The following is a 115,343-nucleotide window of genomic DNA, read 5'->3' on the forward strand; positions in this document are numbered from 1 at the left end:
GAAAGTTTTTTTTCTTCAACCCCCGATCTCGTTTCCAAAACACCGCCTGAAAACTCAACCGCGTAATCCGCTATTATGAATCAGTTTGAAACTAAAAGCAAGCATTTATTTTAAAAAGTTGCTTCTCGTATTCAGCTGATCGACCCTTCTTTTTTCGCTTCAGTGATCGTTGCAAAACCACCACCAAAACCCGAAGTGCCGCTCATAAATGCCAACACGCTTACCGCCTCATCCCTACCCAAAACAACATACAACGCCTTGATTTACCTGAAGAATTTGCCACTCATGCGGTACCCTTCTGCAGGTGCCCTGCGTTGTTTGTTAAGCAGGAAAGATCGAAACTATAGCAGAGCTTTTAACGCCTTGGCAAGCCTCTTGCCTAAAAAGTTTTAAGGAAAAAGGGGGGTTCTGATCCGTACATACCCTAAGCTCATGATTTGATTCGATTTCGGGTTTTTACAACAAAGAAAAGTAATTTTGCCGACTCCAGATTTCCTGTGTCTTTTTACAACAAATGAACGTCAAACACGGATTATGCGGTTCTGATTCCAGGTCTTTTATGCCAGCAGTTTTGCCATTTAGACTCGCTGCGCATCGTTTTTTCCGGATTTTGGCACACCAGTTTGTCTTCTGCCCCAATCGGCGGACGAAATCGCTTCCTATATAAGACGTTTCCTATATAAGGCACTTTCTATATAGAGTTCACCCAGTATATAAACGGCACTTCCGGTATACCGCTCTTGTATAGAAACATAATCCCTATATAAAGATACTGCTCTATAGAAATACCGCTCCATAAAGATGCCTTCCTATATACCTCCCTATATAGAGAGACACCTCACCCGAATCACCATTACCTATATAGCAGCCGGCCTGCGACCTCTTCTCTTCTCTTCTATATATAGATAGAAACAACGTCTTCACCAGATGGAATACCTCCCTCGCCACGACAACAATTCACACTGGCGCCTGCCACCCATTGCATCACGTTCCCTGAACGCCCCGGGCTATAATCAATTCATGAACATTCGTTTCCTGGAAACCTTCGTATTGCTAGCCGAACTGCGCAATTTTCGCATGACGGCGGAGCGTCTGCACACGACGCAGGCAGCGATTTCCAGCCGCATTGCATCTCTTGAGCAGGAATTCGGAGTTCGCCTGTTCGATCGCACTGCCCGCGAAGTATCGCTCACACCTGATGGCAGCAAAGCCCTGGCCCACGCCGAACGCATGGTTAAACTCATGCGGGAAATGAAAGACGACATGCTGGACAAGCACACCTACGCGGGTGTGATTCGTATCGGCGTGATTGAATCCATCGTCCACAGCTGGTTTCCGGAGTTTTTGGCGCGCCTGCATGAAAGCTACCCTCGCCTGCGAATCGAGATTGCCAGCGACACCACGGTTCATTTGACCTCGCAATTAGCCAAAGGCGGTCTGGATCTGGTTTTGCAGGGTAACGCCCCTGCGGCTGCACAAATAGACACCATCCCGCTAGGACAACTGCCCATGCGATGGGCGGGCAGTCCGAAACTGGAAATCGGCAACGATTTACTGACATTATCGGACCTGGCTGCCTTTCCGATTGTCAGTTTCGCACGAGAATCAGAGCCCTATGCTGCCATTGAAAGAATGTTTGCAACGGCCGGCGATATTCCGCTGCACCTTAACGGGATCTCCTCTGTCGCCACAATGATCCGGCTGGTGCGTGACGGCTTCGGGGTCGCCGCCCTTCCGCCGGCCATTATCGAACGCGAGCTCAAAGAGCATACCCTGCAGTTATTGCGGGCAGACACGGCCCTGCCTCCACTGGAGATGCAGGCCGCCTTCCGGCACAATCAGGACAACCCGCTGGCAGAAACCATCGGCGTGATCGCGCAGGAAGTGGCCATTGCCTTTGCCAACGAACATGGCCAGAGCGTGGCCATCCCGCCTGTCATTAATTGACGGCACCCAGGCTGTTCATACATCTCACCTTATCCACCGAACAGTCCGAGACGAGCCGTTCGCCCGGCGTATTTTTACTAAGTGTTTTCCCTAGGACATCTGATATTCCCCAAGCAGCACCCCCTGCTCGACGATGGCTCAACGCACAACAGAAAACAAGATAACCAGTTGATTTACATAGACTAACCACAGCGGTGACCGGCATGCAAAGCGAGCAATAAGATTTTGCAATCACCCGTCCCCACTTTTTCTTGTTGGACAGCCAAATTGTCGATACCTAAACTGCCGGCAGGTGATAACGGGCGTACCTTATGCCTGCCGACGTGTTTTCTCATGTGCAACGCGCGCATCGGCCATCTGTTCACCCACCGCTGTGGATCGCTCTGTGTGTCACTGTAAGCACAGCCTCTTCCATTCCGCTGACCGCTCTCATTGACGGTCAGTTCTGTTCAACACGCAACTGTAGTTGGAAATACGATGAATAACGCAAATATTGCTGCCAGCCCCGGGCTGGACACCAGTCCTAGTGAGCTGAAGGCCACTTATGTCAAAATTGCCTGGCGCCTGATTCCTTTCCTGGTTTTTCTGTTCATTCTGGCGTGGCTCGATCGCGTGAACGTTGGTTTTGCCAAACTGCATATGCTGCAGGACCTGCAGTTCAGCGAAGCCGTATACGGCCTGGGTGCCGGCATCTTTTTTATCGGCTACTTTCTGTTTGAAGTGCCCAGCAATCTGCTGCTGGAAAAAATCGGTGCGCGCAAAACACTGGCCCGAATCACCATCTTGTGGGGCGCAGCCTCCATCGGCATGGCGTATGTGACAACGCCTACGCAGTTCTATGTGATGCGTTTTCTGCTGGGTGTATTTGAAGCCGGGTTCTTTCCGGGTGTCGTGCTTTATCTGACTTACTGGTTTCCGGCCGAATACCGGGCACGTGTCAATGGACTGTTCATGACCTCATTCGCGCTTGCGGGCGTGATCGGCGGCCCCCTGGCCGGCCTGATCCTCAACGGCATGCAAGACGTCGGTCACCTTGCCAACTGGCAATGGCTTTTCATTATCGAAGGTATTCCGTCGATCATCGCCGGTATGTTCGTCCTGATGTACCTGCCAGAAAAACCGGCCAAGGCAAAGTGGCTCACCCCCAAAGAGCAGCAGGCAGTCACAAAAGCGCTTGAAATCGAAAACGCCCAGACCAGCGGCAAGCATGTTTCCTTCAAGGATGCTTTCAGCAACTATCGCGTCTGGTTCTGCGCGGCCGTTTATTTTTGTATTGTGAGCGGTAACGCAACGATCGCTTTCTGGACCCCGTCCATTATTAAAGACATCGGCATCAACAGTGATCTGATGATCGGCGTGCTCTCTGCCATTCCCTTTATTGCCGGCACCATCGCCATGATCTGGAACGGCGCGCATTCTGACAAAACCGGCGAACGACGGATTCACTGCGCCATTGCCACACTTGTCGCATGCGTTGGCCTGGTTGCCACTGGTTTGCTGTTGCACAATGCCCTGTTCGCCTTGGTTGCCCTGACCGTTGCCTCTATTGGTATTCTGGCGGCCTTCCCTGTCTTCTGGTCTATTCCAGCCGCCTTCCTGGCTGGCACCGCCGCCGCGGGGGGCATTGCGCTGATCAACTCCATCGGCAATCTGGCCGGCTTCGTTGCGCCCTATATGATCGGCACACTGAAAACCAGCACCGGCTCGCTGTCATCCGGCCTGTACTTCGTCGCCGCGCTGGAAATACTGGCCTCTATTCTGGTCGTGGTCTTTATCAAAAAACGCTGACTTTATTTGCACATGCATGCGTCGCCCTCGTGACGCGTGCCCTTGTCTCACTTGTTTATCGAAGAAATTTATTATGAAACTGCAATTTTCCCTGGCCCAAGACGCCTCTCCAACCCTGCATGCCGACATTCAAACCCTGATTGTGGCTGGCTGGGCCGGCCGCGATCTGACTGCTATCGAACACCATATTGAAGAACTGGCCGCGCTGGGCGTACCGCGCCCGAGTGCGGTGCCGCTTTATTATCGGGTGGCAAACAACCAACTGACCCAGGCAGACACCATCCAGGCGCTGGGTACTGAGTCCTCAGGCGAAGTGGAAGTGTTTGTGTTCACCGTTGATGGCGTCATGTATGTGAGTCTCGCGTCCGATCATACGGATCGCAAGCTTGAAGCCTACGGCGTTGCCGAATCCAAACAGATCTGTGTCAAACCGGTAGCCACCACGGCGTGGCGCTTTGACGATGTCGTGGAATACTGGGACGAATTGGTGATTCGTTCATGGATTGAGGAAGACGGCCAGAAAGTACTGTATCAGGAAGGCACGCTCGACAGTCTGCGTCTGCCTCAGGATCTGATCGAAGGCTATACCGGCAACAAGAACATCCTGCCCGAAGGACATGGCATGATTTGCGGCACAGTCGGCGCCATCGGCGGCATCCGTCCGTCAAACACATTCGTCATGGAGCTGCACGATCCGCGCAAAAACCGCAGCCTGCAACATACATATCGCGTTGAAACGCTGCCGGTCATCGCTTAAACGCTGTTCCCACCCCTTTTTTTGAAATTTCATTCGTCATTATCGGTTGCACAATGAGTCATTCCACCTTACCCAGCCTATCTGCCCTTGCCACTCAACTCGATAACGCAGGCACCTCTTCTGTCGAATTGACCCAGGCGGCGCTCTCGCGCGCCGGTACTGGCGAAGGCCCGAAAGTGTATACCCGCGTCTTTCAGGAACAGGCGCTGGCAGCCGCCGCCGCGTCGGACGCGCTGCGCAAAGCCGGCCTGAAGCGTTCGGAGATTGACGGCTTGCCCTTGTCAGTCAAGGATCTGTTCGATATCAAGGGGGAATCGACACGGTCAGGCTCGGTCGTGCTGCGGGACGCGCCCGTCGCGCAGCGCAACGCCACGGTTGTGCAGCGATTAATGAATGCCGGTGCCGTCGTCATCGGCACAACAAATATGACGGAGTTTGCCTACTCCGGACTTGGACTGAACCCTCATTACGGTACACCGCGCAATCCATGGGAACGGGAGATGGGGGAAGGACGCATTCCAGGCGGTTCATCGTCGGGCGCGGCAATCTCGGTGACCGATGGCATGGCAACGGCGGCTATTGGTTCGGATACGGGTGGCTCGGTTCGGATTCCGTCGGCGCTTTGCGGCCTGACCGGCTTCAAACCCACTGCCCGCCGCGTATCCCAGGAAGGCGTTCTGCCCCTGTCAACCACGCTGGATTCCATCGGCCCCCTCGCGCCCACGGTCGCATGCTGCGAAGTACTGGATGCGATCATGTCGGGCGGCAACGACGCGCCGGTCGCAGCCAAGCCCTTGAAGGGTCTGCGCCTGCTGTCGCCGTCCAACGCGGTAACGGACGGGCTCGATGCGCATGTGGCAGCCTGCTATGCGCAAACGCTGTCAAAACTATCAGCCGCTGGGGCAATCATCGTTGAGCAATCTGTGGAACCCTTTGACCAGTTGCCGAGCATAAATTCCCAGGGTGGCTTTATCGCAGCCGAAGCCTGGGCATGGCATCGTCAACTCATTGCCGATAAGGCTGACGGCTACGATCCAAGAGTGGTATCCCGGATCCGGCGCGGCAAAGACATCTCTGCTGCTGATTATATTGATCTGCTGCAGCGCCGCGCGGCCTGGATACAGGCTGTTGAACAGCAACTGGCCGATTTTGACGCCATGATCATGCCCACGGTGCCTGTGATTGCGCCCACGATCGCCGAGCTGCAGGATGACGACGTTTATCACAAAACGAATCTGTTGATTTTGCGTAATCCGACGTTTATCAATTTCCTGGATGGCTGCGCGGTCTCGTTGCCATGCCATGCGCCGGGCACGGCGCCGGTTGGGTTCAGTATCGCGGCGGCTGGCGGTCAGGATAAGACGGTCCTGGCGATTGCGAAGGCGGTGGAGGCGTTGTTGCGGGATTAGTGGAAAAAGCCCGTTTTTCCTGAACCGATCACAAACATTTTTTTTAAAATCAGGAAAAACGGCTTACCAATCCTTTTGAGCCATACGCAATGCAACTCATATCGTCGCGTTATGCACTACCCTTAGCACTCGTGGATTCGTCAGGACAATCCGAGATTTTCGAAATGCTAGCGACCGGAATTAAATGTACGTCGCGTTCATTGTCTACAGGGATAGCGCCGACATTATATGGCCTCGCGTAATACTTCCCGTTAGCTTCTATGTATATCCGCAGAGGAACACTCCGACCTGCTGCGTTTCCTTGCAAAGCTGACGGCAAGAGCGACTTTGAGTCACTGGTCATACCCAACACCATGCAAGCCCCGCCAGACGGCCCCCGTACCTGAAATGCAGAACGAGCCAATTGAGCACTAACCGGAGAAATCGCGGTGGACAACGCAGTAATGATAAAAGCCACCACAACAAAAGAGGGGAATGGCTGCCGGTAGAGTCTTGTATCATAGAAAAACATGACAAGAATTAATTGTACGAATAACGCTATCGTGACGACAATAGCCAATACGACCAAGCTGCCCCATTGGCCAGCTCCGAACGACTCAGCACGCGAAATTGCCAATGCATACAAGACGAGCATCAGTGAGGCATGTGCAACTCCAACTGCAAGAGCTTGAAAATAAAAATTGTGCGTCATGTTCCTAATTGAAATGCCTACACAGCGGCAAATTTTTATTAACATGAAAGCCGTAATAGTAATTTGTATTAAAATAGGGACTCCCGCCAGCCAAGGGCTCTGCAATTGTGAATTAACAGCCCACGTGACACCTCCCCATAAAACCAGCGCGTTTAGCAATCCATTGGCAACCCATATAAGCATGAGCAATAGACGTTGTCGCTGACCTTTACCTCCATTAGATCTCAAATATTGAAACCTGCCGATCAACGGGACTTTCTTTTCGTCTGGTGACGCAAACAGAATAAAAGTGGGCATCAGCAGGAGGATCGCGACAGCCATTACAACGAGTGCGCTATAGACGATGAGGGCAGGGAACGCAGAAATAATGCCCGAAGATAATGGATTGAGTGGAAGTTTATACTCATCTACATAGTTCATCATCATCAGAATAGAACATGCCAAACCCAGTCCTGCTAATGGCCAAGCGCAAGCATTTATCGATTTCAGTTGTCCCGTCAACTCACGAAAGGCAATATTGATTTGCTGTCCGAATTGCTCATTATTTCGCTCCAAATCAGTGAATTCTTGTACTCGGTTCCTGTTTACTTTATCCATATTTCTTATCCATCAAACCAACCCGACACGTGTATCCCGTTTAATCCAACTACGGTACTGCGTACGGATTACTTGTTTATATTACTTACTTATGCGGTAACACTTTAACAACCTCACGTGAACGTCCCACCCCATGTCGGATCAATCGTGTAAGGCTTCATGAAGTCGAATTCATCTTCATAGTGCTCAAGTGGCTGCACTGGCAGCCATTCTTTCGGAATATAAGGACTGTCGATATTTACTTCGTATCCACTGCGCCAAGCTAATTTAGCAAACAATATTCCACGGGTACTGATGAGCCCATCGGTAAACCCAGTTTCGCTGGAACTATTGGTTCTCAATCCTTTCGGCGTGACGAGCTCGGAAATGGCCGCTTCCATTTTCAGAACATCGCCTGTCGCCAAACCCAAAAAATAATCAAACTCGAAAATATCCAATCTACTGAATGGCCGCGGCCGCGGATTGGCTATATATAGACGGCTACGCTCTTCCAACTCGTCCCACTGCTGGCGCATCGCCAGAAATATGTTTTTCACGACGAATTCGTAAGAATGCGGCTTGTCTCGATTCTTGCCTTCAGAGAAGCCGTAATTAGTATTCATGCACCATTGAATAAGAGCGGAATGATCACACACTAGAATAGGCATGCAATCCAAAACGTTTGTAACTGTATAGCGTTGGTAAGAACCCGACGTCCAATTCTCCAGCCTTCCAATGTACGAAAGCTTACCAATGTTGTAGAACAGATTCCTAATCCGGTTCATATCACCACTGGAAAACCACTCGATTAGCGCTTTCGACATGAAATAACCAATGAGCGAAGTTATGATCGCTCCTCGATTTCGGTCTAAATCAGTGTTCAGCAGCCAATCGATACTTTCGCGAAGCGTATTTTCATCGCCTTGATATCGAAGGTATGTACGTACATGATCTAAACGTGCACTCGCTTGCTTGGTTTTTGGCAATACAGACATCTCTATTCCTAATTGAATTTTACTGGAAGCAACACCACCTTTCCGGTGGTCGGTTCCACACCAAAAATAGCTCGATTGATTGAGTTACCTCTATGCACCTTTTGTGCGTTCTTCACATAGGGCAAATCTTGAGGCAACTTATTCAATGTCCTACTAATCCAGGTATTGTCAAGTTGGATCACATCCCCCTCTTTCCCCGATCTCCCCAACTGAATCGTATGATTCTTCCGAATCGGTTTCACCTCAAGGGCAAGTATCGAACCGTCCTTGCCGACTGCAAGCACATCAAACCCATTGTTTGACCCATATTTTCCAGGATAAATTGTATAACCTTCGCGCTTGAGCAGGTTTTCTGCCAATTGCTCTTTCAAGCGGCCATTCTTATCTTCTCCATTTTGGATGCGCTGGATCAATGACTTATCCTCAGCTCTAAGATTGTCATAGTACTGCTTGTTGTTTTCATAATGCGTCTTGCTGATATGGCCCGTCGCTGTCGGCGCTGCGCCGTTTTTGTTGGTCGCTGTCAGCAATGCATTGATCGTTACTGGCTTTTGGCCGGCAAGCTTTTCCGCCTGCTGGATGCGATTCTCCTGAATCTTCTGGCGTGCCGCCTCCAGCCCACGCAGCTCATCGGCGCTGATCCCTCGGCCTTTGAGGATGTGTTTTCCAGGATTAACCTGAATCAGCGAAAGCGCTGCGTCAATCCGTTCAATCGGATCATCGCTTAGCAACCCCTGTCTGATATTTTCAGGCGCAGCCAGGATGCCTTTGACGACGTTGTCGGCCAGTTTGTCGAGTTCGCCATTTTTGATCGCACTCGCCACTTCGGTCAATTGAGTGACCACACCCGTAAGCCGACCGGCTCCGGTGTAGCTGGATAAAATCTCAATATGCTTCAGTAACTTCTGGGCAGATTCGACCCCTTGTGGGCTGTTATCTACCCGGCCATATCCTTTATGCCGAACAATTTGCGTGCCGGTGGTCTGTGCATGCAGCAGCCGCTCCATCAACCGCGGGTCGTTGCTGTCGTCGGCCAGCGCCTTGTTCAGCTCTTTTGTGCCGGCAAGATAGTCAGCCTTCAGCTGATTGCATGACTCGCCTTTGCAGTTGATCAGCTCTTTGTCATGGACCTGGCTGACCAGCATGGCCAGCTCCAGAACATTGTTTTCGCATGCCTGATTGCCATGGCACTCGCGCAACTGATTGGCAAACCGCTTGACCTCGTCATGCTTCAGGTAGTTGTTCAGCGTGGCGTTATGGGCTGTTGCAACGCCGGCGACTGCTCCGCCGTGGCCTGTGGCGCCACCGGCCGCTGCACCCGCGATGTTGCTGCCAAGTCCCACCAACGCATCGCGCAAGCCTTTCGGGATATCGGTGCGCCTGAGCGCCTTGTCGATGGCGGGTGCGCTCAGTTGGCTCACCGCTGCGCCCGCCGCGCCCGCAACATTGCCTGTCAGTCCGCCGACGACGGTGTGAGCAATAATCCTGCCCGCGCCACCTTCTCCCCAGGTCTCGTTGATGCTGGCCGCTTGCGCCAATAGTCGGTCGCGCTGTACCGCATCAGTGGTATTGAGCGCCTGGCGCTGCAGCGCAGCCGCTTCCATCAGCCGGCTGTCGGCATAGTCGCCAATGAGCTTGCTGGCCCGCATGCCGAATTCTTTGGTAATGGCAACCTGGGCGGCTATTTCCTTCTGTACTTCTTCTGCATCGAAGATTTTTTGCAGTCCCGTCTGTTTGTCACCGGCGCGAACATCCGTGTGACCCGCAATGCCGCTGATGCCGGCGCGGCTGACGCTCGATGCCGAGCCACTCTTGTTGCCGATACCCGCACCACCACCAAATGGAGAACTTGCCCCAGGTGAATAGCCACCGCCTAAACTTACAGAGGTGGCATGAAACTCTGCGTGGTTATCCATATCCTGAATTGACAGACTGCCGGTGCTGAAGTGGTTGGCACCTGTCTGGACGGCGGGGTCGGTACTGCTGATCACGGCACCTATGAGTGCGGTATGTCCGCCAACCTTGACGTCAAAACCCTGGTCGCCTGCGATCAGGCCGGTCTGCTCGCCCACGCTAACAAAATCACTCTTGATTTTCTGCATGCCGACCTGCGCCGACCCACTGGCGCCATAACCAATGGTAACGCTACCTGCCGCGCTCTTTTGATCGCTTTTGTAGGTTTCGGTATCTTGCGGGCTTTCCATGACCAGGTCGCCGCCCACGTTGGCGCGGATATGCGGTGCGGTCACTGTCGCGCCTTGCAAGGTTGTGTCCTTGCCCGACTCCAGGGTAATTTCCCGCTGGGCATTCAGGCGGGTATTGTTGTGTATCTGGGCATCGCCATTTTCCTTGCCGCGTCCGATTGAGCCTGACAGGCGTATACCAAATGCAGCACTGCCGTTTTCATACCCAATGGCAACACCCACCGCGCCGCTGCTGCTTTGATTGCGGCCCCGGACGCTTTCGGTATCAACGGTGGAGCCCAATACGATATCCCGTCCGGCGGCAATTTGTAGGTCGCCACCGGCAGACACATTGCTGCCCTTGATATGAACATCACTGTCGTCGGCACCGCTGGCCTGGATGCGGATGTCTTTTCCGGCCTGCAACAGGCTGCCGTGATGGGTTTGCTGTTCGACGACGCGCTCGCTTTTACTGCTGCTGCCACCCACCAAGATGCTGAGAACGGCGCCGGCGGTACCGCTACCGCCTTTGCCAGCGGCGGCGGACTGCAATGAAGCAGCAGTACTCTGCAGGCCGGAAACCGCATCGCCCACAGACATAATGTCATTGAGCGTCGCCAACGCTTTCATGCGCGAGCTTTTTGTCTGGCTGGCTTTTTTGCCAATTTCAAGCTGCGAGACAGCCTGCACGGCATCGATCACGGCAGATTCCACGGACACCGTGACCCCGCTTTGCGAGAAGCTATGAGTTTCTTTGCTGTACCGATGATCGGTGTCGGCGTCGATGTTGACCTTGCTGCCATTGAGCGCGATGTTGCCTGCTGCGACCAGATCGGTTCCGTTCAGGGCCAATTGCTCTTCCGCCTTCAGGGAGACATCCCCCTCCAGACTGCCAATCGTGCTGCGCGACTGGCTCTGCAGGGTATGACGTTCATCATAGGCGTCGCTGCGGCGCTGGCTGCCGAAGGTCACACCAAACTTACCGCCCGAGAGGATGCCGCTCTTGCGCGTTGTGTATTCCTCTTTTTTTGAATGCCTTGTGGTTTCCGGCGCCACAGTCAGGTTGTTGCCGGCGGACATCTGCACGTCCCGATCGCCTACGACATTGCTGGCGGTCATTTTTATGTTGTTGCCCGCCTGCAACCGCACATTCTGGCCGCTGAGTTCACTGGCAAGGGTGTATTCGTCATGACGCTCAACGTGTGACGATTTGGTTACGCTCTTGAAAAAGCCACGGTGCTTATAATAGGTGTCGCGCACGCTGTGCTCTTGCGCCCGTCCGGCCTCAATAGTCAGATCGTGCTCTGCGGCAGCACTGAACTCTCCCTTGTCGCTCTGCACGTTGGCATTGCGCAAGGTGGTATCCCTGGCCTGCAGCGCAATATCACCGGCGGTTTTGACCAGGGTACCGACTTCGGTTGAGACGGATCGGTTGTCCCGATTGCGGGAATCGAACTCTGTATCCGAAACGTAGCCGGTCGTCACCGTTCCCATGGTGAGCGCATTGCCGGCCTGGATACGGGTGCGGCTCTCCGGTGCATCGGCGCTGTTGGTGATTTTTGCTGCGTTCAGGCTGATATTATTTCCCGCCACCACGGACAACGTGCCGGCCGTGGATTTGCCGTCGAAATTTTGACCGCGCACGGAAACCTCGGCAACCCGGTCCATAACAGTGTTTTCGTAGTTCGTATTCCCGCGCCTATGGGTACTGCGGTCTGCCTGCGTGTGCTTGACAGTGCTTCCTATCCGAATGTCGTTTCCTGCGGAAAGGTTCAATTGCCGTTCTGCTTTGATGCTTGAGCCGATATTATCAATGTCGCTGCGCGCTTTCAGAGCAATGTCGGTGCCAGACACTCGTGCACCGTTCAGGTTACGGATACTATCGGCATCCACTTTCAGCATTTTGTGCGCTGCCAAAGTGCCGGTATTATCAAGGCTTTTAGACAGCGTCAGATCGACTTTGTCGGCCGAGACCAGTGTGCCTGTACCGCTCAGATCGCCCTTACCTACTCGGACATAGACCTGTGGAGCGAGAACCTTGGTGGTCGTCCCGTCAGGCAAGGTAACGGATTTTTCCACCAGCCAGACAATATCACTGGTCAATGCCTGCATTTGCTCTGCGGTCAGGGCAACGCCAGGACGCAGTTTGTGGGCTCGCGCAAAATCGACACCGCTTTGCATCAAAGTGCGGAACTGCCCAAGATCGGAATCCTGTCCGTTCAGAAAGCGCCTTCCGGTGAGCTGCCCGACTTGGTCGGCGACCATTCGCGCTTCATAGTAACCGTCACCCAAACGCTTGAGCGTATGAGTCGCCGAAACCTCGGCCGGGTTGCTCGGTACAAAGGTCAGGCCGGGACGTAGATTCTGATTCGGCTGGCTGCCGGACACCGTGTCACCGGGCCGCTGGCCTTCGTCTCCGGGTATGGTGGGTTTGTCAAGCAGACCCAGTTGTGCCAGCATGTAGTCTGATCCAATCCACTTTTCATAGTTGGCAAAGGCAGGATCGGTTTCAATCAATGGCCGATCGGGCGAACCTGGATTCAACTGGAACAGACTGGCCTTAGGCACTTCCAGGTGCAGGTCCAGGGTACGGATAACCAGTTCTCCTTGTCCCACTTCCGGTTTCGGGCCGGACACGACTTGAATCGGAGCACGCGGACCCGCTGCGCCAACACCGACCTGCTGCCCATTGTGATCCAAAACCGGGTCCACCGAAGTAGCACTAACCGGATTACCTGTGCCGATTTCGTAAGTCGTTGCGGGCAACGTGATATGACGTTCAATAACCGGGTTGTATGTCTCGTAGTCACTATAATGGTCCGAACTTCGATGCAGCTCGTGACGCCGTTTCGAGCCATCACGCACGAGCCGTTCGACCGCCGTGGTGTCATCGATATTGGTAAATTGCTTGACGCTACCTGTGAGCTGTCCGCCTACCAAAACGGTGCTCTTGTCATTCACAAACTTTGAACCTTCCAGCGCCAGGTTTCCACCCACATTCAGACGCCCGGGCGTGCTGCTGAGCACTTCGGAGCGGTAAAGCGTCTCATTGAACGTGTAGATGTTGTAGTTGCCATGGAAAAGCTTGCGTACATGCCAGTTGTAACCCCGCAGAATGACATTGAGTTTTTCGTAGCTCGGATTGTCTGCCAGGTATTTTTTGAACGCTTCCGAAATGACCTTTTCACATCCACCATACCCGCATTTCTCAATATGTTGCTCTGGAATATTGGCAGACGGTGCAGGCAAACCCAATATCGCCCAGATCGGATGATCAGGTGCGTAACCTAATATGTAATGCTCTGGGATGACCTCACCTGCATGAAACGGACTGCTATCTGGATAAACAAATCTCTTTTTATGCTCAATCGCCAACATCAGTTGATGCTGCCTTCCAATCCGCCCGTCGAGTCTGGCGAACTTCGGCTGCAGTGGGTTACCCCAAAATGACCAAGGATACTTGTCGTCATCCTCCGAAACCACCTTATTAAAGTCCCGTCCTCTCACCAATATCGCCTTATCCTCATTCGGCGGTTCACTGAACGTATCAGGCTGATACAGCGTCCGGTCCCGACGTGAGATGGTAACCAGACCCGTCCGATACCCCGGATTCAGGTTCTGGAACAACTGGGTATGAATAGCCCCATCGCTGGCAATATCAACACGCGAGGCGCTGTTGGTAAAGCGCTGCATGTTGCCGTCTACTTTGTTTTGCGCAGCCAGCCATCTGCCGAATACGGCCCAGCCGCCGCTATAGATCAGCGAGCCGTCGTTGTTGTCCAGCGTGTCCGCACCAACGGCCAGGGTTCGACGTGCGGCAATAGTACCGGTCACGCGCGCACCGTCACGATCAATCCCATTGTTCAGCAACTCGCCTGTTTGCAATGCAAGCTCTGTCCCGTAGATACGGCCGCCCGCGTTATGAATGCGCCCGGCATCAATTCGGGTGGCCTCGCCGTTTATTAACCCTTCGTTATAGAGCATGCCCGTTGCACTCACGCGGGTCTTGGGCGCGACAATGCGTGCCGCGGACGTATTGGTTATATTGGAAGCCGCTACAGAGAGGGATTCTGCTGCCTGCAGTGACCCGCTATTGGTGAGCGTACCCGTAACGTCAAGCCGAAGCGCTTTCGCTGCGGACAGCGTTGATGTATTCGCATAATCGCCCGAGAGCAATAGATCGAAGCGCTGTCCGCCATAAAGCGTACCCGCACCGGATAGGCCGGAGAGGTTAAGCCAAAGCGTGTTGCCAGCGGTGATGGCGCCCTGTTCGTTATTCAGACGCAGGCCGGTCGCACGGTCATTGGCAGTCCTGTTGCGATCAACCAGCACAACGGAATTGACGGCGGAAACCGTGCCGGCACGGTTGTCGATCAAATCCGTGGCATTGATTTTCAGCGAATCGCTGGCCAATATGCTGCCGCCCTGGTTATTCACGACAGAAGCGTTCACCAGCACATTGCGCCCTTCGATCCCTTTGGGCGCACTGTTCTCCTGACCGGACTGGGCCGCAGGCGTTTTGGTATTCTGGTTGTTCAGTTCGTTGGCCGTCATCGTGACATCTTTGGCCGAGCGCAAGGCGCCGCCTTCGTTGTCCAACTTGCCGGCAACACTGGCGGTAAGATGACCGAGGGACTCAATGCGCCCGCCACGATTTGAGACGGTAGCGGCATGCAAGGCAATGTCATTGCTGCTGGTGACGACACCACTGTTGTTGTCCAGGGTGTGTGCGTCAATCATGATCGGCTTTTCCGCCGAGATCAGGCCGTTAAGGTTGCTGAGTACGCCATTGGCGTCGCCGCGGTTGCTGTCATTTTGTGTAGTGGTCAGTGTGGCATTGATTGCTCCACCGGCACGGATGATGCCATCGGTATTGTTCACCCCGCCTGCGGCGAGCGTGATGGACTGTCCGCTCAGAATCTTGCCACCGGTGTTGTTTACCTGACCTGCCGTCCCGAGCGTCAGCCCGGCAGCAGTCTTGATTTGTCCTGCAGCATTGGACAATGTCCCGGTCTTCAACGTGAATGCATTCTGACTTGCAAGCAGGCCATGATCGTTGTCCAGATGTCCGGCGCGCACGGTCAGTCCTGCTGCGTCCTTGCCCGCAATGATGACGCCTTTTCCGTTCATCAATTGGTCTGCGGCTACGGCCGCAGCGCCCTGGCCACTGTATTCGATCCGTCCCGCCCGGTTATCCAGCGTGCCCATTTTCATGGAGAACGCATGACTTTGAGTGGCGATCAGGCCCTCTTGGTTTTCCACGCGGTTTGCGACCGAGATGCTGGCAGCGACTGGACCGACCTGAATGACGCTGCCCTTGCGATTGGATAGTTGGTCCGCACTTAATGTCAGACTACCCGCTTCAATACGTCCTTCATCATTGAGCAGACCCGTCGACGAGACGAGACTCACGCTCTTGCCTTTGACGCGAGCGCCCTGCAGCGCCAGCGGGCCAGTGTGGGTCTGCATCTGGATGGTATTGGATTGCACGTCGGCGCGTTCGGCCCGAATTTCACCGGCAGACACGATCAGACCGTTGCCCGACAATGCGCGCCCATGCACTGTCGCCGCCCCCTGCGCTTTAATGTGGATGTTTCCGGACTGGATTTCTCCAGTCGAATCCACACCGGCGGCAGTGAGAGACCCCGACTCCAGGGTGACGCCACCGCGTTTACCCGTCGACTGAAGATGCAGGTCCTGTCCGGCGATCAGCGTACCGGCACTGCGCAATTGCGCTGCGCTGCTTATCGAGAGCGAGTCTTTTGCGTAGATTTGACCGCCGTTATCAATCGCGTTTGCATCCACGCGCAGGCTCTGATCAGCCCGTATCTGGCCCGTATTGGCAAGTTTGCCTGAAGCCGATAGCGTCAGCGCGCCACTTGTGCCAATTTCACCGGCTTGATGGACCCCTACCCCTTTTTCCGTGGCAAGCAGATTGATCTGACCTGCATACAGGCCTCCCAGCCGGGCAACATCGATTGCGGCGCGTGGTGCTTTCGTGCTGGCGGCATCGACGGCCAGCGGCGTGACCGCGCCTGTTTGCTGATGAACCGCATTGATCCCAGTCGTGACATCCAGTTTATTGGCCCACACCTTGCCTTTGACCTGCACGGCCCGTGCCAGAACCTGGGTGTATGACGTATTGGACGTATCCATTCCGTCCAGCGTCACCGTCCCGTCACGCACTACAAAATTTTCCAGTACGCCCGACGCAGGATTGAGTTCGGCACGGCCTGTGCCCAGCGTGACCCGATCGGCATTGATGAACCCGCAGCCTTCGCACGTAATACCGGCTGGGTTGGCCACCACCACTTGCGCCCGTTGTCCTGCCACCTCCAGGTGCCCTCGCAGCAGGCTGGGGTTGACGGACTGAACCTGATTCACAATTACATTGGCAGATTGCCCTTTGAGCAAGGGGTTGCCAGCTATCCAGCCTGCCAGTTGGGTTTGCGTGTTGTCGGTCGCGTTGTTCAGAATGGCGCCGTTTCTTTGCACGTCAAACTGGCTGTAGTTATTCAGCGATACACCTGCCTGATTAGGCTGCTGGATATTGACCTGCGGCAAACCATTGGCGGTTTGTACGACCTGTGGCCGGGTTGTCTCGGGCATCGCCGCGTTCGGAACGATCTGCGCCAGTGCTGGCATCCCGCTGATCAATGAGCCTGCCACCAAAATCCGGCTGATGCCGGACACCCGTTTTGTGATCGAATTCATGACATTAAATCCTTGTACTGCATTCTTTACTGCGTTCAATAAGCAATGCTCATTGAAAAACCACTGGCGATGCGCGCGGTTTTGAACGTCTCCGGTTTATGCAACGGTTTTCCGGCAAACAATTCATAGTTAACGTATTTGCCTAACTGGCCACGGATGCCCAGCACGGCGCCCGCCAGGCTGTTTCCGGCCAGATACCGGCTGGCCGGTCCGCCCACCCTGCCGACGTCCAGCCCCAGATACAGCTCCTGTCCAACCAGGACCCCGACCTGCAGCGGCATTGCCAGCTCATTGCGCCAGGCCCATCCGCGCTCGCCCATCAGCACCTGCTCACCGTCAAAGCCGCGCACGGTGTAACGACCGCCGATGGCAAACTGATCCAATGCCACCAGGCGCGTGCTGTTCCATTGCGCACGCAGCGTGCCGTAATAGCGAAACGCCTGTTGTCCTATGCGAAACGGCACGGCTAGTGAGAGGGAACCGGTAACCAGCCGAAAGCGAGAGGTGCCCTCGCCGGTTTGCTCTTCAGGCGCAGCCATGGCCCCGCGGGCACCCGTGCCACGCCGATAGGCCACTGCCACATCAAGCGTGGCACGGCTCAGGTACTCACGATGATTCAGTCCCAGTTCCCACCCGGCGGTACGACGTCGCTGCAACTCAAGCTCTGTGCCATCAATATAGTTATAGGAGCGCCGCTCCCATCCTTTTAAGTACATCTGGGTTTTGCGACGGTTGTCGCGCCAGACCACGCGCGAGAGCGTCAGGTCGGTGCTGCGGCTTTCGCCACTGTAGACGTAGGGTCTGATGCTGGCGGCAATCAGTTGGTGATAGCGAAACCGGTTTGTGTTGAAGGCCAGCTGCCAGTAGCCCCAGGGAATGGAATAATGAAATCCGCTACTGCCGGCGCGACGACGTTGGTTTTTGGTGTTGCCCAGGGTACGGCTGTCGCTCACATAAAAAATATCGTTCAGTGTGAAAATATGATCGGCTGCGACTGTCAATGCAGCCTGATATTTGCCGGTCGCTTTGTTGCCGGCATCATCAACCGACGCAAACACCCGTAAGGGTTTGCTTTGATTCCAGTTGATCAACAACTCGCTTTGGCCCGGCAATTGGCCGGGTCCGATGTCGATGTCTGCTTGCACAGAGGGCAGGCGTCGCAGATTCTCCAGCCCCTGCTCCAGATCCCGCAAATTCAGGAAATCTCCATCAGAAATAGGGATGGCGTTCCAGAAATGCGCCCGAATATCCGAGGTATCGGTGCGCCGGAGTGCGCTGATCGTGCCTGGCACAACGGTCAGGGTCAGATTGCCGTTTGAGATATCCTGGGGTGCCACCAATACACGGGTGGTAACGTAGCCTTGTTCGATGAGCAGATCCTGCAGGCGAACGGCCAGGGTTTGTATGCTTTGGGCGCCCAGGCACAGGCCGATAGGTGAGGCCAAACCACGTCCCCGATCTCGTCCCCCTGTGATGCTGGCCAATGTCGAGGCAAACCGATAGGCATGCTGACCGTCCAGCTGCACGTTGCGAATCTCAAAGCACGGCTTCTCGCCATGGACATAACTGCGCCGCCCTCCCAGCTGATCTGTGGCAGCGAGTTCGTTGAAAAGCCCGCTTTGCTGGTCAGGCGTCTGTTGCTCGCGATCGATGCGCGCCTGGTGCGCGCTCGCCTGCTGTTGCCGCTGGGCGTCCAGTTGTTCCAGACGCTGAGCAAATGAAAGAGAAGCAAAAAGAATTGAAAAAATGCCTGCCAAAACGACGGCAGGCAGAGGCTCGACAAAGAAACGAAATCGTTTGACTACAAAATACATGTTTCGAAATCAACGTGAGTATGCGCAGATTTCGAGAATTTATGCGAAAACACAAATTTTGTAATTTACCTGGATCAAGTTATGACGATTTAGTTGCCCTTTTCATTACGCTGTCGTCGTTTTTCTGCATACATTGAACATGATGGACCACGAGCGTGGAGCCCAAAGCGCATCGCCAATATGCATTCACAAATTCGACCCACACCAGTCACATCCGGCAATCCGGCCTATTGTTCAAACCATCAGCCCCGTACCATCCTTGATTTTCCCCAGCGCAAAGCTTGAGCGCATATCGACCACAGACGGATGCTGCATCAGAACATTCATGGCAAAAGCCGAAAAAGCCGCCAGATCCTGGACCTGCACCCGGAGCAGATAATCCATATCGCCCGACATGGAGTGACATTCCACCACCTCCGGCCACAACTGGACATCACGATTGAAATCCTGCATGGGCGCGTGGCTGGAGCCGCTATGTTTATTCAGACGAATGGACACAAAAGCAATAAGGCCACGCCCGATCTTGTCGGCATCGACCCTGGCCGTATATCCTTTGATATACCCTTCTTCTTCCAGTCGCTTTACACGGCGCAGACAGGGACTGGGCGAGAGGGCAATTTTATCGGCCAGATCCTGGTTGCTGAGCCGGCCGTTTTTCTGCAAAAGGTTCAGAATTTGTCTGTCTGTTTTATCAAGTGCATTTGTTGACATAATATTTCCAAATTAGAACAAAAATTGAACAATAATGCCATTTACAGCTTATTTTAAGCATTTTTTTGCAATCACCTGCCTTGGCTTTTTACATAGAATAGAAGTTTTCGAGAAGAAAAACCATCAGGAGCAACGCTATATGTCTACGACTACTTTTACCCCATGGGACAACCCGATGGGCACCAACGGCTTTGAATTTGTTGAATATACTGCACCCGATCCGGTTGCGCTCGGAAAAGTATTCGAGAAACTGGGGTTCAAGGCCATCGCAAAGCACCGTCATAAAGACGTCACCCTGTATCGCCAGGGTGAAATCAACTTTTTGATCAATGCCGAAAAAAACTCTTTCGCCCAGCGTTTCGCCCGTCTGCATGGCCCTTCTATCTGTGCCATCGCGTTTCGGGTCGACGACGCCACGGCAGCCTATCAGCGCGCCCTGGAACTGGGTGCCTGGGGGTTTGACTCCTGCAGCGGCCCGATGGAACTCAATATCCCGGCCATCAAAGGGATCGGCGATTCACTGATCTATCTGGTTGACCGCTGGAAAGGCAAGAACGGCACGGGCGGTATTGGCGACATTAGTATCTATGACGTCGATTTCGTCGCCATCAACCCGGAGAGCGCAGAAGAAGACATGAATTACCAGGGCGCCGGGCTGAATATTATCGATCACCTGACCCACAATGTACACAAGGGCCGTATGGCCGAATGGGCTGAATTTTACGAACGCCTGTTCAATTTCCGGGAAGTGCGCTATTTCGATATCGAAGGCAAGGTCACCGGTGTCAAGTCCAAGGCCATGACGTCGCCTTGCGGCAAAATCCGTATTCCCATCAACGAGGAAGGAACCGAAGAAAAAGGCCAGATCCAGGAATATCTCGATATGTACAAGGGTGAAGGAATTCAGCATATTGCCCTGGGTACCAACGCCATCTACGACACTATCGAAAACCTGCGCCAGCGCGACCTGCGCTTCCTGGATACGCCCGATACCTACTACGAATTGCTGGACACACGCCTGCCTGGTCATGGGGAAGACCTGGAACGCCTCAAGAAAAACCGTATTCTGCTCGATGGCGGACCCAACAATGATTTGCTGCTGCAAATTTTTACCGAAAACCAGATCGGTCCGATTTTCTTTGAAATCATCCAGCGCAAAGGCAATGAAGGGTTCGGCGAAGGCAACTTCAAGGCCCTGTTCGAATCCATCGAACTAGATCAAATGCGCCGCGGCGTATTACGCGAGGTCGAGTAAGGCAGCGAATAGCGGCTTGCCGCCGCGCTTCGTTAACGCAATTCGGCTGCCCCGGCAGCAGCCGGATCTGCATTCTGCCGCCTGAGCATGTCCAGATACGCGTCTTCAATCAACTGATCGGGGCCCACGCCCAGGCTTGCCATCAGTGCGTGGGCCTCGGCAATCCCGTCGGCCAGCGACTCCCCGTCTGCCATCACCACTTCCAATTCCAGGAATTCGCCCAACTGCTCGACCCGGTCCAGATGCATTCTGGTACGACCCGCCATGATCAGGGTCCGGTGTTTAACGACCCGTCCAAGCGTACCTTGGGCGGCAGCCAGCACATCACGCAACTGTCGCGGTTGCGACGTGGTGGTGATCTGGTAAAAAGACGCCTTCGGGCCGGCCTGATCGACACGCTGATAAAAGATCAATTCACCGTGCGTCTCATCAAACATCCGCAGCTTCAGACGCCCGTTCTCACAACGAAAAAAAGTATCGTCCTGGCTGATCTCTACGGGAGCCGCCGATGCGATCGCCAATGCCTTGGGCAGCAAGGCTGCGAGGCTGTCGATGCGCGCCTTGATTTCAATGTTACGTGCCATTCCTGGTCAATCTCACACGCCAGGTTTGAGCTTATCGGAATGGCGCTTTCTGAATTTTTCCACTTTGGGAGAAATCACGAAAGCGCAATACGACTGGTTCGGATGCTGAATGAAATAATCGTCATGGATACGCTCAGCCGGCCAAAACGTGGCCGCCGGCAGCAGTTTGGTCACGATCGGATCGGCAAAATCGGCCTGCCGCTGCGCGATAACTGAAGCCGCAATCTCTTTTTGCGCCTCGCTTTGCCAGAAGATAGCCGACGCATACTGCGGGCCCACATCGTTACCCTGCCGGTCCGGCGTGGTGGGATCGTGGGTGTCGAAAAAAATCTCCAGCAAATCCCGATAGCCAATGACAGCGGGGTCGAACTGAACCTGCACCACTTCGATGTGTCCCGTATCTTTCCCGCACACTTGTTCATAGCTGGGATTCTGCACATGCCCGCCGCTGTAGCCCGACTTGACGGACTGCACCCCATGCAACTGCTGAAAGACCGCCTCGGAACACCAGAAGCAACCACTTCCCAATACCGCTGTTTCAATTTGAGCAGCCAAAATATCTACCTCCAAAAATACCTGTCGACATCATCCTATTCGTACTGTGTACAGGCCGGACGAAGGAGGCACTGGGAGCCGATCACCAGATGAAGCATGGCTCCTATTTCGCCGCTTCAGGCACAGCCAGCGACAATATCCAGCCGGCCAGCGCCAGCGCTTCTTCTTCCGTTACCTGCGGTTGTGCCGGCATGGGCACCGCCCCCCAGCGACCGCGCCCGCCCTTGCGGATACTGTTGGCCAGATAGGTAACCATCTGCTTATCGCCCGCCTTGTAGCGATCGGCAACCGCGGCAAAGGGCGGTCCGACCCGCGCTCTGTCCACCTGGTGGCATCCCATGCAAATGTTGTCCTTTGCCAGTTGCGGCCCGTCTGCCAGTGACTGCGCTTGCGCCGGCACGATACTGACAACAAATAATGCCAAACCGGCAGCAATCCTTTTTCCTGACACGACGATAACCTTTCAAATATATTAACAATTTACTTGCGTTCATTTTACCCGACGCCAAGCAAAGCGACGTCCACACCTTTATACTTTGGACTTCAACATCGCATTTTGGTTCTTATGATTGCATATCCCGAATTTAATCCGATTGCACTTGAAATCGGCCCGCTCAAGATTCACTGGTATGGCCTGATGTATGTGGCCGCATTCGCCCTGCTGTGGTTGCTGGGCAAGTACCGTATCAAGAAAGGCATGATACGGCTCACCGTTTCCGAATTCGAAGATTTGATTTTCTACGGCGTCATGGGCGTCGTGCTCGGCGGTCGGCTGGGTTATGTGCTGTTTTACCAACCAGGCTATTATTTTTCCAATCCCCTGCATATTTTTTCCGTGTGGGACGGTGGCATGTCATTCCACGGCGGGCTGATTGGCGTATTGGTGGTGTTATATCTGTTCGCACACAAAAAAGGCATGACATTTTTTGAAGTAGCCGATTTCATTGCGCCGCTGGTGCCGCCTGGCCTGGCCATGGGACGAATCGGCAATTTCATTAACGGGGAATTGTGGGGCCGCCCATCCGATCTGCCCTGGGCCATGGTGTTTCCGCAAGGCGGGCCCATCGCGCGCCATCCTTCTCAGTTATACGAAATGCTGGCCGAGGGGGTAATCCTGTTTGCGGTGGTCTGGATATTTTCGTCGAAGAAACGCTGGGTGGGCCAGACCAGCGGCGTCTTTATGGCGGGCTATGGTCTTGCCCGGTTCCTGGTGGAATACACGCGTGAACCGGACAGTTTCCTGGGGACCCTGAGCCTGGGGCTCTCGATGGGGCAATGGCTGTCATTGCCCATGATCGTGCTGGGTGTCCTGATCTTTATTTGGGCAACAAAAAGATCACTCCCTCCATCGACAGTGTGACCGTTTCCTTACCAGCCTCAATCGCGGGGCCGGCTTTGGCGGCACTCATGGCCATCATCCGTGGCTGGTAACTCTCAGGCTGCCCGGCATTGCCCAGGCGCAACGACTTGATTCGATAGCCGCCGAACTCCAGGGCAGTCACCGCATCCTGGGCACGCGTCTTGAACGCTTTGGTGGTCGCTGTCAGCAACCGTTTCTCTATGGTTTCGCGGGCTTCACGAGACAGGGAAAAGCGAATCCCGTCCAGCGCCATATCTTCATCGACATCTGCGGCAAACTGGCTCGCCTTCTCCATATTTTTGGACGTAATCAGCAATTCACCGCGAGCCACCCAGGTTCCGCCCGCCTCTTCATCTTTGCCTTGCTGGGCATCCCCCGCTTTGCCGGCGTTTGCCACAGGCTTGACCGGAGGATTGTTATCGCGTTCGAACCAGACTTGGTAAGACCCTGTTTTGACCTCCAGCTCCGTATCGGCCTTGGCCTTGTCGCGTACTTTGTTCATTGTTTCATTCACACTGCGCGACAGTTCCACCTGGTTATCGCCCCGTACTTCCTTATTCAAGGTCAGAGTAACGGTATCTTGCGCCACCGTTTCGGATGCCGAAGCGTTCAATGCAAGCGTGGGTTCTTTCGCGGCCTGCTCACGATGATGCCCCTTGCCATCCTGGGCCAGAGCGGTCGTGGCCGGCAGGACCGCAGCGCCCAGGGCAAGCATGGCAATGAACGTGGCACGGGATAGAACCGTTTTTGGAGATGGAACCGCTTTGGGAAAGACGCGCTGGGAATGTGGCTGCATGAATAACTCCGAAAAAAAAACGAGCCATCACAGCTCGTTTTGTAGAAAAAATGGCCCCGCTTGTACCGTCTAGGCCGGCACCTCGAACCCTTCAGTTCAAAGTTGGCTACCTTCAACAGAGCGTCGGGTTCATCTGACTAGAGACGATCACACCAACTCTGTAATCCAGCGGCCGTTGCCATAAGCATAGGTAAGAGATGTAAAGCCAAGTCACGAATACAGCAGGGACAAACTGTTAGGTTCAACTGTACAGAAAAACATGTACAAGTTAAACCCGATATTGATTAAAGTTTTTTCAGATCGTTAAGGCCGGAGTCCAGTAACGTATTGAGTTCCTCTATTTTACTCTTGAATTCACCGTATTGCATCCCGCCAAAGGCATCATCGCCTGTTTTGACGGAGAGCAGATCGGACGCCATTTGAATGCAGGCCATAATGGCAATGCGTTCATTGCTGGCAGACGTCATGCCGCCGGAGCCCTTGATTTTCAGCATGAGCTGGTCGGCCAGTTTAACAGCCGAGAGCAGTTTCTGCTTTTCATCGGGATTGCATGCCAAAGAAAAATCACGCCCCAGAATAGAGACATCTACGCGTTCCATTACCTTACTCCTTCTGACGCATTACCCGGCAGGTTGGCCAGGACGCGCTCAACTTTGTCACGCGCGGTTCTGGCGCTCTCTTTCAGGGCATTCGCTTCGTTTTTGGCAGCAGCCAGCTGCTGCTTGACGCTTTGGAGCTCGGACGTCGTGCTCTCCAGCGTCTGGCGCAATTGCACGTTCTCTGCCTGGGCCTGCTCCCGTATGCCATTCACTTCATTGTTGTGATTGGCAAGGCGTTCGCTGATGACCTTGAACTCGTCTTCCCGCTGGTCCAGACGACTTTGCAGACCCGCCCGTTCCTCGTCAGTCTGCTTGAGTCTGTCCGTCAGTGATTGCCGTTCTGAAGCAAGCTGTTTCGTGAGCTGAACCAGCTGCCCGATACGGACAGCAACTTGATCTAAATCCTGAAGCATAGTGGTATCACGTTCTCAAAATAAGCGGCCACGCGCGAAGACGTTGCGGTGCACACGGATTTAATTAAATGAGTTTGAATTTTACCTGTTCTGAGGCATATTTCCAAAAATTAGACGCAAACAGGTACTATTTACCTTCTATTACCAATCGCTTCCAATTCGTTCAGGTGCATAATGGCTTCAGTTACAGATAAACAGTACGACCCGGTCCCCCCCACGAAAGTCGCATTTATTGGTTTGGGCGTCATGGGTTTCCCCATGGCCGGCCATCTGGCCCGAGCCGGCCACGACGTGACCGTCTACAACCGGACCGCTGCCAAAAGCGAGAGCTGGGTCGCCGAGTTCGGCGGTCGCAGCGCGCCCACGCCAGCCCAGGCTGCGGAAGGGGCAGACATCGTGTTCTGCTGCGTCGGCAATGACAATGATCTGCGCAGCGTCACAACCGGCGACGACGGTGCATTTCACGCCATGAAAAAGGGCGCGGTTTTTGTCGACCATACTACCGCCTCTGCAGACGTGGCCCGTGAACTGGCCGCCGCGGCACGCGAAGGTCAATTCAGCTTTATCGATGCGCCTGTTTCGGGCGGACAGGCAGGTGCCGTGGGCGGTGTACTCACCGTGATGTGCGGCGGCGAACAAGCCGTATTTGACCGAATCAAACCGGTGGCGAGCCACTATGCCCGTGCGGTCACCCTGCTGGGCGAGCATGGCGCAGGTCAACTGGCCAAAATGGTCAATCAGATTTGCATTGCCGGCCTGGTTCAGGGCCTGTCCGAAGCCATCGCCTTTGGCCAGCGCGCCAATCTCGACATGAATGCGGTCCTGGATGTCATCAGCAAGGGCGCTGCCCAAAGCTGGCAAATGGAGAACCGGGGTAAGACCATGGTCGAAGGCAAGTTCGACTTCGGGTTTGCCGTCGACTGGATGCGCAAAGATCTGGGACTGGTTCTGGACGAAGCCAAACGCAACGGCGCATTGCTGCCAGTCACGGCAGTCGTCGATCAATTCTATGCGGAAGTACAGCAAAATGGCGGCCAGCGTTGGGATACATCCAGCCTGATCACCCGCCTGACCCCGCGCAAATAATACGCGGCAGGCTCCGGTACAAAAAAACGCGGTTGTTGAACTGTCCCCAGTCAGCTGGACAATTCATATACCGCGCTTTTTGCTACTGGGCCGTTGATTTCTACCGACCCGCCGGAACGAAATATTTGACCCGGCATGCATCCCGATCAGGACGACGGCGGGCCGCATTCTATCGGGATACCAGCACCGCCTTGACCTGAACTGCCTGCGCCTTGCTGTCTGAATGCTTGCGTCCGCCACGCCCGTGACGCGACGTGGGCTTCTGATTGCCTCCTGGCGCCGTGCGTGCGGCCTGACCTGACTCAAAGCCCCGTTTGGCAACAGGTTTGACGTTCTGGCGGCCGGCAACAACCGCTTTACCGGCCCTGGGCGTCGGTACCTCTTTGGCACCCTGCAATGCAGCCGCACCCGGACCGGTCACCACTTGCCCTGCCGGTTTGCCCTTCGCCTCCCCCGCCTCGCGTGGTCGCGCATTTTTCCGCGACCCGTTGCCCGCAGCGTTTCGGTGGCGCAGAAAGCGCGCCTCGGCATGCCGGCGAAACAGAATATCCGACAGTTCCTTGAGCGCCCGGTGGTATACATCCCGTTTGAATTCGATCACCACATCCAGCGGTACCCAATAGGTATGCCAGCGCCAGGCATCGAATTCAGGGTGGTGCGACGCACGCAGACTGACATCGGTGTCCTTGCCTACCAGCCGCAAAAGAAACCAGATTTGCTTCTGCCCCTTATAATGACCGCGTGAATCCCGCCTGACGAAATTGTCCGGGACGTTATAACGCAGCCAGTCTCGTGTTCGACCTAATATTCGTACATGCTCGGGCTTAAGACCCACTTCCTCCTGAAGTTCCCGATACATGGCCTGAACAGGCGTTTCGCCATATTTGATGCCGCCTTGTGGAAACTGCCAGGAATGTTCTCGAATTCTTTTGCCCCAAAAGACCTCATTCTTCTGGTTTACGAGGATAATACCAACATTAGGACGGTAGCCTTCGCGATCAAGCATGCGGCCACTCCCATTTTTAAATACAATTGTCTTTGATTATACGTATCAATTGAACCGGTAGCCATGTTAGCCTCAAAATTTCACCTAAATACTTTGAAAGAAGCCCCTGCGGAAGCAGAAATCATCAGTCATCAGCTCATGACGCGTGCCGGAATGATCCGCAAGCACGCCGGTGGTATCTACACTTATATGCCGCTGGCCCTCAGAACCCTGCGCAAGGTGGAAGCCATCGTGCGTGACGAAATGAACAATGCGGGCGCCATCGAACTGTTGATGCCGGTCGTCCAGCCTGCTGAATTGTGGATGGAGTCCGGACGCTGGGTGCAATATGGCCCTGAATTGCTGCGCATCAAGGATCGTCACCAGCGCGATTTTGTCTTACAACCCACCTCCGAAGAAGTGGTAACCGACATTGCGCGCAACGAAATTCACAGCTGGCGCCAATTGCCGGTCAATTTCTATCATATCCAGACCAAATTCCGCGATGAACGCCGCCCCCGCTTCGGCCTGATGCGTGGGCGCGAATTTACCATGAAGGATGCCTATTCCTTCGACCGTGATGCCGAATCGGCACAGGCCAGCTACGACGCCATGTACAACGCCTACATGAGAATCTTTTCCCGGCTGGGTCTGAATTTTCGCGCGGTGGCGGCCGACACCGGTTCCATCGGCGGCGATCGCAGCCACGAGTTCCAGGTCATTGCCGATACCGGTGAAGATCTGATCGTCTACAACCCCGATTCCCAATACGCCGCCAACATCGAACTGGCCGACGCGCCCTGCCTGCTTGAGTCTCGCGCAGCGCCTGCACAAGAACTTCAGGAAGTGGCCACGCCAAACGCCAGCAAATGCGAAATCGTGGCCGAACAACTGGGCGTCAGCCTGGAAAAAACCGTCAAGGCCGTGGTATTTATGACCACGCCCAAAGACGCCCCCGGCCAGCTATGGCTGCTGATGGTTCGCGGCGATCATGAAGTCAATGAAGTGAAAATCGGCAAACTGCCCGCCTTCAAAGAGGGCTACCGCATGGCGACCGAAGAAGAAATCATGGAATACTTCGGCTCCAAACCGGGCTTCCTGGGACCGGTCAAGACAGTCAAGCCAGTCAATCTGCTGGCAGACCGCACTGTGGCCAATATGGCTGATTTCATTTGTGGTGCGAACCGCGAGGAATATCACTACACGGGTGTCAACTGGGGACGCGACCTGCCTGAGCCCGAAGTCGCCGACTTGCGCAACGTGGTCGCGGGCGACCCAGCCACCGATGGCCCGGGCGCGCTGGCGATCCAGCGTGGCATCGAGGTCGGCCATGTGTTCTTCCTGGGTGATAAGTATTCTGAAAAACTCAAGGCGACGTTCCTGAACGAACAGGGCAAGCCCGAACCGCTGCAAATGGGCTGCTACGGGATCGGCATCAGCCGCATCATGGCCGCTGCCATCGAACAGAACCATGACGACAAGGGCATTATCTGGCCTCTGGCCATGGCGCCTTTCGAAGTCGTCATCTGCCCGATCGGCCTGGCCAAGAGCGAAGCGGTACAGGAGCAGGCCCGGCAACTTTATGATGCGCTGCGCCAGGATGGCGTGGACGTCATCCTGGATGATCGCGATGTGCGTCCGGGCGTGATGTTTTCTGAATGGGAACTGATAGGTGTTCCAATTCGTATCACAATTGGCGATCGCGGGCTGAAAGATGGTATCGTCGAAGTGCAATCCCGTCATTTGCCAGAGGGGCAGAAGGTTCCTGTTGCAGAAATGTTAACAAGAATCAAATCCCTTTATGACGAACTGAAAAACACGTTATGATTTCGTGATTTTCTTGGATATTTATACATTGCTGTCGTGTTGTAAGGTCTGATCTGTTGGAAAATTCGTTTCATTTTCCCGTTCGCGTTTATTACGAAGATACCGATGCGGGTGGCGTAGTGTTCTACGCCAATTACCTGAAGTTCTTCGAACGCGCACGCACCGAGTGGCTGCGTCATCTTGGGGTCAGCCAGACAGCGCTGGCGGGCAGCGACAGGCTGATCTTTATAGTGGTCAATACCCAGTTGCGGTACCGGTCGCCGGCTCGTCTCGATGACCTGCTCGACATCCGCAGCCGCATCACCAAAATGGGCGCTGCCTCGGTCCATTTTGAGCAGGTAGCGCAGCGCGATGGCACCCGGCTGGTCGAGAGCCAGATCCAGGTATGCAGTGTAAATGCGGACACATTTCGTCCGACCCCGATACCAACACCTATCCGACAACTATTTCCTTTCGTGCAGGACTAGATTTTATGCAACCTACCACCCCCGAAGAGATGTCGATTATCTCGCTGATTGTCAACGCGAGCTTACCCGTTCAGATCATTATGCTGATTCTGGTGATTATTTCGGTTCTATCCTGGACCTATATCATCAGCAAGCGCATCGCTTTGAAGCGCGCGCGCAATCAGACACGGGATTTCGAGGATTCATTCTGGAAAGGCGGCGACCTGACCACCCTGCACCAGTCGGTCGCGCAAAACAGCGAAGAGGAAGGCCCGCTGGCCCGCATCTTTGAATCGGGCATGGACGAGTTCCTGAAGGCACGCCGCAACGGTGTCAAGGAAGTCAACGCCCTGCTGGACGGCCCTCACCGGGCAATGCGCGCCACCTACCAGCGCGAACTGGACTCGCTCGACTCCAATCTGAATTTCCTGGCTTCTGCCGGCTCGGTCAGTCCGTATATCGGCCTGCTGGGTACCGTCTGGGGCATCATGCATTCATTCATCGGCCTGTCGGGCACCGCGCAAGCGACCCTGGCTGCCGTGGCTCCCGGCATTGCCGAAGCGCTGATTGCCACCGCTATCGGTCTGTTCGCAGCCATTCCCGCTGTCCTGGCTTACAACCATTTCTCGAACGATATCGACAAACTGGCCAGCCGCTTCGACAGTTTCATTGACGAATTTCTGAATATTTTGCAACGCCAGGTTCGCTAATGGCCAGAATACAAACCCGCCGCGGCCGCAGTCGCCGCATGAAAAACGAGATGAACGTCGTGCCGTATATCGACGTGATGCTTGTACTGCTGGTGATTTTCATGGTGACCGCTCCCATGATTACGCCCGGACTGATCAATCTTCCCTCGGTGGGCCAGGCCTCTGCCGTTCCGGCCACACCGGTCGAGATTGAAATGTCCGAGAACGGCGAAATGAAAGTGCGCCAGCGCACGGCAGGCAAGAACTTCCAGACAATCGACAAAACCAATCTGGTTGAAGAAGTCAAAGCCCTGGTGGAACCTGACAGCCCGGTTGTGATTGCTGCCGACGGCAAGGTGCCTTACGAGGAAGTCATGAAAGTCATGGACACGCTGCGCAGCAGCGGCCTCACACGCCTGGGCCTGCTGGTCAATCAGAAATCCGCAGACGGCAAACAGTAAGCCGCCTCGCCTATTCTCACTGTCAACAATTCAACGACTTAATGAAGCACTTCGATAATCCTAACGAATTCTATGATGAAGGAGATAATCGCAAAGGCCTGATCGGCGCGATTATCCTTCACGCTTTGTTAGTGATCGGGCTGATTGCAGGACTGTTCCAGTCCACAGAAGCGCCGACTGGCCCCGTGCAGCTTGAATTGTGGACCGAAGGCGAAAACCAGGTCCTGCAACCGCCGGCCCAGACCCGCACGCCGGATCCGGCGCAAGAAGATACCCAGAACGACGAACAAGAATCGGCAGCACCGCCACCGCCACCATCAAAAGCGGCGGCCGCGGCGGCGGCAGCAGCGGCTGCGCAACAGGCCCGGGCAGAACAATCCAAACCAGCGGCCAACGAGCAGGAAGACCCCGATATCGCGCTGGAAAAGAAGCGCAAGGAAGAAGCGCGGAATAAAGCAAAGGAATTAGCCGACGCCAAGGCAAAAGCACAGGAAGAAGCCAAACAGGCCGCTCAGGCACGCGCAGAAGCCAAACGCCGCGCCGACCTGGAAGCCAAGGCCGAGGCTGAGGCCGAAGCCAAAGCCCAGGCGCAAGCCAAAGAAAAAGCCCAGGCCCAGGCTCGTGCCGAGGCCAAAGCGCGTGCAGACGCCAAAGCAAAGGCCGATGCCAAGGCGCGCGCCGAAGCCGAAGCCCGTGAGGAAGCCGAAGCGCAGGAAAAAGCAAAAGCAGAAGCCGCTGCCAAAGCGAAAGAAGCAGCAGACGCAAAAGCCAAAGCGGCAGCGCAAGCCAAGGCCAAGGCTGCTGCCGAAGCCAAGGAAAAAGCAGCAGCCAAGGCCAAGGCGGATGCCCGCAAGGCTGCACAGGCCAAAGCCAAAGCAGAGTCCAAAGGTGATGCCCTGCGCGCGGCCATGCGTGGCGACGTCAGCAGCACGGCAGGCATTCGCGGCGGCCAAAGCGATCGCAACCAGGTCGGCGGCGGTGGTGGCAATTCCGGGTATGCGCGCCGGGTCCAGCAATGTGTGGAACCACGCCTGCGATTCAGCGGCAATCAACGTCTGCAGGTCACCTACCGTGTTGACTTTGACAGCAACTTCACACCAACCGGCGCAAAAATTCTGGTTCGCTCCGGCAACCCTGCATTCGATCGGGCCGTACAGTCGGCGCTCATGGCATGCCGACCGTTTCCCAAACCACCTGGCGGCGACTCATACGTGACGGGCCCGTACCGCTACACACCTAACTGATACAGACCCAGCCTGAGTCCCGAAAAAGCGTGAAACAACATTTCCCTGTTCCGTTACGGCGGGACAGGCTTTATTGATACACTGTCGTTATTACATTCAGTAAGGAGAACGCAGTCATGACTGCCTCATATAAGAAGGGAACTGCTGCCAGCCCCGCCCCTCGTGTGCAGCGCTATATCGCCGTCCTGATGACCTGGACGCTGTTTCTCGCCGTCGTTTTTTACTCCTTCGCGCACGCGCAGGTAAACGTCGAGCTGCGTGGCTCCGGTTCGGCCAACAAATTTCCCATTGTGGTAGCCAATTTTGAAGGTCCCAACGGCGCGGAAATTGCCAATATCATTCGCGCCGACCTGACCCGTTCGGGACAATTTGAAGTAAAAAGCACCGGCGCACTGACGCTGGGTGCCAGCAACACGCCAGACTGGGCCGCAATCTCGCAGACTGGTGCCACAACCGTTGCTTACGGCACGGTCAACGGCAACAGCGTCGACTATCGTCTGGCTGATGCAGCGCAACAGGCGCAATTGGATGCCAAGAATATTTCAGAGGCACAGATGCGGCGTCTTGCACACCGTGTCGCCGACGCAATTTACGAAAAAACAACGGGTGTACGTGGTATTTTTGCAACGCGCATCGCCTACACAACCGGCCGCCAACTGGTGGTCGCCGACGCCGATGGTGAAGGCCGTAAAGTCGTCGCCAGCTCTTCTTCTTCGCTCATTTCACCCGCCTGGTCTCCCGATGGCACACGCCTGGCCTATGTAAGTTTTGAGGGCGGCAAACCGATTGTTTATGTGCAGAACCTGAGTACCGGCGGACGCACAGTCGCAGCCAACTTCAAAGGCAACAACAGCGCGCCTGCGTGGTCTCCGAACGGTAGTCAGCTGGCAGTCGCGCTCAGCCAGGGCGGTATTTCGCAAATATATCTGGTTAGCGCAGGCGGTGGCAGTGGCCAGCAACGGCTGACCAATTCAGCAGAAATCGACACCGAACCCTTTTTCTTTCCGAATGGCAGCGGCATCGTCTTTACCAGCGATCGCGGAGGCAGCGCACAGGTCTATCGCACCGGATTGGGCGGGGGTGCAGCCAGCCGTCTGACCTTCAGTGGATCACAAAATGTTTCGCCAAAAATTTCACCAGATGGGGCAAAACTGGTATATTCTAGCTTACGAGGTGGGTCATATGTTATTGCCATAAGTAGTCTTGGCTCTGGATCTGATCAGGTACTGACTTCTGGCGGCAATGATCTTTCTCCAAGTTTCGCACCTAATGGAATGCAAGTGCTCTACGCAGCAGGTGGCGGTCTCGGAATCGTCAATGCTGACGGTTCGTTCCAGGCCTCTATACCCTCGTCTGGCAATGTGACTGGTGCGGCTTGGGGGCCGTTTACAAAATAAGTTTATTTTTGACTTTAATAAAGGAAATTACCATGGGTTCTCGCATTGCAAAAACACTTGCTATTGCTGGTCTGGCTGCCACACTGGCAGCGTGTAGCTCTACTCCTGTAGACGGCACAGCTGGTGCTGGCGCTGGTACAGGCACATCCAACGCAGTTATGGATCCATTCAACCCCAATAGCCCACTGGCACAGCAACGCTCTGTCTACTTCGCATACGACAGCTACACTGTTGAACAACAGTATCAGCCCGTTGTACAAATGCACGCTCAATACCTGTCTGCCAACGCTAACCAGCGCGTTCGCATCGAAGGTAATACCGATGCACGCGGTAGCGCCGAGTACAACCTGGCACTGGGTCAACGCCGCTCTGTGGCCGTTGCCAACCAGCTGACACAACAGGGTGTAAGCCCCAACCAGATCGAAGCCGTCAGCTTTGGTAAAGAGCGTCCTAAAGCAGAAGGCACTTCTGAAGAAGCCTATGCTGAAAACCGTCGCGCAGACATTAACTATCAGCGTTAATCCTGCTTTGTAGGTTTAGCTCACTGCGCCGCAAACGGTTCTGCCGTTGCGGCGTTGCTGTTTTAACGGAGTCAACATGAAAATGAAGAAAACACATTCCCTGCTCATTGCCTCATCTGCCCTCGTGCTCAGTCTGGCCGCCAATCACGCCTATGCGTTTGAAGACGAAGATGCTCGGCGTGCCATTCTTGACCTGCGCTCCCAGTTAAGACAAAGCCAGCAGAACACAGCAGACCTGTCCAACAAGATCAACAATCTGCAGCAACAGATCACGCAATTGCGCGGCAGCATTGAGACCGCCAACCATCAGTTGCGCATGTCGCAGCAGTCCGGTCAGCAGGCAGCCAATCCGGATGTACCTCCCTCGCCACAGGTGGGTGATCCCAACGAACAACAGTCCTACGATAGTGCACTGGATCTTTTTCGCCAGGGCAACTATGCCGAAGCCAGCACAGCGCTCAACCGTTTTGCCCAGCAATATCCAAACAGTCCACTGACACCAAGCGCGCGTTTTTATGAAGGCAGCAGCCGCTACGCGAACAAAGACTTCAATGGCTCAATCCAGGGACTGGAGTCCATGGTCGCCGCCTATCCACGTGATCCCAAAGCGGGCGACGCGCTGCTCGTGATTGCAGGAAGCCAGGTAGAACTGAACAACATCGCGGGTGCCAAAGCCACCCTGCAGCGCGTTGTTCGCGACTATCCCAACACGCCTGCATCTGACACAGCGAAAAACCGCCTGGAGCTGTTCCGCTAGTTTTTCGCCACTGCTGATTCCGTTTTTACCCAAAGGCATCCGGAAGTCGCAGGATGCTTTTTTTATTTGATGACGATGCACAACGATTACCCGCAACACACGCTCAATCTTGACCGTACTGCCCTCACCTTCCAGGACGCAGGGCAATCGCCTGCCTGTCTGTTGCTGGTTCACGGTTCGCTGTGCGATTTCCGTTTCTGGCGCTGGCAACTGCCCGATCTGTCGGCCTCGCTGCGGGTGATCGCACCCGGTCTGCCTGCCTATGACGCCACGGCACCCCAATCCTCTGGCGAAGCTGCGCATTTTTCCATAGCCCAACATGCGACCGATATGTTCACCCTGATGGATCACCTGGGCATCGATCACTTTGCCGTGCTGGGCCACTCGCGCGGCGGCCGTATCGCGGCAGAAATGGCTACGCGTCGCCCTGACCGCGTTACGCATGTGTTGCTGGCCGATCCCGGGCTGGGCTCGGTTTTGCCGGAAGACAGCATGCCCGCTCTGCCCTATCGCGACCTGGCGCTCGCCGCTTACGAAAGCGGAGATACTGACGCCGCTCTGGAAATATTTATTGATGGCGTCAGCGGTGCCGGAACCTGGAAACGCATGGTCTCCTGGTTCAAGGCCATGACGCGGGATCAGGCAGCAACACTGCCGTTGATCATCCGCGAACCCCTTTATGAACTGAATCCGGCACGAATCAACGAATACGGGATTCCTGTCACACTGATGGGCGGCTCGGACAGCCCCGCGCCCTTTCCTGCCATTCTGGATGCGCTGGAGCAGCAGTTCAAACATGCATCGCGTCACACACTGAAACCGGCCTCACATGGCCTCAACCTGGCCCTGCCGCATGCCTTCAACCAGATCATTCTGCAAGCGCTGGGCCACACAACACAGCAATCTTAATTTATGCCATCTGCCGCACCGCGCCTGCGCCGCTCAATCCGACAAAAATCACGACACGCCCTGCGTCTATCGAAAAAGTCGCTGCAACTGGCGCTCATGCTTTGCGGTGCTGCGCTGGTGGCATTGATATCCATCGCGTTTGCCATCATGGCTGACTACGCGCTGGAAAAAAACCGCGAATGGACACGCGCCTATCCTTATCTGATCTGGGTCGTGCTGCCACTGGCCTTTGTTTTCCTGCGCTGGTGCGTCATGCGTTTTGCGCCTTATTCTGCCGGCAGCGGTATTCCACAAGTCATTGCCAGCCTGTCGCTGCGCCAGGATACGCCCGGTAAGCTGCGTCTGGTTTCGATTGTGCAGGCGCTCTGGAAAATACCCTTGACGTTTCTTGGGCTACTCGCCGGCGCCTCGATTGGCCGGGAAGGCCCGTCTGTCCAGGTGGGCGCCGCTGCCATGCTCGGCTGGGGTCAATTCTGCCAGAAAATCGGCCTGCCGCTCAAGGGATTCAATACCCGCGAATGGATTGCAGCGGGCGCAGCGGGCGGCCTCGCAGCTGCGTTCAATGCGCCCCTGTCGGGCGTCATTTTTGCAATCGAAGAAATCGGCAAAGGACTGGACTTGCGCTGGCAGCGGGTCATTCTGCTGGGCGTGCTGGCCTGCGGTTTTATTGTCGTGGCGCTGATGGGTGACAACCCGTATTTCGGTACGTTCCATTCGGCACCATTGCAGGAAAACATGCTCGGATGGGTTCTGTTATGCGCAGCCATTTGTGGCATCGCTGGCGGCATTTTTGCCCGCCTGCTGAGCAAGGGGCTGGCCGGGTGCCTGCCTGCAGGCCTGCGTCATCACGTGCGCAATCATCCGTTATGGGTCGCCGCGGCAATGGGGCTGCTCGTTGCCGGTCTGGGATATTTGACCGCCGGCAGCGTCTTTGGTACCAGCTACGATGTCGCAAAAAACGCCCTGATGCTACAACCACAAGACACGGAGCATTTCAGCATCGCCAAATTGTTGGCGACGGTTGCATCGTATTGGGCGGGAATCCCCGGCGGCATCTTTACGCCCGCCCTGACCACCGGCGCCGGTATCGGCGTTGAGATTGCCCGGACAGTTCATATGCAGGAAGCGCAAAGCGTATTCGTGCTGGTTTCAATGGCGGCCTTTCTGGCGGCAGCCACCCAGTCACCGGTGACCGCCTCTGTCATTGTCATGGAAATGTCGGGCAGCCAGGCCATGCTTTTCTGGATGTTGCTGGCCAGCCTGGTTGCCACCGTCGTCTCAAAACAGATCTGCCCGCAGGCTTTCTATCATTTTTCAGCCGGCCGTTTCCGCCAGCTGGCTGTGACCGAAGATACACGGCGCGCGGCCGCTGCGGCCCCGGTCGCTACTGGTCGCTGAATTTACGGGCGGACGGCGATTTGAGCGTACACTGGACAGGCAGCTTCTTGCCTGTCCCCAGGACAAAATTGACCGTGATCTGTTGCCCGGCTTTGAGGCCGGCCACCGGCTTTTCCAGCATGGCATGAAATGAACCGGGCTTGAACGCCAGTGTTTGTCCAGGCGGCACGATCACGTCAGGCACCATCCCCATGGCAGACATGCCATTTTTCTCGGTCGTTTCATGCAACATGGTCATCGCGAACACCTCGGTCTCAAGCGCCTTGAGCACTACAGGCTCTGACTTGTCCTGATTGCGCAGAACAAAAAAACCACCGGAAGGCGCCACGTTGGGCAGCAGGCGTATCCAGCAATCTTCCACACGAACCTGATCACTGCCTTTGACAGTGCTGGCCACTCGCGCCGGAGCAGCGTGCATGTCATGGTGCCCATGCTCGGTGCCATTGTGATGGGCCACTGCCACGGAACTGAATACACAAGCGCTGATAACGGCGCTACACAGAGCGAATTTCATCTTCCTATTTCCTGAAAAACAAATAAAAATTTATTGTAAACATCTGGCTGCCGCCACAGTTGCGCCCGCCGTTCCAGATCATGCGATCTGTTTGATATAAATCAGGACACCTGCAATCGTCTCATCTATTGCGACGTAAATGCGTGGACCGTTCAGCGCACGCCCGCAGACCGTTCATCATGAATCAAGTCGTTATAACGCAGAACATCCTCTTCATGTGACTGGTCGATGTCGGTTTCCGCAAGTGCCTGCGCATACCACTGCTGCATGGCTGGCAAAGCCAGAACATGCGCGACGTACCCGGCGGCAAGCGGCTGCATCGGCAGGTCATAAGTCTGGATACGGAAGACGACAGGTGCAAACATGGCATCTGCCGCAGTAAAGGCCTCGCCTGCCAGAAACGGTCCGCCGAAGCGGGATAAGCCGTCAATAAAAAGCGTATTGAGCCGGTCTATATCGGCTTTCAGCTCGACGGTCATGGACCTGGGTTTTGCGCGCACCACGCAATTCATGCCGCAACGCTCGCGCAGCTCGGTAAATCCGGCATGCATCTCGCAGGCGGCCGAGCGTGCCCAGGCGCGCGCGAGCGGATCCTGCGGCCATGCTTGCGGATGCCGTTCAGCCAGATATTCGGCGATCGCCAGACTATCCCACACCGTGATCTGTTCATCCTGCAGAACCGGCACTTTCGCGGTCGGTGAAAAGGCCGAAAACAGCTTGCGCTGGGCCTGCAGATCGGCCTGAAAAGGATGGCGCTCTTCGTGAAACGCAATCCCCAGCTGCTGCAGCAGGATCCAGGGACGCAGTGACCATGAAGAGTAGTTTTTATTGGCAATATGCAGGGTATACATCTTGTATCGTACCTCGGAAGTCAATGCGCTCAGATCGTGACGGTCGCGCCCAGCGCCTTGATAAATTGCGCCATCCACGCCGGATGGGCAGGCCAGGCCGGAGCGGTAACCAAATGACCGTCAGTTACGGCGCTGTCGACGGCGATGTCCTGGTAGTGGCCGCCGGCAAGGGTCACTTCGGCCGCGCAGGCCGGATAGGCGGAACATTTTTTCCCTTTAATGACATCGGCAGCGGCCAGAATCTGCGCGCCGTGGCAGACCGCCGCGATGGGCTTTTTGGCCGCATCGAACTCCCGCACGATCTCCAGTACGCGTGGCGTGTTGCGCAAATATTCAGGCGCGCGCCCGCCCGGAATGACCAGTCCGGCATAGTCGGCTGTGTTCACCTTGGCAAAATCGTGATTGATCGCAAAATTGTGTCCCCGTTTTTCCGAATAGGTCTGGTCACCTTCGAAATCGTGTATCGCCGTCGCGATGGTATCGCCGGTTTTTTTATCGGGGCAGACGGCGTGCACCTCGTACCCGACCCCCAGCAGAAACTGGAACGGCACCATAGTTTCGTAGTCTTCAGCATAATCGCCAACAAGCATCAGAATTTTCTTGGACATCACTGCACTCCCTGGTTGTGAGAACGAGCATTTATCATAGCCTGTTCGTTGTAAAAATTTATGATAATTTGACGCGCCAACGGTATAAATACCTATTCCATATTACTATTAGTCCAATCTCTTCAATGGCTTGCCTGCTTTCGCATGCGCGCGCCCATCCCAACCACAATAAGGTCTATGAATTTCTCTTCGCTTTTTGGCTGGCTACATGACAATCAGGCCCTGATGGCCATGCTTCATGATCACTGGAGCTGGGGCATCTGTCTGGTTGCACTGATTCTTTTTCTGGAAACCGGGCTGGTGGTCATGCCCTTTTTACCCGGCGATTCCCTGCTTTTTGCGGTGGGTGCCTTTATGGGGATTAGTGGCATTGCCCCATTCTGGTATATGGTGATGCTGTTTGCTGCAGCCGTTATCGGCGACTACGTCAACTACACCATCGGCCGTTCCGCGCTGGGGCAGACGCTGGTGCGCAAGGGTTGGGTCAAACAAAGCCATATCGACAAGACCCATGCGTACTTTGAAAAATACGGCGGTTCCACCATTACGCTGGCGCGCTTCATTCCGATCGTGCGCACCATTGCACCGTTTCTGGCGGGCCTGTCCGGCATGGATCGCCGCCATTTCGCGTTCTACAACGTTCTGGGCGGCTTTCTGTGGATTTTCCTGCTGGTCACCGCGGGATACTTCCTGGGTCGTATCCAATGGGTGCAGGACAATCTGTCGCTGTTCACACTGGGAATCGTCATTGTTTCAGTCCTGCCCATGGCCTGGCATATTTATAAAATATGGCGGGAAAGCAAACAGGAAAAGCAGAACAGACAGTAAGCGACTGTCACCTCCGAAGGCCCGCTGCACCTTTGCGCATGCGCGCAGTCTGAGCAGGAATACGCTGTCCGTCGCCCCTGATCTTTTCTTTTATTACATAAGGTAATAAGATTGGACAAATTGGTTGTTTTCCCAGGTTGAAAAACCGGTATACCTTCTTGATTTACGCTGTAATCTGAATTGGAGTCCGTTATGCCTGCCCTTATCAAAGCTTCACTGACCACCCTTGCCGTCACGCTGGCCATGGCGGGATCCGCCCAGGCAGCTACCCTGGATAATGTCAAACAGCGGGGCGCCGTCGTGTGTGGCGCCACAACCGGCTTTGCCGGCTTTTCTGCGCCCGATGCCAAGGGCGAATGGCAGGGGCTGGATGTCGATCTGTGCAAAAGCATCGCCGCTGCCGTGTTTGGCGACGCCAGTAAATTCAAGATTGTGCCGCTGAACTCGCAGCAACGCTTTACCGCACTGCAATCGGGCGAAGTCGACGTTCTGACCCGCAACACCACTGTGACCCAGCAACGCGATACGGCACTGGGACTGATTGCCGCCGGCGTCAATTTTTACGATGGCCAGGGCTTTCTTGTCTCCAAGAAACTGGGGGTAAAGAGCGCCAAAGAACTCAATGGGGCAACCATCTGCCTGCAAACCGGGACGTCCAACGAGAACACGCTTGCCGACTGGGCACGTGCCAACAAGGTCGAATATAAACCTGTGGTCTTTGACCAGTTCAACGAAGTGGTCAACGCTTTTGCCACCAACCGCTGCGATGTGTTCTCCACCGATGCCTCAGGCCTGGCCTCGATCCGCATCTCCAAATTGTCCGCTCCGGACGATTACGAAGTGCTACCTGAAATCATTTCCAAAGAGCCGCTGGGCCCGTTCGTGCGGCAAGGCGATGATGCCTGGCTCAATATCGTCAAATGGGTCTTTCAGGCAACCGTCAATGCCGAAGAGCTGGGCGTGACGACGGCAAACGTAGATGAACAACTCAAAAGCACCAACCCGAACATCCAGCGCCTGCTGGGTACTACGCCAGGCGCGGGCAAGAACCTGGGGCTGGACGAAAAATGGGCTTATAACATCATCAAGCAAGTGGGGAACTACGGGGAAAGTTTTGAACGCAACGTCGGCCAGGGGAGCCCGCTGAAAATCAAGCGGGGCCTGAACGCCCTGTGGACCGAGGGTGGCCTGCAATACGGCTTGCCGATCCGCTGATTTCAGACTGTACCGATCGCGCTCAGGGCCCGTTTGCAAGACGGGCCTTGTTTTTTTACCCGCCTGACGGGAAAAACCGCTACATCAAGCCAAAATGGTCAGATAGGTATTGAGAACCATTTACAATACCGATACTGATTTTATTCTCCCGGATACGCAATGATCCAGATTGAAAACGCCGGTTTTCAAACCTCGTCAAAAACCCTGCTCCACCCCCTGACCGCCCGCTTCGAACGAGGCCGATTCTATGGCCTGATCGGACACAATGGCTCGGGCAAATCGACCCTGCTCAAGCTGCTGGCGCGTGAGCACACACCGTCGCAGGGCATCATTTCGCTCGATAAGGCCAGGATAGACACGCTGTCGAACCGCCAATACGCACGTAAACTGGCTTATTTGCCGCAATATACACCTGTCATCCCGGACATGACCGCGCTGGAATTGGTCGAACTGGGTCGATATTCCTGGAACAGCATCTGGCGTAACGGTAACCCCGACAATGACGCCGCCATCAAACGGGCCATCGCCCTGACCGACACCGAAGCATTCATGTCTTCGCCGCTGGATGTCCTGTCCGGCGGAGAGCGTCAACGGGTATGGATTGCCATGCTGCTGGCCCAAAACACGCCCTATATTCTGCTGGACGAGCCACTGGCAGCGCTGGACCTGAAGCACCAGCTTGAGGTCATGCAGCTCTTGCATCGGCTGGCCAACGAAGAAAACCAATGCGTGATCGCGGTCATTCACGATATTAATCTGGCGACCCGCTATTGCGACCAGTTGCTCGCGCTACGTGCCGGCCGGCTGATTTATGCAGAACCGCCCGGGGCTTTGCTGGATACCGAAAAACTGCGTCATATTTATGACGTAGATCTGCAACTGGTCGCCCATCCTGCCCATCCCGGCGTTCAACTGGCCTTCAATTGAGCCGGCACAATCCCATGCAAACTGTATTGCGCCTGCTCCTGACCCTAAGCACATGCCTGCTGACAAGCCTGGCATTTTCCGCCCCTGCAAGCGACTCTGCCGTAGTATCGCCACCCATTGCGGACCGGCCCGGTGCACAGGCAGGGCCCGACACAAAGCCAAAGCGTATCGCAGTACTGGACTGGACCGTCGCCGAAACCATGGCTGCCATGGGCATTTTTCCGGCCGCACTGGCCGAGAAGGCCAGTTATCAAGTCTGGAGCCAGTCGCCTGCAATGCCTGCGTCTACGCTGGATCTGGGCATGCGAGCGCAGCCCAATCCTGACAGAATGATCCGCCTTGCGCCGGACCTGATTCTGGCTTCGCAGGATTATGCGTTCGTCAAGGCATTACTGGAGAAAATCGGTCCGACCACCCTGCTGGATGTCTACACCCCTGGCCAGGATATTTATCAAAACCTGACCGAACTCGCGTTGCAGATCGGCGAAATTACCGGGCATCAGGACAAGGCCGAAAAACTGATTACCGACGTTGGTGACGGGCTCGATACCATTCGTCATCAACTGGCCAAGCACAGGGGCCGGCCTGTTGCCATCATTCAGTTCATTGATGCACGCAACGTACGGATCTATGGCAAGCCCAGTCTTTTTTCCACGGCACTGGAAAAAATCGGCGTCAAAAATGCCTGGACCGCGCCTGTCAACCAATGGGGATTTCAAAGCGCCGATCTGCCCCGCCTTGCCTCCTTGCCCGAAAACACCACACTCTTTGTCATCAAACCCTTTCCTGCCGACCTTCCCAAAAAACTGCATGAAAACATCATCTGGCAGGCATTGCCGGCCGTGCGCAACGACCGGGTCATTCTCACCGAACCCGTGTGGACGCTGGGCGGATTGAATACGGTGCTTCGCTTTGCGCAAACGGTCCGCGACGGGCTGCTTGCCCAGGACACGAACACTGACCAGGGTGCTTCCTTCCGTTTTCCCGGATATCACGAATGAGATATACACTGTCAGCCAAAGGACTCGCGATTGCCGGTTCGGCAATCGCGCTGATAATGATGAGTGCGATCATCTTTCTGGATCTGCAAGATGCGGGTGAAGTCTCCCATGCAGCCATGCAGCACCTGGTTTTCTGGCATGGCACCCTGCCGCGGATTGCAATGGCGCTGCTTTGCGGCCTCTGCCTCGGCCTGGCCGGTTTCATCCTGCAGAATATTACGCAGAATACACTGGCGGCACCGGATACACTGGCCACCAGCAGCGGTGCGCAATTTGCGTTACTGCTGGGCATGATGTATTTCCCGGAATCACAATTGTTTGACTCCACGCTGCTGGCCATGGCGGGCAGTCTGATCGCCAGCCTGGTGATTCTGCTCTTTATCCGGCGCGCCGGCAATGCAGGCAACACTCTGATTCTGATCGGGCTTATGCTCTCGCTGCTGCTGACCACGCTGAGCAATATGTATCTGATCCTCAATCCGGACCGGCTCTACGGATTGATCGTATGGGGCGCGGGGTCGCTGAGCCAGGACTCGTGGCAGCCGGCTCTGCGGGCCGGCTGGCAAACCCTGTTATGCCTGCCCCTGTCGTGGTTTCTGCTGCCATCGCTGCGAGCGTTTGCCCTGCAGGGCACACTTGCGAAAAGTGTCGGGGTAAATGTCCGCCTGGTGCGCGTGAGCGGATTCATTCTGGTGTCCTTTCTGATTGCAATCGTAGTCAGCAGCGTCGGCGTGATCGGGTTCGTGGGCCTGGCTGCACCAGTCATCGCGCGTACGCTGGGGGTGACCGATATCCGCCGGCAATGGGGCTATGCCCTGCTCTTTGGTGCGCTGCTGCTGTCCATTACCGACTCGGCCCTGCAATTGGTCACCCACGTCTGGCCCAACAGCATCCTGACCGGAACAGTGACGGCCATGTTGGGTGTCCCGATCCTGCTCCTGCTTTTGATGAAGCAGCGCAGCCACACACGCCAGAAAGTCGCGCCGCTGCACGCCGGTACACGCTACGCCGCCGGGCCGCTCAGAATCCGGCTGCTTCTGTTAATCGCGCTTGCGCTGGCCTGCTTTTTTCTGTTACCGCATCTCACACATGACGTCGCAGGCAACTGGATGGTGCTCGGAAAAATTGACCCAACCATTGCCCTCTTCACCGAAAGCCGCACCCAGACCGCCATTCTGTTTGGCATCGCGATTGCGTGCGCCGGCACGCTGATTCAGAATATGACCAACAACACCATGGCCTCGCCCGAATTTCTGGGCGTGACCTCGGGTACCGGCATGGGACTGATCGCACTCATGATGCTGATGCCTGCGCCGTCACCCGTCCTGTACCTGGTGTGCGGCATTGTCGGCGCCTTTATCAGCCTGCTCTTCGTGATGCTGATCAACGCACGCAATCAATTTCAACCGGAAAAAATCCTGCTGACCGGAATGGCGCTCACGCAATTGTTCAATTCATTGCTGACCCTGACGCTGGCCAGCGGCATGCAACAAATTCAACAATTGCTGGTCTGGATTTCCGGCGACACGTATATGAGCCTGCTGCAAAGCGATCTGCCCATACGATACGGCTTATGTGCGTTGCTGGTCGTGCTGGCCCTGGCATCCCGACGCCCGCTGAGCCTGCTGCGACTGGGCGACCCGATCGCGCGTGCCACCGGCCAGCGCCCCATGCTGACACGCACCCTGCTGTTTCTTCTGATCGCTGCACTGACAACGCTGGCCTCTGTAACAATCGGCCCTACCAGCTTCGTCGGCCTGATCGCACCGCATCTGGCACGCAGCATGGGGTTCCATGGCCTGCGCCGGCAATTGCTGGCCGCCTCGATTATCGCAGTCATCATCATGCTGTGCGCCGATCACGTTGGCCGACAACTTCTGTTCCCGTACGAAATTCCCACAGGCCTGATTGCCACATTCATCGGCGCCCTGTATTTTCTTTGGCAATTTACGCGCAAACAGAACACGTAAATCGGGTATCCTCGCACTCTATGAACACCCTGAAGACTTTCGTATTGTTTGACGACGCTGTCGCTCAACAGGCTACACTGCTGTATGAATTCGTGCGCCATGAGAGCCTGCATGGCACACAGCTATCCGATCTGGACAGCGTGCTTAACCACGGCTGGGACGCAGGGTTGCATGCGGCCATTTTTATTCCCTACGAATTTGGACAAGCCGGGGACGCGGCGGCCGCCGCTCACGCACCCTTGCACATTCACTGGTTTTCGCGCGCCACCCCCCTGGCAGGCGAACAGATTGACGCATGGCTGGCCCAACAGGCACATGCGCACGATCCGCAGGACCAGCCTGCCGGCTTGTGCAATCTGCAATTGAAACCGGGGTTTGACAGCTATCGCCAGCAGTTTGAACGGCTGCGCGAAGCCATTGCTTGCGGCGATTTTTATCAGATCAACTACACGGCAAGGCAGTCCTTCGACACTTACGGCTCGCCGATGTCGATATATCGTACTTTGCGCGCTAAACAGCCGGTGCCCTATGGCGTCCTGGCCTGGCTGCCTCATCTGCCTGCCGACCCATGGACACTCTGCCTGTCTCCGGAATTGTTTATCCGTATTGAAGAAGATGGTGTTGTGCGCGCAGAACCAATGAAGGGAACGCTGCCCTACAGCGACGGCGAGCCGCTGGACATACGCAGCGAACAGTTGCGGGCAGATAGCAAGAACAGGGCAGAAAACCTGATGATTGTTGATTTGTTGCGCAACGACCTGTCCATGCTCGCCCGACCCGGCGGCGTACGGGTAGAAGAACTGTTCAAAGTTACACGCTTCGGCCAGGTGCTGCAGATGACCACCCCCATCCGATGTGACGTGCGTCCACAAGTCACTATGGCAAATATCATTGAAGCGCTTTTTCCCTGCGGCTCCATCACCGGTGCGCCCAAGAAAATGAGCATGCGCTACATCGCCGACAGCGAAGGCGGTGCGCGCGGTCTGTACACCGGCAGCATCGGTTACCTTCAGCCGGCCGCCAACACCTTGCGTGCCCGCGGCAGTTTTAATGTTGCCATTCGGACACTCTGCCTGCAGCCGAACAACGATCATTCCCTGGCGTGTAAAGGGGTTATGGGAGTCGGCGGCGGACTGGTCTACGATAGCACTGCTCAATCGGAATACGAAGAAATCCACTGGAAGTCGCGCTTTCTGCGCGGTCTGCCTGCCGGGTTCCAGCTTTTCGAGACCATGCTGGTGCAACAGGGACGTTGCGCCCTGCTGGAGCAGCATATTGAACGGCTGTGCACATCGGCTGCTGCGCTGGGCTTTACCGCAGACAAGAGCGCATTGACGCAGCAAATGGAGCATGCGGTCAATGCACAAGCGACTCATGCCAGCCTGCGCATGCGGGCCGTTTTGTTCCATAATGGCAAGTGCGATATCCAGTTCTTTGCGCTGGACAGCGCTGGGGCGTCGGCATCCGTGTCGGTGTCGGCCATGTCATCAGCGCCAGCATCCGCTGCGGCTGCGACTGCGGCGTCTGCTTCGGACTCGGCGACATCTGCAGACCGAGTCGCGATGGCCACAACACGTATTGCACCCCGCATTCTCCCCAACCACGACCTCCTGCGTCGTTTTAAAACAACATGGCGCCAACATTATGACGATGATTTGAAACACGCTGTCAAATCCGGAGATTTTGACGTACTGTATTTCAATCACGATGGCTACCTGCTGGAAGGCGCACGCAGCTCGGTCTTCATTCACTATCAGGGGGCGTGGATCACACCCGCACTGTCCCTGGACGTTCTGCCGGGTGTCATGCGTGCCCAGGTACTCAAGCATCCGGAACCGTATCTGGGAACGGATCACGTCAGCCAGGAGCGGATTACCGAATCCATGCTGCACCAGGCTGACGCCATTGTGCTGACCAACGCGCTGCGCGGGTGCATACCGGTGCGGCTCATCTCTCACTGAACGATCTGCCCGCTCTCCCGTGCCCGGCAGACAGCAGACCAGTGTGGTGGCTGACACGCATTGCAACGCCGACCCTGACAGGAAATAGTAACGATTGCGAACTTACGTGATATCTTCACACTGGTCGCTTAGTATTTCTTGCAGGGACAGACGCTCCTGGCGGCCCCGCCGACACGAATGACCAATTTTGACCACCCTAAACCGGGATAACGCATATGGCTCGCAGCATGAGCTCCATCTTTCTGAAGACGGCCCGCAAAATCGCGCGTCAGCAGAGCGACGCGCTGATCAGGGCAACACAATCGAATATGAAGCTGGCCGCTTCGGCCTTCAATCACAACCCGCTGCTGGGCGTGACGCCTGCCGCGTTGCGTCGAAAGGCGAAAAAGCCCGTGCCGCCTCCGTTTCGCCATGGATCATGGACGGAACGAATCTACAAGGTCCCTGCAAGAATCACCCTGTTTTTCCAGCGACTGACCTATTTCATGTATGTGCCACCCGAACACGAAGTCAAGGGCAGTGCCGTCCTGGTCATGCTGCATGGTTGCAAGCAAACTGCCACCGAGTTTGCACAGGGAACACGGATGAACCAGTTGGCGGCCAAAGCAGGCATGGTGGTCATTTATCCGCAACAATCCAGGCAGCGTCAGAGCCTGCGCTGCTGGCGCTGGTATTTGCCCGACGCTCATCATGGCTACGCCGAAGCCGACGCCATTGCCTCGCTAGTACAGAACTTGGTCGCCCGGCACAAACTGGACCAGACACGGGTCTATCTGGCAGGCATGTCAGCCGGCGCGGGCATGAGTGGCTTGCTGGCCTTGCGGCATCCTGCGTTATTTGCTGCCGTCGCCTTGCATTCAGGGCCCGTTATGGGCAACGCTACCAGTCTGACCAGCGGCATGCAGACCATGCGTCGCGGCACACTGAATGACCCGCTGACAGCGCTCAGGACAATACCGGATCATCCAGGCCCAACTCAGGTGTATCTGCCCGCACTTATCCTGCAGGGTCAGCTGGACCGGGTGGTCGCTGCGAATAATGGCGAACAGCTTGCCCGCCAGTTTGCGTGGTTGAATGGCTTTGATGAACATGCCCAGCCTGAAGAGAAACAGGTGGGGGAACACACCAGACGCGAATACACCCGGTTTGATTTCAGGCGCTCCCGCAAAAGCATTGTGCGCTATTGTCAAATACGCAAGATTGGCCATGCCTGGAGCGGTGGCGACAGTCGCCTGGATTTCAATAGCAGTGAAGGCCCGAATGCATCCAGCCTGATGATGCAGTTTTTTCGAATGCACAAGCGCGAAAAAATGTGACCGCCAAGGGTGCTGTTTTTCTGAATACACAAGCGCAAAAAATGTGACACCAAGGGGCATTGAGCAAATGAAATCGCCCGAGCCTGTAAATCAAGATTGTGATACAAACACTGGAAAGCGAGCGTCCATGCTATTGCGCGCGAGTTTGACCAGATCTTCATCATCCAGATCCAGCGCCTGTGCCACGGCGACGTAATTGTCCAGAAGATAGCCGCCAAAATAGGCAGGATCATCGGAATTAATCGTCACACACAGACCCTGGTCAAGCAGTCGCTTCAAATTATGCTCTCGCATATCGTTGACCACTTTGAGTTTCAGATTCGACAGGGGACAGACGGTCAGGGGAATGCGGCGGGCAGCCAGCCTGGCCACCAGCGCCGGGTCCTCTTCACTGCGCACACCGTGATCGATGCGAATGACATTCAACTTGTCCAGTGCTCCGCTGACATAATCTGCGGGCCCTTCTTCACCCGCATGGGCAACCAGATAAAAACCCAGTTCGCGACAACGCGCATATACCCGTTCAAATTTTTCCGGCGGATTGCCCTGTTCGCCCGAATCCAGACCGATCCCCAGCCATACATCGGCATAATCTGCGCGCAAAGGTAACGCCTCATCCAGCGTGTCAAAGGCTGCCTGCTCGGACAAGTGCCGCAGAAAGCTCATGATCAGGCAGGAAGTGATGCCCCATTTTGCCTTCCCTTCGCGCAAGGCGCGCGCAATACCCGCGAATACATCGGCTATCGGCACGCCCCGCTCGGTATGCGTCTGCGGATCGAACATGATTTCAGTATGCACGACGCCGTCCTGCGCGATGCGCGTCAGATAAGCCATGGTCATGTCATAAAAATCCTGCTCTGTCAGCAGCACGGCCGCACCGGCATAGTACAGGTCAAGAAACGATTGCAGATTGGTAAATTGATAGGCCGCACGCAACGCGTCTACGTCAGCATAAGGCAGCGTCACGCCGTTGCGCTGGGCAAGTCGGAAAATCAGATCCGGCTCCAGTGTGCCTTCAATGTGCACATGCAATTCGGCTTTGGGTAACTGGCGGATAAACGTTAAACGATCAGGACTCATCTGGAAACTCAGGTTGTCATTCCAACGGCAGACATGATACCGCGTAATAGATAAGCAAACACCAGCAATGCAACCGTACCGGCGAGCCACAGGCCCACAAACCACAGCCACCGGCTGCGGCTGCCTGCTGGTTGTTGGGAATGGCGATTGGATTTGTGTGGCATTAATGGTAACCCGTCCCTGCCTTGACCTTGCCGCGAAATACATAATAGGCCCAGGATGTATACATCAGAATAAACGGAATAATGAACAACGCGCCCACCAATGCAAAGCCCTGGCTTTCAGGAGGGCCCGCAGCATCCCAGATCGAAATATCGGGCGGGATGATATTCGGCCATACGCTGATGCCCAGGCCGCTGTAGCCCAGGAAAACCATGCAAAGTGTATAAACGAACGGCTCGGCATGCGGATCGTGATTCAGGCTGCGGATTAATCCCCAGCACACCAGCACAACCAGGATGGGGACCGGAGCAAACCAGAGCACATTGGGAAACGTGAACCAGCGATCGTAGATGAGACCGTTGCCCAGCGGCGTCCAGACGCTCAGAATGCCAATGACGATCAGCAATACGAGCGTCAGCGGCCTGGCCATGCCAATCATGCGTTTCTGCAAATCACCTTCAGTTTTCAAAACAAGCCAGGTACAACCCAGCAGCGCATAAGCGATGACAAGTCCGATACCGGTAAAGACGGTAAAGGGGGTCAGCCAGTCCAGCGGACCACCGGCATAGGCGCGATCAACGACTTTGATGCCTTCGATAAACGCGCCCAGTGTGATGCCCTGGAAAAAGGTCGCCAGCAACGAACCGCCAATAAAGGCGGCATCCCACCAGCGCCGACGCGCATCACTGGCACGAAAGCGAAACTCGAACGCCACGCCGCGAAAAATAAGTGCCAGCAACATAAGGATCAACGGCATGGCAAATGCACTCAATATGACCGAATAGGCCAGCGGGAAAGCCGCCATCAGACCCGCACCACCCAGCACCAGCCAGGTTTCGTTGCCATCCCAGACGGGCGCTACCGTGTTCATCATGACATCACGATCTTCACGGGCGGGCATAAAAGGGAAAAGTATTCCAATGCCCAGGTCGAATCCGTCCATGATCACATACATCATAATGCCGAACAGAATGAGCACGGCCCACAAGAGTGAAATATCAATGCCCATGATGGTCTCCCTGATTCGATACACGTGGTTCTTCATCGTGATCGGTCGCCGCCGACAGCGGTCTTGCCGGTGTGCGCGCCTCGCCGGGTCCGCCGCCATCGATTTCCAGATGGGGAGTCGGCTGTGGCCCCTGGGCCATAATGTGCAGCATGTACACAATGCCGGCACCGAATAGCACGAAGTACACGACGATGAACAATATCAGCGTAATGGTCAGTTCCAGCGCACTATGCGGCGTGACCGCATCGGCCGTGCGCATCACGTTATAGACAATCCAGGGCTGGCGGCCAATTTCGGTTGTGTACCAACCCGCCAGAATCGCCACCACACCGCTTATACCCATATAGACGGAAAAGCGGTGAAGTGCCGTACAGGTATAGAGCCTGTCCTTCCAGCGTGCATACAGCGCCAGCGCACCCAGCAGCAGCATCAGCATGCCCAGTCCGACCATGATCCGGAACGTCCAGAAAACAATAGTGGAGTTCGGCCTGTCCTCGGGCGCAAATTCCTTGAGCGCGGGAATTTGACCATCCAGACTGTGGGTCAGAATCAAGCTGCCCAGACGGGGCACTTCCACCTTGAAGCGGGTTTCTTCGCGCTGCATGTCCGGCCAGCCAAACAGCACCAGGGGCACGCCCTCGCCTGCTGGGCCATTTTCCCAATGTCCTTCCATTGCAGCCAGTTTGGCGGGCTGATGTTCAAGCGTATTGAGACCATGTAAATCACCCACGAAAATCTGAATGGGCGCCACGATGATCAGCATCCACATGGCCATCGAATACATTTTTTTGACGGCCGGCTGCGTATTCCGTCGCAACATATGCCAGGCCGCCACCGCCCCCACAAGCAGCGCGGTCGCCAGAAACGCCGCGATGACCATATGAATCAGGCGGTAGGGAAAGGAGGGGTTGAAGATGACCGCCAGCCAGTCGACAGGCACCACCGTGCCATCAATTATTTCGTGCCCCTGCGGCGTTTGCATCCAGCTGTTGGATGCCAGGATCCAGGTTGCAGAAATCAGCGTGCCAATCGCAACCAGGATGGTAGAACACCAGTGCAGCCTTGGGCCGACACGGTGCCAGCCGAACATCATCACGCCCAGAAAACCGGCTTCAAGGAAGAACGCGGTCAGGACCTCGTAGGTCAATAGCGGGCCGGTGACCCCGCCAGCAAAGTCCGAGAAATAACTCCAGTTCGTACCGAACTGATACGCCATGACCAGACCCGATACCACGCCCATGCCAAAATTGATCGCAAATACCCGCAACCAGAAATGGTACAGGTCCCGATAGACGGTATTGGCGGTTTTGAGCCATAAGCCTTCGAGGACCGCCATATAGCTGGCGAGCCCTATCGTAATGGCAGGGAAAATAATATGAAATGAGATCGTGAACCCGAACTGTATTCGGGCCAGAGTCAGGGTGTCCAGCTCCATTTGCTGCTCCAGGAGGAATGAAACTTATGCGCAGTCCACGGACCAGGGCTGTCTTGGAAGGTTCCGCCCATAGCCAGCGAGCCCGCTCCAGTCCTGCTGATATCACAGTTGACCTATTGTACTTGGCTTTGCATGCCCATGAATTATGATGAGACAATTTGTCCGCTTATACCACATCGGCCCCCGTTCATGGGTGGCTGCGCGGGCGGGCGGGTGGCATGGTCATTGCCCCAGATCGCGGCCTGCAATGGATTCCCTGTGTGTCAGCACTCATGCCGCTGGCCAGTGTCGTCAATGCGCTGATGGCAATGAGGAACGATAAAGTACGTCCGGTTGCAAGTACAGCGTGCACTTACGGGTAACACCGATGTTCGGCATAAGTCGCCTTTTGGTTCAGGAGGCCACAATATCTGCAATGATGGCTTGCGTAGTGTTGCGCAGCCATTGGTTCAATTTCGAATATTCATTCTTTTCGCTCCACACCATTTTCATGGAGGCGTGCCGGAGCACCTCCGGCAGGCGAATTTGCGTCAAATCAAAATACCGTTGATACTTTTCGGCAATGCGCTTGGGCATCGTGGTTGCGTAATCCGATTCCAGCAAAAAATGCGGCGCCATGCCGAAATTGGATACATAAGCGGTAAATGGCATGTGACTATCGATATCGTCCAGAGCTCGGGTAAAGTTGGTCTGTTGGCCGTACATGTGGGAAAACGCCAGCCACTTGATCTTTCCGAGGTCGTCCAGCGTAAGCTCATCATGTCGGGACAGCGGATGAGCTGATGAAACCACACAGACTCGTTCATCCTCAAACAACATCCAATGCCGGAATTTGCTTCCCGGCGTCTGAAACAGTCCGATTGCCAGATCCATCGTATCCGAATCCAAATCATCCGGCACGAAGTCCCCATGCACTGGCTGGAAGCGGACAGTCAGGTGCGGGGCAGCCTTCTGCAACGCCAGCGTCAAAGGAGCTGCCAATAACAGCTCAATATGCGCCGCTGCGCCGATGCTGATGACACCCGTCAACGATGCAGGGTTGAAAGGTTGTCCGCTTCCGGCCGCCGCTTCCAAAGCTGCGAGGGCCTGATGTGATGCCCGATGAAGTGCCAGCGCGCGCTCTGTCGGCACCAGACGCTTTTTAACGACCACAAAAAGGGGGTCGTTCAGCAAGTCTCTCAAGCGACCCAGTTCCCGGCTAACCGCGGGCTGACTTTTGTGCAATCGCTGTGCCGACTCGGTCACGCTGAGCGTTTGCATCAGTGAATCAAAGGTAAGCAAAAGGCTAAGACTCAGGCGGCGCAAAGCGGGATACGGGTTTTTCAGATGCGATGGCGAATTATCCATACCATTTATGATATGCAAATTATGAGAATAAATCATTATATTAATATTATCCCAGTTGCTAGAATGCACACCGGGTCGTACATCAATGGACGGTACCAGGTATAGCCTCCGGGAGCAGCGTCACTGGCCGCACAAAGTAAAAACAAGCCGAGCTGGCCTGCTTTCCGGTTGAAAATGTCAAACATCAAAATGGGACAAAAAATGAAACTTATCACCGGCAGAAATAACATTACACTTGCGGCCGCCCTTGTCTGTTCAGGCCTGACATTCAATCCAGCCTGGGCCGAAACGTTCCCGGCCCGCACCATCAGCATAGTGGTGCCCTTCCCGGCTGGCGGCACCCCGGACATTCTGGCTCGCATCATGGGGGAAAAAGCGTCAAAGCTGCTCAAGCAGTCTGTTGTTGTTGAAAATAAGGCTGGCGCGGGCGGGTCGATCGGCATCCAGTCGGTTGCTCGTGCCAAAAATGACGGCTATACACTTGTCATGTGCGCATATGGCTGCGCGGTCGCGCCTTCGCTATATAAGCCTGCGCCCTACGATATGGATAAGCAGTTCGCGCCCGTGGTCATGGTCGGCACGGTGCCAAGCGTACTGGTCACCAATCCCCGAAAGATACCCGCCCGGTCAATCCAGGATTTTGTGACTTATGCCAGGGACCATCCGGGAAAAATCAATGCCGCTTCCTCGGGTATCGGCGGCTCCGCACACATTGGAATTGAAATGCTCAAGCGCGAAGCCGATATAGACATTGCTCATATCCCCTACAAAGGCGCCGGCCAAGTAGCGGGCGATCTGCTGGGTGGACAGGTTGATATGTATTTCGATAATCTTCCGGCCTCTCTGGCAAGTATCAAAGGCGGTCGGCTAAACGCCCTCGCCGTTGCCAGCAAAAAGCGCTCCCCCGCCATTCCCCACGTCCCCACCTTTGCAGAAGCCGGCTACCCTGATATGCTGATCACGCCCTGGTTCGGCCTGTTGGCACCTGCAGGCACGCCTGAAGATAATATATCCAAACTGAACGCGGCCTTCAATACTGCGCTCAAAGACCCTGATGTGCAGAAAAAATTTACCGACCTCGGTGTGGACATCGCCGGAGGCAACCCCCAGGTCCTGGACGCGTTCCTGAAATCCGAGACCAGCAAGATTGCAAGGCTGATCAAAGAAAACAACATCACAGCCAAATAGGACACAGAATGGCGGTAATCACGATTGTGATACACGGTACATTGTAGCGGGTATGAAAAAATCTCACTCCCCCATTTCTCTCAGGGACATGGGCTCCTTCCATGTCGGCGGCCGAACGGTACAACTGCACGGCCAGCCCGAATACCACCGTGTCTTGAGCGCCGGCGGCGAGCCTGTCAGCGTCAACCTGAACGGCACCTACATGATTGAGCAAATGTATGTGCAGTACTTTCTTCCCGCACAGCCGAACGGCAAGGGGCCACTCATATTCTGGCACGGCGGCGGCATGTCCGGCGCCGCCTGGGAGACAACGCCGGACGGCCGCGAAGGCTGGGCCAATTTTTTTATCCACCGTGGCTGGGATGTATATTTATGCGACGCAGTGGAACGCGGTCGGTCCGGATTTGCACCGGTTCCGGAAATCTGGCCCGAAAAACCGGTTGTGCAGACCGTCGACGATATATACAGCCGGTTTCGTATTGGCGACCGCGTCGGTAGTTACGATCACGATCCATCGCGGCGCAGCGCCTATCCAAATACGCGCTTTCCGCTAAATGCCTTCGACCAATTCACCAAACAGATGGTCCCTCGCTGGACACACACCAATGAGGCCATGATAGCGGCCTTCGAGGCATTACTGGAAAAAGTGGGAACGGCCAGCCTCCTGTGTCATTCGCAGGCCGGTCCGCTAGCTTTGCAGCTGGCGGCGCGAAATCCCGATCAGCTGCGGGCGCTGGTTGCCATCGAACCGGCGGGCATCCCCCAAATTCAATTCGACGAGTTGCGCACGCCTGCGCTGATTGTGCTTGGCGACAATATTGAAACCGACAACCGATGGCGCTTACTGCGGGAGAAAATTCTGCAATTTGCTGCCACTGTAAACAGCGCCGAAGTGCTATCGCTGCCCGCCATCGGAATTACAGGTAATTCACATGTCATGATGATGGATACAAATAACCAGCAGATCGCACAACTGATTGATGCCTGGATGACCAGAATCATCGACGGGTAAACAATACTCTGATTTACAGCAGGCGCCGCAAGGACTCGAAAAACAATGTCGATTGCAAGCGTTCCTGCTGAATTTGCTCCGCCGCCACGGCAGCCTTGTGCTCGTCCACCGGCGTCAGGGGCAGCCCCGACGAATGCGCCAGCACCTCGACCCGCGCAGCACGCTCCAGGTAATAAAGATCGTCATAGGCGTAGGCAACACTTTCTCCGCACACAATCGGCCCGTGGTTGGCCAGGAAGGCGACATCGGCCCCGTTCATGGCATGGGCAATCCGCTCGCCCTCTGCGTGATCCAGGGCCAATCCATTATAGGTGCGGTCAATGGCGATCCGGTTGTAAAACCGCATGGCATTTTGCGATAGCAGCGGATCGAGCCCGCCATTTTCAGTCAGGGTCAGCGCGGTGGCATAGGGCATGTGGGTATGCAAGACACATTTTTTGCGCGCAATCCGGTGCACCGCCGCGTGAATGAAAAGCGCCGTGGGTTCGATCTCGTGTTTGCCCCAGAGCTTGTTGCCCTGCGCGTCAACCATCACGATATCCTCGGCCTGGATTTCAGACCACTGGAAGCCACGCGGGTTCAGCAAAAACCAGTCCGAACAGGCGGGTACCTCAGCGCTGAAATGGTTGCAAACGCCTTCCGAAAAATCATGAAAGGCCGCCGCTCGCAAAGCCAGCGCCAGATCATCGCGCAAAGCGTTCGTCTCGGGTGCATGGTAAACGGCTTCATATTGGTTCTGTACGGTATCCATCCTCGCTCCCTGGTTAATTCGATTTCAAATGTCATTTGAACTGCCCGCTCATCCGGTCACCGGCGATCATACTGTACGCACGGATTGGCCCACGTGTCCCGGTTCGAGGCGTAATATGGACAGTCTAGTGCCAATTCGTGCACTTGTGTCAATTTCTGCCGTTTACGGCTAAACGATGAAATGCTCACCATGAAAAACCGACTGCACTACATATACGATCCTCTTTGCGGCTGGTGCTATGCTGCAGAACCCTTGCTAAACAACATTCTGGAAAGTCCGCTACGTGAGCGGTTTTCATTTGAAATGCATGCGGGAGGCCTGTTCCAGCGCATGAAACTGCCTGCAAGCAAGCGGACCATGATTCGACAAGCCGATGCGCGTATTGCAGACATGACAGGACAGATATTCGGCGAGGCTTACCTGAACGGGCTGCTGGCGCGCGATGACACCATTTACGACTCCCTGCCACCCATTGCAGCCATTCTTGCCGTGGGCCGCCTGGCGCCCGGACTCGAGCCGGAAATGCTGCAGGCGATTCAGCATGCGCATTATCGCGAAGGTCTTGCGGTTGTCCAGGAAGAGACCCTTGGCGGACTGGCAGGTACGCTGGGCGTTGAACGGGATCGATTCAGCCCACTATACAACGAGATGCTAAATGAACATATCCAGAATCATCTGGACAGCACTTTGACGCTTATGCATTACGCCGGCGCCCAGGGTTTTCCTGCGTTTGTGATCCAGCGCGGTGACACACTGGAAAGACTCGGGCACGAAAAACACTACAACGACCCTGCGGCGTTTGCTGCCCTTTTTGCTGACCGAATCGGCGACGACGCAGACTAAGGCACCGCGACTTGTTGCGCATCAAGCCGGTACCATTGATACAGCTCGCTTGGGACAGTCGGCAACATAGATTACATCTGAAATCGCCTCTTATCGCGTCAATCTCCTGTCATCCAGAGAGCGTAAACTTAATCTTTTGCATACAGACCGGATCGTGCCATGAATCTCACCCCCGACGAAATTCAATCGCTCTACGAAACATACGGTGCCTCGCTTTATGATGGCGAAGCGGTGACACAATTGGAGCATGCCTTGCAGGCTGCCAGCCAGGCCGAATCAGAAGGGGCTCCGGATACTCTCATCGCCGCAGCCCTGCTCCACGACCTTGGCCACATTCTTGAAGCCCGTAACCAGGATCGCGACAATGCCTTCCCTGCAGCAGACCACCGTCATCAATTGGCTGTGGTCCCTTTTCTGCAGCGCGACTTTCCGGACGCCATGATCGAACCCATTAAATTGCATGTGGACGCCAAGCGTTGCCTGTGCGCCCTGGATGCCAGTTATTTCTCTACACTATCGCCTGCATCAGTACACAGCCTGGAACTTCAGGGCGGCATTTTCAGCGAGACGCAGGTTGCCGAGTTCGAGCAACGCCCCCATGCGCAGGCCGCTCTGCGCTTGCGCCGCTGGGATGATCTGGCCAAGGTACCTCACCGAAGTACGCCGGATCTGGCGCATTTCATGCGATATGTCCATCAGGTATACCAACCCACTCTGGCGGCTACGACGAAGTAACGCCAATGGCCGCCGCGGTATTGACCAGTGCGAGCGCAAGACCTTCAACGGCGGCCCGATGCTCTTCGCTCACCAACGTACCCGTTTCATCAAAGGCATTGGCAGCAAAAGGAATGCCGACCATCGCCGGCAATACCAACATACCCAAACCCGATAGCACGGAACGCAAATGCAATTGGCCCAATTTCGTGCCGGATGCCCCTGTCGTGGCGCCCCCAATGCCGGCAATCTTGCCCATATAGGGCACCTTTCCGGCTTCGTCTCCATCCGTCCGGGATACCCAATCGAGCGTATTTTTTAGCAACGCAGAGATCGAAGAGTTCTCTTCGGGAGATGCAAAGAACACGCCATGGTGCGATTTGAATAGCGCACGCAACCGGCGTGCCGCATCGGGCAACCCTCGTTCCGCTTCGTCATCGCCATGATAAATGGCCATCGGATAATCCGCCAGACTGATCAAGGTCGCATCGCCACCGGCCTCTTGCACCGCAACTGACATGCAACGGGCAAGACGAGTGTTATAGGATTGTCGTCGAATGCTGCCCGATAGCAGTAATATGCGCGGTCTTGCGTCTTTCCTACTCTTGTTATCGTCCTGGCTCATTCAAGGCTCCTCTAAATGCATATTGGCCGGCCATCATAACAAGCCGGCTCGCCGGTTAGCCGCTAATTACGATCGGCATTGCCCCAGGCAGAACAGGGCCACGGCGCGGTGCCCGGACGGCAGCGGCAACAGCCGGGCCAGCGCCTGGTCGTCCACGCCCATCACCAACACCCCACCCAGCCCTTCCACCAGCGTAGCCAAGTATAAGGACTGCGCGACGGCTCCGGCTTCCACGTCAATATAACGGGCGCCCCGTTGTCCGTCGGACTGTTGATCTGCAAAATGACGCAAGGCTCGTTCATGATCCGCTGTGATGACTATGATCGCGGCTGCGCTTTCGAGCCAGACATCATCGGCCAGTGAAACTTGCAATAGACTGCCTGCAGCAGGGAGTTCAGCCTGGCGATTCAATTGGTGATTGTCGGGATCGAATCCATAAATGGCTGGTGCCAGGTCCTGTATCCGGCGGGCAATGACGGTCAGGCCCAGGGGATGCAAGGCATGTGCCGACGGCGCGCCACGTCCGCCGTCCTGATCGGTGACGCCTTGTGCCCCATCCAGCATGCGCATGAGCGTCTGTTGCTGGATCGCACTGTCATCGTAGTCCCGCACGCTGCGCCGCCTGGCGATCAGCGAATACAGTAATGTTCTTTCCTGCTCAGATAATGGTCCCGTCATAAGAAATATCCTGTCCTGTATTGAACACCTTGCCAGTGTAACAATAAAGCATAACCGGCCGGGCACTTCAGAATACGACTGTAATGACCTGGATACTGTATAGCGACCGCGGCCCCGTATGTTTAATCGAATATCGCGATTTGCCGGCAGTTCAGTTTTAATTCAGTTGCCATCCGTATAATAATTAGCTAGCTAACTAATCTATTTTCCATATTCATCATGCCGACAAACACCAATCTGCCGTCCGACGCCACTCTGATGGCCATGAGTCAGGGCATGCTCCAAATGTCACGTGCTTATCGTGCCGCGGCCGATCAAATGCTGGCAGAGCTTGGCGTATCCCAGGCCACGGCATGGCCGATTGTCGTCATCAGACGGCTGGGCGAAGGCGTACGCCAAAAGGCGGTGGCCGAAGAACTGGGCATCGAAGCCCCCTCACTGGTGCGCCTGCTGGATCAGCTTGAAGCCAGCGGTCTGGCCGTACGCAAACTGGATATTGAAGACGGGCGCAGCAAGACCCTGCATCTGACGGAAACGGGCCGACGTATCGCTAATGACATCGATAAACGTCTTCTCGGTTTCCGGCGCACCGTATTCAAAGGCGTATCCAGAGAAGACGCCGACGCGTTTCTGCGCGTACTCGCAGCAATACGCCGCGACACCTGTGGAGTCGGTAAGGCAGCAGGAAAGCATTCGGGCGATCCCAAATGAAATTATTTACCCGCGACGAGACGCTATTCTCATTCAAATGTTATATAAGCGCCATGATGGCGCTTTATATTTCATATAGCATCGGCCTGGCCAATCCGTTCTGGGCCATGATGACCGCCTATGTTGTTACGACCCAGCCTTGGGCGGGAAGTATCCGCTCCAAAGCGCTCTATCGGCTGGGTGGTACCGTGCTTGGGTCGGCCGCTGCCGTCGCCATTGTCCCGAATCTGAACCAGAGCCCCTTGCTGACTACCGCCGCCATGGCACTGTGGGTCGGTGGATGTCTGTATATTTCACTTCTTGACCGTACGCCGCGCTCATATGTTTTCATGCTGGCAGGTTACACAGCCGCACTGATCGGATTTCCTGCAGTGGACAATCCTCTCGGGCTCTTCGACAAGGGCATTTCCCGCGTGGAAGAAATCAGCCTGGGCATCATGTGCGCGGCGCTGGTTCACACCATTATTCTGCCGCGCAGTATCGCACCGGTGGTCATCGGCGGGCTGGACAAGGCCCTGGCCGACGCACGCGCCTGGATGATCTCAGCACTGCGCGGCCCGATACCGGAAAATGACAAGCAGGACCGCCGCAAGCTGGCCAATGACATCACACAACTGCGTCTGACTGCCTCACATATCCCCTACGACACGAGCAATATACGCTGGTCTGCGCATCTGTTGCGGGCTTTGCTCAATCGGATTATCAGCCTGACGCCGACCATTTCCTCGATAGAAGACAGACTGAACGCCCTGCAGGACACCGGACAAACCTTGTCGACAAACTGGCAACATGTACTGGCGCAAATCAGCGAATGCGTGGAAGCGGGCACGCTTCTTGAACCAGGCAAACTGCAAACCTTACACAGCGCCATCGACACGATTACACCAGACATCAAGTCTGACACCGAATGGGAAACATTGCTGCTGGCCAGTCTTGCGACCCGTTTGCATGAGATGGTCAACACCTACGCAAAATGTTTGCAAATGCGGGCGGATCTGGATGCCGGGATACAAAAAGCGAGCGACGAATCGCGTTCGACCCGCCGCACGGCCGATCTGCATATCGATCGTGGCATTGCGCTGCAATCGGCGATGGCGGCGGCTATTGCCATCGGCGTCTGCTGTGTGTTCTGGATCGTTACTGCATGGCCCCAGGGCGGTACAGCCGCCATGATGGCCGCAGTGTTCAGCTGCTTTTTCTCCACACTGGACAACCCGGTACCACCGCTGCGCATTTTTCTGCGCTACACGATTTACTCCATTCCCATTTCCGCTTTCTATCTGCTGGTGGCGCTGCCGTCCGTACATTCATTTGAAATGCTGGCGATGGTTATTTTCCCCACGGTGTTCGTACTGTCCGCGCTGGCCGTGCGTCCGGCCTATGCGCTCAAAGCGATGGCGCTACTGTTTGGCGTATTGGGATCGCTGGCGCTTATGGATGTCAATCAGGCCACACTGGACATTTACTTGAACAGCATTACCGGTCAGATCGCCGGCACGCTCGTGGCGGCGCTGGTCGCCAGCCTGTTTCGTACAATCAGCGCCGAACGTGCAGTGCTGCGGATTCAGAATGCCAACCGGCACGATCTGCTCACTCTGGCCTCCACCAAACGCCTGCTGCTGACACCCCATTTGACTTCGCGCATGCTCGATCGCGTGGGATTACTGCAAACCCGCCTGCCCGCCAACGCTCGCGAGGAAGACAGCAAGGTCGCTGACCCCTTGCTTGCGCTCAGAATCGGCAACGACATCGCCGTATTGCAATCGGCATTACCGTCCCTGCCACGAACGGCCGGTTCGATCAGGCACTTGCTGGATGCACTCGCATCCTATTTGCGCAAATCAGGACAGCAGCCCGATAACGCGCTTTTGCAGCAGATTGACGGCACGCTCGCGCATGTTTTACAGACGCCGGCGATCGGCCCTTCGCACGATCGCGCTGTCGTTGCCATGGTTGGATTGCGTCGCGGGTTGTTCCCGCAAACAGCAAACTTTCCCTTCCACGGTCCGTTAAATGCTCACATGTCACAGGCCAAATGATGATCGGTGAAATTGATATTCAGGGGTTGTATATCCCATGGTTGCTGGTCCTTGCTTTAGTCACACTTGTGATATCAAAAGCCGTCAGCGCTCTGCTCTCCCGCCTGGGCCTGTACCGTCTGGTCTGGCATCCGGCTCTGTTCGATCTTGCGCTGTATCTTATATTGCTTTTTGCCGTGCAAAGTGCGTTCCCTTATTTACTCAAAATGTTGATGGTCTGACAAATGAAATTGTTCTCTTCCGCATCGGTCGCCGCCATGGGCCGGTTCCTTCTCACCATGATTATTCTGGCATTGGCGATCCTTGCCGGCTGGCAGCTTTGGCTTCATTATGAAGTCGAACCGTGGACACGGGACGGGCGGGTCAAGGCCAATGTGGTCCAGGTGGCACCCGATGTTTCGGGGCTGGTCAAAAGCGTAGCCGTGCACGACAACCAGGACGTCAGGGCCGGCGATTTGCTGTTCGAAGTTGACCACGCGCGTTATCAATTGGCCTTTGACCAGGCTCAGGCAGGCGTGAATGCAGGAACGGCCGCACGTGACCAGGCTCAGCGCGATCTGAAGCGCAATCGCTCGCTGGGCAAACTGGTAGCCGCCGAAATCGTGGAACAAAGCCGCATGCGCCTGAATCAGGCAGAGGCAGCATTAGCTCAAGCCCAGGTGCAACTGGCAACCGCGAAACTGAATCTGACACGCAGTCGGGTATACGCCGTAACCGATGGCCGGATCACCAATCTGAGTTTGCGCGCGGGCGATTACGTCACAGTAGGCAAACCGGTACTGGCCTTGATTGACAGCGCTTCGTTCTACGTTGAAGGCTATTTTGAAGAAGGCAAACTCAAAAATATCCATGAAAATGATCCCGCCACCGTCACCCTGATGGGAAACAGCGGCGAACTCAAGGGCCACGTGCAAAGCATTGCATTGGGTATTGCAGACCGGGACCGCGGTGTAGGCAATGATTTGCTGCCCAATGTCAACCCGACCTTCAACTGGATCCGGCTCGCGCAGCGGGTGCCGGTGCGCATCGCCATAGACCAGAAGGACCCGGCCACGTTGCTGGTGGCCGGACAGACGGCGACCGTGAGTATTGACCCACCTTCCCGCACAAAATAACTCAAACCCACGCCGATATTTTCAGGCAACGATTATGATCCATCGCTTAACTACACTTGCTTTTATTCTTCTGCTTGCGGGATGCACTACCGTCGGGCCGGATTATGAGACCCCAAAAGGTGCAGCAGTACAACGACCTTCGGCGCAAGGCACTTTTGTAGGCGCGGACAATAACAAGGTTTACTCCGCACAGCCTTTGCCTGATCACTGGTGGCGACTCAATCACGATCCCGTACTGGATCGTCTGGTCAGCAAGGCGCTGGCCAACAACGCCAACCTTCGGGCAGCGTCGGCCAATCTGGCCCGCGCCCGTGCTGCAGTCCAGGGCGCCGAAGCACAACAGGCACCCACCATCGGCGTGAACGCGTCGCCCCAATACGGCCACAGCTCAGGCCTGCAGCAACTGCAGCCCGATCTACGCCCACCGGATCGCTGGTCCTACAGCAGTGGCATCAATATCGCCTACCAGGTCGACCTGTTCGGACAAATTCGCCGGGCCGTAGAGGCCTCAGAACAGGACGCACTGGCGGCCCAGGCAGCATACGAGGCAGTCCGCGTGACCGTGGCCGCCGAAACGGCAAGAGCCTACGCGGCCATCTGTTCAGCAGGCATGGAACGCGCATCTGCCAGCAAATCGGTACGTATCCAGAAGGAGTCTGCCAGTATCGCCAACCAATTGTGGCAGGCCGGACGCGGCACAGAACTGGATGTGACACGGGCACGCGGTCTGGTCCAGCAATTGACCGCGAACATTCCCATGTTGCAGGCGCGCCAGCAGGTTGCCCTGTTCAGGCTGGCCACGCTGACCGGCGAGACGCCGTCTGCCATGCCTGCATCGCTTCTGGAGTGCGCTACACCGCCAAGATTTACCGGTTCGATCCCGGTTGGCAATGGTCAGCAGCTATTGCGCCGCCGACCCGATATCCGTCAGGCCGAACGCACGCTGGCCGCCGCAACCGCCAGAATCGGGGTAGCGATCGGCGATCTCTATCCAAAAATTTCCCTGGGTCTGTCCGCTGCGTCTGCCGGCCCCACAAGCATGCTCGGCAACAAAAGTACCTTCAGCCTCAACATGGGCCCGCTGATTTCGTGGACGCTGCCCAATACCGGGGCGGCGCGCGCCGCGATTGCCCAGGCCCGTGCGACGGCCGATGCAGAATATGCGCATTTCGATGCAACGGTTCTGAATGCCTTGCAGGAAACGGAAAGCGCCCTGGTGACCTATGCTCGCCAGCTTGAACGACATGCCTCTCTGCAGGCGGCACGCGACACGGCAGCCAGGGCCGCCAGCCAGGCATCCACGTTATACAAAGCAGGCAAAACCGATTATCTGCCCGTGCTCGATGCCCAGCGCACCCTGGCCGGCGCTGACAGCGCCCTGGCCGAATCACAGGCGCAATTGGCCAATATGCAGGTCGATGTTTTCCTTGCTCTGGGCGGAGGCTGGGAGTAAACCGGCGATTGTGTTGCCACCTCGCGGCGCCGGTTGACTCGGTGGCATACGGCCTATGCCGGCTATAAGCATTGCAACAACGCTAGGCCAAATCCGGCAGCGTCTGTGCGAGGCCTGGCATGTCCTGCCAGGGATCGTCGGCCAGACGCGCCAGGCGCTGGCGCAGGTTTTTAATATTGAAGGCATCTGACGATTTGATGCGACCCAGTTCATCCCAGCGCAAGGGCGTGGCCACCGCCGCACCCGGCCTGGCCCGCAATGAATACGAACATACACTGGTCGCCCCCCGCCCGTTGCGCAAATAGTCAACAAAAATCAGCCCCTTGCGCTGTTTTTTGGACGCCGTTGCAATGTACCGGTCGGGATGGGCACCTGCCATTGATTCAGCAAACGCCCGGGCAAAATGTCGCGCATCGTCCCATGGCACGGCGGGTGTCAACGGCACAACAACATGAAGCCCCTTGCCGCCAGTGGTGCGCACGAAGGATTGCAACTGCAATTGCTCCAGCAGTTCACGCACATGGCGCGCCGCCTTTTTGACATTCGCCCAGGACACTTGCGGTGAAGGATCAAGATCAAATACCAGATAATCACAATCGTCAGGATTGTCTGCCCGGGCGCCCCAGGGGTGGAACTCCAGAACATTGAACTGCACCAGTTGCATGATGTCTGTCTCGTCCCGAATCATCAGATAGTCCTGCCGTCCGCCCTTCTCCTCTTCCAGACTGACCGTACTGACCTGCATGCCAGCCGTGTGATGCTTCTGGAAAAAGCAGGCGTTCTGCGTGCCATCCGGACAGCGCAACACCGCCACCGGTCTCCCCTGCAGTCCCGGCAATAGCCAATCCATAACATGTTCGTAATAATCGGCGACATCCTGCTTGGTGATCTGCATGTCGGGGTACACCAGACGCGCGGGGCTGCTGATTTCAACGACTGCCTTATTCATGTTCACCTCTTTGCTCTGATTTTTTCGCAAGTCAGCAACCGATTTGTCTTCTCGCAATGTCTTGAACGCCGTATGACGCAATAACCCCTGACTGCTGAGCCCACGGTAAAACACTTCTACCACGTGCCGCGGCACCACCCATTTTGCCCGACGCAGGTCAGAATCTATGCCGGCGACGCCGACGCTGGGCTGCGTCGTCGCATCAGGCCGCAGCCATGAAGACAATTGCCGCAACATCGCATCATTCATACCGGTGCCCACACGTCCTGCCAGTCGCCAGCCTTTGGGGCCGTCGGGAGTCGCCAGCAACAGCGAGCCAATACCGACACGGCTGCCCTGGGGCTCGATAAACCCGGCAATCGCAAACTCGTCACTGAGTTCCATTTTGATTTTCTGCCAACTTCTGCTGCGGCCGGCCCGATATGGCGCATCCACTTTCTTGGAAATGATCCCTTCCAGGTTTTCAGCCGTCACTTGTTCAAACACCTGGGGTCCGGAGCCGATCACATGCGAGCTGTAGCGCAATCGCGGCGGCGACTCCTGCAAGACGGTTTCAAGCAAGGCCTTGCGCAAATGTAATGGTACGTCGCACAGATCAAACCCGCTCAGATGAGTCAGGTCGAACAACAGATAACTCAATGGCGCCTGTGCCTCGCCAGAGAGCGTTGCCTGCAAAGCCGAAAAATCACTGCGCACGCCATCGAGCACGACCAGTTCACCATCGAAAGCCGCGTGCTGCAAACCCAGCGCTGCCATATCTCGGGCGATGTCCGGGAGGCGCTCGGTCCAGTCCAGCCCGTTGCGTGACCACAGGGCAGGAACACCTTCGACAATCGTGCACAGCAAACGATAGCCATCCCATTTGACCTCGTGCAGCCAGCCATCTCCTGAAGGCGCCTTGTCAGCGATATGACACAATTGGGGGGCAAACGCCGCCTGTTTCAAGACCTGGCGCCGCGCACCGTCGAGGTTGCCCGGGGTCTGTGCCTGTCTCTGTGATGTGCTTTGCCGTGCATGCTTTTTGTGATTTGTCTTTCTGTTCGATGCGCCAGCAACAGTACGCTTTTTCCGGGGTGGCATGGGCCTGCCCGCGGCATCCAGAAAATCGTCGGCTTCGTGCTGCTGCGCAAAGGCGTCGTCCTGCTTGATCAACAACCACTCCGGTTGACGACTGCGGCGATGACTGCGAATCAAATGCCATCCGCCCCGCAGGATCTCTCCGAATAGTTCAAATTTCAAATGACCTTTGGCCAGTTGGGCCTGTGCGTCTTCGTCCGAACTCCAGATACCGCTGTCAAAGATTTTGACATTGCCGCCGCCATATTCGCCCTTGGGAATATCACCCTCAAAGTCTGCGTAACTGACGGGATGATCTTCTACCTGCACGGCCAATCGCTTCACTGCGGGATCCAGGCTCGGCCCCTTGGGGACTGCCCAACTCTTGAGCGCGTTCCCCACCTGCAGGCGAAAATCGTAATGGCGATGACTGGCATGATGAAGCTGCACCACAAACAGCGTGCGATCCCCCTTAATCTTGCTGTCCTGGGGCTCAGGAGTATGTTCGAACCGGCGTTTGCGCTGATAATCGGCCAGACTCATGTATGTCCTTTTAAATCAGTTGAACGGATCAGGCTGCCTTTTTCTTGTTGTCCGCATTTTTTCGGGAACGGGAAGCCGAAGACGCCGACTTTTTGCCCGCAGTCTTGGCGGCAGAACGGGTTTGGCTGGCCGTCCTGGTCGTTTTTTTGGCTGTCTTGGCTGTCTTTTTCGCCGGCGTCTTTTTTGCCGGCGCCTTTTTCGCGCTCTTGCCCGCAGTCGACGCGGTCGTCTTCGAATCCGGTTTTTTCCCTGAAACCGAGCCCCCTTTTGCCGGTGTGCGCTTATTGGTGGCCAGGCTCTCCTTGAGCAGTGACATGAAATCCACCACGTTCGTCGTGGCATTCTCGACAGGGGCTTCATCTTCCTCTGTCTCGTGGCTGGCCACTTTATTGGCTTTCATTCGCTTTTTGATCACATCCGACAGCCGCTGGCGGAATTCATCTTTGTAATCCGCAGGCTTCCAGTCCGCCGCCATGGAGGAGATCAGCTGCCCCGCCATGGTCATTTCCTGTTTTGAAATCCGGTAGTCGGCCAATTTGCCTTCAGGGATCCGGTAGTCGTCGACGTCGACCAGTTCCTGGGGATAGCGCAGCAGAATCAGCATTAAGGCTGACCCCTGGGGCATGACTGCGCACAGATATTCGCGGGTGCGTATCACCACGCGTGCAATACCGATCTTTCCTGAATCACTCAGGGTTTCACGCAACAAAACATAGCCTTTCTCGGCCTTCTTGCCTGGCACCAGAACGTAGGGCTTTTCAAAGTAGGCCGGAGCAATGGCGCCGGCATCGACGAAGGCCTCCACATCGACCGACTCTTTGCTTTTGGGGGCTGCGTCACTGATGTCGTCAGGCTCGAGCACCACATAATTGCCTTTGCTATATTCGAATGCCTTGATGATGTCCTTCCACGGCACTTCATCACCTGTATCGGCGTTGACTCGTTCATACCGTATGGGCGTGTTGTCCCGGGAATCGAGCATGCGGAAATGCAGATCAGTGCGACGCTCACCGGGCATGAGCGCGACGGGAATATTCAACAGTCCAAAAGAAAGCGTACCATTCCAGATCGGGCGTGCCATATCAGTTCCTTGTTCAAGGTCGTCAATGCGCCAGAAACGCAGCGCAGGGATCGGTTCTATGCCAAATGCAATGTAACGGGCAGCCTGCCTTGAGATTTACGCCTGAACCACCTTCTGCCCCAGCGCATCGATCAGCGGCGTACCATCTTCTTTATTGAGCGCCCCTTTTTGGGGCAGCGGCAGAATGTCCAGCACTAATTCTGCGGGACGGCACAAGCGCGCGCCCTTTGGGGTGAGCACAAAGGGGCGATTAATCAGGATGGGATATTCGATCATCGCATCCAGCAGGCGGGCATCGCTGACTGCCGGATCGTCCAGGCCCAGTTCCTTGAACAGCGTTTCTTTTTGACGGACTGCTTCCCGCACGCTGATACCCGCTTTCTCAATAATCGACTCCAGCTCAGCACGCGTGGGCGGATTGTGCAGGTACTCGATAACATCGGGTTCGACACCAGTATTGCGAATCAGCGCCAGCGTGGTGCGCGACGTACCGCAGCGTGTATTGTGATAAATCGTAATATCCATGAATTATCTCCTGTGCAAACGATGCGTTCATCATAGCACCGTTTGCCTCATGCAGCCCGCACGCGTTGCCAGACTGCGGGTCCATCTCAACCGCGGCTTTGCTGCAGGGCCTGATCCAGGTCTGCCAGAATATCGTCGATATGCTCAATGCCGATCGACAAACGCACCATATCCTGGCTGACACCCGCCTTCTCCAGCTCCTCTTCATTAAGCTGGCGATGTGTGGTCGTCGCCGGATGGCAAGCCAGCGATTTGGCATCGCCAATGTTGACCAACCGGGTGATCAGTTGCAGTGCATCAATAAAACGCGCGCCCGCCTGAGCATCACCTTTGACACCAAAACACAGAATAGCCGACGGCGTGCCGCCCATATATTTTTTGGCCAGCTCATGCTCGGGATGATCCGGCAATCCGGCATATTTCACCCAACTGACCTGTTCATGTTTTTCCAGAAATCGAGCCACTTTCATCGCGTTTTCACAATGGCGTTCGACGCGCAGGGCAAGCGTTTCAATGCCCTGCAGAATCTGGAATGCAGACAGGGGTGCCAGTGCCGAACCGGTATTGCGCAACGGACCGACCCGGCAGCGACCAATAAAGGCGGCTTCGCCAAAGGCCTCTGTATAGACCACCCCGTGATAGGCCTGATCGGGTTCGTTCAGAACCGCGAAGCGCGACTTGTGTTCTGCCCAGGGAAATTTCCCTGAATCGACCACCGCCCCCGCAATGGTTGTGCCATGGCCGCCCATATATTTGGTGAGCGAATGCACGATGATATCTGCACCATGTTCAAAGGGACGGCATAACGCCGGTGTAGCAACGGTGTTATCCACGATCAGAGGTACGCCGTGACGATGAGCCGCATCGGCCAGCGCCCGGATGTCCACCAGATTGCCCGCCGGATTGCCAATGGATTCGCAGAACACCGCTTTGGTTTTATCGTCAATCAGCGCTTCCAGTGCGTCGATATCATTGTGCGGCGCCATGCGCACCTCAATGCCCTGACGCGGGAAAGCATGAGCAAACAGATTGTAGGTACCGCCATATAATTTGCTGACCGACACAATATTGTCACCCGCCTGGGTGATCGTTTGAATGGCATACGTGATTGCGGCCATACCCGAGGCCACGGCCAGTGCTGCAATCCCGCCTTCCAGCGCAGCAACCCGCTCTTCCAGCACGGCATTGGTCGGGTTCATGATCCGCGTATAAATATTGCCGGGTACTTTCAAGTCGAACAGGTCGGCGCCATGTTGCGTGTTGTCGAATGCAAACGATGACGTCTGGTAAATAGGAACCGCAACAGCTTTTGTGGTGGGCTCGGGCGTATAGCCCGCGTGAATGGCCAATGTCTCAAGTTTCATTTTTGCTCCTGCTGTTATTTGAATGCCGGAATCATAATACAGATTCTGAAAGGTATAAAAAATATTGAATTAAATTGCCGATCCCGCTTTATAACCGACATCGTGGTTCCTGTCAGCCCGGTTCAGTATCTTTATATCTTTACTTATATATTCACGTCATATTGTTTTATCAGGCCGCGTTTGCCGCGATCGCGAGGATTCACGGAAAGCGGCCGGCAGCCCCATCACCTGCGGCCGATTACCCTTGCGATATTCATCGGGCGTTGTTCCCATCAGACGACGGAACATGCTGATAAATGCGGACGCGCTACTGTAGCCCAGATCCAGACCGATCGTTTCCACGGTTTCGCCCTTGTCCAGCCGCGCGAGTGATGTCAGCACCTTAAGGCGTTGCCGCCACTCCACAAAAGACATGCCCAGATCGCGCTGACAGCGGCGCATCAGCGTTCTTTCGGTTGTATGGTTAAGCGTTGCAAATTCAGCAATCGTACGCGAATCACCCGGGTTTGCCTGCAAGGCAAGCAGCACAGGCTTGAGCAACGGGTCATTGGAGGCAGGCAGATAAGTGCCGGTGCACTCAGCCTGTTCGAGCAAGTCCACCAACACCTGCAGCAAACGTTGTTCCTGGGGCGTGCCTGGAATGCCCGGGGGGGTTCTGCGCAGTTCCTCCAGCAACGCGCGCATAAACGGACTGACCGTGAGCGCACAGGTGACCTGGGGCAAATGCCGGCATAACGCTTTGTCGATATAAAGTGAACAATGACTGGCCGCATGACGATTGAAGGCGACATGGGCGGTCTGGGGCGGGAGCCACATGCCGTACTGCGGCGGCGCAAGATAATGCTGCTGCGCCAGTTCAATTTCCATCACGCCACTGAAGGAATAGACAAACTCCCCCCAATCATGGAGATGACGCGGATAAACCGTGTCGGCCAGCACACTGACCGAACGGAAAACGAGCGGCGCGGGCAAGGTCGTCTCAAACGGCGGACGCCGCAGATGGGTCGCGGTCGCGTGGATCGCGTCGGGGAACGAAGGACGGGCTTTTCTCATGACAAAACAAAACCGGGCACAGGAACTGACAGAATACCAATATCGACTGTCATATTTAAACTATATGTTGATTATCCGTCAATGAGATAATGTTTTGTCAGAAATACTTCACCTCACGTCGGAAAAATCATGGAACAACGCAAGGCAATTGATGGCAAAGCCTCAGGGCTGATGCTGCTCACCTGCGCAATCTGGGGCCTGCAACAGGCCGTTCTCAAGGGAGCCGCGCCCGATGTCTCGCCGGTTTTCCAGATCGCCCTGCGTTCCGGCATTTCCGCCGTCATGGTCTTCGCCCTTATCTATGCCCGCGGCGATCGCATTTGCCTTTCCGATGGTACCTGGAAACCCGGTATCGCAGCTGGGCTGTTATTTGCACTGGAATTTTTGCTGGTCGGTGCAGGCCTGCGCTATACCACGGCCTCGCATATGGTGATCTTCCTGTACACCGCGCCGGTCTTTGCGGCCCTTGGCCTGTTATGGAAACTGCCGGACGAGCGCCTGGCCCTGACGCAATGGCTGGGCATCGGGGTTGCCTTCGCCGGTATTGTGGTGACCTTCACCGGCAACAACGGGTCTGGGGCACCAGACGGCAGTAACCCGTTATTGGGCGATTTGCTGGGCCTGGGCGCCGCCATCGCCTGGGGCGCCACGACGGTGGTCATCCGTACCACACGCCTGAGTAATAGTCCCAGCACCCACACCCTGCTTTATCAACTGATCGGCGGCTTTGTTGTCCTGCTCACCGCCGCGATTCTGATGGATCAGACTTATTTTCATCCCACGCCCCGCGCCTTTGCCGCCATGACCTTCCAGATCTTCGTGGTCTCGTTCGGCAGCCTGCTTTTGTGGTTCTGGCTTTTACGCCAGTATCTGGCTTCCAGACTCGGGGTCCTGTCATTTCTGACGCCCCTGTTCGGCATTGCGTTTGGCGTGCTGCTGCTGGACGAACCGCTGGAGCCCAATTTCGTCGCCGGCTCCCTGCTGGTGCTGCTGGGTATATTGCTGGTGGGCGGCTATGGATGGATACAGCAAATCATGGTGCGCAGGCAAAACCCGGCTCCCCGCTAGTCTGTACTTCAGGAACAGCTTGGTATATTCTGTGCGGGTCATGGCGGCTTTCGGTTCCCGCATGCCGCTTTTACCGGAGTCCCTTTTTGCCGGAGTATCTGCATGAGCATAGAATTTTTGCTGACTTCCCTGATCGTGGTTCTGTCACCGGGAACGGGCGTCATTATTACCGTGGGCGCTGGCCTCTCGCGTGGTCGACGCGCTGCTATCGTATCCGCATTCGGATGCACGCTGGGCATTTTGCCGCATATGTTTGCTGCAATCACAGGCCTGGCCGCGCTGCTGCACACCAGTGCCCTGGCGTTTGAAATCCTTCGATATGCCGGTGTCGTCTACCTTCTGTATATGGCGTTCATGACCCTGCGCGAACAGGGCACGCTCAAACTCCAGACCCATGCCGCACCCCGTTCAAACATCGAAGTTGTCCGGTCTGCCGTCCTGGTTAATCTTCTCAACCCGAAACTGTCTATTTTCTTTTTCGCTTTTCTGCCGCAATTTGTCGACCGGCAGATCAGCCACCCGCTGCCGGTCATGCTGGAACTGTCGGGCGTGTTCATGGCAATGACATTCGTGGTATTCACCGGCTATGGAATGTTTGCAGCAGCGGTCCGGCATCATGTCATTTCCCGTCCTCAGGTTATGACCTGGCTGCGCCGCAGCTTTGCCGCCGCCTTTGTGGCGCTGGGGATCAAACTCGCGCTGACCGAAAAGTAACAGACACGCAACCCAATTATCACCATGCACCCAGAACCCAGGGGCGCGACACCCATTCGCTTCGGCTTTTTATTATTGCCGCACTTCACACTAACTGCCTTTTCCGGTTTGCTGGACGTACTGCGCCTGGCCGGGGATGAAGGTGACAACAGCCAACCGGTTCGTTGTTCATGGCAGGTGATAGACGAAACCCTGGCACTGGTACGCTCGTCCAGCGGCATTCAGGTTGTCCCGTCGGAAACGCTGGGCGATGCCGGCCGCTTTGATTACCTTATTGTGGTCGGTGGCCTGCTGCACACGGGCCTGTCGCTCAGCACGGCGCAAAAAGCATTTATTCGCCAGGCTGCGGCGCGGAACGTCAATCTTGTGGGCGTGTGCACCGGGGTTTTCGCCCTGATGCAGGCCGGCGTCATGGAAGGCCATCGTCTCTGCGTGAGCTGGTTTCACTATTGGGATTTCATCGAACAGTTCCCCCAGGCCGACCCCGATCTGATCGTCGCAGACCGCGTATACGTCAGTGATCGCGGACGCATTACCTGTTCCGGCGGACGCGCGTCCATTGATGTCGCGGCGGATATTCTGAAGCGTCATATGGATGAAGCGATCGTTTACAAGGCTTTGCGAATCCTTCAGGTGGATGATGCCAGTCGGCATACTGCGCCGCAACCGCTGCCACCCGGTATCACCCCGGACACCCCGACCGTCGTGCGCAGAGCCATTCTGTTAATGGAACAGCATGTTGGCCAGGCGCTCAGTATGGATGCGCTGGCCGGGAAATTGAATATTTCAGTGCGCCAACTGGAACGGCTTTTCAAAGAATCAACCGGCATGGGCCCACAGGCCTATTGCCGCCGGCTTCGCCTGCGCATGGCAGCGTGGATGCTGACGCACTCCGCCAAGTCCATCGCCGCGATCGCTTCATCCTGCGGCTTTGCCGATGCCTCCCATCTGGGTCGCGAATTCAAGGCTGTCTTCAACCTGTCTCCGGGACAATGGCGCAGCCGCGCCGGATCGCCGGCGACACTTCTGCCCGGACAATTTTCAGGACCGGCCGATTACATCAGCGAGGTTTTCCCGGGCCGCAAGGAGTTTTACTGATCCGCCGAGCAGATCCGGCCTTTCGCCCATGGCGTAATTATTCCAGTCAATGGGCGTAAATATTCTAGCTGCGCCTGGGCCGATTTGCTCTACTTGCAATGATTGCGTCTCACGCACGAGCGCATGACACGATTGCAAAAAGAGGACCTCATGCGCAACCGATATTCCCTGTTCAGTCTGGTTCGAAACGGGCTGAGCCATAATGAAAAATGGGGCCGTGCCTGGCACAGCCCCGAACCCAAACGCGAATACGATGTCGTAATCGTGGGCGCAGGCGGCCATGGCCTGGCCACGGCCTATTACCTGGCGAAGATCCATGGCATACGCAATATTGCCGTGGTAGAAAAAGGCTGGCTGGGCGGCGGCAATACCGCCCGCAATACGACCATCGTCCGTTCGAACTATCTGTGGGATGAATCGGCTCAGCTTTATGAAAAAGCCATGCAGTTATGGGAAGGATTGTCCCGGGACCTGAACTATAACGTGATGTTCAGCCAGCGCGGTGTGATGAACCTGGCCCACACCCTGCAAGAGGTACGTGATACGCAGCGACGCATCAATGCCAATCTGTACAACGGTGTAGACGGTGAATGGCTCTCGCGCGAACAGATACGGCAACAGGTGCCGCTCATTAATCTGGACAGTCGCTATCCCGTGCTGGGCGCCTCGTTCCAGCGCCGTGGCGGTGTGGCCCGGCACGATGCCGTCGCCTGGGGTTTTGCGCGCGCAGCAGACCAACTGGGTGTCGATATCATCCAGAACTGCCCGGTCACGCATATCAGAAAAAAAGACGGTGCAATCGAAGGGGTAGATACAGGCAAGGGATTTATCAGGGCAAAAAAAGTCGCGGTCGTGGCTGCCGGCCATTCAAGTGTGATCGCCGATATGGCCGGCATTCGCCTGCCGCTGGAAAGCCACCCGCTGCAGGCGTTGGTCTCCGAACCGGTAAAACCGGCAATCAATACCGTCATTATGTCAAACGCCGTGCATGCCTATATCAGCCAGTCGGACAAAGGCGATCTGGTCATCGGCGCAGGGATTGACCAATATACGGGCTACGGCCAGCGCGGCAGCTTCCAGAGCATTGAGCACACTCTGCAGGCCATCGTGGAAATGTTCCCGAGTCTGAGCCGGGTACGCATGAACCGCCAATGGGGTGGCATCGTGGATATCTGCCCCGATGCCTGCCCCATCATTTCCAAAACAGCCATCAAGGGGCTGTATTTCAATTGTGGCTGGGGCACCGGCGGTTTCAAGGCCACGCCGGGATCGGGCTGGGTGTTCGCCCACACCATTGCCAATGACGAACCCCATCCATTGAATGCACCCTTTTCTATCGACCGGTTCTATACCGGTCATCTGATTGACGAACACGGCGCGGCAGCGGTTGCGCACTAGGACCCGAATCATGCTTGTAATACGATGCCCATGGTGCGGCGAGCGCGCCGAAAGCGAATTCAATTATGGTGGCGAGGCTGGGATTGCGCGCCCTGCCCACCCCGAGCAGCTGTCCGATGAACAGTGGGGCGACTATCTGTTCATGCGCAAAAACCCGTTGGGCCTGCACCATGAGCAATGGGTACACACCCACGGCTGCAGGCGCTGGTTCGTGGCACAGCGCGATACGCGCAGCTACGCCTTCACCTCCACCGAACCGCTGAGAGCGACAGACAAGGAACAGGCATGAGCCAGACCCATCGCCTGCCACAAGGCGGCCAGATCAATCGCAGCGCCCCCCTGCACTTTGAGTTCAACGGCAGACAGTACCAGGGCTACGCGGGCGATACCCTGGCCTCAGCATTAATTGCAAATGGCATACACTTTGTGGCACGCAGCTTCAAGTACCACAGGCCGCGCGGCATCATGACCGCGGGGGTGGAAGAACCCAATGCCATCGTCCAGCTGGAAACCGGCGCCTATACCGTTCCCAATGTACGTGCTACGGAAATTGAACTCTATGACGGATTACGCGCCAGCAGTGTCAATGCCAGACCTGATCTCGAACATGACCGGCTCGCATTCATGCAGCGCCTGGCGCGCTTCATCCCTGCTGGTTTCTATTACAAAACCTTTATGTGGCCCCGCCGCTGGTGGGGCAAATATGAAGAATATATCCGGGACACGGCCGGACTGGGAACCGTTCCCGAACAGACTGACCCCGATCGTTACGACAAAATCCATGCGCATTGCGATGTCCTGGTGATCGGCGCCGGTCCGGCAGGCCTGGCCGCTGCCCACCAGGCCGGCCAACACGGTGCCCGGGTGATTCTGGTGGACGACCAGTCGACACCCGGCGGCAGTTTGCGCCATTGCGCAGCCACCATCAACGGAATGAATGGCGCACAATGGGTCGCCCAAATGACGCAGCAACTGAACGCCATGCCGGAAATGCGAGTCCTGCTGCGCACCAGCGCGTTCGGATATCAGGATCACAATCTTGTCACCGCATGCGAACGCCTGACCGATCACCTGCCGCTGACGCAACGCCGCGGCCCACGCGAACGCTTATGGAAAATCCGCGCCGGGCATGTCATTCTGGCTACCGGTGCACACGAACGTCCCGTCGCTTTCGGCAATAACGATTTACCGGGAATTTTGCTGGCGTCGGCCGTCAGTGCCTACATCTGCCGGTTTGGCGTCCTGCCCGGCCGCCGCGCCGTGGTCTTCACTAACAACGACGACGCCTACCAAACCGCACTTGACCTGTACCGGCATGGCGCGCACGTCACCATTGTCGATTCGCGCACAGACAGCGACGGCGAACTTCCCAAACAGGCGATCGACCTCGGCATACCGATACACCGGCAAACGCTCGTGAGTCACGCCAATGGCAGACGACATATCACCAGTGTGATCTTGCACAAGAACGACAGCGAGACCGTTCAGGCGGCGCAGACCGAACTCGATTGCGACCTGCTGGCCGTGTCGGGGGGTTGGAATCCCGTGGTGCATTTGTACGCGCAATCGGGTGGCAAGCCACGCTGGTGCGATATACGCGCGTGCTTTGTACCGGACGATATCGTTCAGCCACAAACCAGTATTGGCGCGGCCAATGGAGAGTTTGACCTGCGCAATGCCCTGCGCGAGGGGACACATGCAGGCCAGAACGCGGCGCGCATGTCTGACGACAAGCTGGTTTCAACGCCAGTCTGGGATACCCCGTCAGCGCGTACCGGCCGCCTGGAGCCGCTATGGCTAACAGCAAAGGGCAAGGACATCACTCGCGGCCCCAAGCAATTCATCGACTTCCAGAACGATGTTTCCGCAGCCGACATCCATCTGGCGGTTCGCGAAGGCTATCATTCAGTGGAGCATGTCAAACGCTATACCGCCATGGGGTTTGGAACGGACCAGGGCAAACTGGGCAATATCAATGGCATGGCCGTGCTCGCCGAAGCGCTGCACCAGAGCATTGAGGAGACCGGCACGACGACGTTCCGGCCCAATTACACACCGGTCACGTTCGGTGCGATTGCAGGCAGAGAACTTGGCGATTATTTCGATCCCATCCGCAAGACCTGCCTGCACGAATGGCATGTTGCGCATGGAGCGGTCTTTGAAGATGTCGGTCACTGGAAACGCGCCCGCTACTATCCACTGGCCGGCGAGCAAATGGACGCCGCCGTGGCGCGTGAATGCCTCGCGGTACGCCAGCGCGTCGGCCTGCTCGATTACAGCACTCTGGGCAAAATCGATGTGCGCGGTCCCGATGCGGCTACCTTCCTGAACCGCATCTATACCAATGCCTGGACCAGACTCGAACCCGGTCGCTGCCGCTATGGTCTCATGCTGGACGAGAACGGCATGATTCTGGACGATGGCGTCAATCTGCGCCTGGCCGAGCAGCACTTTCTGGTCTCCACCACGACAAGCGGAGCGGCCAAAGTGCTGAGCTGGATGGAACGATGGCTACAGACCGAATGGCCCGATCTGAAGGTCTACCTGACTTCGCTGACGGATCAATACGCTACCGCCACGATTGCCGGACCGTGCGCCCGTAAGACGCTGCAAAAAGTCTGTCACGACATTGATCTGGCCAATGACGCCTTCCCGTTCATGAGTTTCAGGCAAGGCAGTATCGACGGCGTTAAGGTGCGCATCCTGCGGGTCAGCTTCTCGGGTGAATTGTCGTACGAAGTCTATATGCCGGCCAATCACGGCCGTCATATCTGGGAAACGCTGATGGAAGCCGGAAAGGAATACGGCATCACACCCTATGGCACGGAAGCCATGCACGTGTTGCGTGCGGAAAAGGGTTTTATTATCGTGGGACAGGACACCGACGGTTCGGTCACGCCGATGGACCTGGGCATGGCCGGCATGGTCGCCAAATCCAAGGATTTCCTGGGCAAGCGATCGCTTTCACGCAGCGACACGGCCGGGCCGAACCGCAAGCAGTTTGTCGGGTTGAGATCGCTGGACAACACCAGCGTACTGCCGGAAGGCGCCGCCATTCTCAACGAACCCGCCAGACCGGGGATCGCCCCCCTGCAGGGCCATGTGACATCCAGCTATTTCAGCCCAACGCTGCAACAGCCTATCGCACTTGCCATGATCAGAAACGGACTGTCGCGCTTAGATCAGATCATGACGATCGCCCTGCCCGATGGCAGCTTTACCCAGGCTCGCATCTGCAGCCCGGTTTTCTATGACGTTGAGGGAACACGCCAGCATGTTGAATGAAATTAAGCCACACACTGCACTGGCAGGCATGAACGAAGGCGACCATGCCTTTACCTATGGCTCGGCGCAGACTGTACAACTGACGGAACGCCCCTTGGTGGCGCTTCTCAATGTTCGCGGCAGCCCTGACGATGCCGCCTTTGTCTCAATAATTCGCAATACAACAGGTATCACGCTGCCGATTTGCCCCAATACCACGGCAGAAAGCGATACACATTGTGCCTTATGGCTGGCGCCAGATGAGTGGCTGCTACGTGCAAAGCGCCTTGCACCGGACGATCTTGCATCTCGTCTGGAACACGCGCTGAGCGGTATTTTTTCGGCCATAACCGACCAGAGCAGCGCCTATTGTGTTCTGCACCTTCGGGGACCGAAGACGCGCGAGCTGCTGGCAAAGGGGTGTCCGCTGGACCTGCACCCACGTGTCTTCGGTGCCGGTCGGTGCGCCCAGAGCCATTATTTCAAAACCACGTTTCTGCTGCGATGCCTGGACAGCACAGAAGGCGGCACGTGGGAATTTATCGTGCGCCGCAGTTTCGCGGACTATGCAGTGCGAATGCTGATGGACGGGATGTGGGAATACTCCCTGGATGCAATCCGACCCTGAGAGACGTTCCGAACATCATCACTCGTTGGTCAAATGCCCGCTGCAGCCGCCAGGTACGGTATGCCAAAAAGATTTTTCTCTATCTGCTGCAAATGTTCCAGCAGTCGCTGCCTGGCCAAAGCGGCGTCTCTGTCTGTCAAAGCCTCGACGATGGCTCGATGCTGAACCTCATAGCTGCGACGATTCTCCGGCGTCAGAGAATTGCGTTTCAGGCGTCCCCACTCGCCCTGGGCGCGCACCTGATTCGTCAGATTCAGTATCTGCACAAAAAAGGAATTATGCGTTGCATGGGCCAACGCCTTATGCAACTGCTCGTCCCAGTGCTCGAATTCTTCGATCGTTTGCGCTGCCTCTGAACGATGCAGGCATTCGGTCAGGCGCTGAAAATCGGCCACGGTGGCGTTCTGGACAATCAGACCCGGCATCAGTGGTTCGATCAATTGTCGGGCCACCATCAATTCTGCCGGACTGGTACTGATGGCCGAAACCTGATCTTTGGGGTCGGGGTCGGCCAGTAGCGCGGCACGATCCGTCACAAAGGTTCCACTGCCTATACTCTGGCTGATCAGCCCCTGCTCCCGAAAGAGCGCCAGCACACGCCTGACGGCACCGCGGGAAATAGCAAAACGCTCACTTAACTCCCGCTCCGGCGGCAACTTCATCCCTGCCTTGAGCTTACCGTCGACAATTTCAGTCGACAGATAATCGGCCAGTTTCCTCCCGCCTTGCAGCCTGATCTGCTCACTGATATTGATTCTGTCCATCGTGTGCTCCGTTACTTGTATTTTCCGAAGAAAAGTAGGCCCGGACAAAAAGCCCAATATAAGCCCATTTTGGTATATTTGTTATGGTAGATTAACATTTTATGCAACCAATCACTCCCTGAAAATGAAATTTGCGACACTCAAATATCAAGATATTATTCGCCCGTGCCTGATAGATTCCGATAAAGAACAATTCTGGCCACTCGCTGATCTGATCAAAGAATTCAATGGCGATATGAACCAATTGGTATTGGAATACTCGCAGCTGAGCGCCCATCTCGCTCCCGACGCCCAGGGAAGGCCACTTGTCGAGGCGACCATTCTGGCTCCCATCCCACGCCCTCGCCGCAATATTTTTTGCGTCGGTCGCAATTATCACGCCCATGCGAAAGAGCTTTCAGAGACGGTGTTCAGGGACAGCAACAAAAAAACCGATTCATGGCCTATTGTATTCACCAAAGTACCGGAATGCGTCGTCGGACCGAATGATCAGGTGACGTTGCCAGCAGATATCTCATCACAAATTGACTATGAAGCGGAACTGGCGCTGATCATTGGCAAGGAAGGAAAAAACATTTCGCGTGAAAACGCGCTTTCCCATGTATTCGGCTATACGATCGTCAATGACGTGACGGCACGTGATGTGCAAATGCGTCACCAGCAATGGGATCTGGGCAAATCATTTGATACGTTCTGCCCGATGGGGCCATGGATTGTCACCGCCGACGAACTCGATGCCACCAACACGCAGGTCCGTTGCTGGGTCAACGATCAATTGCGCCAGGAAGCCTCTACAACAGATCTGATATTCGATTTGCCCTCGCTCATTGAAACCTGCTCGCGCGGCATCACGCTGTATCCTGGCGACATCATCGCTACCGGCACGCCAGCCGGAGTGGGCATGGGCATGACACCGCCACAGTATTTGCGCAGTGGTGATACCGTCCGGATCGAGATTGACGGCATCGGCACGTTGAGCAATCGCTTTGCCTGATCTGCTTTCATCCAGACAAACCGTATAAAAGCAAAAGGCAATCAACACGACAGACCTCAGTACACAATAACAAAACAGCACACATAAATAAAATACGCGACAAAACCAGACATCACAGTCGCAATACCTCATGGAGGAGACATCATCATGACAACAAAAGGCAACTACATATTGTCGACACCCCCCCCGGCAGTCCGTCGATTGAAATTCGCCATGCTGGCGCTAGCGCTTGCCACCTCATCCCAGGTACTGGCACAGTATCCGGAGCGTCCCATCACAATGATTGTGCCCTTCCCACCGGGCGGTGTCGCCGATACAGTCGCCCGGCCGGTGGCAGATGCCATGTCAAAAGAGCTCGGGAAATCAGTTGTCATCGAAAACAAAGGCGGAGCCGGTGGGGCAATTGGGATTGGCGCGTCGGCTCATGCCAAACCAGATGGCTATACCATTCTCTTTAGCCTGTCTTCCATTTCCATTTTGCCGGAAGCCGACAAAATTCTGGGCAGAGCGCCGGCCTATCAACTGGACCAGTTCAAGCCAATCGCCCGTATTACAGCCGATCCCACCGTTCTGGTGGTCAGGGAAGATGCGCCCTGGAAAACTGCAAAAGAATTCATCGAAGCCGCAAAAAAGAATCCGCAAAGCATTACCTATGGAAGCTCGGGATTGTACGGCACCATGCATGTTCCCATGGAAATCCTGGCTCATGCCGCCGGCATCTCCATGTCACATATTCCTTACACCGGAGCGGGACCGGCTGTTGCCGGTCTGCTGGGAAATCATGTTCAAGCGCTGGCAACGGGACCCGCAAGCGTGATTGGGCAGGTCAAAGCGGGAAAAGTGCGGGCATTGGCCCATTGGGGAGACAAACCCATTGCGTCCATGCCCGAGGTACCCAGTCTGAAATCCCTGGGTTATGATGCGACGTTCATTCAATGGTCAGGCATATTCGTACCCGCCAGCACACCGGCGCAAGCCATAGACAGGCTCAAGAGCGGCGTGGACAAGCTCGCTGCCGATCCTGCCTTTGCCAAAACCATCGGTAACACAGGCAGCCCGCTGGACTACCTGTCCGCCGATGCCTTTGCCGATTACTGGAAAAAAGACGCCGAAAGTATGGCGGCGACTGTGCAGAAAATGGGCAAGATTGAATAAGGCGGCGATTCTGACTGCGGATTGATACGCCGGCATCGGATGATACGCTATACCTGAAAGCCCGCGCTTTTTTTCAATCCATCGTGCGCGCTGTCGCTCAACATATCCAGCAACCGCCGGGCCAGTTCGGGCTGTTGCGCGTGAATCGCAACGCCAGCGGTATATACCGTATCCAGCTCGGACCCCGGCGGGAGCTTGCCCGCCAACTGCACACCCGGTGTATACAGAATTTCGGTGACTTGCGTGCAACCCATGCTGGAATCATCGCCGGACTCAGCCAGCGCCTTCATGGCAGTGGCACCGTTGGGATATTCCCGGATATTGCCTGCAATATCCTCCAGAACCCCCAATTGTTCAAACACGCTTTTCATATGAATACCTGCGGTGGAACGGGCCATATCCGGAACCATGATCTGTGTGGCCGCCCGCAATGCCCGTCGCAATTGGTCCTGCGTCGTCACCGGCCCGCTTTGCGTTGCGGACCGGAAAGCAACCCCGGTGCTGACCGTACCGATGTCCCGCATGAGCGATGCATCGACCCGCCCGTCGCTCGACAGTTCATCCATCAACTTTCTGGATAGTATCAGCAGGTCGCAGGAAGTTCCGTCCAGCAATTTTTCTTTCATGGTGCCGACTGCACCGAACGTGCCGTCTATGGTAGCGGACGTTTCGTTCTCGAATTGCGTCCTGAGTCCGTCAACCAGACCGAATGCCGCACCGCCGCTCAATATCCTTAATTTCATCGTCTCTCCTGTTTACTGCGAAATCAAACCTGTTCCTGTATGGTCTGGTTTATCCGTTCGAACGTCATCGGCATTTGCTTCAGACGTACGCCAATCGCATTATGTATCGCATTCGCAATAGCAGCAGCGGTGGGCGCCAGAGATGGCTCGCCTGCACCGACCGGCGGCTGATCAGGTTGATCCAGCAGACTGATCTCAATGTCAGGCACGTCTGAAAACCGGATGACCGGATACTTCTGCCAATCATCATCCATCAATGCCCTGCCACTGAAGTGCGCCTCTTCCATCGTCGCCCATGAGGTCGCCTGAATCGCCCCTCCTTCTATCTGCTGCATCACGCCATCCGGGTTGATGATTTCTCCCACATCGACGGCGATAAAAAGCGTGTCCACCACAACCCGATGTCCCAGGAGAACTTTGGCAACGACCGCGCAATAAGCCCCCTTGTTTTTATATCTGGCGTAGCCCACGCCCCAGCCGACCGCGTCGTTGTTGTGGCCCGGCCCTGTTGATCCGGGCCAGCCGCTTATCCTGCGCACTTCCTGCAGGACATTGATCGCACGCGGGTCCGAGAGAATACCCAGACGATAGTCAATAGGATCTATGTCAAAATCAGCAGCAATCGTATCGAGCATCGATTCAATGGCGAACACATTGCCGAATGCGCCAAGACAACGCAGGGATGATGTGCGGACAGGCATATGCAATACGCGATGCGAAGCAAGTCGGCTGCACGGCAGATCATAAGAAGGGATGAGGTTTCGCTCTGTGCCGCCACCTGCAACAATTGGCGCATTGATCGCAGAGCTGACGGGTTGGGCCCGCGCCTGATACCAGGAACCGAGCAATGTCGAGGTCGGCGCGCGGCCGGGACGCAGGCTGTGACCAGGACTCCATGTCTGGTGTTGCCAGTCCTGAATGCGTCCTTCTTTGTCCACTCTGACCTTAAGATGCATTGACATGGCAGGGCCCTGAGGCGACCAGCACAATTCGTCCGCGCGTGACCATTGAATCCGCACCTGCCGCCCTTTGGCATAACGCGACAGCCAGGCGGCGTCAAACGCAACGTCATCGGCGCCGTTGTGTCCATAACATCCGGCCCCCGGGACGTGTTCCACAACAATATGCTGCTCATCCACGCCAAACACCAGCGCCAGATCGGTACGCAGATTGTACACCCCCTGACTGTGTGTCCATACGTGCAGGCGATCATCTTCATGGCAAATGGCATATGCGCACGAAGGGCCAATAGAGGCATGCTTGATAAAGGGCTTGTCGTAATCAGGCTCGTATACGCTGTCGTTCCGGTCTTCCCGTCCAGGCAGGTTTAAGCCCGATGCGGCCGACGCAGCATCTGCATAATCAATCGTATCGCAGGCCTGTTCCCGCATCCAGGCACCTAGTCTGCCGGGATCAGGCAAACAATCGGCTTCCTGCCAGGTCGCAGATTGTCCCAGCATGACCACAGCCCTTTCCGCTATATATTCATGTTCCGCCAGGACCCCGACCAGCGATCCGTCCCGGGCAATGGCAACCACGCCCTTCATCTGCTCCACCGCCGTTGCGTCGATATCGATTAAAGTCGCCTGAATCGACGGTGGCCGCAAGATGCGCCCATGCAATACACGGTCCGATAGCATGTCATGGATAAACCCATACCTGCCCGTCGATTTTTCCGTAATCCCCAACGCGGGAACGCTGGCGCTCACATAGGGAATTTCCTTTTCTGGCAAACTAGCGTCGTCCGCATAGAACACGTCCAGATCCACTTCTTTTGCCAATTCCCAATAATCTCCTACACGAATTTTGTCCGAATAGAAGGTACCGGCGGCCACGGTAATGGATTCGGGCGCCACTGAATGCATTGCCGCTGCGCGAACGACAAACAAATGTCGAACGCGTCTACAGATCAGACGCACTGCCATCCCGGAATGCTGAATAGACAGACTGCCAGACGTAATGGATTCGTCGGGACTAAGTCCCGTGCGGGCACGGACCATCTCAATGCACTCAAACGACACTCGCAATTCGTGCGCGGCGATCTGGCCGATGGCTGTCAGAATATTCTGACCCAGCTCGACTTTGCCTGAATAGATTCGAAAGGTTCTGCTGTGGGCATCAATGCTGATCCATGTGGAGATGAGCCGATTGCCCGCTATGCTGATCGGCAGGCCTGTTTCCGAGGCTAACGGCGTGAAAGCTGCCTTCATGATTCTGTGTCCTGTTGCAAATCATCGGCTACGCGGACAATTGCTTTGAGAATGCGCAAGTGTGAACCACATCGGCACAGGTTCGCATCCATCTGCTGCCTGATGACCTGTTCTGATGGATGTGGATGGTTCATCAGTAGTCCGGTCGCCGCAACCACCATGCCGGAAGTGCAATAACCGCATTGTGCCGCTCCTGCCTCGACAAACGCCCGCATGACTTTACTGCCGATCTCTGCTTCCCTCAGCCCTTCAATGGTCGTCACATCCCGTTTATCGACTGACCACAGCGGAACATTGCATGACGTGACAGGACGCCCATCAAGCAACATCATGCAGGCGCCGCAATCGCCACCACCACAGCCAAAATGCGAACCGCTCAGAAACAGATCATTACGAATGATGTCGAGCAACGACCGGCTCTCATCCACTTCCAGAACCCGCTGCTGGCCGTTGATACTGACCGATATGCTCATATCGCCGCTCCTTCTCGCAGACTGAAAGTACCCTTACTCGGACACCATCTTGGCATCCAGAGCGATTTTCCGCAGACGGGCCACGTCTTCTTTGATGTAATCGGCAAACGCCTGTGGATTCATTACCATCGGAGTTACCCCGTCTTGCGCCCACCGTTCTTTGACAGCGGAGTCCGCGGCAATGTCGCTGACCGCTTTGTTCAATGTGTCAATAATCTCTTGGGGCGTTCCCTTGGGCGCGATCAATCCCAGCCATATATTGGCTTCGTATCCGTCGACACCCGCTTCATTCAATGTCGGCAAATCCGGGAAGATCGGTGACCTCTTCTTCCCGGTAGTGGCCAGCGCCCGCACTTTGCCAGCCTGGATCAGGGGTTTCATCGTGGCCGTCGCATCAAACATGTAGCTGACTTCCCCGGCTGCGACACCGGTACGGGCCTGACCACTACTCTTGTAGGGTACATGCTGCGCCTGGGTGCCGGTCATTGTCTTGAACAACTCTCCGGCGATGTGATAAGGGGTGCCCACCCCGGAGCTCGCATAATTGAGCGACCCGGGCGCTTTTTTTGCAAGAGCAATCAGATCCTGCACCGATGTTGCCTTGACATCGTTATTGACGACCAGCACCAGGCTTGCCTCGTTAATGGGCGCGATAGGAGCAAAGTCCTTTAGCAGGTTATACGGTTTGTCCTTAAGGAGCGTTTCGTTCACGGTTTGTGTGTTTGACATCACCAACAGGGTGTAGCCATCGGGCTGAGCACGTGCCACCTGCGTCGTGCCGATCACGGCACCCGCGCCCGGTTTGTTTTCAATGACAACCGATTGACCGAATTTTTTCTGCAACTGTTCTCCGAGAATGCGTGCGTAGACATCGGCGGAGCCGCCCGGTCCAAAAGGCACAATCATTGTGATGGGACGACTGGGATACGATTGCGCCGCCAGCGCGGGTGCTGCGCCAAGCAGCAGGCTGATTGAAAAGGCCGCGCCGGCAGCCTTGAACAAGGGGTATGCCTTCATGCATGTCTCCAAGGCTGGCTTTGCGCCAGACCGTATTTATTATTTGATTAACGTCAGCAGCCAGTGCGTATCAGGATCAATACGCCACGGAAGAAAATGTACCACACATAAACCAATTTTTGAAAGTTATTCTTTTAATTATTAAATTGGTACATGTAGATTGATATATTGGTACTATTTTTAGTGAACACTGGTGCGACCTCGCGCCAGCCGAAGAAGCTCAGCCGAAGATATTACATAAAATCGGACACACTCTCCTTGGTATAAAACTCGATATAGTCCAGAAGTTTGTCAGACGCGTCGGCAGCCAGTTGCGTATCTTGCTTGCTGATGGCCTGGGCAATATCGGCATGCAGACGAGCCATGGTTTTCAGGTCATGCGATTTTTTGAAATAAAAATACCAGAACCGGCGCGACAGCCCGTGCATCAAACGCATGGCGCCTTCGGCAAATTCATTTCTGGCCGCTTTCAGCGTCAACTCATTGAGCATTCTGTCCGCTTTCAGAAACTGGTTCACATCACCGGATTTTTCCGACTCCATGAAATCCTGGTGCAGTTGCGCAAAGGCCAGTTGCTCCTCGGGCGTGCTGCGCTTTGCCGCCATGCGGCACACAAGCCGTTCGACCTCTCTTCTGGCCTCGAGCAACTTCAATTGCTTGCGTATATTGATTTCGGGAATAAACAGGCCACGCTGCGGCAACACGATGATCAGATGTTCTCTGGCCAGTCGCTGGATGGCCTCACGCACCGGCGTGCGACCAATATCGGTCATATCACACAGTTGCTGTTCGGAAACGGAACAGCCCGGCTCCAGCACCAGCATGGTGATGGCCTTTTCCAGCTTCTGATAGGCGATATCGGTAAGTTTGACTTTGGGCTGAAGCGGAACTGTCTCGGAAACAGGGTCCTGATTATTCTGTCTATTCGATGCGTTAGTTGAGGCCATGATGTCCAGAGAATGTTGACCGGTAATGTTGCATTTTCTTCCGGCTATTGTGAAAAATCACTTCTGTGATTATTATACAACTAATATATTTGTTGCTTACGGCAATTTCATCAACCTGCTTTTCTAATATCCCGGGGTCAATGACAACATGACGGATACTTTGGTTCACGGCTGCGGCCCTGTGAAAATAATCGCCATACATGGCATTCAGGGCACGAATCGCGTGTGGCTTGCGCTGGCCGAAAGGCTATCCCGTCATTGCACCTTCATTCTGCCCAATCTGCCCGGAAGAGGCAATGGCACGCCGTATACGCAAGCGGACATGACGCTTGCTTCGTTTGCAGACGTCATTGAAAACACCGTACAGCAGTATATCAATGATGACGAACCGTATTGTCTCGCAGGCTGGAGCATGGGGGTCAGCGTCGCACTCAAATTTGTCGCCCGCAGGCGCGTAGCGCCGCCTCAAAAGCTCATGCTGCTGTCAGGTGTGCCGGATATCAGCAAGGTTTCGTGGTTTGCCCAGCGCACCGACAGTGGCTTGCTCAACGAAATTCGCGAACGCGAACAGCGCCTGAATCTGCTGGCGGCGGCCGAGCACCAGGCGATCATGTGGACCTGGCAAGCCATTGCCAACACGTCATTGGCGCAGGAATGTGCCTCAGTCACGATGCCATGCCTCATTCTCACTGGTGAAAAAGATGAGGACTCCCCCCTGCCCCAGGTCTCGTCCTTTCGCCAGCTTATCCCCGGCTCAACATTGCGCACGATCGCCAACGCGGGACATTCCATACTGACCGAAAACACCGAAACCGTTTCAACCGAATTAGCCGAATTTCTCAATCTGGAGTAATACATGCGTTTTGATGACCATCTGTTTTTTTGTGCCCCCAGTCGCCTCATCATCAGGGAAGGCGCCCGGCATGATCTGGCGCCGTTGCTGGCAAAGCTGGGCTATCGTCATGGTGTTCTTGTCACTGACCGTTATTTCGCAGAAAAAACATCATGGGTGTCGGACTATGTCGCCGCTGCAGACAAATGTGGAATCGCCACACATGTATACAGCGGCGGCGAGCCCGATCCCTCCACCACGCTTTGCGACCACGCGACCCAAAGCATTTTACGCACGATGGACAACCAGGCTCCTGACCACGTCATCGCGCTTGGCGGCGGCAGCAATATGGATCTGGCCAAGGCGCTGACCCTGACGTTACGCCATAACAAACCCGTGGCCCATTATATGAATGGTCTTGGCGATGATGAGCCGCTGCCCTTTATTGCCATGCCCACGACCTCGGGTACGGCATCAGAAGTGACACCGGGCGCCATTCTGATTGATCCTGATAATGCAACCAAAATTGCGCTGATGGATAACCGCCTAAGGCCGTTTATTGCGCTTATCGATCCTGAGTTCACTTACACCTGTCCGCCTCGGGTAACGGCAGATTCAGGCATCGACGCCCTCATCCATGCCATTGAATCCTACGTCACCATGGACTCGACGCAATTTGATCGCGGCCACAACCCCGACCCCGGCTACAGCGGCCGCACTTACGTGAGCAAGATGTTTGCGCGTGAAGCCATTACGCTGTGCACCGAGCATCTCGAAAACGCCTATCGGGATGGCGCAAATATCCAGGCGCGTATCGGCATGAGCTACGCCAGCGTATTTGCCGGCTTATCATATGGCAGCGCCGGATTGAATGCGGTTCATGGCATTGCCTACAGTGTCGCCGGGCTAACGCACGAGACCCACGGTCGCACCAATGCAGTCATTCTGCCCTACGTTCTCTATGAACTGCGCGACAGCCGCAAGCAGGAGCTGCTGGATATTGCAGGTATTTTCGGGCTGTCCGACCCGAATGATCAGACGATTCTGCGTCTGGCGCAAAGACTGCAGGCCCTGGTCAGTGATCTGGGGATTCCGAACAACCTGAAAGACTTCGGTATTCAGTACGAACAATTGCCGCAGTTATACGCGGATGCAATGAGTGTGACCCGGCTGCGCACCGCTTTTCCCGTAGCGGATACCGCTCTCTCATATCAACGCATTATTTCAAATGCCTGGTCCGGCACCTTTGCCGACGAACCTGCAGCTCAACAGTCCGTTCCATTCGAATATATGGAATGAGTGTCCCGTGCCGGCTCTGTCAGGCCGGCAATCACTTCTGGCACTTGTGGCTTGCTCAAGATTGACCGCATCCGGGCTAAAACACTGTTGTCTCTGTAAAAAGCACAAATTAAATATTACAAGTGCGATATATTTATATTGAATTTTACTAATATATCAGTTAAATTCAAGAAAAATATATTCACAAGGAGACGAACAATGGCATCTATATCTATTACGCCATCGGATATTTCGGGACGCATGGAAAGGCTCCCGATGACGAGCTATCAAACCAAATTATTCTGTATTATCGCAACCGCCTGGTTCTTTGACTCGATGGACCTGGGGGTGATGACCTTCATTCTCGGCTCGATCAAGGCCGAATTCGGCCTGAGTATTGCCCAAACCGGGATCGTGGCCAGCGCCAGTTTCCTGGGGATGCTGGTGGGCGCTGCCGTCGCCGGCGTTCTGGCCGACAAGTTCGGCCGCAAGCCCGTCTTTCAGGTCAGCATGGTGTTCTGGGGTCTGGGCAGCCTGTTCTGCGGTCTTTCCACCGACGTCAACATGCTGATCGCCAGCCGTATCGTGCTGGGCTTTGGCATGGGAATGGAGTTCCCGGTGGGGCTTTCAATTGTGTCGGAAATTGTGCCATCCAACCGGCGTGGCAGGTACCTGGCCATCCTGGAAGGCTTCTGGCCTATCGGTTTCATTTGCTCGGGCATCCTCAGCTACCTGCTATTGGATCTGATCGGCTGGCGCGGCATCTTCTTTGTGCTGGCAGCGCCTGCCGTGTTCGTGTTCTACATCCGCAGACATGTGCCGGAATCCCCAAGATGGCTCTGTGATTCAGGGCAAAAGGAAAAAGCCAACAGCGTCATGACCCATATGGAGGATCATGTACGCAAAACAATGAACAACAAGGAGCTGCCCCCCGTCGTCGTTCTGCCGGCCCGTTCCGCGCAGTCTAACGCGGGCAATACCTTCTCCGAACTATGGAAAGGGGAATACGGACGCCGTACGCTGATGCTGTGGATTTTATGGTTCTTCGCGCTTATGGGCTATTACGGTCTGACCAGCTGGCTTGGGGCTCTGTTGCAACAGGCCGGCTACGAAGTCACCAAATCAGTGCTCTATACCGTGACCATATCGCTGGCTGGCGTGCCTGGCTTTATTTTTGCGTCGTGGATTATCGAAAAAATCGGTCGCAAACCCACTTGCGTGTTACTGCTGCTGGGTAGCGCTGTATCTGTATACATTTATGGCCATGTCGCCAGCGTCAAGGGGATCTGCAATACCTGATGATGTCCGGCATGTTCATGCAATTTTGCCTGTTCGGCATGTGGTCTATCCTTTACGCCTACACCCCTGAACTTTACCCCACCCGCATGCGTGCCACGGGCGCAGGTCTGGCATCGGCAATTGGACGGCTCGGTTCGTTTGTAGGCCCCTTTGCCGTCGGATTTCTCCTGCCCATTACCGGACAGACAGGTGTGTTCTCGCTAGGCGCCGTCTCTTTTATCATTGCCGCGGCCATTGTTATCGTGCTGGGCGTAGAAACGCGCGGCAAAGCACTTGAAGAAGTATCCGGATGATCACGGATTCACTATTACAGACCATTCTGATTATATTCAGGGAGTAACCATCATGATGACCAAAAGACAGAGAGAATTTCGGGAGCAATACAAAAGCGATATCAGCCCCTTATACAACGGGCTGGTACATATTGGCGTGATGTATGCCGTGGGCATTGCGGCTGTCATCTACTGTATGTCGCATCTGGGCACGGCCAGCTGGGAATATTTGCTGATTATTCCCGTCTTTCTGGCAGGCAATTTCGTGGAATGGGCCATGCACACATACGTCATGCATCGGCGGATCGATGTGTTCGCATTACGTGCGATTTATGAAAGGCATACCCGTCAGCACCATCAATACTTTACCGATAATGACATCACGATTGACTCAACGCGGGAGTTCAGAATAGTCTTCTTTCCCTGGAGAGTGCTGCTGACCCTGGGCGTCGGCGGGCTGGGACTGGGCTATCTTGCCTCGATCATTATCAATCCCAATGCCGGATATATCGTTTTTCTGACGATGGTCATGCAGTATATGGTATATGAAACCTTTCACTACTGCTGCCATGTCCACGACAACTGGTTTGTCAGGAATGTGCCCTTCATCAATACGATCCGTCGCCATCACACCGCCCATCACAACATGGGCCTGATGATGCATTACAACATGAACCTCACTTTTCCGATTGCCGACTGGTTCATGAAAACAAGCGATCTGGATCGCGGACTGCTGGGCCATCTTTTCAACGGCTACAGCGAAAAACATATCAAGGAAGAGCTCAAACCGATTATCAGAAAATATCGAAATGATGATGCCAGCGTTTCCCTGGATGGCCCCAATCTGACGTCGGAAGAAGAAACTGTGCTGAACAGGGCAATGGCCCGCTAAACGTCCCAGCACGGACAAGCCCATGGCAACTGCGATCTGCCTGTGACTCATCAAAACAATCAAAAATGACACAGGCAGACGCAAATGATGGGTAAATGATGCCTATTTGCATCAATATACGCACCGAACCTTGCACCATAGCCAAATGCCAGTTGTAATTGACAGATCACGCAAATTGCAAGGGCCCGGCCGATGTTACAGCGTATCGCGTTTGTTTTCTTTATTTTCTTTTCCGCACCTGCCCTAGCTGCGTGCGATGTACCGATCAAATTCGCCTCCCTGACCTGGGAAAGCGGGCAATTCACCAGCGCTGTATTGCGACTGATTGCCGAACGCGGTTATCAGTGCAAGACAACCGAAGTGCCTGGTTCGGGTCCGGCCCAGGAAAATGCGCTCGCCCAGAACGACATCCAGGTGATCGGTGAGGTATGGGTCGGCCGCTCCGACGTCATGAACAAAGCCCTGGAAGAGAAAAAAGCCGAGATGGTGGGCGACACCCTTAAAGGTGGCGCGCAGCAAGGCTGGTATGTGCCCGATTATGTATGGGAACAGAATCCTGAGCTGCGTTCCTACAAGGACCTTGAACGCTTTTCCAGCCTCTTTCTGGATTCCGCCAGCGGGCGCAAACCCCGCTTCATGAACTGCCCTTCGGGCTGGACATGTGAAATATTCAACACCCGCCTGCTGCACACCACGGGTCTGGATAAAACCTACGACAATGTCCACCCGGGCACCGGCGCCGCACTGGATGCCGAAATCTCCTCGGCCTACGAACAGAAAAAACCGCTGCTCTTTTATTACTGGCAACCCACGGGTTTGATGGCCAAGTATAAGTTCAAGGCACTTGAGTTTCCAAAAAATGAATCCGAATGCTGGAACAGCCTGCTGGAAAAAGATGGTGACAAAAACTGCGTGACGGGTTTTCCGGTATCGAACCTTTCCATTGCCGTATCCACCCCGTTCAAGGAAAAACATCTGGACCTGATGCAGTTTTTCGGAAAAATCCAGTTCACCGCAGATGAGCTGAACGGCGCAATATTACAAATGACAGAAAACAAGCGTGATGGCACTGCGCAGGCGGAACTGTTTCTGAAGGCGCATCCCGAAGTCTGGAAAAAATGGGTTAGTGCCGACGCAGCAGAAAATCTGCAGGAGTGGACCGGGCAATCAGTCGCGACAAGCACCATTTTCCCGGACTGGTCCATCGAGAACGGTCTGAACAGCGGATTGAAATCAGTGGTGGGTAAATATGGCGAATCATTTCGGCAAGTGAGCGGCTTCATTACCCGCTACCTGCTGAGCCCGACCGTACAGGTGCTCTCTGCCATACCGTCGTGGCTGCTGATTCTGGCAACCGCGATACTGGCCTGGCATAGTACACGCTCGATCATCTTTGCAGTGATCTGCGCGATCGGGCTCTTTGTGATTGGCGCTTTCGGCCTGTGGACAGCCTTGCTGCAAACGCTCGCATTGCTGATTTGTGCAGTTATTTTGACTGTCATCATCGGAATACCAATAGGGATATTCGTCGCCGGGCGTCCGCGTGTCTATCGCGTTCTTCAGCCTGTGCTGGACATCATGCAAACAATGCCCAGTTTTGTTTATCTGATTCCTGTGCTGATGCTCTTCGGACTGGGCAATGTTCCGGCCTTGTTTGCGACGATCATTTACGCCATCGCGCCGCTGATCCGCCTGACGGCGCTGGGCATTTTGCAAATCAGCCGCGAGATGCACGAAACCGGTACGGCATTCGGCACCAACCGCTGGCAAATGCTGCGCTGGGTCATTCTGCCGCTGGCCAAGCCCAGTATCATGGCAGGGATCAATCAGGCGGTCATGATGTCGCTATCCATGGTGGTGCTGGCCTCCATGATTGGCGCGCCCGGATTGGGAGAACAGGTACTGGAAGCCGTGCAGACATTGAACGTCGGACAGGGCGTACAAGCCGGTGGCGCCATTGTGATTCTTGCCGTGATTATTGACCGGATCACCCAGGCCTATGGCAACCGCAGGAGAACACGATGACAACAGGCACAATCGACAACGCGCCCGACTCGATTCTGACGCGAACAGGCAACCCGGTTGCCAATGACCGTTTCATTCGGCTTGAGAATATCAATAAGGTGTTCGGCAAGCGCCATGCCAAAGCCATGGCTTTGCTGGAACAGGGATCGAGCAGCGAAGATATCACCTCTGAAACAGACTGCCATGTCGCACTGAGGGACATCAACCTGACGATCCCATCCAATGGCATCTACTGCATCATGGGGCTATCCGGCTCCGGCAAGTCCACCCTGCTGCGACATATCAATCGCCTGATTGACCCGGACACCGGCACCGTCTGGGTCGAAGATGTGGATGTCACCGCCCTGTCCATTCCCGATCTGCAGAAGTTCCGGCAGAAGCGGATTGCCATGGTGTTCCAGCACTTTGGACTATTGCCGCATTTTACCGTGCTGCAGAATGCCGAGTTTGCCTTGCGTGTGCGTGGAGTGCCGAAACATGAACGTGCCGAACAGGCGCGATATTGGCTGAACGAAGTTGAATTGTCCGGCTACGAATCGCATTATTATGACGAGCTGTCGGGCGGCATGCGTCAGCGTGTGGGACTGGCTCGCGCCCTTGCCGCCGGCACGGATATTCTGCTGATGGACGAACCCTTCTCAGCGCTGGACCCGCTGATCCGGCGCAAGTTGCAGACCTTGCTGCTGGATTTGCAGGATCGGCTCAATAAGACAATTGTGTTTATCACACATGACGTAGAGGAAGCCCGCATCCTGGGAGGCACCGTCGCCCTGCTCAATCAGGGCAGACTGGTGCAAAGCGGCAGCCTGGATGAACTGGCTACCCACCCCGCCGACGACTATGTGTCCAGTTTCATGAGCGTGGCGACCGAATCGGCATAAGCGGTTAGTCTGCGGACCCCGCCGGTGGTGCAACAGAAGCGCCTTCAATACCATGACGCTCAAGCGCTTCTGCAACAAACCCGGATGCCTTCATGTCTTCAACGAATGCAGCCAGGAACTGCGCAGGGGCCGCGCCTCGACCTTTGGGAACCCCCATGGCCTGCTGGATGACCATGAAGCGCCCCGGCAGCAGACGCAGACCGCCCAGGCGGGACGCATCGGCCTGCAGTTGTTGTTTCACCCCGGCTGCCACTTGCGCATCCTGTTTCCGATAGACATCCACCACGGTGGGCGATGTGGGCGCACGCACAATGGTGGCGTGCTTCAGCTCACGCGTCAGATACAGATCGTAAGCACTCCCTTTACCCACAACCACATTAACGCCCGTTCGGTCCACTTCCGCATTATCCTGCAAAGCCGAATCCTCTGCGACCATATACGCTCCCTCGATCAGGACATACGGGCTGGTGAAATGGATGCCTGCTCCGCGTATCGGATCAATCGCAAAAAAACCGATATCTGCCTGATCATTGCTCACGGCCTCGACAGACTTGCCTGCGGAGTCAAATACACAAAATTCGACAGGAACGCCCAGGCGCTGCGCAAAGGCATTGGCCAAATCGATCGAAACACCATAGGGCTGCCCGCCCTCACGGTCTCGTCCGGCCAAAATCGGGTTGCCGACATTGATGGAAGCCCGTAACACGCCTGTCGGGGTAAAAGCCTGGGCGATAGCAGGGTCTATAGACATAAATCGATCTCCTCATAACAGTATGCACGCCGGCACCGCTATCTGCGTGGCCATGGATGCGTCGAACCGGACGGACCAGTGTCTCGTGCCGAAAAAAGCAACAATCGCTATCTTACGAAAGAAGTAGGCTTTCGTGTTGTGACGCGACGTCTAATCCTGCATGACGCTGAACCCGCGCAACATTCTCAACACGTTTGGATCTACTTTGATACCATTAGTATGTTGCTCCGCCATGCGCGTCAATTCAATTTCACCTGGCACAATCACCGGTTGCGAGTCATCGACGGCAGGACTGTCATGCAAAATGGCTGCAAAATCTGTCATTCGCTGGCTCAGCCACGCAGCAGCGCCGAGCTGTCTGGTATCAATCAGAATAAAGAAATGTCCCAGATTCTGCGGCTCATCGGGTGCATCGACCCACGACTTCACATGCGTCAGATAGGCGGCATTAGACAAAACCCCGGCGAATAAATCCACCATTAACGCAAGGCCGTAACCCTTGTGTCCGCCAATCGGGAGCAAAAACCCGTTTAATGCCTCGGCCGGGCTGGTGGTCGGATTGCCATTTCCATCTGTGGCCCATGTTGAAGGGATACTTTGTCCATCGCGAAGCGCATTGCGGATTTTCGCACGGGCGACAACGCTCATAGCCATGTCAAGTAAAAAGGGCTTACCATCCGGATTCGGAATGCCAAATCCCAGCGGACTATTGCCCAACCGCGCGTCGCTTCCTCCCCAGGGCGCAATTGTTGTCGTTGCATTACTCCCGATAATACTCGCGAAACCTTCCTGTGCAGCAAGGTAAGCGTACGGGGAAACAGGTCCGAAATGGTTGCTGCCACGGGCAAATGCCACACCGATACCGCACGCCTTGGCGGCACTCTGCGCCGCTCTGAGCGCATGCATGCCTACCAGGGGTCCCGTTCCATTGTCCCCGTCCACCATCCGGATGCCCGGCGTAATATTCACGGTCGTGATATTGGCCGACGCATTGATGCCGCCGGAACGCAATCGTTCGCCATAAGACTCTACTCGGCTCAGTCCATGGGTGGACAGGCCGAACAGATCCGCCAGGACCAGAACTTTCACCACATCCGCAGCGGCTTCCGGGGGCAGCCCCAGCGCCCTGAATGCCTGATTGCCCAGGGAACTCCATTCGGACTCTGCAACGCGCGCTTCTACTCGTGTATTCATGTTATTTCCGTTGAAAGTGTGTTCATCAGTTCGATTGGAGATTGGCCTGGCGGACGACTTTGCCCCAGCGCACCGCCTCGTCGTCAATGAACGAGGCGAACTTTTGCGGCCCCCAGCCCACCATTTCACTTGAATCATGTTCCAGACGGGTCTGCACGGAAGCCGAGCGCAGCGCCTTGAGCGCCTCCTGATTCAACCGATCGATGACAGGTTGGGGCGTACCAGCCGGCGCCAGCAAACCAAACCATTGCGAACTCTCAAAACCCGGATAGCCGCGTTCAGCCACTGTCGGGACATCAGGAAGCACCTCCAGACGCTTGCGGGATCCAACGGCAATAATATGCACCTGCCCTGCCTTGGCCAGCGGCAACAGGCCGGGCGTACCCGCCGAGGCCGCCTGTGTTCTGCCCGCGATCAAATCTGTGATTTGCGCGCCGGTACCCTTGTACGGAATATGCTGTACCTGAATACCCGTCGCCGTTTTCAACATTTCAAATGCAAGGTGGCCTGCACTGCCATTCCCGGCCGATCCATAATTGAGCTGTCCCGGCTGTTTCCTGGCCATTTCGATAAATGCCTCGAATGTCGTGACCGGTACTTGCGCACTGACCGCGAAAATCATTGGCACCTTGGCCAGTAACGTAATCGGAGCGAAGTCCTTCTTTACGTCGTAGGGCAGATTGGGCATCATCGCCGGATTGACCGCCAGTGTTCCCACGTGCCCCAGGACCAGCGAATAGCCATCCGGCCTGGCCCGGGCGACGTCCTGCATGGCAATCACCCCCTGAGAGCCGCCTTTATTCTCGATCACCACTGCCTGCCCGAGTCCCTTGGCCATTTCGGCACCAATGGCGCGGGCAATGACATCCGAGCTGCCACCCGGTCCGTAAGGCACCACGATACGCACCGGACGCTCGGGTTCCCAGACAGCGTCGGCCCGGGCCGCGCCAAAAGGGATCGTTGCGGTGGCAGCCACGGCCAAGCCGGCAAACATATATCTGAATGCATTTGATTTCATCGCCTGTCTCCTCATTGAACGATCTGTCGTATGCACGACAATCTGTTTGTAATGGAAGCGATTATGAGGAACGCCGAATATATAGTAAAGTGCAAAAAACCGATCAATTATTGTTGAAAACGCATGAAATTCGATTTGATAGATTTAAAGGCCTTTCTTGCCGTCGCGGATCTGCGGAGTTTTCGTGCAGCCTCCGAAGCGCTCTGCCTGTCCCAGTCCGCGCTGTCCAGACGCATCGACAAACTGGAAACGGCACTCTCGGTCCGCCTGTTTGAACGGACAACACGCAAGGTGGAACTGACCACCATTGGACGGGGATTCGTACCACGTGCAAGAAATGTGCTGAATGAACTGGAGAACGCGCTAATCGGCATGGAGGACGTGTCAGACAGATTGTCCGGCGAAGTCACCATCGCGTGCGTTCCGTCTGCGGTGGCCTATTTTCTGCCTGCAGTCATTCAGCAATATCACAAACGCTATCCACGCATCAGGGTGCGGGTACTGGATGAACCCTCTACGTCGCTTCTGGCCACCGTCGCCAATGGCGATGTCGATTTTGCGCTGACGTATCTTGGCGTGCAGGACGCGGATGTCGAGTTCCACCCGCTGCTGGAAGAGCCTTTCGTGGTCGCCGTGCCCCGGGCACACCGTCTGGCTGGTCGTCCACGACTTGACTGGGCAGATCTGAACGAACAGGATTATATTAGTCTGGCTCAGGGCAGCGGCAACCGCTTTCTGATTGATCAGGCCCTGGCCCACACCACCAGCCAGCCTCGCTGGATATATGAAGTACAGCATGTTTCAGCACTGGTCAGTTTTGTTGCGGCCGGCCTGGGCCTTGGCGTGGTACCCCAGCTTGCCATGCCGCCCAAAAATGATGGATCTCTGGTCAGCATACCCCTGCACAACCCACCGATAAGCCGCACAATCGGATTAATGCAGCGTCGCGGTCGGGAACTCCGACCCGTCGCGCAATTGCTGTTTGACATGCTGTCTGAAAAACGAAATCAATAAAGCACTTCAGGCAGCCACAAACCGATTTTCGGAAACAGATACAACAGAATCAGCGCCAGTATCTGAATGCCCATGAACGGCAGCATCCCCAAAAAAATCTGATTGAGCGTGACATGCGGAGGGGCAACACCCTTCAGATAAAAGGCCGACATGGCGACGGGAGGAGACAAAAATGCCGTCTGCAGATTCAGTGCAACCAGAATGCCGAAGAACAGCGGATCGATATTGTAATGCGCCAACAACGGCAGAAAAATCGGCATGAAAATCACAATAATCTCGGTCCACTCCAGCGGCCAGCCCAGAAGGAAGATAACAATCTGGGCAAGAATCATGAATTCCACTGGCGTCAGGTCCATGGACACGACCCAGTTATTGATGATTTCCTGGCCTCCAAGCAACGCAAAGGCTGCTGAAAAAATACTGGACCCGACAAACAGCCAGCACACCATGGCGCTGGTCCGTGCCGCCAGATAGACAGATTCCTTGAGCATCGGCATATTCAGCCTTCTGTAGCACAGCGCCAGCAGAATGCCCCCGAACGCCCCCATCGCCGCCGCTTCCGATGGCGTGGCAAAGCCGAACACAATACTGCCCAGAACCGCCAGAATCATGATCGCCAGCGGAAAAAACGATGCAAGCAACATCTTGAAAATTTCGAGTCGTGCGAACGTAAACCAGGCATAAAACGCGATGATCAGTACCAGACCCACGGCAAAGACGATCCAGAAAACAGGCGACACACTCGGTTTTTCTGCCACAGGCGCGTTTGCTGGCGCGGCAGCATTGTTCTGCGTCACAGGCGCCGTGGCGCCCGGTGGCTCCGCGATACCGCCTGGCGGCTCTGCCTGTAAGGAGCCTGGCGGCTCGGCGAGCCCACCGGGCGGCTCTGCCAACCCCGCCCCTTCCGGCTCTTGCAACGAACCGGCGTACTGTATCGTGGATGGCGCATCCAGTGAACCCAACTCCATCAGCTCGGTGCTCTGCGTGGCCGTCGACGTCACAGAGAGCTTATAGCTCAGACCGACTGCGCAAATAAACAGTATGGCAGGGATCAACGTAATAAATAACTGCTTCAGTATCACAGAAGCGGGAATATCACGATTGCGATCCCCCTTGAGCGCGCGAGCCAGGCCTGGCAGCGCCTTATTGCTGATTGAGTCCTTGATTCGGGTGGCAAACTCCGGCAATGGAATGCGCCGCTCTTCTTCGGGCAGGGGCGGCGCCCAGGCCGGTTTGATTTTTGCCACCAGGATAATGTACAAGACATACATGCCCGCCAGCATAATGCCGGGGAAAAAAGCGGCTGCGTATAATTTCACAACCGATACTCCCGCGACAGCACCATATACAATCAGCAGCACCGATGGCGGAATCATAATACCCAGACACCCTCCCGCAGTAATGACGCCGGCTGAAAGTTTGATGTCATAGCCCGATTTGAGCATGGCGGGCAGCGCCAGCAAACCCATCAGCGTAACAACCGCACCGACGATACCGGTGGCCGTTGCAAACACCGCGCATGTGATCACCGTCGCCACCGCCAGTGACCCGGGAATTCTGGCCATGACCAGATGCAGGCTTTTGAACAGTTTTTCGATCAGATTGGCGCGCTCGACCAGATACCCCATGAAGATAAAAAGCGGAACGGCGATCAACACATCATTGGTCATGACAGCATACGTGCGCAGCACCATCAGATCAAGCGTTTGCTCAATCGCCAGTTTCGGCCCCATGCCTCTGTAGGCAAACAGCGTGAAAATCACCCCCATTCCCATTAGCGTGAATGCAGTCGGGAAACCCAGCATGATGGTGACCACGATAAGTGCCAGCATAAGCAAGCCCAGGTGGCCGTTGGTAATATCTGCGGGTGCCGGCATGAACACGACCAGCGCCAGGACAATTGCGATCAGAATACTGATTCCGAACCAGGCCTCTTTTCTCATGCTTTATCCCCTTGCCGGACAACGTACCGGTCTGCCTTTTCGATATCGGCATCCGTCACATTGACCATGTCTTTCAGTTTGTCCACGTCGACTTCTTCGACATCGATATCTCTGGAAGGCCAGTCGCCGCGCCGCAGGCACTGCACACAACGCACCACTTCGACAATACCTTGCGCAATCAGCGCGACGCCGGCAATGGGAATAATCGCTTTGAACGGGTATATGGGCGGTCCGTCCGCTGTGATTGTGGAGTGTTCGTTGATCACAAACGATTCGGAGGCGTAGTTATAGCCGGCCCACACAAGCGCAATCACGCCAGGGAAAAAGAACAGGATATAAAGAATAAGATCGAGCAATGCCTGCAGGCGAGGCGGAAAAAAACCGTACAGCACATCGCCACGGACATGACCGTTTTTACCCAGGGTATAGGCACCGGCCATCATGAACAGTGCTCCGTAAAGCATATTCATCACGTCAAATGCCCAGGCATGTGGGTTTTTAAAAGCGTAACGCGAGAATACCTCGTAGGTTACAAACAGCGTGAGAATCAATGCACACCAGCCAAATAACTGTCCGATCCAGGTGTTGACCTGATCGATACGACGCAGAATCTTTTTCATTCGCTGACTCCGGAGATAGGGCGGACAACAAGACGCGCGTCAACACCGGCGGAGCCCGCCGGCATCAACAAGACCGCACTAACTTTGGGCTTTCTTCACGAAATAATGGTTGTACGCCATGCGCCGATTATTGTTGGTATCCATATCCCACGCCACCGCCCGCTCGGCAAACTTGCGCTGCGACTGCTCGATCTCTTTGAACAACGCGTTGTTCTCGGCCTTTTTGGCGATGATGTCGTCCCAGGTCGTCAATTGCTGTTGAAGAATGGCATCCGGGGTTTTGTAGAACTTGACGTTATCCTCGGTTTTCAGCTTGATATAGTCCTGGGAATAACGGTCAATGGCTTTCCAGGACATATCTGCCGATGCAGCCTCAACGGCATTTTCAATAATGGACTTCATTTTATCGGGCAAGGCGTTGTACTTGTCCTTGTTGAAGGTAATTTCAAATGTCTCGGAAGACTGATGGAAACTTTGCAGCATGCAGATCTTGGATACATCCGGAAAACCCAGCAGCCGGTCAGAAGAGGCATTGTTGAACTCCGCACCATCAAGCAGGCCGCGGTCCAGCGCAGGCACAATTTCCCCGCCAGGCAAGGCATTCACTGCAGCACCCATGGCGGTGAACAAGTCAATGGCCAGACCGTTGGTACGGAACTTGACCCCTTTCAAATCCTCTGCTTTGGCGATGGGTTTCTTGAACCAGCCCAGCGCCTGGGTCGGCATCGGACCACTCAAAAAAGAGACAACGTTGCCGCCAATGGACTCATACAATTTGGCCAATAGCTCCTTGCCACCACCATACTTGTGCCAGGCGAGCAACATATTGGCGTCCATTCCGAAAGCGGGCCCGGACGAAAACAGGGCCAATGCATTCTGCTTGCCATAGCTGTAGCCCAGCACGCCGTGTCCCCCATCCAGCGTGCCTTTGGAAACCGCATCAAGCAGGGCAAAAGCCGGCACCACTGCGCCGGCCGGAAGCACTTCGATTTTCAATTCGCCCCCGGTCATGTCGTTGACTTTTTTGGCGAAGTCATTGGCGTATTCGTGGAAAATATCAACAGTGGGCCAGGTGCTTTGAAAGCGAAAACTGACCGGCGTCTGCGCACTGACAATGGCCGGAAAGCCCATTCCCGCCGCCGCGACCGATCCGGCTGCAGCTCCTCCCAGAAACCTGCGGCGTGATGATTTAGGTGTTGCTGCCTGACGTTTTTTCGCGATGCGATTTGTCATGATTGTCTCCGTTGTACTTGTAATCTAATCGTTATTAAGCATTTTTTCATACATGTTACAAACTGCGACTGCAATGAAGTTTATACGCACAGAATCGGACGTTGTCAAGAATATTCAGATATTTGTAAGTGAGCCAAATATGATTGGCTGCATGCGTTGACAATTGCAATAACAGCAAAACGCTGACCCCCATTCCCCGGTTTGCGCTTTGTCTTTTATCAGAATAATGATAATATTGGATCCAATTTAGGATTCAATAAATCACACAGCTATGATCAACAGCCCGGAAAAAGCCGCTACCCTGTCAGCAGAAAATGTGACCAACCAATTGCGCACGCTGATTTTGAATGGGTCACTCGGCATCGGCGTGCAATTGAAACAGGAAGCGCTTGCCCAGCAGTTTGGCGTCAGCCGTATCCCGGTACGAGAAGCCCTGAAAAGGCTGGAGGCAGAAGGCCTGGTCACCCATGCCGTCCATCAAGGATCCGTGGTTGCGTCGCGCTCCGTAGACGATCTGCTCGAAACACTGGATATCAGAATCGGGCTGGAGTCGCGTGCGCTAGTGCTGGCCATTCCTCATATGACACCTGCCGTTTTCAGAAAAGCCGAGACAATCCTGGCCCGCTACGATGCCAGCGACATACCGGGCGAATGGTCCGAACTGAATCTGGAGTTTCATCTTTGCCTGTACCGTCCTTGCGGGAAAAATCGCCTTCTTTCCATGATTGAGCATCTTGTGCGAAGCGTTGACATCCATTTGCGCGCACACCAATCGGCCGCGATCGGCAGGAAATCTTCCCAGAAAGACCACCGTGTGCTGCTGGATGCCTGTATGGCCGGCAATACCGAGCGCGCACGAAAACTGCTCGAACGCCACATCGCCCAGACACAGGAAGCGCTGCAGCAAACCCGACAGGTACAACCCTGATCACTCCAGTCAAACATTCAGAAAACGTCCTCCACCCTTTCCATTTTTATCCGGCATTCTCATGACGACATCCCACACCCAGTTCGATATTGCCGTAATCGGCGGCGGCATCATCGGCTCTGCCATTGCCTACTTTCTATTGCGGGAAGATCCCGCCCTGTCGGTCTGCGTCATCGAGCCCGATCCGTCTTACGAATTTGCCTCGGCTTTGCGTTCGTCCGGTGGCTGCCGTGTTCAGTTCACCGGCAAAGAGAACATTGCCATGTCGCTTTACAGCCTTGATTTCATACGCAATTTCGAGACTACCATGGCTATCGGTGATCGTCCGGCGCCGGTAGACTGGGTCGAAGGCGGGTATCTTTTTGTCGTACCGCCGGAACACACTCGACAGCTGGAAATAAACGCCCGTTTCCAGCAGGCCGAGAGTTGCACTTTGGATTTGCTTTCACCCTCCGAGTTAAAGGACCGCTTCCCCGCCATGTATGTAGATGATCTTGGCGCCGGCGTCCATACGCCGCAAGATGGCTGGTGCGACCCCTACGGACTGCTTTGGGGATTTCGCCGCAAGGCGGTCAGCCTGGGTGCAACTTACATTGCAGATCGTGTTGTCGCCGCCAATCACGATGCTACCGCAGCAAAGTCGGTCATATTGGATGGTGGCAACGTCATCAGCGCGACGTCTTTTGTCAATGCCACGGGTGCCTGGTCCGGCGACGTTGCCAGACTATTTGACATGACATTACCCATATCGCCAGTGCGACGTTTTGAGCATTACTTCACCCCGGGCAGCCACGTCGGCCACCTGCCCTATGTCAAAGACACCGCCAGACTTGCCTTTCGCTCCGAAGGACAGGGCTATTCCGGTGGACTGGTGGATGGCACTGTGCCGCGGGGCTATAACTTTGAAGTGGATCACAACTATTTCGAAAATGTCGTGTGGCCCGCCGTCGCCCATCGCTTCCCGGCCTTTGAGGCCGCAAAGTGTCATCGAACCTGGTCGGGCCTGTACGAGGTCAACGAACTGGATGGCAACCCTGTCATCGGCGCATGGAATTCACGTCTTCCTAATTTGTACACCGTGGCCGGTTTTTCAGGGCATGGCATGATGCATGCCCCGGCGGCGGCGCGCGGCATTGCTGAACTCATCATTCACGGTCAATTCAATACCATTGACCTGACCCGTCTTGGTTACGAGCGCATCGAGAATAATCAGCCCTACCCGGAACTGGGAATTTTGTAGGCACCTGCAATCAAACGTGTCGCATCAAGCCGCCATCGACGCGGATGTTCTGGCCGGTAATATAACCGGCCGCTTCCGACGCCAGAAAGGCAATGGTGCCGGCGATTTCATCGGCCGTTCCATAGCGCTTCATCGGCACACTCTCACGACGCTCGTCCACTTGCGGCAGACTGTCGATCCAGCCGGGCAGAACATTATTCATGCGTATATTGTCCGCTGAATAAGCTTCCACGAACAACTTGGTGTATGAGGCCAGCGCAGCGCGAAACACGGCAGACGTCGGAAACATGGCCGCCGGTTCAAACGCCCAGGCAGATGAAATATTGATAATGGATCCGGATTTTTGCTTTTGCATGACCGGACAGACCAGCCTGGTCGCTCTTACCACGTTCATGAAATAAGTATCCATGCCCTTGTGCCAGTCTTCATCTGTGATATCCAGAATCGGTCCGCGCGGACCATGCCCGGCACTGTTGACCAGAACATCAATGCGCCCCCAGGTTGACACCGCAAGGTCAACCAGTCTGCCCAGATCCTCATTGGACTGATTGGACCCCGTCACCCCTACGCCATTCAGGCTTTTTGCAAGCGTCTCGCCCTTGCCGGAGGACGACAGAATGGCTACCTTGAATCCATCCGCAGCCAGTTTGCTTGCGGCTTGTGCGCCCATGCCACTGCCCCCTGCCGTAATCACTGCTACTTTTTGAACGGTCATTATTTGCTCCCTTTTTAATAGCTATTCGCCTTGGCGAAAATTTGTTTATCTATTCCCTGAGCCAACAAAACGCTGCGTTGCCACTTACATCTGATCTTGTCATTTTGCTAAGCCGAAGTCCCTCTTTCCTTTTTATTAAGTCGGAGTTTTTGATTCAATAATAGACATGCGATCGGCTGGCCGATAGGATAAACATCCACTGCGCCCAACAAGACGCACACTATTATAAATACGGAAGAGACATGATAAAACACTATATCGCCAAGACTGCGCTTGCGGTCGCTGCCGTTGCCATTGCAACGGCAGCACATGCTGCCTATCCTGAAAAACCAATCACGATCGTCGTCGGATTTCCTCCCGGCACCTCCACCGACGCCGTCGCCAGGATTCTGGCCAATAAAATGGGTAAAGATCTCGGCCAGCCCTTCATAGTAGAAAACAAACCCGGCGTCGGCGGCAGCCTGGGAGCAGGAATGGTAGCCCGTTCCAAGCCCGATGGTTATACAGTCGTGCTGTCGGCGACCGCACCGATGAATATTAATCCTCATGTATACAAGTCCCTGCCTTATGACGCAGGCAGCGACTTCGAGCCGGTCGGGCAAACCACCTGGCTGCCCTATATTCTGGTGATTAATAACACAAAGAATATCAAAACGTTCCAGGACCTGATCGGCTACGCAAAGAAAAATCCGGAAAAGCTGACCTACGCATCTATCGGAAAAGGCACGACCAGTCATTTGCTGATGGAACTGCTGATGAAAAGGACCGGAACAAAAATGGTTCATATTCCCTATTCCGGCAGCACACAGTCCCAGACAGACGTTATCGGTGGTAACGTGGATATGACATTTGACACGGTTGTCTCGGCCATGCCTCACGTCAAGTCGGGCAAACTGAATGCGCTCGCCGTCAGCGTCGCGAACCGGGCCAAGCTCGCGCCGGATGTTCCAACCATCCAGGAACAGGGTGTTACAAACTTCAATATGGGCGCATGGCTCGGGATTTTCGCCCCCAAGGGCACACCCCGTGATATTGTCGATAAATTACATACCGAATTGAACAAAGCCCTCAGCGACAAAGAAACCAATGCCAAACTGGTTGCGCTGGGCTCAGAGGTCGTCATGAGCGAATCGCCAGAAGCATTTAAAAAAATGGTTCAGGAAAATTACGATACCTGGGGAAATATTGTCAAAGACGCAGGAGTAGATCAAAAATGAATGTCAGCACCACAGAATGGGAAACACGAGTTAATCTGGCCGCGTGCTATCGCCTGATGCCGCTTTTTGGCATGAGCGATCTTGTCTACAACCATATTACTGCTCGCATTCCGGGCACCGATGACGAAATCCTGATTAACCCGTACGGCTATATGTATGAAGAGATCACCGCCTCCAGCCTGATCAAAATCAACGTGAATGGCGACGTACTGGACAATCCGCACACTGACGGCACCGGCGTCAACCAGGCCGGCTACGTGATCCATAGCGCGATCCACTCTGCGCGCCACGATGTTGGTTGTGTTATTCATACTCATTCCCGTGCGGGAATGGCAGTATCAGCAATGGAATGCGGACTGCTGCCCATCACACAAACCGCCATGCGTTTCAAGGACATCACTTATCACGACTACGAAAGTGTCGCGATTGATATGGACGAGCAAAAACGTCTTGTGGCCGATCTTGGCAAACAGGATGCCATGATATTGCGCAGTCACGGACTTCTGGTCGCCTCTGCCTCCGTCGAGGAAGCCTTCAATGCAATGTACTGGCTGGAAATGGCTTGCCGTGCCCAGGTGGATGCGATGGCCGGGGGTACCAAATTGGTTATCCCGCCTCAGGCAGTGGTAGACAAAACCCATCATTTATACCAACCCAGCGTCAGGCGTCCATTCGGTATCATGGAATGGCCTGCTATGCTTCGTTATCTAGACCGACGCGATGCAAGCTACAGAAACTGAGAAGTCCATCACCGCGCCAGGCCACCCACTCTTCGATTTACACGATCAAGTCGCATTGGTGACAGGCGCCACGCGCGGCCTGGGCCTTGAAATCGGACGCGGACTGGGACAGGCAGGCGCAATGGTGATTGTCCATGGCCGTGACCAGAACAGCGCGGCCGCAGCATCGGAAAAACTACTGTCTGAAGGGTTGAATGCATCATGGGTTGCCTTTGAACTGAACGACAGAGCAGCCTGCCAACGTGCTTTCGATAAAATACGTGATACTCACGCTCGTCTTGACATTCTTGTGAACAATGCCAGCATGCGGTTGCGCAAACCGCTTGGCGATATCGATACCATTGAACTGGACACCATCATTCGTACAAACGTGCTTGCCAATATCGAAATATCCCGTGCGGCAATTGCCCTGATGAAATTAAATCGATATGGCCGGATTATTACGATCAGCTCCATCGCGGGACACATTGTCCGGTCCGGCGACTTTATTTATCCGATCACCAAGCAGGCACTCAATACCATGACGCGCTCGCTGGCCGTCGAGTTCGGGAAAGAAGGCATTCTGAGTAATGCAATCGCTCCCGGCACGTTTGCGACAGAATTCAATCAGTCATTGATCCGGAACCCGGACAACATTGCGAAAATGCAGGAACGCAATCCGCTGCAGCGCTGGGGAAGTCCCGCAGAAATCATCGGACCTGTCCTTTTTCTCGCATCCGAAGCAGCCTCGTATGTAAACGGCCAGGTATTGACGGTAGATGGCGGTTTTTCCATTTCATTCTAAAGCTGCTTGCGACATGCGCCTACAAAATCGTTACCCGTTTTTTCCCGCAAGGCAGGAAGCAAAGCGGCAAACCACCGTGATCTGAGTCTCACCACTTATACCTCAGCGACGCCTGCACAGTCCGCCCCTGGCCATAGAAACACTGAATCTCGTTCAAACAGTAGCCGATATACTCCTTGTTAAAGAGGTTGGACGCAGTCAATTGCAGTGTCATTCCTTTCAGGCTGGAGGAAAGCTGCTCCGCATCGTAGCGGACGGACGCATCAACCAGGGTCCGGGCAGGCAACGCCAGGGTGTTGTCTGCATCGCCAAAATTGGATCCCTGGTACCGCAACCCCGCTGCCAGGTGGAGGGCCGGCACCGGTTGATATTCTACCCACAAGGCGGCCTGATGCCGGGGTACCCGCTCCAGTGATTTGCCCTGCAGGGTGCGTCCGCTCGCATCTGCATTCGCCTTGATCATCCTTGAATTGAGATAGGCATACGATGCAATCACATTCAGCGATTTGTTGATGTGGGCTTTGGCTTCAATTTCAAGTCCACGTACCCGGGCTTCGCCTGACTGGACCAAAAAACCGGTATGCAGGGGATCCGGATCAGGCGTGGTCATATTGCGCTGCCTGATTTCGAAAGCGGACAGAGTGACGAAGCTCTTTTGCCCGGCCGGCTGATATTTGACCCCTGCTTCAATCTGTCTGCCTTTCATGGCTTTAAATTGTGCACCAGAAAAGTCGGTCCCATCTTCAGGCTCAAAAGATGAGCTGTAACTGATGTAGGGCGCCAGGCCATTGTCGAATACATAGGCCAGTCCGACCCGTCCTGTCCAGGCAGACTCCTGCTGCTTTGCCCTCACACTGGCAGGCAATTGGTTCAAGGTTCGCGAGTGCGCCTGGTCATAACGCCCGCCAAGCGTCAACACCCAACGATTCCATCGAATCTGGTCCTGCAGATAAAAACCCAACTGTTCGCGCGTCTGTCGATAGTCAATACGCGGGATCAGCTCAGGATGGGCGACGTTATAATCCGGATTCTGAATATCCAGTGGACTGGCATACAGACCCGAAGCAAATTTGTAATAATCATCCAGCTTCATGTAGTCGATACCGGCCAACACTGTGTGACGCGCCGCGCCCATGTGGAAATCGGCCTGTACATGAGTGTCCACCGACAGCACATCGGCTCGGGCCTGCCCGCGTGTGCCGACGCGGCTCAGATAGCGGGCTGTCGGATCCAGCATGTATCCGGGACTGGCCTGAGTAGTCACGTCCACCTTGTTATATTGAAGGTTCTGGCGCAAAGTGAAGACGTCATTGAACACATGCTCGAACTCATAGCCGATAGCCGCCTGGCGACGCTCATAGCCATCGAAGTCGGGCTGACCCAGGTTTTTAGTCGGTGAAATCCTGCCGTTAGGACTCTCATAAAGCGTACCGATGGCAGGCAATGCCGAGTAATCGGTCAGGGTTTTATCGCGCTGGTAATGCGAAAAAACAGTCAGGCGAGTTCGGTCCCCCAGCTTCCACTCCAGTGAAGGCGCGATAAATATCCGACGATCAAAGCCATCATCCACCCGGCCATTACTGTTCCGGGCCAGACCTGTCAAGCGGTAGCTCAATCTGCCTTCTTCATCCACAGGCCCGGTGAAATCGAAAGCCCCCAGCGTTCTGTCATGATTGCCGCCTCCCACCACAATCTCATGCATTGGAACATTCAGCGGTTGTTTGGTCGTCATATTGACAATCCCGCCGGGCGTATTCTGCCCGTACATGACAGACGCCGGTCCTTTGAGGATATCAATTCTCTCCAGCCCATAAGGCTCGATCCGCAACATCGCCGCACTATACGCACCAAATGGCAGCTTTGAGCCATTCAAATTCTGCTTCAGATAAAACCCGCGGCTGTGCAGCACATCATTGCGCGTATCGCTATCGCCAAAGGAGGCCAGCACGCCGGGAGTATACCGAACCGCGTCGGTCACGCTGTGCGCGCCCTGCGCCACGATTTGGTCTTTGGTGACAACATTAACGGTTTGCGGTGTTTCAAGCAGAGAAGACGCCGTTTTCATGGCAGTCGTATCCGTTACGGCAATATACCCATCCACTGTGCGTCCGTATAAGTCGTCAATCGCATATACGGTATCGAGCGTTGCCACGTCTGGATCCCGATCAAGCACGCTTTGTGGCGGTGATAACGCGATCAGACTGTATGTGTTGCCCTCCTGCAGGACAGCACGCAAGCCGGTTCCATGCAACAGTTTGCCGAATCCTTCGCGCACGGTATACCGGCCTTTGAGCGCAGGTGCCTGTCTGTCGGCGGTCAGGGACGACGGAAATACCATGGCCACTCCTGAACGCATCACGAATTGGTTAAGCGACTGTGTCAGCGGACCTGCTTCGATCCTGTAGTCGCGCGCCAGTTCAGCTGGCCGATCCTGCGCCTGGATCACCGTTGGGTTCAAACAAAAAAACGCAAGCACCCCGGTGCTTACTGCGCCCAGCCGACTTTCTCCCATCCTGATCATCGTAGATCCCTCTCTGTTTTTTTACCGTATATAAGCTATGACGGATCACAAACGAAAAGTGACAGGCCGGGTCGAAATTATTCCGTTTTTTTTATTGTCAAAACCAGCGGTTCATAGCCATGAATGCGGATCGGCAGGGTAGCGGCCAGCGTATTGAGCGCCTGCGTACTGTTATCAAGAGGAATCACGCCTGAAACGCGAATACTTTCCAGCGATTTGTCGTCATACAACAAAAAGCCGCTGTGATAGGCCTTCAGGTCGTGAAGCACCCGGCTCAAGGGCTGATTGTCCAGCGCCAGATATCCCTGAGTCCAGGCCGCGGGATCCGTATACCCAGAACCGTACATGCGCGCTACATTGCCATTGCTGACTGTTGCGCTTTGTCCCGGTTCCAGATCAGTGCATGTCTGTGCACCATCGTCGGCGGCACACGCTCTGACACTGGACTCGATCACGTTCACCACCATGCCCTGCCTGTGAACCGACACGGTATATCGCGTACCGAGCGCGGTCGCCGTGCCCTCCTCTGTCTGGACAATGAAAGGACGATGCGCACGATCCTGATTGACCTGGGCCAGAATCTGTCCTTCTCTTAGTATTACCCGTCGCTCGGTACTGGTGTACCGGATATCAACGGCACTGCGGGCATCCAGTGTCAATTGGCTGCCATCAGGCAAGGTCACCGCTTCGCGCTGGGCCACCCCCGTGTAGTGATCGACCAGCAAATGAGGATGCATCCATTCGGACAGGAGAACCAACACACCGATACACGTAATCGTAGTGCCGATCGTTCGTTTGACCCGACGTTTGGTACGCTTGCGGGTATTGAGCTTTGCCAGCGTGGCTTGCGCCGGATCAGTTGCTGCGCCTTCCAGGTCGTCAAAATTGCGCCATAAGGCGTCCAGGCGCTGCCAGGCGCGCTGATGCATCGGGTCGGCCAGGCGCCATTGATCACACTCCCGGCGTTCCTCGTCAGTAGCATCCTGGTCTTGCAGCCGCACATACCAGCTTGCGGCGGCGGCAATAACGCCGGGAGACGGTTCCCCGTCACTGTAAGGATGCTCTGCTGCCGGCTGCTTCATATCATACCGCGCCGGCATCCGCAAAAGCCTGTGTGTAACAATGTACGAGGCAGCCAGAAACATACTGGCGCACGCGACTGACTGATACCCCCAGATGAGCCGCAACCTGCGCATGCGTCTTTCCTTCCAGCCGGACCATGAGAAATGCGGTTCGTGCATTTGGGGACAACGTTTCCAGCCACTGCGCAACCAGCGCCAGCGTTTGTGCTGCCTGAGCAATTGTCTCAGCCGAAGGAGCCGTATCGGAGCCATGCACGTGAAGCCACGACTCCCGGAATATCTGCGCCACTTTGCGGCTACGGGAATCGTCGATCATTAGGCGTGATGCGGTAGTGGTCAGCCAGGCGCGAGGTTCGCGCAACACGGGAGCCGGCGTGCCCAGCAGGCGACAAAAGGTATCCTGGGCGAAATCCGCTGCGTTGTGGGAGCAGCCCAGTTTACGGTGCAGCCAGCGTACCAGCCATGGATAGTGCTGCACGTATAGCAGGCCGACGTCATCGGACGAAAGCGGGTTGGGCATGAGGATTCGGGTTGCAGCAATCTAATAAATAATAATGCTTCTCATTATAGAATGCGTTTAAGAGAAAATGAAAGCAAAATGTATCATCTTTGCGTCAAATAAGCCCGTTTCGCTCTCAGGACCATGGGTGACGTCCATACGGTACGCCGCTATTTGCTTACGGGCACGCTATTAAGACCGCAGTCATGTACACCCCCTATAATCAACACTCGACTCTTATTTCGACTTACGGAGAATATCGAGTGTCCTATTTTTACGCGCTGATGCTGCTGGTTCCGGTGCTGGCAACATGCCTGGCTTTCCTGCCATGTAGTCACTGGACCATCCGCAGTCTGGACTTTCCCCGGGTCCAGATTGCGGTGCTGTGCGTTTTAGCCTTGATCATGACTGCTGTTTACCCGCCTTCACCGGTCTGGCTCGCCTGGCTCGTGGTGATAACAAATGTAATTGCCGTGATCTATCAGGCCTGCAAAATCCGCCCCTACACGCGATTAGCCCACAAGGAAGTGCTGAGCAATCAGGACGCCGACGATGACCGAACCATCTCTCTTCTCTCGTCCAACGTATTGACACCTAATCATAATAGCCAGGCGCTGATTGAACTGGTTCACCGCTACAAACCCGATCTGGTTCTGACGCTGGAGTCGGATCAGTGGTGGCAGGATGCTCTGGAATGCCTGCACGCCGACTACCCGCATCGCGTTGCCATTCCGCTGGACAATTTGTACGGCATGCATCTTTTTTCCCGGCTGCCCCTGGAAGAAACGGAAGTGCTGTACCGGGTCGAGCGCGACATCCCGTCCATTTGCAGTCAATTGGTTCTGCGATCGGGCGAACGAATCCGTATTTACTGCCTGCATCCGACTCCGCCCAGTCCCACGGAGAGCGACACGTCAGCCCCCCGGGATGCAGAGCTGTTGCTGGTCGGCAAACAGATCCGCGAGCGCGATGAAACCGCGCTGGTTTTTGGTGATCTGAATGATGTGGCCTGGTCGCATTCGACCCGGTTGTTCAAGAAAGTGAGCGAACTGCTGGATGCGCGCATCGGGCGCGGCATGTTCAATACGTTCCATGCGCACTATCGCTTTCTGCGCTGGCCGCTTGATCATATTTTTCAGAGCCCGGAGTTTCAGATCAAGCAGATGGCCAAGCTGTCCGATATCGGTTCGGATCATTTCCCCATTTACGCAAAATTTCAGTACTGCCCCGCCGAAGAACATAAACACGAGGTGGAAACGGCGGATACCGAGGAAATGAGCCAGGCCGATGAAAAGATTGCTGAAGGACGCGAAGAAGCGAACTGACCCGCGGCACCTTCCATCGCATGCACAGTGCGCTATCCCCGCACAAGATCAGCCCGGCGGCGTGTAAGGTAAAAAATTCAATCGCAAATAGCGGATTGCAGGGCGCCCGCACGATGTCTACACTTACCTGACAGATCGACCACTGCCCCGGAAGGGCGACGATACCGTATCCTTGGGGCGCTGCCGTATCAGCCTCTTCGGTGGCGCCTCCGTGGTGGAATCAAAGGCAAAGTGAATATAGAAATGACATCTGCGAGCACGATCACCCTCGACAATTACGAGTGGCAAACCATCCGCTCATCACTCGATGAATCCGGCCATGCAGTCCTGCCTGGTTTATTGACGCAGGCGCAATGCCAGGCCCTGTCTGACGCCTACGACGAGCACGGACGCTACCGTAGCCGGATCGTGATGGCGCGCCACGGGTTCGGGCGAGGCGAGTACAAATACTTCTCATACCCCTTGCCGGCCATCCTGGACCAGCTGCGTCAAGCCCTCTATCCCCGATTGGTTCCAATTGCCAATCAATGGAATCAGCAACTTGGGTTGTCCGCGCACTATCCAGACCGACTGGACGATTTCCTGACTCAATGCCACGCGGCGGGTCAGACTCGGCCAACCCCGCTCATTCTTCAATATGGTGCCGGCGACTATAACTGCCTGCATCAGGACCTTTATGGCGAGCATGTGTTCCCGCTGCAAACCGCGATCCTGCTTTCGGCGCCGGAACGTGACTTCACCGGCGGCGAATTTGTCATGACCGAAAGTGCCTCTGGCGGCCAGCAAATCGAAGTCATACCGTTGCAGCAGGGCGATGCATTGATCTTTACCGTCAATCAGCGACCGGCCCGGAGCCTGCGTCGCGGCACGCGCAAGGTCGCGATGCGCCATGGCGTCAGCGTTGTGCACAGCGGACGCCGTCACACTGTCGGCTTGATTTTTCATGATGCCCGCTAAACCAACCGTCACGGAAAATCGCATGCCCGAAAAATCCGACCCAATCGCTCGCCCTTCAACAAATTCATCTGCTGATAGGATCACACACGCGATACACAGTCTGGACTGGACGACCATCGCCACGCAGCTTGACCGTGAAGGCTACGCCCTGCTGCCCGGACTACTCTCAGTTGAACAGACCGACTCACTGACGCGTCAGGCCGCAGACATGGAACTTCACCGCGAGATCGTCACCGGCGGCTCAGGCCACGGTGAGCGATTTTTTTTGCCAGAACCGCTAGCGAGTCCGCTGGACGTCATACAAACCCATTTTTATACACACCTGGTTCATATCGCCAACCGCTGGAATGAGGTCCTGCAAACGCCCGATCGTTACCCGACCGACCTGGCGCAGTTTCTGGATTTCAATCGTGATTGCGGTCAGGTACGTACGCTTTCTCACCTGAATCGACTGGGCGAAACCGACAATCTGACGCTCCAGCAATACACCGAAGGCAAACACATTTTCCCGCTGCAAATCGTCGCCTTGCTGTCTGAACCAGGCACTAATTTTGAGGGTGGAGAAATGGTCATGACCGAACAGCGTCCACGCATGCAGTCGCGTCCCATGGTGCTGCCGCTACGCCAGGGCGATGCAGCAATTATCGCAACCGCGCAGCGTCCGTTTAGAGGAAGCAAGGGCTATTATCGCGTGCAAACGCGGCACGCAATCAGTCGAGTGCGTCGTGGCGAACGCATCGGACTGGAACTGTTCTTTCACAACGCCCCCTGACACCGATATGGAAAACAGCCATGCTTTCTGAAAAACAGTGGGTCCTG

Annotated in this window: 101 protein-coding genes, 1 other RNA gene and 2 pseudogenes (1 of these 104 running past the window's edge); 59 read left to right on the forward strand and 45 right to left on the reverse strand. The window is 55.3% G+C overall.

Annotated elements, in window-relative coordinates:
* Positions 1 to 1,020 precede the first annotated feature (1,020 nt).
* The 4 genes from W822_RS24290 (at position 1,021) to W822_RS24305 (ending at position 5,901) form a co-directional block, all read left to right on the forward strand.
* Positions 1,021 to 1,947, forward strand: coding sequence for a LysR family transcriptional regulator (locus W822_RS24290; RefSeq protein ID WP_024003074.1), 927 nt, complete (start codon positions 1,021 to 1,023; stop codon positions 1,945 to 1,947).
* A 477-nt stretch (positions 1,948 to 2,424) separates the two neighbouring features.
* Positions 2,425 to 3,735 (forward strand): MFS transporter, encoded by a 1,311-nt coding sequence (locus W822_RS24295; RefSeq protein WP_024003075.1) that lies wholly within the window; start codon positions 2,425 to 2,427, stop codon positions 3,733 to 3,735.
* A 73-nt stretch (positions 3,736 to 3,808) separates the two neighbouring features.
* Positions 3,809 to 4,492: a DUF2848 domain-containing protein gene (locus W822_RS24300; protein ID WP_024003076.1), complete on the forward strand. Its 684-nt coding sequence runs from the start codon at positions 3,809 to 3,811 to the stop codon at positions 4,490 to 4,492.
* A gap of 53 nt (positions 4,493 to 4,545) precedes the next feature.
* Positions 4,546 to 5,901, forward strand: a complete 1,356-nt coding sequence (locus W822_RS24305; RefSeq protein ID WP_024003077.1) for an amidase — start codon at positions 4,546 to 4,548, stop codon at positions 5,899 to 5,901.
* Positions 5,902 to 6,010: 109 nt separating this feature from the next.
* Here W822_RS24305 and W822_RS24310 read toward each other — a convergent pair whose 3' ends face one another.
* From W822_RS24310 to W822_RS24330, 5 genes are all read right to left on the reverse strand, one after another.
* A complete protein-coding gene (locus W822_RS24310) occupies positions 6,011 to 7,189 on the reverse strand; it encodes a hypothetical protein (protein WP_024003078.1) in 1,179 nt (392 codons plus the stop codon).
* A gap of 113 nt (positions 7,190 to 7,302) precedes the next feature.
* Positions 7,303 to 8,163, reverse strand: coding sequence for an Imm49 family immunity protein (locus W822_RS24315; RefSeq protein WP_024003079.1), 861 nt, complete (start codon positions 8,161 to 8,163; stop codon positions 7,303 to 7,305).
* 8 nt (positions 8,164 to 8,171) lie between these two features.
* Positions 8,172 to 17,060 (reverse strand): two-partner secretion domain-containing protein, encoded by an 8,889-nt coding sequence (locus W822_RS24320; protein ID WP_024003080.1) that lies wholly within the window; start codon positions 17,058 to 17,060, stop codon positions 8,172 to 8,174.
* Between the two features lie 35 nt (positions 17,061 to 17,095).
* On the reverse strand, positions 17,096 to 18,874 hold the full coding sequence (locus W822_RS24325; RefSeq protein ID WP_024003081.1) for a ShlB/FhaC/HecB family hemolysin secretion/activation protein: 1,779 nt from the start codon (positions 18,872 to 18,874) through the stop codon (positions 17,096 to 17,098).
* Positions 18,875 to 19,108: 234 nt separating this feature from the next.
* Positions 19,109 to 19,585 carry an Lrp/AsnC family transcriptional regulator gene (locus W822_RS24330; protein WP_024003082.1) on the reverse strand — a complete coding sequence of 159 codons (477 nt, stop codon included), beginning with the start codon at positions 19,583 to 19,585 and terminating at the stop codon, positions 19,109 to 19,111.
* A gap of 139 nt (positions 19,586 to 19,724) precedes the next feature.
* Here W822_RS24330 and hppD point away from each other — a divergent pair, with 139 nt between their 5' ends.
* Positions 19,725 to 20,840 (forward strand): 4-hydroxyphenylpyruvate dioxygenase, encoded by a 1,116-nt coding sequence (hppD, locus tag W822_RS24335; protein ID WP_024003083.1) that lies wholly within the window; start codon positions 19,725 to 19,727, stop codon positions 20,838 to 20,840.
* Positions 20,841 to 20,872: 32 nt separating this feature from the next.
* On the opposite strand, the gene W822_RS24340 is transcribed toward hppD, so the two are convergent.
* From W822_RS24340 to W822_RS24350, 3 genes are all read right to left on the reverse strand, one after another.
* Positions 20,873 to 21,424, reverse strand: coding sequence for a class IV adenylate cyclase (locus tag W822_RS24340; RefSeq protein WP_024003084.1), 552 nt, complete (start codon positions 21,422 to 21,424; stop codon positions 20,873 to 20,875).
* Between the two features lie 12 nt (positions 21,425 to 21,436).
* Complete coding sequence (gene msrA / locus W822_RS24345; protein ID WP_253272209.1) at positions 21,437 to 21,979, reverse strand: peptide-methionine (S)-S-oxide reductase MsrA; 543 nt, start codon at positions 21,977 to 21,979, stop codon at positions 21,437 to 21,439.
* A gap of 103 nt (positions 21,980 to 22,082) precedes the next feature.
* The gene (locus tag W822_RS24350; protein ID WP_437177146.1) at positions 22,083 to 22,403 is read right to left on the reverse strand and encodes a c-type cytochrome; all 321 of its coding nucleotides are present in this window, start codon (positions 22,401 to 22,403) and stop codon (positions 22,083 to 22,085) included.
* A gap of 141 nt (positions 22,404 to 22,544) precedes the next feature.
* Here W822_RS24350 and lgt point away from each other — a divergent pair, with 141 nt between their 5' ends.
* Positions 22,545 to 23,339, forward strand: a complete 795-nt coding sequence (gene lgt, locus W822_RS24355; RefSeq protein ID WP_024003087.1) for a prolipoprotein diacylglyceryl transferase — start codon at positions 22,545 to 22,547, stop codon at positions 23,337 to 23,339.
* On the opposite strand, the gene W822_RS24360 is transcribed toward lgt, so the two are convergent.
* From W822_RS24360 to W822_RS24370, 4 genes are all read right to left on the reverse strand, one after another.
* Positions 23,296 to 24,135 (reverse strand): SIMPL domain-containing protein, encoded by an 840-nt coding sequence (locus tag W822_RS24360; RefSeq protein WP_024003088.1) that lies wholly within the window; start codon positions 24,133 to 24,135, stop codon positions 23,296 to 23,298. The two genes, lgt and W822_RS24360, sit on opposite strands and share 44 nt — an antisense overlap.
* Positions 24,136 to 24,184: 49 nt before the next feature.
* A non-coding RNA gene (gene ssrS / locus W822_RS46050) (6S RNA) lies at positions 24,185 to 24,366 on the reverse strand.
* Between the two features lie 53 nt (positions 24,367 to 24,419).
* On the reverse strand, positions 24,420 to 24,734 hold the full coding sequence (locus W822_RS24365; RefSeq protein WP_024003089.1) for a cell division protein ZapA: 315 nt from the start codon (positions 24,732 to 24,734) through the stop codon (positions 24,420 to 24,422).
* Positions 24,734 to 25,147, reverse strand: a complete 414-nt coding sequence (locus W822_RS24370; RefSeq protein WP_024003090.1) for a hypothetical protein — start codon at positions 25,145 to 25,147, stop codon at positions 24,734 to 24,736. Before W822_RS24370 ends, W822_RS24365 begins: the two co-directional genes overlap by 1 nt.
* 174 nt (positions 25,148 to 25,321) lie before the next feature.
* Between W822_RS24370 and W822_RS24375 the strand changes: the two genes are divergently transcribed.
* The gene (locus W822_RS24375; protein ID WP_024003091.1) at positions 25,322 to 26,233 is read left to right on the forward strand and encodes an NAD(P)-dependent oxidoreductase; all 912 of its coding nucleotides are present in this window, start codon (positions 25,322 to 25,324) and stop codon (positions 26,231 to 26,233) included.
* A gap of 502 nt (positions 26,234 to 26,735) precedes the next feature.
* On the opposite strand, the pseudogene W822_RS0123000 reads toward W822_RS24375, so the two are convergent.
* Positions 26,736 to 27,239, reverse strand: a pseudogene (locus W822_RS0123000) (RNA pyrophosphohydrolase); the annotation flags it as partial.
* Between the two features lie 63 nt (positions 27,240 to 27,302).
* Here W822_RS0123000 and W822_RS24380 point away from each other — a divergent pair.
* From W822_RS24380 to W822_RS24425, 10 genes are all read left to right on the forward strand, one after another.
* Positions 27,303 to 29,045 carry a proline--tRNA ligase gene (locus W822_RS24380; protein WP_024003093.1) on the forward strand — a complete coding sequence of 581 codons (1,743 nt, stop codon included), beginning with the start codon at positions 27,303 to 27,305 and terminating at the stop codon, positions 29,043 to 29,045.
* Positions 29,046 to 29,101: 56 nt separating this feature from the next.
* Positions 29,102 to 29,512 (forward strand): tol-pal system-associated acyl-CoA thioesterase, encoded by a 411-nt coding sequence (gene ybgC / locus W822_RS24385; RefSeq protein ID WP_024003094.1) that lies wholly within the window; start codon positions 29,102 to 29,104, stop codon positions 29,510 to 29,512.
* A 5-nt stretch (positions 29,513 to 29,517) separates the two neighbouring features.
* Positions 29,518 to 30,201 carry a protein TolQ gene (gene tolQ / locus W822_RS24390; protein ID WP_024003095.1) on the forward strand — a complete coding sequence of 228 codons (684 nt, stop codon included), beginning with the start codon at positions 29,518 to 29,520 and terminating at the stop codon, positions 30,199 to 30,201.
* A complete protein-coding gene (gene tolR, locus W822_RS24395; RefSeq protein WP_024003096.1) occupies positions 30,201 to 30,641 on the forward strand; it encodes a protein TolR in 441 nt (146 codons plus the stop codon). Before tolQ ends, tolR begins: the two co-directional genes overlap by 1 nt.
* A 41-nt stretch (positions 30,642 to 30,682) precedes the next feature.
* Complete coding sequence (gene tolA / locus W822_RS45720) at positions 30,683 to 31,885, forward strand: cell envelope integrity protein TolA (RefSeq protein WP_024003097.1); 1,203 nt, start codon at positions 30,683 to 30,685, stop codon at positions 31,883 to 31,885.
* Positions 31,886 to 32,001: 116 nt separating this feature from the next.
* Entirely contained in the window at positions 32,002 to 33,282 is a 1,281-nt protein-coding gene (tolB, locus tag W822_RS24405) for a Tol-Pal system beta propeller repeat protein TolB (RefSeq protein WP_024003098.1), read from the forward strand.
* 32 nt (positions 33,283 to 33,314) lie between these two features.
* Positions 33,315 to 33,803, forward strand: coding sequence for a peptidoglycan-associated lipoprotein Pal (gene pal / locus W822_RS24410; RefSeq protein WP_024003099.1), 489 nt, complete (start codon positions 33,315 to 33,317; stop codon positions 33,801 to 33,803).
* Positions 33,804 to 33,879: 76 nt separating this feature from the next.
* Positions 33,880 to 34,560 carry a tol-pal system protein YbgF gene (gene ybgF, locus W822_RS24415; RefSeq protein WP_024003100.1) on the forward strand — a complete coding sequence of 227 codons (681 nt, stop codon included), beginning with the start codon at positions 33,880 to 33,882 and terminating at the stop codon, positions 34,558 to 34,560.
* 69 nt (positions 34,561 to 34,629) lie between these two features.
* A complete protein-coding gene (locus W822_RS24420; RefSeq protein WP_024003101.1) occupies positions 34,630 to 35,469 on the forward strand; it encodes an alpha/beta fold hydrolase in 840 nt (279 codons plus the stop codon).
* A gap of 3 nt (positions 35,470 to 35,472) precedes the next feature.
* Positions 35,473 to 36,867: a chloride channel protein gene (locus W822_RS24425; RefSeq protein WP_024003102.1), complete on the forward strand. Its 1,395-nt coding sequence runs from the start codon at positions 35,473 to 35,475 to the stop codon at positions 36,865 to 36,867.
* Here W822_RS24425 and W822_RS0123005 read toward each other — a convergent pair.
* The 3 genes from W822_RS0123005 to W822_RS24435 all read right to left on the reverse strand — a co-directional run bounded on the left by W822_RS0123005 (position 36,854) and on the right by W822_RS24435 (position 38,840).
* Positions 36,854 to 37,381, reverse strand: coding sequence for a copper chaperone PCu(A)C (locus tag W822_RS0123005; RefSeq protein ID WP_024003103.1), 528 nt, complete (start codon positions 37,379 to 37,381; stop codon positions 36,854 to 36,856). The genes W822_RS24425 and W822_RS0123005 overlap by 14 nt on opposite strands.
* A gap of 152 nt (positions 37,382 to 37,533) precedes the next feature.
* A complete protein-coding gene (locus W822_RS24430; protein WP_024003104.1) occupies positions 37,534 to 38,232 on the reverse strand; it encodes a glutathione S-transferase family protein in 699 nt (232 codons plus the stop codon).
* Positions 38,233 to 38,261: 29 nt separating this feature from the next.
* Entirely contained in the window at positions 38,262 to 38,840 is a 579-nt protein-coding gene (locus W822_RS24435) for a DJ-1/PfpI family protein (protein ID WP_024003105.1), read from the reverse strand.
* Positions 38,841 to 39,017: 177 nt separating this feature from the next.
* Here W822_RS24435 and W822_RS24440 point away from each other — a divergent pair, with 177 nt between their 5' ends.
* The 7 genes from W822_RS24440 (at position 39,018) to W822_RS24460 (ending at position 48,058) form a co-directional block, all read left to right on the forward strand.
* Positions 39,018 to 39,668, forward strand: coding sequence for a VTT domain-containing protein (locus W822_RS24440; RefSeq protein ID WP_024003106.1), 651 nt, complete (start codon positions 39,018 to 39,020; stop codon positions 39,666 to 39,668).
* A 243-nt stretch (positions 39,669 to 39,911) separates the two neighbouring features.
* Positions 39,912 to 40,883, forward strand: coding sequence for an amino acid ABC transporter substrate-binding protein (locus W822_RS24445; protein ID WP_155848107.1), 972 nt, complete (start codon positions 39,912 to 39,914; stop codon positions 40,881 to 40,883).
* A gap of 159 nt (positions 40,884 to 41,042) precedes the next feature.
* Positions 41,043 to 41,810 carry an ABC transporter ATP-binding protein gene (locus W822_RS24450; protein WP_024003108.1) on the forward strand — a complete coding sequence of 256 codons (768 nt, stop codon included), beginning with the start codon at positions 41,043 to 41,045 and terminating at the stop codon, positions 41,808 to 41,810.
* 14 nt (positions 41,811 to 41,824) lie between these two features.
* Complete coding sequence (locus tag W822_RS0123010) at positions 41,825 to 42,811, forward strand: iron-siderophore ABC transporter substrate-binding protein (RefSeq protein WP_024003109.1); 987 nt, start codon at positions 41,825 to 41,827, stop codon at positions 42,809 to 42,811.
* Entirely contained in the window at positions 42,808 to 44,781 is a 1,974-nt protein-coding gene (locus tag W822_RS24455; RefSeq protein ID WP_031241930.1) for an iron ABC transporter permease, read from the forward strand. Before W822_RS0123010 ends, W822_RS24455 begins: the two co-directional genes overlap by 4 nt.
* Before the next feature lie 20 nt (positions 44,782 to 44,801).
* Positions 44,802 to 46,742 carry a bifunctional chorismate-binding protein/class IV aminotransferase gene (locus W822_RS0123015; RefSeq protein WP_034279351.1) on the forward strand — a complete coding sequence of 647 codons (1,941 nt, stop codon included), beginning with the start codon at positions 44,802 to 44,804 and terminating at the stop codon, positions 46,740 to 46,742.
* A gap of 215 nt (positions 46,743 to 46,957) precedes the next feature.
* Positions 46,958 to 48,058 carry an extracellular catalytic domain type 1 short-chain-length polyhydroxyalkanoate depolymerase gene (locus W822_RS24460; protein WP_024003112.1) on the forward strand — a complete coding sequence of 367 codons (1,101 nt, stop codon included), beginning with the start codon at positions 46,958 to 46,960 and terminating at the stop codon, positions 48,056 to 48,058.
* A 90-nt stretch (positions 48,059 to 48,148) separates the two neighbouring features.
* Here the strand turns inward: W822_RS24460 and W822_RS24465 are convergent, their stop codons facing one another.
* Genes W822_RS24465 through W822_RS24475 form a run of 4 tightly spaced genes read right to left on the reverse strand, consistent with a single transcriptional unit; the run spans position 48,149 to position 51,744 of the window.
* Positions 48,149 to 49,138, reverse strand: coding sequence for an adenosine deaminase (locus tag W822_RS24465; RefSeq protein WP_024003113.1), 990 nt, complete (start codon positions 49,136 to 49,138; stop codon positions 48,149 to 48,151).
* An 8-nt stretch (positions 49,139 to 49,146) separates the two neighbouring features.
* Positions 49,147 to 49,302: a DUF2474 family protein gene (locus W822_RS46765; RefSeq protein WP_024003114.1), complete on the reverse strand. Its 156-nt coding sequence runs from the start codon at positions 49,300 to 49,302 to the stop codon at positions 49,147 to 49,149.
* Complete coding sequence (gene cydB / locus W822_RS24470) at positions 49,302 to 50,309, reverse strand: cytochrome d ubiquinol oxidase subunit II (RefSeq protein WP_024003115.1); 1,008 nt, start codon at positions 50,307 to 50,309, stop codon at positions 49,302 to 49,304. Before cydB ends, W822_RS46765 begins: the two co-directional genes overlap by 1 nt.
* Positions 50,299 to 51,744 carry a cytochrome ubiquinol oxidase subunit I gene (locus W822_RS24475; protein ID WP_024003116.1) on the reverse strand — a complete coding sequence of 482 codons (1,446 nt, stop codon included), beginning with the start codon at positions 51,742 to 51,744 and terminating at the stop codon, positions 50,299 to 50,301. Before W822_RS24475 ends, cydB begins: the two co-directional genes overlap by 11 nt.
* Positions 51,745 to 51,902: 158 nt before the next feature.
* Here W822_RS24475 and W822_RS46270 point away from each other — a divergent pair, with 158 nt between their 5' ends.
* Positions 51,903 to 52,106, forward strand: coding sequence for a hypothetical protein (locus W822_RS46270; RefSeq protein ID WP_024003117.1), 204 nt, complete (start codon positions 51,903 to 51,905; stop codon positions 52,104 to 52,106).
* Positions 52,107 to 52,137: 31 nt separating this feature from the next.
* On the opposite strand, the gene W822_RS24480 is transcribed toward W822_RS46270, so the two are convergent.
* Complete coding sequence (locus tag W822_RS24480; protein ID WP_051401562.1) at positions 52,138 to 53,091, reverse strand: LysR family transcriptional regulator; 954 nt, start codon at positions 53,089 to 53,091, stop codon at positions 52,138 to 52,140.
* 201 nt (positions 53,092 to 53,292) lie between these two features.
* On the opposite strand from W822_RS24480, the gene W822_RS24485 reads away from it, so the two are divergent.
* On the forward strand, positions 53,293 to 54,279 hold the full coding sequence (locus W822_RS24485; protein ID WP_024003119.1) for a Bug family tripartite tricarboxylate transporter substrate binding protein: 987 nt from the start codon (positions 53,293 to 53,295) through the stop codon (positions 54,277 to 54,279).
* 52 nt (positions 54,280 to 54,331) lie between these two features.
* The gene (locus tag W822_RS24490; protein ID WP_024003120.1) at positions 54,332 to 55,291 is read left to right on the forward strand and encodes an alpha/beta hydrolase; all 960 of its coding nucleotides are present in this window, start codon (positions 54,332 to 54,334) and stop codon (positions 55,289 to 55,291) included.
* A 13-nt stretch (positions 55,292 to 55,304) separates the two neighbouring features.
* Here W822_RS24490 and W822_RS24495 read toward each other — a convergent pair whose 3' ends face one another.
* Positions 55,305 to 56,042: an aldolase gene (locus tag W822_RS24495; protein ID WP_024003121.1), complete on the reverse strand. Its 738-nt coding sequence runs from the start codon at positions 56,040 to 56,042 to the stop codon at positions 55,305 to 55,307.
* 189 nt (positions 56,043 to 56,231) lie between these two features.
* Here W822_RS24495 and W822_RS0123025 point away from each other — a divergent pair, with 189 nt between their 5' ends.
* Together W822_RS0123025 and W822_RS24500 are read left to right on the forward strand one after the other, a co-directional pair.
* Complete coding sequence (locus W822_RS0123025; protein ID WP_172642752.1) at positions 56,232 to 56,885, forward strand: DsbA family protein; 654 nt, start codon at positions 56,232 to 56,234, stop codon at positions 56,883 to 56,885.
* Between the two features lie 159 nt (positions 56,886 to 57,044).
* Entirely contained in the window at positions 57,045 to 57,620 is a 576-nt protein-coding gene (locus W822_RS24500) for a phosphonate degradation HD-domain oxygenase (RefSeq protein ID WP_024003123.1), read from the forward strand.
* On the opposite strand, the gene W822_RS24505 is transcribed toward W822_RS24500, so the two are convergent.
* Entirely contained in the window at positions 57,607 to 58,224 is a 618-nt protein-coding gene (locus W822_RS24505) for an NADPH-dependent FMN reductase (protein ID WP_024003124.1), read from the reverse strand. The genes W822_RS24500 and W822_RS24505 overlap by 14 nt on opposite strands.
* Before the next feature lie 66 nt (positions 58,225 to 58,290).
* Positions 58,291 to 58,902 (reverse strand): SagB/ThcOx family dehydrogenase, encoded by a 612-nt coding sequence (locus W822_RS24510; protein ID WP_024003125.1) that lies wholly within the window; start codon positions 58,900 to 58,902, stop codon positions 58,291 to 58,293.
* Between the two features lie 219 nt (positions 58,903 to 59,121).
* Between W822_RS24510 and W822_RS24515 the strand changes: the two genes are divergently transcribed.
* From W822_RS24515 to W822_RS24535, 5 genes are read left to right on the forward strand one after another with little or no spacing between them, the layout of a single operon-like run.
* The gene (locus W822_RS24515) at positions 59,122 to 59,613 is read left to right on the forward strand and encodes a MarR family winged helix-turn-helix transcriptional regulator (RefSeq protein ID WP_034279354.1); all 492 of its coding nucleotides are present in this window, start codon (positions 59,122 to 59,124) and stop codon (positions 59,611 to 59,613) included.
* The gene (locus W822_RS24520) at positions 59,610 to 61,652 is read left to right on the forward strand and encodes an FUSC family protein (RefSeq protein WP_024003127.1); all 2,043 of its coding nucleotides are present in this window, start codon (positions 59,610 to 59,612) and stop codon (positions 61,650 to 61,652) included. The genes W822_RS24515 and W822_RS24520 overlap by 4 nt, the downstream gene beginning before the upstream one ends.
* On the forward strand, positions 61,652 to 61,873 hold the full coding sequence (locus tag W822_RS24525) for a DUF1656 domain-containing protein (RefSeq protein WP_024003128.1): 222 nt from the start codon (positions 61,652 to 61,654) through the stop codon (positions 61,871 to 61,873). The genes W822_RS24520 and W822_RS24525 overlap by 1 nt, the downstream gene beginning before the upstream one ends.
* Before the next feature lie 3 nt (positions 61,874 to 61,876).
* Positions 61,877 to 62,767: an efflux RND transporter periplasmic adaptor subunit gene (locus W822_RS24530; protein ID WP_024003129.1), complete on the forward strand. Its 891-nt coding sequence runs from the start codon at positions 61,877 to 61,879 to the stop codon at positions 62,765 to 62,767.
* Between the two features lie 31 nt (positions 62,768 to 62,798).
* Complete coding sequence (locus W822_RS24535) at positions 62,799 to 64,220, forward strand: efflux transporter outer membrane subunit (RefSeq protein WP_024003130.1); 1,422 nt, start codon at positions 62,799 to 62,801, stop codon at positions 64,218 to 64,220.
* Positions 64,221 to 64,302: 82 nt separating this feature from the next.
* On the opposite strand, the gene ligD is transcribed toward W822_RS24535, so the two are convergent.
* The 5 genes from ligD to W822_RS24560 form a co-directional block, all read right to left on the reverse strand.
* A complete protein-coding gene (gene ligD, locus W822_RS24540; RefSeq protein ID WP_024003131.1) occupies positions 64,303 to 66,768 on the reverse strand; it encodes a DNA ligase D in 2,466 nt (821 codons plus the stop codon).
* A gap of 28 nt (positions 66,769 to 66,796) precedes the next feature.
* Positions 66,797 to 67,849, reverse strand: a complete 1,053-nt coding sequence (locus W822_RS24545) for a non-homologous end joining protein Ku (protein ID WP_024003132.1) — start codon at positions 67,847 to 67,849, stop codon at positions 66,797 to 66,799.
* A gap of 96 nt (positions 67,850 to 67,945) precedes the next feature.
* Positions 67,946 to 68,374, reverse strand: coding sequence for an arsenate reductase (glutaredoxin) (gene arsC, locus W822_RS24550; RefSeq protein WP_024003133.1), 429 nt, complete (start codon positions 68,372 to 68,374; stop codon positions 67,946 to 67,948).
* An 86-nt stretch (positions 68,375 to 68,460) separates the two neighbouring features.
* Positions 68,461 to 69,738 (reverse strand): bifunctional O-acetylhomoserine aminocarboxypropyltransferase/cysteine synthase, encoded by a 1,278-nt coding sequence (locus tag W822_RS24555; protein WP_024003134.1) that lies wholly within the window; start codon positions 69,736 to 69,738, stop codon positions 68,461 to 68,463.
* Positions 69,739 to 69,894: 156 nt separating this feature from the next.
* Positions 69,895 to 70,791, reverse strand: a complete 897-nt coding sequence (locus W822_RS24560; RefSeq protein WP_081724232.1) for an AraC family transcriptional regulator — start codon at positions 70,789 to 70,791, stop codon at positions 69,895 to 69,897.
* A gap of 129 nt (positions 70,792 to 70,920) precedes the next feature.
* On the opposite strand from W822_RS24560, the gene W822_RS24565 reads away from it, so the two are divergent.
* The 7 genes from W822_RS24565 to W822_RS24595 all read left to right on the forward strand — a co-directional run bounded on the left by W822_RS24565 (position 70,921) and on the right by W822_RS24595 (position 78,961).
* Complete coding sequence (locus tag W822_RS24565) at positions 70,921 to 71,859, forward strand: DMT family transporter (protein ID WP_024003136.1); 939 nt, start codon at positions 70,921 to 70,923, stop codon at positions 71,857 to 71,859.
* Positions 71,860 to 71,961: 102 nt separating this feature from the next.
* Complete coding sequence (locus W822_RS24570) at positions 71,962 to 72,573, forward strand: LysE family translocator (RefSeq protein WP_024003137.1); 612 nt, start codon at positions 71,962 to 71,964, stop codon at positions 72,571 to 72,573.
* Between the two features lie 24 nt (positions 72,574 to 72,597).
* Positions 72,598 to 73,671 (forward strand): GlxA family transcriptional regulator, encoded by a 1,074-nt coding sequence (locus W822_RS24575; protein WP_024003138.1) that lies wholly within the window; start codon positions 72,598 to 72,600, stop codon positions 73,669 to 73,671.
* A 150-nt stretch (positions 73,672 to 73,821) separates the two neighbouring features.
* The gene (locus tag W822_RS24580; RefSeq protein ID WP_024003139.1) at positions 73,822 to 75,069 is read left to right on the forward strand and encodes a sarcosine oxidase subunit beta family protein; all 1,248 of its coding nucleotides are present in this window, start codon (positions 73,822 to 73,824) and stop codon (positions 75,067 to 75,069) included.
* A 10-nt stretch (positions 75,070 to 75,079) separates the two neighbouring features.
* Positions 75,080 to 75,358: a sarcosine oxidase subunit delta gene (locus tag W822_RS24585; RefSeq protein ID WP_024003140.1), complete on the forward strand. Its 279-nt coding sequence runs from the start codon at positions 75,080 to 75,082 to the stop codon at positions 75,356 to 75,358.
* Positions 75,355 to 78,354, forward strand: a complete 3,000-nt coding sequence (locus W822_RS24590) for a sarcosine oxidase subunit alpha family protein (RefSeq protein WP_024003141.1) — start codon at positions 75,355 to 75,357, stop codon at positions 78,352 to 78,354. The genes W822_RS24585 and W822_RS24590 overlap by 4 nt, the downstream gene beginning before the upstream one ends.
* Positions 78,344 to 78,961, forward strand: coding sequence for a sarcosine oxidase subunit gamma (locus tag W822_RS24595; RefSeq protein ID WP_024003142.1), 618 nt, complete (start codon positions 78,344 to 78,346; stop codon positions 78,959 to 78,961). The genes W822_RS24590 and W822_RS24595 overlap by 11 nt, the downstream gene beginning before the upstream one ends.
* Positions 78,962 to 78,990: 29 nt before the next feature.
* Here the strand turns inward: W822_RS24595 and W822_RS24600 are convergent, their stop codons facing one another.
* Positions 78,991 to 79,725 carry a FadR/GntR family transcriptional regulator gene (locus W822_RS24600; RefSeq protein ID WP_024003143.1) on the reverse strand — a complete coding sequence of 245 codons (735 nt, stop codon included), beginning with the start codon at positions 79,723 to 79,725 and terminating at the stop codon, positions 78,991 to 78,993.
* A 124-nt stretch (positions 79,726 to 79,849) separates the two neighbouring features.
* On the opposite strand from W822_RS24600, the gene W822_RS24605 reads away from it, so the two are divergent.
* Complete coding sequence (locus tag W822_RS24605; RefSeq protein ID WP_024003144.1) at positions 79,850 to 80,719, forward strand: fumarylacetoacetate hydrolase family protein; 870 nt, start codon at positions 79,850 to 79,852, stop codon at positions 80,717 to 80,719.
* A gap of 147 nt (positions 80,720 to 80,866) precedes the next feature.
* On the forward strand, positions 80,867 to 81,874 hold the full coding sequence (locus W822_RS24610; RefSeq protein ID WP_024003145.1) for a tripartite tricarboxylate transporter substrate binding protein: 1,008 nt from the start codon (positions 80,867 to 80,869) through the stop codon (positions 81,872 to 81,874).
* Positions 81,875 to 81,921: 47 nt separating this feature from the next.
* Here the strand turns inward: W822_RS24610 and W822_RS24615 are convergent, their stop codons facing one another.
* The 5 genes from W822_RS24615 to W822_RS24635 form a co-directional block, all read right to left on the reverse strand.
* Complete coding sequence (locus W822_RS24615) at positions 81,922 to 82,617, reverse strand: molybdate ABC transporter substrate-binding protein (protein ID WP_024003146.1); 696 nt, start codon at positions 82,615 to 82,617, stop codon at positions 81,922 to 81,924.
* Between the two features lie 23 nt (positions 82,618 to 82,640).
* On the reverse strand, positions 82,641 to 84,827 hold the full coding sequence (locus W822_RS24620) for a molybdopterin cofactor-binding domain-containing protein (protein ID WP_031241940.1): 2,187 nt from the start codon (positions 84,825 to 84,827) through the stop codon (positions 82,641 to 82,643).
* Positions 84,824 to 85,300, reverse strand: coding sequence for a (2Fe-2S)-binding protein (locus W822_RS24625; protein ID WP_024003148.1), 477 nt, complete (start codon positions 85,298 to 85,300; stop codon positions 84,824 to 84,826). Before W822_RS24625 ends, W822_RS24620 begins: the two co-directional genes overlap by 4 nt.
* Positions 85,301 to 85,333: 33 nt before the next feature.
* Positions 85,334 to 86,317, reverse strand: coding sequence for a Bug family tripartite tricarboxylate transporter substrate binding protein (locus W822_RS24630; RefSeq protein ID WP_034279356.1), 984 nt, complete (start codon positions 86,315 to 86,317; stop codon positions 85,334 to 85,336).
* Positions 86,318 to 86,550: 233 nt separating this feature from the next.
* Positions 86,551 to 87,264 (reverse strand): GntR family transcriptional regulator, encoded by a 714-nt coding sequence (locus W822_RS24635; protein WP_024003150.1) that lies wholly within the window; start codon positions 87,262 to 87,264, stop codon positions 86,551 to 86,553.
* Positions 87,265 to 87,412: 148 nt separating this feature from the next.
* Between W822_RS24635 and W822_RS24640 the strand changes: the two genes are divergently transcribed.
* The 6 genes and pseudogenes from W822_RS24640 (at position 87,413) to W822_RS24665 (ending at position 94,743) form a co-directional block, all read left to right on the forward strand.
* The gene (locus W822_RS24640; RefSeq protein WP_034279357.1) at positions 87,413 to 88,117 is read left to right on the forward strand and encodes an alpha/beta fold hydrolase; all 705 of its coding nucleotides are present in this window, start codon (positions 87,413 to 87,415) and stop codon (positions 88,115 to 88,117) included.
* A 3-nt stretch (positions 88,118 to 88,120) separates the two neighbouring features.
* Entirely contained in the window at positions 88,121 to 89,395 is a 1,275-nt protein-coding gene (locus W822_RS24645) for an iron-containing alcohol dehydrogenase (protein WP_024003152.1), read from the forward strand.
* Positions 89,396 to 89,593: 198 nt separating this feature from the next.
* Positions 89,594 to 90,966: pseudogene (locus W822_RS24650) on the forward strand (MFS transporter).
* Between the two features lie 52 nt (positions 90,967 to 91,018).
* Positions 91,019 to 91,837, forward strand: coding sequence for a sterol desaturase family protein (locus W822_RS24655; protein WP_024003153.1), 819 nt, complete (start codon positions 91,019 to 91,021; stop codon positions 91,835 to 91,837).
* 192 nt (positions 91,838 to 92,029) lie between these two features.
* Entirely contained in the window at positions 92,030 to 93,862 is a 1,833-nt protein-coding gene (locus W822_RS46650) for a glycine betaine ABC transporter substrate-binding protein (protein ID WP_024003154.1), read from the forward strand.
* Positions 93,859 to 94,743 carry an ATP-binding cassette domain-containing protein gene (locus W822_RS24665; RefSeq protein WP_051401565.1) on the forward strand — a complete coding sequence of 295 codons (885 nt, stop codon included), beginning with the start codon at positions 93,859 to 93,861 and terminating at the stop codon, positions 94,741 to 94,743. Before W822_RS46650 ends, W822_RS24665 begins: the two co-directional genes overlap by 4 nt.
* 4 nt (positions 94,744 to 94,747) lie before the next feature.
* Here the strand turns inward: W822_RS24665 and W822_RS24670 are convergent, their stop codons facing one another.
* The 3 genes from W822_RS24670 to W822_RS24680 form a co-directional block, all read right to left on the reverse strand.
* On the reverse strand, positions 94,748 to 95,494 hold the full coding sequence (locus W822_RS24670; RefSeq protein WP_024003156.1) for an ABC transporter substrate-binding protein: 747 nt from the start codon (positions 95,492 to 95,494) through the stop codon (positions 94,748 to 94,750).
* 150 nt (positions 95,495 to 95,644) lie between these two features.
* Positions 95,645 to 96,688 (reverse strand): Ldh family oxidoreductase, encoded by a 1,044-nt coding sequence (locus W822_RS24675; protein ID WP_024003157.1) that lies wholly within the window; start codon positions 96,686 to 96,688, stop codon positions 95,645 to 95,647.
* Between the two features lie 25 nt (positions 96,689 to 96,713).
* Entirely contained in the window at positions 96,714 to 97,706 is a 993-nt protein-coding gene (locus W822_RS24680; protein ID WP_031241944.1) for a Bug family tripartite tricarboxylate transporter substrate binding protein, read from the reverse strand.
* A gap of 123 nt (positions 97,707 to 97,829) precedes the next feature.
* On the opposite strand from W822_RS24680, the gene W822_RS24685 reads away from it, so the two are divergent.
* Positions 97,830 to 98,720 (forward strand): LysR family transcriptional regulator, encoded by an 891-nt coding sequence (locus W822_RS24685; RefSeq protein WP_024003159.1) that lies wholly within the window; start codon positions 97,830 to 97,832, stop codon positions 98,718 to 98,720.
* Here W822_RS24685 and W822_RS24690 read toward each other — a convergent pair.
* The 3 genes from W822_RS24690 to W822_RS24700 form a co-directional block, all read right to left on the reverse strand.
* On the reverse strand, positions 98,714 to 100,663 hold the full coding sequence (locus W822_RS24690) for a TRAP transporter large permease (RefSeq protein WP_024003160.1): 1,950 nt from the start codon (positions 100,661 to 100,663) through the stop codon (positions 98,714 to 98,716). The two genes, W822_RS24685 and W822_RS24690, sit on opposite strands and share 7 nt — an antisense overlap.
* A complete protein-coding gene (locus tag W822_RS24695) occupies positions 100,660 to 101,283 on the reverse strand; it encodes a TRAP transporter small permease subunit (protein WP_024003161.1) in 624 nt (207 codons plus the stop codon). Before W822_RS24695 ends, W822_RS24690 begins: the two co-directional genes overlap by 4 nt.
* 78 nt (positions 101,284 to 101,361) lie before the next feature.
* Entirely contained in the window at positions 101,362 to 102,516 is a 1,155-nt protein-coding gene (locus W822_RS24700) for a TRAP transporter substrate-binding protein (protein WP_024003162.1), read from the reverse strand.
* 271 nt (positions 102,517 to 102,787) lie between these two features.
* Between W822_RS24700 and W822_RS24705 the strand changes: the two genes are divergently transcribed.
* On the forward strand, positions 102,788 to 103,444 hold the full coding sequence (locus W822_RS24705) for a GntR family transcriptional regulator (protein ID WP_024003163.1): 657 nt from the start codon (positions 102,788 to 102,790) through the stop codon (positions 103,442 to 103,444).
* Between the two features lie 61 nt (positions 103,445 to 103,505).
* On the forward strand, positions 103,506 to 104,684 hold the full coding sequence (locus W822_RS24710) for an NAD(P)/FAD-dependent oxidoreductase (RefSeq protein ID WP_024003164.1): 1,179 nt from the start codon (positions 103,506 to 103,508) through the stop codon (positions 104,682 to 104,684).
* A 10-nt stretch (positions 104,685 to 104,694) separates the two neighbouring features.
* On the opposite strand, the gene W822_RS24715 is transcribed toward W822_RS24710, so the two are convergent.
* The gene (locus tag W822_RS24715; protein WP_024003165.1) at positions 104,695 to 105,399 is read right to left on the reverse strand and encodes an SDR family oxidoreductase; all 705 of its coding nucleotides are present in this window, start codon (positions 105,397 to 105,399) and stop codon (positions 104,695 to 104,697) included.
* Positions 105,400 to 105,641: 242 nt separating this feature from the next.
* Between W822_RS24715 and W822_RS24720 the strand changes: the two genes are divergently transcribed.
* From W822_RS24720 to W822_RS24730, 3 genes are read left to right on the forward strand one after another with little or no spacing between them, the layout of a single operon-like run.
* Positions 105,642 to 106,616 (forward strand): Bug family tripartite tricarboxylate transporter substrate binding protein, encoded by a 975-nt coding sequence (locus W822_RS24720; RefSeq protein ID WP_024003166.1) that lies wholly within the window; start codon positions 105,642 to 105,644, stop codon positions 106,614 to 106,616.
* Positions 106,613 to 107,356 (forward strand): class II aldolase/adducin family protein, encoded by a 744-nt coding sequence (locus W822_RS24725; protein WP_024003167.1) that lies wholly within the window; start codon positions 106,613 to 106,615, stop codon positions 107,354 to 107,356. Before W822_RS24720 ends, W822_RS24725 begins: the two co-directional genes overlap by 4 nt.
* Positions 107,337 to 108,140, forward strand: a complete 804-nt coding sequence (locus W822_RS24730) for an SDR family oxidoreductase (RefSeq protein WP_024003168.1) — start codon at positions 107,337 to 107,339, stop codon at positions 108,138 to 108,140. The genes W822_RS24725 and W822_RS24730 overlap by 20 nt, the downstream gene beginning before the upstream one ends.
* Positions 108,141 to 108,228: 88 nt before the next feature.
* Here the strand turns inward: W822_RS24730 and W822_RS24735 are convergent, their stop codons facing one another.
* From W822_RS24735 to W822_RS24745, 3 genes are all read right to left on the reverse strand, one after another.
* Positions 108,229 to 110,661, reverse strand: a complete 2,433-nt coding sequence (locus tag W822_RS24735; protein ID WP_024003169.1) for a TonB-dependent siderophore receptor — start codon at positions 110,659 to 110,661, stop codon at positions 108,229 to 108,231.
* Positions 110,662 to 110,738: 77 nt separating this feature from the next.
* Positions 110,739 to 111,743 carry a FecR family protein gene (locus W822_RS24740; RefSeq protein WP_172642753.1) on the reverse strand — a complete coding sequence of 335 codons (1,005 nt, stop codon included), beginning with the start codon at positions 111,741 to 111,743 and terminating at the stop codon, positions 110,739 to 110,741.
* A 1-nt stretch (position 111,744) separates the two neighbouring features.
* On the reverse strand, positions 111,745 to 112,263 hold the full coding sequence (locus tag W822_RS24745) for a sigma-70 family RNA polymerase sigma factor (RefSeq protein WP_024003171.1): 519 nt from the start codon (positions 112,261 to 112,263) through the stop codon (positions 111,745 to 111,747).
* A gap of 242 nt (positions 112,264 to 112,505) precedes the next feature.
* Here W822_RS24745 and W822_RS24750 point away from each other — a divergent pair, with 242 nt between their 5' ends.
* The 4 genes from W822_RS24750 to W822_RS24765 all read left to right on the forward strand — a co-directional run.
* Positions 112,506 to 113,567, forward strand: a complete 1,062-nt coding sequence (locus tag W822_RS24750; protein ID WP_024003172.1) for an endonuclease/exonuclease/phosphatase family protein — start codon at positions 112,506 to 112,508, stop codon at positions 113,565 to 113,567.
* 243 nt (positions 113,568 to 113,810) lie between these two features.
* The gene (locus W822_RS24755; protein ID WP_024003173.1) at positions 113,811 to 114,524 is read left to right on the forward strand and encodes a 2OG-Fe(II) oxygenase; all 714 of its coding nucleotides are present in this window, start codon (positions 113,811 to 113,813) and stop codon (positions 114,522 to 114,524) included.
* 22 nt (positions 114,525 to 114,546) lie between these two features.
* Positions 114,547 to 115,296 (forward strand): 2OG-Fe(II) oxygenase, encoded by a 750-nt coding sequence (locus W822_RS24760; protein ID WP_081724236.1) that lies wholly within the window; start codon positions 114,547 to 114,549, stop codon positions 115,294 to 115,296.
* Positions 115,297 to 115,316: 20 nt separating this feature from the next.
* Positions 115,317 to 115,343: the beginning of an Ada metal-binding domain-containing protein gene (locus W822_RS24765; protein ID WP_024003175.1), read on the forward strand. 249 nt of this gene lie beyond the right edge of the window; the window shows 27 of its 276 coding nt (coding positions 1-27); the start codon lies at positions 115,317 to 115,319; its stop codon lies beyond the right edge, outside the window.

The sequence above is a fragment of the Advenella kashmirensis W13003 genome (genome assembly GCF_000506985.1).
GTDB lineage: Bacteria > Pseudomonadota > Gammaproteobacteria > Burkholderiales > Burkholderiaceae_B > Advenella > Advenella kashmirensis_A.

Bases quoted from the DNA above. Each gene is read 5' to 3' on its own strand.
- W822_RS24760 (WP_081724236.1), top strand. From the start codon at position 114,547: ATGCCCGAAAAATCCGACCCAATCGCTCGCCCTTCAACAAATTCATCT.
- W822_RS24320 (WP_024003080.1), bottom strand. From the start codon at position 17,060: ATGAATTCGATCACAAAACGGGTGTCCGGCATCAGCCGGATTTTGGTG.
- hppD (WP_024003083.1), top strand. From the start codon at position 19,725: ATGTCTACGACTACTTTTACCCCATGGGACAACCCGATGGGCACCAAC.
- W822_RS24380 (WP_024003093.1), top strand. From the start codon at position 27,303: ATGTTAGCCTCAAAATTTCACCTAAATACTTTGAAAGAAGCCCCTGCG.
- W822_RS24525 (WP_024003128.1), top strand. From the start codon at position 61,652: ATGATCGGTGAAATTGATATTCAGGGGTTGTATATCCCATGGTTGCTG.
- ybgF (WP_024003100.1), top strand. From the start codon at position 33,880: ATGAAAATGAAGAAAACACATTCCCTGCTCATTGCCTCATCTGCCCTC.
- tolR (WP_024003096.1), top strand. From the start codon at position 30,201: ATGGCCAGAATACAAACCCGCCGCGGCCGCAGTCGCCGCATGAAAAAC.
- W822_RS24340 (WP_024003084.1), bottom strand. From the start codon at position 21,424: ATGGCACGTAACATTGAAATCAAGGCGCGCATCGACAGCCTCGCAGCC.
- W822_RS24545 (WP_024003132.1), bottom strand. From the start codon at position 67,849: ATGGCACGCCCGATCTGGAATGGTACGCTTTCTTTTGGACTGTTGAAT.
- W822_RS24755 (WP_024003173.1), top strand. From the start codon at position 113,811: ATGACATCTGCGAGCACGATCACCCTCGACAATTACGAGTGGCAAACC.
- W822_RS24745 (WP_024003171.1), bottom strand. From the start codon at position 112,263: ATGCCCAACCCGCTTTCGTCCGATGACGTCGGCCTGCTATACGTGCAG.
- W822_RS24300 (WP_024003076.1), top strand. From the start codon at position 3,809: ATGAAACTGCAATTTTCCCTGGCCCAAGACGCCTCTCCAACCCTGCAT.
- W822_RS24495 (WP_024003121.1), bottom strand. From the start codon at position 56,042: ATGGATACCGTACAGAACCAATATGAAGCCGTTTACCATGCACCCGAG.
- W822_RS24555 (WP_024003134.1), bottom strand. From the start codon at position 69,738: ATGAAACTTGAGACATTGGCCATTCACGCGGGCTATACGCCCGAGCCC.
- W822_RS24480 (WP_051401562.1), bottom strand. From the start codon at position 53,091: ATGGATAATTCGCCATCGCATCTGAAAAACCCGTATCCCGCTTTGCGC.
- W822_RS24705 (WP_024003163.1), top strand. From the start codon at position 102,788: ATGATCAACAGCCCGGAAAAAGCCGCTACCCTGTCAGCAGAAAATGTG.
- W822_RS24505 (WP_024003124.1), bottom strand. From the start codon at position 58,224: ATGAGCCAGGACGATAACAAGAGTAGGAAAGACGCAAGACCGCGCATA.
- W822_RS24460 (WP_024003112.1), top strand. From the start codon at position 46,958: ATGGCTCGCAGCATGAGCTCCATCTTTCTGAAGACGGCCCGCAAAATC.
- W822_RS0123025 (WP_172642752.1), top strand. From the start codon at position 56,232: ATGAAAAACCGACTGCACTACATATACGATCCTCTTTGCGGCTGGTGC.
- W822_RS24370 (WP_024003090.1), bottom strand. From the start codon at position 25,147: ATGCTTCAGGATTTAGATCAAGTTGCTGTCCGTATCGGGCAGCTGGTT.
- W822_RS24700 (WP_024003162.1), bottom strand. From the start codon at position 102,516: ATGACAAATCGCATCGCGAAAAAACGTCAGGCAGCAACACCTAAATCA.
- W822_RS24730 (WP_024003168.1), top strand. From the start codon at position 107,337: ATGCAAGCTACAGAAACTGAGAAGTCCATCACCGCGCCAGGCCACCCA.
- W822_RS24295 (WP_024003075.1), top strand. From the start codon at position 2,425: ATGAATAACGCAAATATTGCTGCCAGCCCCGGGCTGGACACCAGTCCT.
- W822_RS24585 (WP_024003140.1), top strand. From the start codon at position 75,080: ATGCTTGTAATACGATGCCCATGGTGCGGCGAGCGCGCCGAAAGCGAA.
- W822_RS24420 (WP_024003101.1), top strand. From the start codon at position 34,630: ATGACGATGCACAACGATTACCCGCAACACACGCTCAATCTTGACCGT.
- W822_RS24450 (WP_024003108.1), top strand. From the start codon at position 41,043: ATGATCCAGATTGAAAACGCCGGTTTTCAAACCTCGTCAAAAACCCTG.
- W822_RS24360 (WP_024003088.1), bottom strand. From the start codon at position 24,135: ATGCAGCCACATTCCCAGCGCGTCTTTCCCAAAGCGGTTCCATCTCCA.
- W822_RS24725 (WP_024003167.1), top strand. From the start codon at position 106,613: ATGAATGTCAGCACCACAGAATGGGAAACACGAGTTAATCTGGCCGCG.
- W822_RS24455 (WP_031241930.1), top strand. From the start codon at position 42,808: ATGAGATATACACTGTCAGCCAAAGGACTCGCGATTGCCGGTTCGGCA.
- W822_RS24580 (WP_024003139.1), top strand. From the start codon at position 73,822: ATGCGCAACCGATATTCCCTGTTCAGTCTGGTTCGAAACGGGCTGAGC.
- W822_RS24610 (WP_024003145.1), top strand. From the start codon at position 80,867: ATGACAACAAAAGGCAACTACATATTGTCGACACCCCCCCCGGCAGTC.
- W822_RS24490 (WP_024003120.1), top strand. From the start codon at position 54,332: ATGAAAAAATCTCACTCCCCCATTTCTCTCAGGGACATGGGCTCCTTC.
- W822_RS24325 (WP_024003081.1), bottom strand. From the start codon at position 18,874: ATGTATTTTGTAGTCAAACGATTTCGTTTCTTTGTCGAGCCTCTGCCT.
- arsC (WP_024003133.1), bottom strand. From the start codon at position 68,374: ATGGATATTACGATTTATCACAATACACGCTGCGGTACGTCGCGCACC.
- W822_RS24630 (WP_034279356.1), bottom strand. From the start codon at position 86,317: ATGAAGGCATACCCCTTGTTCAAGGCTGCCGGCGCGGCCTTTTCAATC.
- W822_RS24560 (WP_081724232.1), bottom strand. From the start codon at position 70,791: ATGAGAAAAGCCCGTCCTTCGTTCCCCGACGCGATCCACGCGACCGCG.
- ligD (WP_024003131.1), bottom strand. From the start codon at position 66,768: ATGAGTCTGGCCGATTATCAGCGCAAACGCCGGTTCGAACATACTCCT.
- W822_RS24710 (WP_024003164.1), top strand. From the start codon at position 103,506: ATGACGACATCCCACACCCAGTTCGATATTGCCGTAATCGGCGGCGGC.
- W822_RS24675 (WP_024003157.1), bottom strand. From the start codon at position 96,688: ATGAATACACGAGTAGAAGCGCGCGTTGCAGAGTCCGAATGGAGTTCC.
- W822_RS24530 (WP_024003129.1), top strand. From the start codon at position 61,877: ATGAAATTGTTCTCTTCCGCATCGGTCGCCGCCATGGGCCGGTTCCTT.
- W822_RS24520 (WP_024003127.1), top strand. From the start codon at position 59,610: ATGAAATTATTTACCCGCGACGAGACGCTATTCTCATTCAAATGTTAT.
- W822_RS24695 (WP_024003161.1), bottom strand. From the start codon at position 101,283: ATGAAAAAGATTCTGCGTCGTATCGATCAGGTCAACACCTGGATCGGA.
- W822_RS24465 (WP_024003113.1), bottom strand. From the start codon at position 49,138: ATGAGTCCTGATCGTTTAACGTTTATCCGCCAGTTACCCAAAGCCGAA.
- W822_RS24315 (WP_024003079.1), bottom strand. From the start codon at position 8,163: ATGTCTGTATTGCCAAAAACCAAGCAAGCGAGTGCACGTTTAGATCAT.
- W822_RS0123010 (WP_024003109.1), top strand. From the start codon at position 41,825: ATGCAAACTGTATTGCGCCTGCTCCTGACCCTAAGCACATGCCTGCTG.
- W822_RS24425 (WP_024003102.1), top strand. From the start codon at position 35,473: ATGCCATCTGCCGCACCGCGCCTGCGCCGCTCAATCCGACAAAAATCA.
- W822_RS24565 (WP_024003136.1), top strand. From the start codon at position 70,921: ATGGAACAACGCAAGGCAATTGATGGCAAAGCCTCAGGGCTGATGCTG.
- tolB (WP_024003098.1), top strand. From the start codon at position 32,002: ATGACTGCCTCATATAAGAAGGGAACTGCTGCCAGCCCCGCCCCTCGT.
- W822_RS0123015 (WP_034279351.1), top strand. From the start codon at position 44,802: ATGAACACCCTGAAGACTTTCGTATTGTTTGACGACGCTGTCGCTCAA.
- W822_RS24475 (WP_024003116.1), bottom strand. From the start codon at position 51,744: ATGGAGCTGGACACCCTGACTCTGGCCCGAATACAGTTCGGGTTCACG.
- lgt (WP_024003087.1), top strand. From the start codon at position 22,545: ATGATTGCATATCCCGAATTTAATCCGATTGCACTTGAAATCGGCCCG.
- W822_RS24330 (WP_024003082.1), bottom strand. From the start codon at position 19,585: ATGTCAACAAATGCACTTGATAAAACAGACAGACAAATTCTGAACCTT.
- W822_RS24635 (WP_024003150.1), bottom strand. From the start codon at position 87,264: ATGGCCTCAACTAACGCATCGAATAGACAGAATAATCAGGACCCTGTT.
- W822_RS24685 (WP_024003159.1), top strand. From the start codon at position 97,830: ATGAAATTCGATTTGATAGATTTAAAGGCCTTTCTTGCCGTCGCGGAT.
- W822_RS24365 (WP_024003089.1), bottom strand. From the start codon at position 24,734: ATGGAACGCGTAGATGTCTCTATTCTGGGGCGTGATTTTTCTTTGGCA.
- W822_RS24665 (WP_051401565.1), top strand. From the start codon at position 93,859: ATGACAACAGGCACAATCGACAACGCGCCCGACTCGATTCTGACGCGA.
- W822_RS24435 (WP_024003105.1), bottom strand. From the start codon at position 38,840: ATGTCCAAGAAAATTCTGATGCTTGTTGGCGATTATGCTGAAGACTAC.
- W822_RS24680 (WP_031241944.1), bottom strand. From the start codon at position 97,706: ATGAAATCAAATGCATTCAGATATATGTTTGCCGGCTTGGCCGTGGCT.
- W822_RS24570 (WP_024003137.1), top strand. From the start codon at position 71,962: ATGAGCATAGAATTTTTGCTGACTTCCCTGATCGTGGTTCTGTCACCG.
- tolQ (WP_024003095.1), top strand. From the start codon at position 29,518: ATGCAACCTACCACCCCCGAAGAGATGTCGATTATCTCGCTGATTGTC.
- W822_RS24600 (WP_024003143.1), bottom strand. From the start codon at position 79,725: ATGGACAGAATCAATATCAGTGAGCAGATCAGGCTGCAAGGCGGGAGG.
- W822_RS24375 (WP_024003091.1), top strand. From the start codon at position 25,322: ATGGCTTCAGTTACAGATAAACAGTACGACCCGGTCCCCCCCACGAAA.
- W822_RS24615 (WP_024003146.1), bottom strand. From the start codon at position 82,617: ATGAAATTAAGGATATTGAGCGGCGGTGCGGCATTCGGTCTGGTTGAC.
- W822_RS24430 (WP_024003104.1), bottom strand. From the start codon at position 38,232: ATGTATACCCTGCATATTGCCAATAAAAACTACTCTTCATGGTCACTG.
- W822_RS24510 (WP_024003125.1), bottom strand. From the start codon at position 58,902: ATGACGGGACCATTATCTGAGCAGGAAAGAACATTACTGTATTCGCTG.
- tolA (WP_024003097.1), top strand. From the start codon at position 30,683: ATGAAGCACTTCGATAATCCTAACGAATTCTATGATGAAGGAGATAAT.
- W822_RS24500 (WP_024003123.1), top strand. From the start codon at position 57,045: ATGAATCTCACCCCCGACGAAATTCAATCGCTCTACGAAACATACGGT.
- W822_RS24605 (WP_024003144.1), top strand. From the start codon at position 79,850: ATGAAATTTGCGACACTCAAATATCAAGATATTATTCGCCCGTGCCTG.
- W822_RS24645 (WP_024003152.1), top strand. From the start codon at position 88,121: ATGCGTTTTGATGACCATCTGTTTTTTTGTGCCCCCAGTCGCCTCATC.
- W822_RS24515 (WP_034279354.1), top strand. From the start codon at position 59,122: ATGCCGACAAACACCAATCTGCCGTCCGACGCCACTCTGATGGCCATG.
- W822_RS24740 (WP_172642753.1), bottom strand. From the start codon at position 111,743: ATGAAGCAGCCGGCAGCAGAGCATCCTTACAGTGACGGGGAACCGTCT.
- W822_RS46765 (WP_024003114.1), bottom strand. From the start codon at position 49,302: ATGCCACACAAATCCAATCGCCATTCCCAACAACCAGCAGGCAGCCGC.
- cydB (WP_024003115.1), bottom strand. From the start codon at position 50,309: ATGGGCATTGATATTTCACTCTTGTGGGCCGTGCTCATTCTGTTCGGC.
- W822_RS24445 (WP_155848107.1), top strand. From the start codon at position 39,912: ATGGCGGGATCCGCCCAGGCAGCTACCCTGGATAATGTCAAACAGCGG.
- W822_RS24670 (WP_024003156.1), bottom strand. From the start codon at position 95,494: ATGTCTATAGACCCTGCTATCGCCCAGGCTTTTACCCCGACAGGCGTG.
- W822_RS24735 (WP_024003169.1), bottom strand. From the start codon at position 110,661: ATGATCAGGATGGGAGAAAGTCGGCTGGGCGCAGTAAGCACCGGGGTG.
- W822_RS24715 (WP_024003165.1), bottom strand. From the start codon at position 105,399: ATGACCGTTCAAAAAGTAGCAGTGATTACGGCAGGGGGCAGTGGCATG.
- W822_RS46650 (WP_024003154.1), top strand. From the start codon at position 92,030: ATGTTACAGCGTATCGCGTTTGTTTTCTTTATTTTCTTTTCCGCACCT.
- W822_RS24575 (WP_024003138.1), top strand. From the start codon at position 72,598: ATGCACCCAGAACCCAGGGGCGCGACACCCATTCGCTTCGGCTTTTTA.
- W822_RS24595 (WP_024003142.1), top strand. From the start codon at position 78,344: ATGTTGAATGAAATTAAGCCACACACTGCACTGGCAGGCATGAACGAA.
- W822_RS24640 (WP_034279357.1), top strand. From the start codon at position 87,413: ATGACGGATACTTTGGTTCACGGCTGCGGCCCTGTGAAAATAATCGCC.
- W822_RS0123005 (WP_024003103.1), bottom strand. From the start codon at position 37,381: ATGAAATTCGCTCTGTGTAGCGCCGTTATCAGCGCTTGTGTATTCAGT.
- W822_RS24720 (WP_024003166.1), top strand. From the start codon at position 105,642: ATGATAAAACACTATATCGCCAAGACTGCGCTTGCGGTCGCTGCCGTT.
- pal (WP_024003099.1), top strand. From the start codon at position 33,315: ATGGGTTCTCGCATTGCAAAAACACTTGCTATTGCTGGTCTGGCTGCC.
- W822_RS24290 (WP_024003074.1), top strand. From the start codon at position 1,021: ATGAACATTCGTTTCCTGGAAACCTTCGTATTGCTAGCCGAACTGCGC.
- W822_RS24440 (WP_024003106.1), top strand. From the start codon at position 39,018: ATGAATTTCTCTTCGCTTTTTGGCTGGCTACATGACAATCAGGCCCTG.
- W822_RS24485 (WP_024003119.1), top strand. From the start codon at position 53,293: ATGAAACTTATCACCGGCAGAAATAACATTACACTTGCGGCCGCCCTT.
- W822_RS24655 (WP_024003153.1), top strand. From the start codon at position 91,019: ATGATGACCAAAAGACAGAGAGAATTTCGGGAGCAATACAAAAGCGAT.
- W822_RS24625 (WP_024003148.1), bottom strand. From the start codon at position 85,300: ATGAGCATATCGGTCAGTATCAACGGCCAGCAGCGGGTTCTGGAAGTG.
- W822_RS24620 (WP_031241940.1), bottom strand. From the start codon at position 84,827: ATGAAGGCAGCTTTCACGCCGTTAGCCTCGGAAACAGGCCTGCCGATC.
- W822_RS24690 (WP_024003160.1), bottom strand. From the start codon at position 100,663: ATGAGAAAAGAGGCCTGGTTCGGAATCAGTATTCTGATCGCAATTGTC.
- W822_RS24590 (WP_024003141.1), top strand. From the start codon at position 75,355: ATGAGCCAGACCCATCGCCTGCCACAAGGCGGCCAGATCAATCGCAGC.
- W822_RS24310 (WP_024003078.1), bottom strand. From the start codon at position 7,189: ATGGATAAAGTAAACAGGAACCGAGTACAAGAATTCACTGATTTGGAG.
- W822_RS24305 (WP_024003077.1), top strand. From the start codon at position 4,546: ATGAGTCATTCCACCTTACCCAGCCTATCTGCCCTTGCCACTCAACTC.